A 115,343-nucleotide genomic window follows, 5' to 3' on the forward strand; every position below is an offset into this window, starting at 1 on the left:
CGTTCGGAATCGATAACCGCTGAAAGCATCTAAGCGGGAAGCGAGCCCTAAGATGAGTCATCCCTAGGACTTTAAGTCCTCTAAAGGGCCGTAGGAGACTACTACGTTGATAGGCAAGGTGTGTAAGCGTTGTGAGGCGTTGAGCTAACTTGTACTAATGACCCGTGAGGCTTAACCATACAACCCAGATGGGTTTTACTGAAAATGTTCCCGACATTTTCTAGCACTTCCTCCATCCTTGGAGGTCGTACTGAAGGGAGCACGACTTAGTATTAGAATGAAGCACTTAAATAGTGTAGAGAAACTCAAAGCAATCAGCTTTCTGAATTATTATTTAATGTCGAGTGACGTTAGATAAACCAAATTTGTCTGGAAACCATAGAGCTTCATTTCCAGGCGCCTAATACGCTTTAAATAGCAACAGCAAGGCCACTCTTAACGAGTGGCCTTTTTGTTTTGCGAAAAAATATCCTCACGCCTAATCTGAAATCGTGTGGATGATATGTCCTTGTGAGAGAGTAAGTATTTCTTTCAGCTTTAGAGTGTATCAAGCCTTTTTTAGAATAACGGGAATTTGTTCGTTTTGTATGTTTCGGCATTGCTAATCACCAGTCACTGATCAGCGTTGGGCGATAAGAGTATAAGATGGTATATCTCGTTATTATTACATACCCACTTTATAATTATGGTTATTGTTTGTTACTTATTCATTTATGAGAAATGCGCTTATCATCACGTTTTTTTTGCTACGCTTTAATCTGAATGATTTATACTAATTACCTCTTTATCTCATATGCTGCTTTATATCAAATGACTGTTTCTCAAACTGATGACCGTATTGTTCAATTAGTTAACTCTTGGCATGCGCAGTTCTTGCAGCTTCAGTCTTTAACCAAAGCGCACATTGTAATGTGTTTCAATTATGATATTGAAGTCAATATTCCTCCATTACTTTCTCTGCATACCTTGTCATCTGAACAAACTGAATATTGTTTAAAATATCTATCTATAATGATTAATAACAAAAGTTTATCTGATGATAATGATTTACTTTTGGGTGAATCACTCAAATTTACTCACTTTGAAATTCTAGAACATCCAAACAATGCTATTGAACATGACTTTGCGATACTTGCAACCAATGATAATTCAGAATCTAATCTTGCTTTGTTTAACTTGTTAGTTAATCAATTGAAAACGGACTTATCAAAGATCCTTTTTACTAAAAATCATAAATCTTCCAATATTACCATCTCAGATTTAATGAATTCATTTGAAGAAATATTTTGGATTAAAGACACTCAAGGAAGATATATTTACGCAAATCAAAGTGCTGAAAAAGCTTGGCATAAATCTAACCATCAAGTTATAGGTAAAACAGATCATCAACTTTATAACAATGAAGTTGCTGATTTATTTATTGATGGGGATAGTAAAGCCATTCAGGCGGGAAGAAGTGTTATTGTTGCCGAGTGTGAAGATTTTGATTTATCTAGCAACAAAGCTTGGTTAGAAACTCTCAAGTCGCCAATATATCACCAAGGCGAACTTGCCGGTGTTCTCGGTTTTACTCGTGACATTGCTAAGCATAAAGCGGCAGAGCAGCAATTGATGCTGGCTGCCTGTGTATTCGAAAATGCAGTAGAGGGAGTTCTTGTTACTGATAAAAATGGAGTTATTTGTGACGTTAACCAAGCATTTACACAAATTACAGGTTATGAGTTAAGCGAGGTCTTAGGTAAAAAACCGAGTGTGTTAAGTTCTGGGCGCCATACTAAGCAGTTTTTTTCAAAAATGTGGAATACCCTTTTAGTCAATGGCAAATGGCATGGTGAGATTTGGAATCGTCGTAAGAATGGCACTGTATTTCCTCAAACTATTACACTCAGTGCCGTTTATGATGAAGATAATTGTGTTAAGTTTTTTGTGGGTGTATTTGCAGATATTTCATTATTGAAGCAAACAGAAGAAAAGCTTAAGAATCTGGCTTATGTCGATCCGCTTACTGGTTTACCTAACAGAATGCGATTTGTTTCCTATCTAGAACAGGAAATTAGCCATGCTTTACGGGGTAAGAAACAATTAGCAATTTTGTGTATTGATATTGATTTATTTAAACATATTAATGAGAGTTTAGGGCATTTAGCGGGTGATGAAATAATTGTCGAGCTGAGTAAAAGATTGTCATATGCATTATCTGAGTTTGATGTGTTAGCACGTCTTGGAAGTGACGAATTTGTTGTGCTTTTACCTTCAATTACAGGTACTGAATCAGTTTTTTCCAGCATTAGTAATTTAAGAAGGGTATTTGAACGGCCATTTATTATTGACAATGCTCAACCAATCAGGCTGACAGCTAGTATTGGGGTCTCTCTTTACCCTAATGATGGTCTTGATGCTGACGCATTATTACGAAATGTCGACGCGGCGATGCATAAAGCAAAATCCCAAGGACGAAATGGCTATGCTTTTTATACCGAGGGGATGACAGCGGAAGCCGCAGAACAATTAAAACTTCAATCTGCTTTACATCAAGCCATTATCAATAATGATTTTTACCTTGTTTACCAACCGAAAATACATCTTGCATCAGGTGAAGCAAACGGTTTTGAAGCATTAATACGCTGGTATGATCCTAAACTTGGTCAAATATCTCCGGCAGATTTCATTCCATTAGCAGAAAAGATCGGTTTGATAAATGATATTGGTTTATGGGTACTTCAAACGGCCTGCACTCAGGGAGTTAATTGGTTAACTCAAGGGCTCCAATTCAGCCGGATATCTGTTAATGTTGCCACTTTACAGCTTCAAAGAAATGATTTTGTAGATAAGGTTAGGGAGATACTGTTAACCACTGGTTTACCGGCCAAGCACCTTGATATTGAAGTGACAGAGTCTTGTATGATGAATAATCAAGCTGCTGTCATTAAGGATTTAAAACAGTTATCTGCAATGGGGATTTCAATTAGTATTGATGATTTTGGTACTGGCTATTCATCGTTAAATTATTTGAAGAAACTGCCATTAGATACATTAAAAATTGACCAGTCTTTTGTTAAAAACATTCCCTTTGATTCCAACAATTGTGCGATTGCCAAGGCTGTTATTGCATTAGGTCATGCATTGAATTTACAGGTCGTTGCTGAAGGTGTAGAAACTCAACAACAAGCTGACTTTTTATTGCTAAATGAATGCGATTTCGCTCAAGGCTATCTGTACAGCAAACCGCAATTAGCAGCAGAGCTTAGCGCGTTTCTTATACCCAAAAGCGCTAATTAAATCTTGGTTTTAATTTCAGCCTCAAAAGTATCTCTTTCGGGATTATGATTTCATTCTATTTTCACTATCGTTTGTAGCGATAAGCTTTTATGCTCGCTCATAGACGCAGTTTTGTTTAGAATGTTGATCTTATCTCATTGGCCATATGCTAATTGAGAGTAAATAACACTGAGGTGGACTGTTTTTCTACCTAGGAGCTTTAATGCAACTGTTTGTAAAAGATTTAACTGTAATCGATTTTTCTTATCTGTGCCCCATTCGCGGTATGGTTGGAGAGAGCTGGATTGTCGATGTTTTGCTTGATGGTGGTTTAGACGAGCAAAATATGGTGCTGGATTTTTCTAAAGTAAAAAAAACCATCAAAAATACCATTGATGATGTTGCGGATCACCGTCTATTGGTCCCCACTGCGTGTAGCCAGGTAAGATGGCAACAACAAGGGGATAGAGTATGGATGGATTTTGCTAGCCAAAAGGGTGACATCCATTTAGCCTGTCCATCGCAAGCGTTTGCCTTGATCCCTACAGAAGTAATTGATTTTGAGAGTGTTAATGATTTCCTGCAAAAGGCGTTACGTGAAGTATTACCTGAAAATGTACAAGGTATTAGCTTAACATTACGTAATGAAGTACTGAGTACTCCTTATTATCACTATAGCCACGGTTTACGTAAGCATGATGGAAACTGTCAGCGTATCGCCCATGGTCATCGCAGCCCTGTGACAATATTTGAAAATGGTATTGCTGAGCCCAAATGGGATGAATATTGGGCCAATCGTTGGCGTGATGCTTATTTAGGAACAGAGGAGGATTTAGTCTCTGTTATGGAACTACAATTATCCAAGCAATCCAATATTAACGATGATACCCATTACGGATTTCATTATGTTGCTCCACAGGGTGATTTCCAGTTAGCTATGCCAAAAGCGTGTTGCGATATTATTCCCCATGACACAACAGTGGAACTGCTTGCCGAATACATGGCTATGACGTTGGCCGCTAAAGTACCAGAAAGTCATTTTAAAGTGATTGCCTATGAAGGTATAGGCAAAGGCGCAATCGCGGTTAGAGGCTAAAGGGATTTCTTTGAATATGAAATTTTATGCTGTTATTTTTACCACTTTAATCGGTTTATTGGCTTTTTCAGCCAGAGCAGAAATTACCTTTGACGGTAAATTTGAGCAAGGTGCTTTAGTCAGAGGAATTGTGCCTGTCGGGAGTCTGATTAAGCTTAATGGCGAGCCAGTAAAAGTGACCGCCAAAGGGCAGTTTGCTATTGGTTTTGACCGTGATGCCAAAGCTGAACAAATGATTGAAATTGTTTACCCCACAGGGCTAACCGAGCTAAAGCCGCTTAATGTTGCTGCCAGAGAATACAAAATCGATCGCGTAACTGGTATTAGCACTAAAATTATGAAACCTGATCCTGTGGCGCAAAAGCGTGCTGCTGAAGATGCTAAGCAAGCCCGCGCCGCTCGAAGTACTTTTATTGAAAATGATGCCTTTATGCAGGAGTTTATTTGGCCTGTAACGGGGCGTATTTCTGGCGTATACGGAAGTCAGCGCGTTTACAACGATGTACCAGGTAATCCTCATTTTGGTGTTGATGTTGCTAGACCTACTGGCACCGTTGTTGTTGCGCCAGCTGATGGCGTGATCACCTTAGCCGTTGCAGATATGTTTTACTCTGGCGGCACCTTGATTATTGATCATGGTTATGGGGTCAGCTCGACCTTTTTACATCTAAGTAAATTGTATCCGAAAGTAGGGGACAAGGTTATTCAAGGTCAGAAAGTGGCTGAAGTGGGGGCGACGGGTCGAGTGACTGGACCTCATTTAGATTGGCGCTTGAACTGGTTTCATATGCGTTTAGATCCTGTTTCGATTGTACCGACAATGTCTAGCGTCTTGGCAGCAGAAAAAGCGGCTAACAAATAGCTTATATTGGATAGGTCTTATCAAATAAAAAGGAGAACATCTAAGTTCTCCTTTTTATTTGGGTTCTATATTGATTTTATGATCTAGCAAGTGGTTGCTGTTTGCTCACTGTCGATAATTTTTTGGATACCATGCGGATGCACTTTAACGCAGATCCCATTCGCCTTGAAGGCAATGGTAGGATTGGCTAAACGTTCATTATCACCTTTTGGTGAGCTTTGTTTGACCTTAATCGCTGTTTTACCCGCAATTACTTGTGCAAGTTGCGGTAACTTGGTAATTAATTCGTTGGCTAATTCAGCACAGGTTTTGGCATTCGATGGCAATACTAATTCGACATGTTCCCAACCTTCAATTGGGTAGGTTTTATCCGAGGGGAAAGGCAGTTCAACACATTCAATCGGTGTGGTACCCAACATTAATGGTCTAGTTAATTTGATGATTAGAATCGGACGACCATTAATCATATTATTAGAAATAATCTCACCGTGTTGGCTGAATTCATCTGCTAATAATTGTGCGCTTTGCATATCGTTTACCCGTAGTGCGCTATGATCGCAATCCAGTGCGAGATCATCTAAACCAAGTTGTTTGATAAAAGCTTGGATTTGCAAACTAAAATTCGGCCAAGTTTGTTGTAATACGTGGTAATTCATAAAGAGTCCATTGGTTTGTTGCGCCCTATATGATCTGTTATTTAAGGCCAAATTTCGATAGGTGTACCTTCATCTATCATGCGCCACAATTCATCCATTTCTTTATTGGTGACCGCGATGCAACCGTTGGTCCAGTTGTATTTTTGAGCTTCTTCTGGTGATAAAGATGAGCGCGGATTTTGCCCGTGGATCATAATCATTCCACCAGGGCTGATACCTAATGCTTGTGCGCGTAATTTGTCTTCATCATTAGGATAAGAGATATGTATTGAGCGGTAAAATGCACTGTCTGATTTTTTGTAATCAAGCACATATCGACCTTGCGGCGTACGTTGGTCGCCTTCTTTTAGTTTGTGACCTTTAGGTGCATCTCCCATGGCGATGACATAGGTTTTGATCACTTTTCCATCACGCATCACTGACATGCGTGATTCTGATTTATTCACCACAACTAAATCCACTTTAGCATGGGGCTGAGCAGACGAAGCACTCGCGGTAAAAGGGCATACAATGCTGAGGATGAAAAACCAATAACGCAAGTGCATGATATCTCCGTATAATGAATTTTATTATATTTTTAGGTTTGCCATTTAGAGGTTTGCTTAATCTAATGCGCAATTTGAAATGATTTTAACGTCATCCGTTTGTAAATGGTATGGTTAAGTTAAATATCTTTTTAGGGATTTGAGTTAATAGGATATGAACGAAAAAAACATCGAAGAGTCGCCTTTAAAACAGCGGTTACGCAGCATCATTTTTGGTACTGACACTCCAGAGGGTAAAGCATTTGATATTGCGTTACTGGTCTCCATTGTTGCCAGTATTTTATTGATTTGTTTGGATACAATCGATAGTTTACATAACAACTACGGCGAGCTATTTCTCATTGGCGAGTGGATGTTTACCATCATATTTACCCTTGAATATGTTCTGCGTTTGTACTGCTCACAAAATCGTTTCCATTACGCCCGTAGTTTTTTTGGTGTTGTCGACCTGCTGTCAATTATACCTACCTATCTTGCCTTAATCTTCCCCGCGGCCAATTTTGCTCTAGCTATTAGAGTATTACGGTTATTTAGGGTCTTTAGAGTATTAAAGCTTTTGCGATTTCTTGCCGACGGTAATCTACTTTTAAAAGCCATGCTGCAATCAAGTCGCAAAGTGTTTATGTTTTTCTTTTCAGTTAGTTTGATCATTTTGGTATTGAGCGTAGTAATGTATGTCATTGAAGGGCCTAATAACGGGTTTAGTTCGATCCCTAAATCCATGTATTGGACTATCGTGACAATTACCACGGTGGGATATGGCGATATCACGCCACAAACACCTTTAGGGCAAGCGATAGCTGCGCTGACTATGTTAATCGGGTACTCCATTATAGCCATTCCCACGGGGATCTTAACGGCTGAAATTTCGCATGAAATGGTTAAAGTACGTGACTTAAGAAAATGCAGTAATTGTGGCAAGAAGGGCCATGATAATGATGCACAATTCTGTAATCACTGTGGTAGTGATTTAGAAACCCTTGATTCTTTAACCAACCCATAAGGTGTGTCGGTTTTAATCGGTTACTTTATCTTATTTATTTAAAGGATATTCATGACAACAGCCAAGTTTGTTGAAGGCTCGATTTTACGCCATATATTAGTCATGAGTTCGACTGCTGCTGTGGGTATATCTGCTCTGTTTGTCGTCGATCTATTAGATATCTTCTTTTTAAGTTTATTAGGTGAACACGAACTCACCGCCGCGGTTGGCTATGCTGGCACGATTTCTTTTTTTACCACTTCTATTGGCATTGGTTTGTCTATAGCCCTTGGCGCATTGGTGTCACGGGCGGTTGGTGCTAAAAATAGCATTCAAGCCAAACGCCTGTTTTTAAATTGTGCCGTTGTAACTTTTATTGTAAGTGTGTTTGTTGCCTTATTGGTGTTCTGTTTTATTCCTGAGTTACTTGCTTTGGTAGGTGCTGCTGGCTATACAGCTGAGCTGGCTCAAAGTTATTTATATATCTTGGTGCCGTCACTTCCAGTAATTTGTCTTGCGATGGCATTAGGCGGCGCGTTGAGAGCCGTTGGTGATGCCAAGCTGTCGATGATGTCGACCTTAGCCGGTGGTGGCGTTAACGCGGTATTGGATCCCATTTTTATTTTTATGTTTACTATGGGTATTGAAGGCGCTGCAACAGCATCTGTGCTCGCGCGTTTTGCGGTGTTGTTTATTGCAGGACACGGCGCCGTAGTTAAACATCAACTTGTGGGCAAGTTCAGTTTTGACGAGTTCAAGCAAGATTTGCCGACCATTTTTGCTATAGCCGCTCCAGCCATGTTGACCAACATCGCCACACCAATTGGTAATGCTGTGGTAACCCGAGCCATTGCTGATTTTGGTGACAGTTATGTAGCTGGCTGGGCAGTGTTAGGCCGATTAATCCCAGTTAGCTTTGGGATGATATTTGCCTTGTCGGGCGCTGTCGGGCCTATAGTTGGGCAGAATTTTGGTGCCAACGAATATGACCGCGTGAAACAAAGCCTAAATAAAGCCATTCAATTTTGCGTTATATACGTGCTGAGTGTCTCGCTGATTTTATTTTTAATGCGACATCAAATTGTCAGTGCTTTTGATATGACGGGGGATGCTGCTGAAGTCGTATTGTTCTTCTGTCAGTACATTGCGGTGTTTTTTATTTTCTCCGGTATGCTTTTTGTTGCCAATGCGTCATTTAATAACTTAGGAAAAGCCAAATATTCAACATTTTTCAATGTGGGCAAAGCCACTTTAGGGACAATCCCATTTGTTTATTTTGGTGCGCAGTGGGGCCAGGTTTATGGGGTACTTATTGGTCAAGTTATTGGGGCTATCATTTTTGGCATAGCCGGGGTTTTTGTTGCTTATCGACTTGTGGATAAACTCTCGCATACTGCTAAAGCCGAGTTGTCGGCACAGGTATTTACACAGCAAGATGAGGCACAGCTCCATAATATCGCTACCTCTTCGCCTTTATCTTCAGCTTGTGCGCAAATAGCTCAGTTGGATGACGAGCCTTTATGTAAACAAATTGCTGAGGCAGATACAACATCAAAGACACCCTCACAAAATATGTCGTAGCAAGTTGAATTAGCAAGTTTAATTAGAAAAATGATATCTGTTGAAGTAAAACACATTAAAAAGCCCATCTTAAGTAAGATAGGCTTTTTAGTTAAAACGACTTTTATAATATTGTGATAATTTGCTTTATAAATAGTGACTTAAATCACTGCCAGCCTTAATTTCGACTTCCTGTTGCTCACCATGGAATAAATATCCTAACTTGTCACCCACTAATGTCAGCTTATCGCCTTGAAGTTTTAGGGCGCTACCCTCTTGAATGGCGATGATGGGGGTTAATGGATCAACTTGCGTAAATTCAAATAAACGTTGTGCTCGGGTTTCACCATTATGGCCTGGTGCTTGATAGTTACTGTAGTGGGGATTGAGCTGAAAAGGGACTAAGCTGATTGCTGCAAATGAGGGTGGCTCAACAATCGGCATATCGTTTGTAGTTCGAATGGATAATCCGGCAATGTTTGAACCCGCACTCCAGCCAACGTAAGGTTTACCTAGATTGACTTGTTCTTTAATCAGATGGATGAGATCGTAACGATACAGCTCATTGATTAATTGGAATGTATTACCACCACCCACAAAGATACCATCGGCATCTTTAATTGCTTGCTTAGGATCGCCAAATTCATGAATGCTATTAATGGTGATGGGAAGAGAAGACAACCCTTGACGAACTTTTTCAAGATACTGGTCATAACTCATGCCGACGCCTGCATAGGGAATAAAAATCCACTTACGCGTATCAGCACATAATGGTTGAATAAACTGAAGTGCGTGTTGTAAATAAGGCGTGTTACCTACTCTAGAAGCGCTTAATAGTAAGGCATTAGCTGACATGAAAGATCCTTTTAAACTTGGGGAGTGACACTTAATTAACCTCATATTAGCAAAGTTATTCATTCCAAGGTACTGGCTAACCTTAATGTAGGTAAACTCAGCCGAACATTTATATTATTTAACATAAATTCAATTTTTTATGATTTTTATGCTTGATTTGATTCGTATAGGTTGCAACAAAAAAGGGCATTAACACCTTGGCCGAATATTTTATGAAAACAAAACATTAACTGAGTTTGTTGTCATAATTTAGCTAATTTACAGATAGTTAGCTCTTTAGTTGCGTTTTAAGTTTCAATTAAGTATTGCTACCTAGAATTTGCGGAAAATATGGTGTTTTAATAGATTAAATCAAATTTAATCTTCTAAACCTTGAAAATCGTTTAATCGGACATAATATGTCTGTAGAATGTTTTGCTATCGGCAATGTTGCCAACACAGGAGCTAAAATGAAGCGTATCTTTTTGTTAATTGCGACCAACATGGCAATTTTGCTAGTGGCCTCAATTGTAATGTCTATTCTAGGGGTAAATACCTCTACGATGAGTGGATTATTAGTATTTGCTGCCATTTTTGGTTTTGGTGGCGCATTTATTAGTTTGGCCATTTCAAAATGGATGGCTAAAAAAACAATGGGTTGTGAAGTCATCACCAATCCACGTGATAATACTGAGCGTTGGTTAGTTGAAACCGTCGCACGCCAAGCTGAACAAGCAGGGATTAAAATGCCAGAAGTGGCGATTTATCAATCACCTGAAATGAATGCGTTTGCTACTGGTCCAAGTAAGAATAATTCATTGGTAGCGGTAAGTTCTGGTCTGTTATATGGCATGACCCAGGACGAAATTGAAGGCGTACTCGCTCATGAAGTTAGCCACGTTGCTAACGGTGACATGGTAACCCTGACGTTAATCCAAGGTGTAGTAAATACCTTTGTTATTTTCGCTGCACGTGTTGTTGCTGGCATTATTAATAATGTAGTTTCAAGCAATAGTGAAGATGGTGAAGGTTTAGGCACGTTTGCTTATATGGGCGTGGTATTTGTATTAGATATGTTGTTTGGTATTTTAGCGTCGATGATCGTAGCTTACTTCTCTCGTATTCGTGAGTTCAGAGCCGATGAAGGTGCTGCACGCTTAGCGGGCAAGAACAAAATGATTGCTGCGCTTGAACGATTAAAGCAAGGTCCTGAAACTGGTGCTATGCCAGCGCAAATGTCAGCCTTAGGTATTAATGGTAAGCGTTCAATGGCTGAGTTTCTAATGAGTCACCCACCATTAGAAAAACGTATCGCAGCATTGAAAAACAGCTAATTTAAATTGCCTTAGTCAATAATGCTAAAAACTGGAGCCATGTGCTCCAGTTTTTTTTGTTTGCTAAATGTAGCGCTAATTGAGTTAGTTCTCAGTTCTGGGTTTATCAGAATGCTAAAGTGTTGTTATAGTGTAACTTGCGGTTTAAAGATGATGGATTAACTGATTGGTATTAAGTTAATAACATTTTAACCAGTGCTGGTAAGTTTAATATCAAGATGAATGGTTCAAAATAACAATCCTAAGGGTAACAATGAGTGTGAAAATGAACGTCATCATTTTTAGTCAAGTTTGTACTTTGGTTTAAGGTGGAGTGAGATGAAAAATCAATACTTATACGCGATATTTACTGCTTGGTTGATGACGTTAGTGTTTTCAGCTGGGACATGGGCAGCAGGTGAGAATCTCGCTGATTATCATGCGGGTATGAATGGCTGCGAAAGTTGTCATGCTAACGAAGAGCCATCAGCAGATGGCGCATATGAGTTTGAACAATGTCAAAGCTGCCATGGTTCGTTAGCTGAAATGGATGATAATCATAAGCCCCATGAGGGAATGTTAATGTGCGCCGATTGCCACGCGGTACATGATGTGAATGTGGGTGATAAGCCTACCTGTGAAGCTTGCCATGATGATGGCCGTATTGCTAAATAGTACTCACCAAGATTAAACAACCACAATGCTGACTATCATGTCAGCATTGTCGTTTTTAGGATAAAGCCATTTGTTTTTCAAATGCATAATACCTCTAAAGAGGTATTTAAATTGTTTTATTTCAATAGGATGCGCGAAGTTGGTGCGATGGTTTGCACTTGTGTTGCACAAATCTAAGCTCTTTTTGTTGTTCTCTTTCTAAAACTCCTTAAATTTCAATTCGATAAATATTTGGCACACTAGTTGCGATATTCAAAGCAATTAATGGGTGAACAAATAGGCGTAATAATGGCGGATATTCAATCAAGTTGTGCATATTGTGGCGTGGGTTGTGGGTTGACTATAAGCCATAATGCATCACAGATACAGGTTGCACCCAATCTACCATTCAGCCTTAAAGGCGATAGTTCACATCCTGCTAACTTTGGTCATTTATGCGCTAAAGGTGACAAGCTTTTATTGAGTCTAAACCAACCCAATACCTTACGTTACCCCAAATTAAGATCAGGAAAACCGCTTGAATGGGATGTCGCAACGCAATTAATTGCGGATAAATTTCAACAAACAATTAAGCAATATGGCCCAGATTCCGTCGCCCTGTATTTGTCAGGTCAGTTACTTACTGAAGATTATTATGTCGCCAATAAGTTTGCTAAAGGCTATTTAAAAAACGCCAACGTCGATACCAATTCACGTTTGTGTATGTCATCTGCGGTAAGTGCAATGCAACGCGCCTTTGGTGAAGATGTGGTGCCAGGATGCTATCAAGATTTTGAACAAGCAGAGGTTATCGTTTTAATCGGTGCCAACACGGCGTGGACTCATCCGGTATTGTTTCAGCGAATACTTGCAGCAAAGCAAACAAATGGCTGTAAATTAGTCGTGATAGACCCGATATGTACAGCTACAGCAAAACAAGCGGATTTGCATCTTGCAGTTAGCCCCGGTGCCGATTTAAGTTTATTTGTTGGATTATTGGGTTACCTAGCTGATAACCATTGCCTTAACCAAGAATACATTCAACACCATACAGAAGGTTTTGAAACAGTCGTTGATAATGCTCAAAGGGTAAGTGGTTGTTTAGCCGCACTTGCTGAGACAGTGGGAGTATCACAAGTTGATCTCAAAGCGTTTTATCATTTATTTAGCTCATCTAAAAAAGTGCTTACGGCCTCGTGTCAGGGCGTTAACCAGTCCGTTATCGGCACAGATACCACCAATGCCATTATTAATTGTCATCTTGCTCTTGGGCAAATAGGTCAAGCAGGCGCGGGATTTTTTTCGTTGACCGGACAGCCAAATGCGATGGGTGGCCGAGAAGTGGGTGGACTTGCCACCCAATTGGCTAGTCACATGGGGTTTTCAGAGCAAGAACAAACATTACTCGCAGACTTCTGGCAATGTGGTCAGGTTGCTACGCAACCAGGATTAGCCGCTGTTGAAATGTTTGACGCTCTCGCCAAGGGCAAGATAAAAGCGATTTGGATACTGGGAACCAATCCGGTGGTGTCCTTACCCGAAAGTGACAAAGTTGCCAAAGCACTTGCCGATTGCCCCTTTGTGGTGGTGTCAGAGGTCAGCCCTGATTCAGATACGGCAAAATTGGCAGATGTATTATTGCCTGCACAAGGCTGGTCTGAGAAATGCGGCACTGTGACCAACAGTGAAAGAACCATTAGCCGTCAGCGTGGATTTATTGCCGCAAAAGGTCAAGCAAAACCCGATTGGTGGGCGCTGTCTCAGGTCGCAATTAACATGGGTTTTAGTGGTTTTGAGTACCAAGATAATGCCGCTATATTTTCAGAATTTGCTTTGTTGAGCCAAACTGTCAAGCAGGCTTTTCCGCATAAGCGCTTTAATCTAGGTGGCTTGGCTGGGCTCACAAAAGCACAATATGATAATTTACCACCGACACAATGGCCTGTAGCCAGCCAACAACAAATTGGTCAACAGCATCAAAGGGTTTTTACTGACGCACAATTCTCAACCGCCAGTGGCAAAGCGCAATTTATTACCCCGGCTAAAACGGTTGAGGGGGCAAATCGTCACAATGTGGATTCACTTCAGCGAAAACCACTCACAGTGTTACTCAATAGTGGTCGCAGTCGTGATCAATGGCATACGATGACCCGAACCGGACATATTGCTAGTCTGCGTGCAAACGTACCCGAGCCGACGCTGAGCTTACATTCTAGTTTGCTTAAACCGTTTGAATTAGTTGCAGCAGGACTTGTAAAAATTCAATCAGCCACTGACTCAGCATTTACTCTTGCCCGTGTGGTTGTAGATGATGATTTACCGCTTAATCTTGCCAATATGCCTATGCATTGGTCGCAACAGTTTTCACTGGCAAATGGAGTCAATCAGGCTATTGATAGCCGATTTGATCCTGTTTCAAAGCAACCTGGTTTTAAATGTCAGCCAGTAAGATTATTGCCTGCTGAGCTTGCATTACAAGGTGTCGTATTTGGTGAGCATGATGCACTGGCTCAAGGTTTAATTTGGCAGGTTGCTCAAACATTGACGACAGGGATTTGTTATCACCTTGGCTTTGCTCATCAGCAAGATGGGTTTGCATATCAAGCTTCGCCATTTTCATTGCAATGGACTGTGATGGTTGATGCTCAAACTTTAAAAAATCAGCAACTACATATTCAATGCAATACTGACAAAGGTCGATTAATTGCATTGAAAATCTTATCAAATCAAACAGTAAACATAGCGTTAGAGACGATGAACGCCCTTATTGGTCAAACGTTAGACACCAAGCTGCTTAACCAATTACACCAACAACTTAAGGCAGGAAATAGCCCACTTATTTGCAGTTGCACTGGGGTTACTGATGCCAGGATCAGCGATGAGGTTAATCGCCAATTTAATCAAAAAATGCTGCTTCATGGTGTAAAGCAAGTTCATTTTCAACAGGTATTAGATGCCACACAATCAAGTTTAGGATGTGGCCGAAAGTGCGGCAGTTGTCATAGTGAAGTAAGCAAATGCGCTAAAAAACATTGGGAAGAGGCGTTAACGTTTGCTCCCTCAATTGATGAGTCAGAAGCTGAACATGAATATGCTAAGCCCGTTAAAGAGGATGTTGCTTAATGAATAACGTCGACGCAATGATTAAAAATTCTCCCGTGATATTAGCTCAAGCAGACACTTTTAAGCCTGGAGAGGTGGCAATTGTGGGGGCTGGCTGCGGTCAATTAGAGTTGATGACCATTAAGGCTGCACGCATTGTGGCGCAGGCTGATGCCTTGGTTTTTGATAGTCTTGTTAGCAGTGATATTTTGACCTTAGTCAGCACGCAATGCCAACGACACTTTGTTGGTAAACGCTGTGGCCAACCCAGTGTTAAACAAGATGATATTAACCAGCTATTAGCAAAATTAGCGCGACAAGGATTGAAAGTCGTGCGTTTAAAAGGTGGCGATCCACATATTTTTGGCCGAGGTTGTGAAGAGGCCTTATACCTTGCACAGCGGGGTATTCGTTCACAGTTTTTTGCGGGAGTAACCGCTGCATTAGGCTGCGCATCAAGTACGGGGATCCCGTTAACCTTTCGCGGCATCGCGCGCAGTGTCACCTTAATTACAGGTACGAGAATGACTGATGAAGATAATTCCAGTATTGCGATGCAGTGGGGTGCATTATTAGCGGCACAATCGACGTTAGTTTTTTACATGGGCAAAGAGCAAGCGAGGTCGATTTCATCAGGGTTAATTGCAGCTAAATGCAGCGCAAAACTGCCTGTGGCTTTTGTCACTAATGGTGGTCGCAGCAATCAATTAATTACCTATTCCACTGTTAAAGATATGGGCGCAGATGCGTTAACCATTAAAGATTCTGGGCCAACCTTGATTATCATTGGTGAGGTGGTTGCTGTGGGTCTACAGCTAAGTCAACTATTAGCCAGTATTGAGTATGGCAAAGATAATTGTATTAACCATCAGCAAGTTGGCAGATATTTGGGCGAGGTGCGTTATGCCTAAATCTGCCTTTGAGTTAACCCACCGAGAAGAATTTGATTTTAGGTTATTAATTAAGGCGTTGGGGAAAGGTGAAAAAGGATCTCGCACCTTAACTTTTGCGGAGTCAAGTCTGCTTATTCAAGGATTCGCCAAAGGCAAAGTGACTCAAGCTCAAATGGCCTGTGCCATGATGTTAATGCGAGTAAGGGGTGAAACTGCGGCGGAAGTTGCTGGGGTAGTGTGCGGATTAAAACACACCATAGATACTCGCTGGCAAGCAATGGAGGTTGATCTCGATTGGCCGGTTTATGCGGGTAAACGTGAGCAATTGTCATGGTTGTTGCTGGTGGCAAAAGTACTCGCCACAAAAGGACTGCGGGTGATGTTGCATGGCGATAGCTTGGCACTACCCCATCGTCGACATGTTGAGTCGTGTATTGAGGCGCTTAATATTTCCAGTGCTAAAACCGTAACTGAGGCAGAAAAAGCATTACAAGCTGATGGTATTGTTTATGTGCACGCGGGTGTGCTTGCCCCTGTTCTTGATGACTGCCGTTTATTACATCAAGAACTAGGGTTGCGTAGCTTTATCCAAACCGCATCAAGATGCATGAACCCAACTAATGCAGCACTGAGTTTACGTAGCTATTTTCACCCTGGTTTAGATGACTTGCACCAAAGCATTGCGGAAATGCTCTTTGCTGAGGGCGTTTACCAACAGGGCGCGATTGCTATTTTTAAAGGGCTTCAGGGCGAGACTGAAATTAATCCTCGGGTGACAACCGATGTTCGTATCATCAAAAAAACTGCCGACACGCTGCAATTGAGTGCATTGACTTTACCCACCGTATTACAAGGATTTAGTGGTGCAAAAGTCGGCCAATCTGAATTATCTGCACATAGTCTTGCGCATCTTTGGCACACAGCTTTGCCATTTGAATCAATCATGGCACATGAAATGACCCGTGCCATGATTGAGCAAGCACTAAGCAGTGTAGAAGCCACCTTATGTTTAGTTTTAAGCTTACAACAAGCAATGTCGTCAAGATCTATTGATGTAAAAAGTAACCTATTATTGGCACAAAAATGCTGGGCAGAAAGACTTTCTTTTAATGTGGCTAATGGCATTGAACGTATAAGCATATCGCCTGAGTCTTCCCTTGTAGATGCTCCTTTCGATGCTAAGGATGAACCATGCGCAGTTTAATTTTATGCGATACGACTTTTCTTCAGCTCGATGATGCAGTGCCGCGCCTAGAGGAGTATCAGGCGGTGTTAAATTCAATGGGCGAAGTGGACTTTATAGCTTCAATTTGCACTGCGGAAAAAACTTACCAGCAGTCAAAATATGACGTTATTTTAGTATTGGTCGACACATTATCACACCCAATGCTGGCTTTTATACAACGTGCTTTAAGCGTTAAGCCGAGCGTCTTTATCGTCAACGCTAATCATTGGCATTTACAGCAACTTACAGAGTTACTTACTTGTGGCAGAGTGACTTTTGTACCCGAAAGCTTAGTTGCCAGTAGGTTAAGCCATTTAGTCAATTTAGCAAAAGTGCGTTTTGTAACGGCTAACCACACCTTAAATGAATTTAAAAAACTAGGCGATGAAATGAAGCAATTAAAACTCATCGCACAAGCCAAATTGATCGTGATGGATCAAGGTTTTAGTGAAGACAAAGCGCATCAAATTATTCAGCAACAAGCGATGCAAAAAGGACTAACAATAGCGCAGATGGCGGCACAAATTATTTCTCTGATGACTTCAAAAACGGTTCAACAAACTTCGAGTTGTTCAGCTGTGTCTGAAAATGGTGCGCCTCATTTTGGTGCGAGCGTGCATAAGGTGAGCGCGGTAAGTGTAGATGTGTAAATAAAATTTATCTAAGCAACTGTTTTTATGTTGTTAATTATTTTTGTGTTAGATGATTTTTGTGGCATGTTGTCTGCAATAACATCATTAGTATTAAAAGTGTAAATTAAAATCTGGTTTGTATTAGGCAATGGCGCCAACTCTTTCAGTGGAGTTGGCGCCTTTTTGTTTTTTACATCCATGGCATGAAGGAGCCGAAAAAATGGCAGTCACAAAACCCAAGTTAATGGTCGTCGGTAATGGCATGGTTGGCCATCACTTTATTGAGCAATTGTGTAGCCAAGGGCTAAATAAGCATTTTGATGTGCACGTGTTTGGTGAGGAGCCACGTCCAGCCTATGACAGAGTGCAATTATCAAAATATTTTGAGACTAACAGTGCTGACGCATTAATGTTAACCAGTGCCCAAGATTATGCCGATTGGGGCATAACATTGCATTTAAATACGCAAATTATCGCCATTGATACCAAAACTAAAACGCTAACCAGTGCGCAAGGTGAGGTATATGAGTATCAGCGTTTGGTGTTATCGACGGGCTCATTTCCTTTTGTGCCGCCGATTAAGGGTAATGACCGAGCTCAATGTTTGGTGTATCGCACCATTGAAGATTTAGAAGCCATCCAAGCCTCTGCTAAAAATAGCAAAATTGGTGTCGTAGTGGGTGGTGGTTTATTGGGCTTAGAAGCGGCTAATGCCATGCAACAATTGGGGGTAAAAACTCACGTCGTTGAATTTGCGCCGCAATTGATGCCCGTTCAGCTAAATGATAAAGCCGGTCAATTACTGTGCAGTAAAATTGAACAGCTAGGTGTTAGCGTGCATACCTCAAAGGCCACCACAGCGATCATTGATGGTGAAACGGCTTTGCATCGCATGACATTCAGTGATGAGTCGTACCTTGAAACTGACATGATTGTGTTTTCAGCGGGTATTCGCCCGCAAGATGCATTAGCAAGAGGGGCGAATATTGCGATTGGCGAACGCGGTGGCATTGTGATTAATGATTACTGCTTAACATCGGCCCTCGATGTGTATGCCATTGGTGAGTGTGCGTTATGGGAGCAAATGATTTTTGGTTTAGTGGCACCAGGTTATCAAATGGCCCGTGTTGCAGCATCGCATATTGCTTCTAGTGTATTTTCAACAACCGCAGCATCCTTTAAAGGTGCAGATATGAGCACTAAGTTGAAATTATTAGGCGTTGATGTTGCCGCTATAGGCGCGAGTCGCGGCTTTGACAATGCACAATTTGTTGAATTATCAGATAACCAAGCAGGGATTTATAAAAAACTCTGGCTTGATGAAAGCGGCAAGTTTTTAAAAGGTGCGGTGTTAATCGGAGACAACAATGACTACAGCCGTTTGCTGGATACTTATTTATCTCAAGATGAGATTCAAGGCTCTGCTGTGGCGTTATTGTTGACAGGTGCTGAGTCTGAAACGGATTTAAAAGACAGCTCTATTGTGTGTTCATGCCATCAGGTGACGAAAGGCGATATTGTTAACGCGGTAAAAACCGGCAATCACAAAATGGCTGACATTAAGTCATGCACCCGTGCGGCTTCTGGTTGTGGTGGCTGTGCGCCATTGGTGCAAAAGATTATCGATCATACTTTGCAAGCTGAGGGTTTAGATTTTAATAGCGGAATTTGTGCTCACTTTGATCATAATCGCCAGGGCTTGTACCACATCTGCCAAGTGGAAGACATTCACGATTTCGAAACCCTAATTAGCCAGCATGGTAAGCCTTCAGCAGATGGTCATCTTTATGGTTGTGACATCTGTAAGCCAGCAGCAGCCTCTATTTTTGCCAGCCTAAAAAATCACTATGTGTTAGATCAAGATAAAGGCCATGTGCAACTGCAAGACACTAATGATGCCTATTTAGGTAACTTGCAAAAAGACGGTAGCTATTCGGTAGTTCCTCGTGTTGCTGGCGGTGAAATTACCCCTAAAAAGCTCATCGCCATGGGAGAGATTGCGCAAGAATATGACCTTTACACCAAAATCACCGGTGGTCAGCGTATTGATATGTTTGGCGCCAAGTTATCGCAATTGCCTGAAATATGGCGAAAGCTTATCGATGCAGGTTTTGAAACTGGCCATGCTTACGGTAAATCATTACGCACGGTTAAGTCCTGTGTTGGCAGCACATGGTGTCGTTATGGTGTGCAAGATTCTGTTGGGTTAGCCATTGATTTAGAGAACCGTTACAAGGGGTTACGTAGCCCGCATAAAATTAAGTTTGCGGTGTCAGGTTGTACTCGAGAATGCGCAGAAGCGCAAAGCAAAGATATTGGTGTGATAGCCAGTGACAAGGGCTGGAATTTGTATGTAGCCGGTAATGGCGGTATGCGGCCACGTCATGGTGATTTGTTTGCTACCGATTTATCGACAGCAGAATTGTATAAATACATAGATCGAATTTTGATGTTCTACATCAAAACGGCTGACAAGCTACAACGCACGTCTACCTGGATGGAATCTCTAGAAGGCGGTCTGCCTTACCTACAGTCGATTGTGATTGACGATGCTTTAGCCATAAATGCTGAGCTTGAAAAACAAATGGATCACATCGTCGGCACTTATCAATGTGAGTGGCAAACCAGTCTTGAACGTCCGGCATTTTTAGCGCGATTTAACGAATTTGTGAATCCTGATGCCGCACCCGCGACAGAATTTAACACCTATAAGCGTATACGAGAGCAACGTTTTCCGGCTTTAAACCAACAAGAGGCTAACAAGACAGGAGCAGGCACCATTGCCATCAAAGATGTCACAGATGAAAAACAAAACGTATCAGAGGAGGTTGTTGTATGAGTTGGGTAAATGTATGTGATGAAACCAGTCTGCCTCAAGGTACAGGGGTTGCAGCTTGGGTGGCGGGAAAAGCTGTGGCCATTTTTAATCTTGGCAAAAATGGGTTATTTGCGATTGATAACGTCGACCCCGCTAGCGGTGTGAGTTTATTAGCCCGTGGATTGATTTGTGAAATAGCAGGTCAACTTTGTGTCGCATCGCCTTTATATAAACAACATTACTGTTTAAAAACCGGAGTTTGTTTAGAAGATTCACAACTCATTGCCAGCCCGTTTGCGATAAAAACTGAGCAAGGCAGAGTGTTTGTTCTGGCCAAAGGATAAGGAAGGGATCAATTATGAGCGCACAAAAATTTAATCTTTTTTCATTCTCAGGAAAAATGAAAGTTTTACACTTGAGCTGGATGGCATTTTTTATCACCTTCGTTGTTTGGTTTAACGCAGCGCCTTTGGTCAGTGTTATTGCCGATAGTTTAGGGTTAACCAAAGAGCAAATTAAAACCCTACTGATTTTAAACGTTGCTCTTACTATTCCTGCAAGGATCATTATAGGAATGGTCACCGATAAATATGGTCCTAAGGTGACTTACTCAGCCTTGCTGGCTATTTGTTCTATTCCGTGTTTTATGTTTGCGGTTGCCGATACCTTTGAACAACTTGCATTAGCCCGTTTTTTAATTGGCTTTATTGGCGCAGGTTTTGTGATTGGTATTCGAGTCGTCAGCGAATGGTTTCCGGCCAAAGAGTTAGGCACAGCTGAAGGCATTTATGGCGGTTGGGGCAACTTTGGATCAGCGGCAGCCGCATTTACCTTACCGGCTATAGCATTAGCTTTTGGTGGTGAAAATGGCTGGCGATTTGCCATTGGCTTAACCGGATTGATGAGTTTAGCGTTTTCGTTTGTGTACTACTTCAATATCACAGATACACCCAAAGGCTCCACCTACTTTAAACCTAAAAAGGGCGGTGGTTTAGAAGTGACCAGCAAAGGTGATTTTGGGTTGTTGATTATCATGAAAATTCCGATGTACGCCACTTTAGCATTACTTGCTTGGAAGCTCTCTCCGGCGGGTGTCAGTATGTTTAGCCAAAGTGTCACCGAGCTTATCTATGGCTTATTACTTGTAGTATTTGTTATTGACGTTTATCAAACCTATCAAGTCAATAAGCATATATTTACCCGCGAGGTGCCAGAGTTTGAACGTTATGAGTTTAAGCAAGTGGCGGTATTGAATGTCTTGTATTTCACCACTTTTGGTTCAGAGCTTGCGGTGGTGTCTATGCTGCCATTATTTTTTGCAGAAACGTTTGCATTAGGTATGGCACAAGCGGGGATGGTGGCTTCCAGTTATGCCTTTATGAATCTGATGTCTCGTCCTGGCGGCGGATGGTTAAGTGATAAGTTTGGCCGTAAATCAACTTTATTGATTTTAACGGCAGGGCTAGCCATTGGATATTTTTCGGTCGCGCAGATTGACTCAAGTTGGAATCTGCCCGTTGCCGTGGTGGTGGTGATGGCATGCTCATTCTTTGTACAAGGTGGCGAAGGAGCTGTGTTTGCTGCAGTACCATTAATTAAGCGCCGCTTAACGGGGCAAATTGCAGGGATGACAGGGGCTTATGGTAACGTGGGCGCAGTGTTCTTTTTAACTGTTTATTCAATGGTTTCAACCCAAATATTTTTCTATGTGATTGCTATCAGTGCCGTATTTGGTTTTGTCACTTTACTGTTTATGAGTGAGCCAAAGGGGCACATTGCCGAGGTGAATGAACAAGGTGAAGTCACCTTAATTAGTGTTAGTTAATTATTTAGCAGACAGTACCGCGGATAGGGGGACTACTCGCGGCTATTTATTGAACATTGTTAATGAATAGAGCTAAACAGTATGCACAAACAAGTAGACGAGCAGATTAAAAGCATGAATTTAGAGCCAAGTAGTGATGATATCTTGCCCACACTTCAATCGAATCAGTTGAATATTCATGTTGGTCAGGCGTCAGACAAAGGGGTTAAGACATCCAATGAGGATGCCGTTGGTATTCGTATTCCATCAGGGGTGATGCTAAGCACCAAAGGCATTGTCAGCGTGATCAGTGATGGAGTGAGTACGGCTGAAAACGGCGCACAAGCATCTGCAATCAGTGTGAGTAATTTCATTAGTGATTATTATTCAACACCAGACACTTGGAGTGTGCAAACATCAAGTAATAAAGTATTAACCTCCTTAAACCGCTGGTTGTATGGGCTAGGGCAAGATTATAGAGATGCCCGTAGAGGTTATGTCTGTACTTTTTCTGCATTGGTGTTTAAGTCATGCACCGCACATATGCTGCATGTAGGTGACTCTAGAGTGTATCGTTTTAGAGCTGGAGAGTTGCTCAAATTAAGCCGCGATCACAGTACCAGTATCAGTGAAACTCAGCATTATTTGACCCGAGCTTTAGGGATGGATGTTAATTTAGAAGTTGATTATAAAGCGATTTCGTTACAAGAAGGTGATGTTTTTTTACTGACAACCGATGGTATTCATGATGTGCTGACCGATCATGAAATGAGTCAGTTTTTACTTGGGTTTATGCATAAAAACCCCCAGTTATCGGATCAACAATGTGAGCAATTTTGCGATCAATTAATACACAAAGCTTTGCAGCTGCAGAGTAAAGACAATCTCAGTGCTCAACTGTTATATGTTGCCCGTTTGCCGAGTCAAGCTATTGATGATGTTTATCAGCGCTTAGCCAGCAAACCTTTTCCGCCGCCGATGAACGTTGGAATGAAAATTGATGGTTATCAAGTGACTCACATTGTGCATCAATCGCAGCGTAGCCAGGTTTATCGAGTGGTTAATCAAAACGGCACAGCCTTTTGCATGAAAACGCCGTCGGTTAACTATCTTGATGACGCGGCTTATATCGAACGTTTTATGTTAGAAAGCTGGGTAGGCAACCGTATAAACAGCCAGTATGTGGTGAGTCTTGCTGAGCTACAGCAACCTAAATCAGCTTTGTATTATCTGACGGAATTTTTAGATGGCGTCAGTTTAGCCGAGTGGTTAGTGCATCATAAAAAAGCGCCGGTGGAAGATGTACTTAGATTGATGAAGCAAATTGAGTTAGGGGTGAGGGCGTTTCATCGTAAAGAGACGCTACACCAAGATTTAAAGCCGGATAATATTTTTATCACTCGTCAAAATACGGTGAAGATTATTGATTTTGGTTCTTGTTATATAAAAGGCATCGCAGAAATCAGTACGCCGCTTATTAGAGATCAAATACTAGGCACTGCAGATTACAGCGCCCCTGAAGTCATACTGGGTTATCAACCCGATGGTAGAGCTGATTTATTCTCAATTGCCGTGATAGCTTTTGAAATGTTAGCGGGGGAATTACCCTTTAAAGGGCAATTGGCTAAGTGCCATACAAGACAAGACTTTTTGAAGTTAGATTATGTGGGGGTACACCAACTTAACCCCATGGTGCCCGAATGGATGGATTCAGTACTCAAGCAAGCTATGAGTATTGAATCTACATTTAGACAAGCTGATACCTGTGAGTTTATTCATCAGCTTAGTACTCCAAAACAGGAGCGAGCGATGAAAGTCAATGTGCCATTTATTGATCGTAATCCCCTAAAGTTTTGGCAGGTCACGTCAATTATATTATTCCTCTTGCTGGTTATTTCATTAGTTAATTAATTCAAAATATTATTTTTTAAACTTACACACTAGCGTAGGAACTTATGCCTATGGATTAGAATGTTAGTCTTAAAAACGCTTATACCATCTTTGTCACAAGCCTATAAATCTCCTCATTCATTATTGATTTATGCATATTATGCATAATTTAATCTGCTGTATTTTAACAATTTTTTATGAGGGCTAGTAAGAAAGTCGGGGGTGCGTTCTCATTTAGTCTGAAGGTCTATGGTGCTTTCATACTGTAGGCGGACTCAATGTTGTTAATAGCTCTTCATAATATTGGCACTAGCAAAAGCGCACAGCTCAGTAAGTGTACACCGAGAGCGCTTAAAAATTAACGGATTGAATTTATACCTTATAGGGCAGGAAGCATGAGCTTGATTAAGCGTCAAACAACAGATGGCATTAAGGTAAGCGCGAGTTTGTTAGCGTTTGCTATGTGCATGTTTTCATTGTCAAGTTTGAGTCAAGACATTAGCAATATTGATGAATTAGCTGCGATAGGTAATCAAGCCAATGTTGTACAGCTTGGCGACGATCTTAGGGTTAACCTCAATCAACTCGGCACGGATAATCATTTTATATCAACTCAATCAGGATTTGGTAATCAACTCTTTACTAGCCAGCAAGGGACAAATAATCATGCCATTGCTAATCAGTCTGGAAGTGATATCGAAGCCAATATTTTGCAATCTGGTTTTAATAACGTGGCGTTAGTTAATCAAGTGGGTGCGAGCCTGATGGCCGATTTAACGCAAATTGGCATTGATAACGTTGCGTTAGTCAATCAAACCGGTAGTGAGAATGCAATTTGGATCCAGCAGTATGGTTCCGGAAATGCTGTAGGTGTAACTCAATGGGGTACATCACAACATGTTGTTGTGACCCAAGGTAATTTATCTAACTAAGAGTAAAGGGAAAGACAAAGATGAAACATTCTAAATTAGCGATATTAGTTTCGGCAGCTCTATTTGCATCAGCGGGTGCTTATGCAAGTGATGGAAATGAAGCGGATGTTACTCAAAATGGTTCTAACAACGTTGTAGAAGTAACCCAGTCAGTTAATAGTGATAATAACGATGCTACGGTTTCGCAAGATGGCGCATCAAACAAAGCATACGTCACTCAATCTGACACTTCAGATACTCATGCATTTATCACTCAAGCCGGTGAATTAAACCAAGGTACTATAACTCAGCGTAATGCGACTCAAACCGCTACAGCCACAATTGATACCGATGGTGTCGACAACCGTGCGTTTATTGACCAACAATTCAATAATGGTGAAAACGCGGCTGCAGATATTAATCAAGTCGGTGATCGCAATAATGCAACCATTTTACAAGATAATGCAGATGCCGCTAATTCGACCATCAATCAAAATGGGTCAGATGATATCGCAGAAATTAAAAACCATTGGTCAGATTTTGCCGATGCAACCATTACTCAAAATGTAGGTGGTGGTAATAACGCTTATATTGAACAGGAGTCTGCAGATGCAGCTTCAGCTAGTTTGACGCAAACCGGCGCTGGTAACAATGGCGATATCATACAAGCGACAGCGAATTTTGGTTATAGTGCAACAGCCGATGATACCGTGGCAACATTAACCCAAACTGGCGAGAATAACCGTGGTTATATTTCTCAAACAGCAAACTCAAGCGATGCAACAGTTAACCAAGACGGTGACTCAAATGAAGCTGAAGTTTATCAAAGTGGTTTAAACAATACCGCTAATGTACAGCAGTTGGGTAATAGCGATGATGCATTTGTGTATCAAACTGGCCAAGATGGTAATGCTAGCGTCAACCAAAGTGGTAACACAGGTAGTGTTGCAACTGTTAATCAAAGTGGTTTCAGTAATGATGCCATGATTGACCAAGTGGGTACTGGCTTAACTGCAACCGTGACGCAATTTGATCATGATAACGTTGCAGATATTGACCAATCTAATTTGGGTAATACAGCAAGCGTAACTCAAAGAGGTTCTTCTGAGGGATTGGGTAACCTTGCTACTGTGATGCAAAATGGCGTGGACGATACTGCTACTGTGCTGCAAAATGGTGAAGATAATACTGCCTATGTAGATCAAGATTCGTCAAGCAATGCAAATACAATTGCTATTACTCAGTTGGGTAATACTAACTATGCAGGTGCAGCGTCTGACTTAGGTGGTGACAATACAATTACCATTAATCAGACGGGTGATCGCAACTATGTAGGTAATACAGCTTCAGGGTCGGCTAACTATTATGGCACCCCAATTGGCGCAGGAACGTTTGGTGCAGAAAACACTGTATTGATTAATCAATTAGGTAATGATAACAAAGCTTATGCTGACTCAGCTGATTTATCTTCTGATGTAGAGATCTCACAAACTGGCGACTTTAACAATGCTATAGCTGAATCTTGGGAAGGTACTGACAACGACATTATGATTTCTCAAACAGGAACACTTCATAATGCTGACGTGTTTGTTAATGGAGCAGGCAGCAACACTGTTTCTATTACTCAAACTGATTCAAGTAACACGGCTAATGTCACCTCAATGGGTTATGGAAACTCAGTGATGGTTATGCAAGGCCAAGGCTTGTAGTACAAAAGTTTAATAAAGGGTGCGCAAGCACCCTTTTGGCTAATTGTTATACCGTAAAAGCATTGTTAAGCTTGCTAAGTATTGCTACTGGTTTTATCAATTCTTGCAAACAGAACACATGGAGTGTCAGATGTTTAAAGTCGTAAATTGGATGATTGTTTCACGATCGCAGTTACTGATTGATTTACTTGATTGCCGCTGGCCACAAGAGTTTTTGGTTAAGCTTGCTAAAGCCCAACCAAGTAACATGGTGAAAATGCTAACGGTTCAAGATAATTCTCTAGTCATATTTGATTTATCAACGATAGATCTTCAGCAAGCTTACCAACTTCAACGCATCATTGAGCGTGAAAATAGTGGTATGCGTACAGTCTTTATAAATTTCCCAAAACAAATGGATGCAAAATTTTTAGTTCATCCAGCCACTACCTCTGGTGTGTTTTATTCCGATGCCACACTTACTGAACTTAGTAATGGATTTAATGAAATCCTCAAAGGTCGCAGTATCATTCCACAAGATTTACACCCATCACAGCTTAATGATGACAATCAAGATGATAATGACCCATTAACTATTCGCGAACGCGAAGTGCTACAAGCCTTATTGTCTGGCAGCACTAATTTAGATATTGCCAATCAGCTGTTTGTGAGTGAATCAACCATCAAAACGCATTTATACCGCGCATTTAGAAAAATAGGGGTATCGAGTCGTGGCCAGGCAATTGCTTGGGCGCAAACCCACATTCATGAGGTTAGAGTGTGACCAATAGTACCATGATATTCGCGCTAGCATGTTTATCTATGCTAGCTGTGAGTGACGGTTATGCTGACGAAAAAAGTCTTATTGATGTTAATGTCGCTGAATTTACTAAAGCCGACATTGCCTCAAATTCTAATGATGTTGTCCCTGAATCCAAGGTTTCAGTCGCACAAGAAAATGCGCTTAAACAGCCTGATGATAAAGTGGTTAATGTTAGTGATGACAAGCCTAAACGTGAAACTGATTTAGTCGATGGTCTTATATTAAATCGAGCGATGACTCGATTTGGACACAGATTTTACCGAGAGTTTGTCAGTGCTTATCGCAATATTAATGGTATGAGTGATCATAGTGGCTTGACTATTGTCGAGCAAGCAACCGCAAGAAGTGGCAGTAAGATATTGGTACTACATAATAGAAAAGCTATTTTTATTACGTTTGTGTCTCCAGCCTCACGTAACTTAGACGAACAAGCCGATATGGCAGCAAAAAGAGTCAATGTTTCTCTACTGCAATATCAACAACAAGCACAATGGAATGCATTCTCAGACCCTGATCTTGCATCCGATGAGTTTTAGCAGGGAAAGCAAATGAAAAAGTTAATACTATCTCTGGTTATTTCAGCCTTGAGTTTACCCATTAGCGCAACACAGTTAGTTTATACTCCAGTCAATCCATCATTTGGTGGTAGCTATCTAAACGGCGGTTACCTTTTGGCGAATGCATCGGCACAAAATAAACATCAAGGAGGCTCAAGTTATACTCCGCCTACAGCATTAGAGCGATTAGCTGGCTCTTTACAATCAAGACTAATGAGTCAACTGTTTAACGATGCTGCTAATGGCGGTGAAGGTTATTTAAAAACTGATGACTTTGAAATCAATGTGGTAAATGAAGACGGCTCACTTCTTGTTCATATCACTGACTTGTTGACTGGTGAAACAACCATCATTGAAGTTGGTGGTATTGTAGGCAATACCACGGTAGGGGGGTAATGATGAAACGGATATTTGTCGGTTTATTTATGCTTTTTCTTACTGCTTGTTCATCCATTGATAGTGAGTTTGAAAATATTCAAGCCTCAACAAGTTTGATGCCTAAAGGTGAAACTTACTACGATCTAGTCAGTTTACCACCGCCACAGGGCAGTATGGTTGCTGCAGTTTATGATTTTCGAGACCAAACGGGTCAATATAAACCTATTCCATCGAGCAACTTCTCAACAGCAGTGCCCCAAAGTGGTACGGCTTTTTTAGCACAGGCATTAAATGACTCAAGCTGGTTTATTCCAGTTGAGCGTGAAGGGTTACAAAATCTATTGACTGAGCGCAAAATTGTCAGAGCGGGATTAAATGGTGATGCTAGTAAGTTACCTCAATTAAATAGCGCACAAATCCTAATGGAAGGCGGGATTGTAGCTTATGATACCAATATTAAAACTGGTGGAGCAGGTGCCAGATATTTGGGCATAGGAACATCAGGTCAATATCGAGTTGATAGCATTACCGTTAATTTGCGAGCGGTGGACATTCGCTCTGGGCGGTTACTTAGTAGTGTAACAACGACTAAATCTGTGGTGTCGATAGAAATTACCGCAGGCGTGTTCAAGTTTATTGATGCGCAAGAGTTACTTGAAGCCGAAGCGGGTTACACGTCAAACGAGCCAGTAAGCTTGTGTATTGCTGCTGCAATAGAAAGTGCAGTGGTACATTTAATTGCTGATGGTATTTGGAAGGGCTCTTGGAGCTTACTCGATCAATCTTCAGGTGTTAAAAACACAATACTACAAAAGTATTGGTTAGAGGCCCATAGCGAACAACAGGTGAGTGCACGTATAAAACAAAGTTAGTTGTAGTCTCGTTGCCGCTTAAATTTGCCACTTTATTTAGTTCTAATCAACAGGCATCCACTTTGGATGCCTGTTTACTTTGTTTTAGCCTAGAACATTTGAGCTAATAAAGCTGATCATTTCATACCTCATTATTCAATGTAGGAACCTTATTCAGTAAAGCAAGCCGTTCAGCAGGTTTTACTCGCTGATTACCCTAGCCATAATGTTGTTAAGTGCTTATCTGTTAAACTCAAGGCGACAGTGTCTTTAATTGCTGCTTGAATTGTTAACTCGCCTTGCATCAATTCGTCACGTCTAAACCAGTGCAGCTTAATTGTTTCACCGATAGGGTAATGCTGGAGTAACTGTTCAAATTGTCCATTAACTTGCAGGTTGTCAGCGGCTATGAGTAAATCTCCTGCGCTCAGACCCGCTAGATGGGCAGGACTGTGTTGATTAACCGAGATAACTTTTAGTCCAAGTCCTTCTGGCTTCACTTTTGCACCAAAACCAATATTAAAGCCTTTTACTTTATTGCCACCGTTATCGTTCGCACCTTCACTGCTTCTAAAATGCATTTCAATGCCAACTTTAGCCAGTAATGGGGCTAGCGGTAGGTCATCGGTGTGATATAAAAAGCTGAAAAGTTCGTCACAATTACGGTTCAACAGTGATTCAACAATACGCTGATGGCTTTGATTGTCTGTACCTACTCCAGTTAAACCATATTCTTGCCAAAGTATACGCATGACATCATCTAAACTTTTTTGTCCCTCGGTTTCTAACCTGATAGTTAAGTCTAGTAACAGGGCAAATAATGCTCCTTTGGTGTAATAACTTACAATGGCATTAGCGGCATTTTCATCCTGCTTATAAAATTTAGTCCAGGCATTAAAACTCGATGACGCCAAACTTTGTTTAAAGCGACCTTGACTGCGGTAAACCCTTGTCATGGTTTCACTGAGTAAGGTTAAATAACTTTCTTGATCAATACAGCCGCTGCGGTAAGTAATGAAATCATCAAAGTATGAGGTAATTCCCTCGTAAGCCCATAGTTGTTCGGTATAGCTTTCTTGGGATAAATCAAACGGCGTAAATTGAGCCGGCTTGATGCGTTTGACATTCCAACTGTGGAAATATTCGTGACTACAGAGTGACAAGTAAGTGCGATAACCTTTATCAACTTCGCCATGTTCATTTTTGGGTAAATCGTTGCGAGAACACATTAACGCCGTAGAGGCTTTGTGTTCTAATCCGCCAAAACCATTATCTAATACCGTGGTCATAAATACGTAGCGTTCAAACGGTGCTGGGGTGCCAAAAAAGTGAATTTGGTACTCGCAAATTGCTTTTAAGTCTTGTTTCAAACGGGCCATATTAGCACGATGTTTGCCACTTAAAACGATATCGTGTGGAACGCCAGCGGCGATAAATGTATCAATGGTTAAGTCACCCATTTCAACGGGGTGGTCAATTAAATCATCATAATTTTCAGCGCTGAATTCACCAAAACCAAATTGTTCACCAGCTACACGTGACAAGCTAGTGGCTATTTTCCATTGCGCCAATTCACTTAATGCAGGAGGAGCAATCGTCACATGTTGTTTATCTTGCTCTAGCCCTTTTGCGGCAAGAAAAACCGAACTGCCATTGAAAAAACCATGGTTGGTATCCAAATGAGCGCTACGAACGGATAAGTCCCATGCATAAACTTGATAACGCAGAGTGATTGTGGCGGTTTGATTAGCGACTTGCCAAGTTTGCTTATCCAATTGTTGAAAGGGAATGGCACTGTTATTTTCATCAAAAAATTGAATGTCGATGATGTTTTTAGCGAAATCTCGGATCATGTAACTGCCAGGAAGCCAGGCTGGTAAACTGAATATTTGATTGCTTTGGGCATTCGTTAACGTGGCAGTTATGGCAAATAAATGGGCTTTGGGATCGATGGCATGAATATGATGGTGCATAGGGAATCCAGTCACTAGAAACGATAAAGATGACATGCTGCCAAAATTGGGGCTTTTACGCAAACTACCGAGATGAAAAACCATCATTAGCGGTTATCTTTATTGAAAAATACGATAAACTTAACCCATCTGTATCTTGGCATACACGCTATGGTATACAAAATATGTTTTTCAGATTGCGTTATCTAGACGCTCTCATTGCAAAAAGGACAAGCAAATGGCCGAAGAAACCATTTTTAGTAAAATTATTCGTCGTGAAATTCCTGCAGATATTCTTTACCAAGACGAGTTAGTTACAGCGTTTCGTGATATCTCACCACAAGCACCTACGCATATTTTGATTATTCCGAATCATTTGATTGCGACAGCGAATGATGTGAAAGCGTCAGATGAATTAGCGCTGGGTCGTTTGATGACTGTTGCGGCAAAATTGGCTGAAGAAGCGGGTATAGCTGATGACGGTTATCGATTAATCATGAATTGTAATAAACATGGTGGCCAAGAGGTTTACCATATTCATTTGCATTTATTGGGTGGAAAGCCGCTTGGCCCTATGCTGAGCCGTGGCTAATGAAAATAAATTCTGATTTTTTCCCATTAACGGAAGTTGCTACTCGATTTGTTAATCAGTTAGCACAATGTCGCCGATTAGGTTTGTCTGTACAGGAAGCGAGTGAGCATCATGTATTGATAAAACTGCCTTATAGCCAAGATATTATTGGTTATCCTGACACTGGGGTTATTCATGGCGGCGTGATAACAACCTTAATTGATACCACTTGTGGCACAGCAGTAGTGTGCGCAATTTTGAAAAAATACCAGTCATTAGAAATCTCTCCCACACTTGATTTACGGGTGGATTACATGAAGCCAGCAGAGCCGAATAAAGCCGTTTATGCTTTTGCGGAGTGTTACCGATTATCGTCAAGTGTGGCTTTTACCCGCGCGATAGCTTATCAAGATAGTATTGATGAACCGATAGCTCATGCTGTGGGAACATTTATGCGCATCAGCCCTGAAATGGTTGGCGAGGATTTTCGTCAGGCCTTAATGGGTAATTTGCCTGAGGTGAAAAATGACTGATATTAATAAGCCTTCTGAGCCAGCAGAGTGTCCATCTCTGGATGTGCAGGATGTGGTTAAAAGAGCCATTGAGCTAAATGATTACAGCTATTTGCTTGCACAGGTTCCTTATTCGCAATTTATTGGTATGTCGGTAGCGCGTTTTGGTGATGAAATGGTATTTAAGCTGCCAGCCAAAGATGACAACATTGGTAATCCGGTATTGCCGGCTATACACGGCGGCGTGATTGCTGGATTTATGGAAATGTCAGCTATTGTGCAATTAATGGTATTTATGCAAGCCAAAAAAGTGCCCAAAATAGTGGATTTTTCAATCGACTATTTACGAGCAGGTTTACATCAGGATACCTTTGCTGAGTGTAAAATCACTCGACAAGGTCGACGAGTTGCAAATGTGAATATCAATTGTTGGCAAAATAACCGCAAGCAGTTAATTGCCACAGCAAGAGCCCACTTTTTGATTGACTGAGTCAACATGTAAAGGAATAAAAATGAAACAGATTACCTATTTTATAATATTGTCTATCAGCTTATTACTTGCCGCTTGCGCTAATCATACTTCTGGCATTTCGGCTAACTCTCAGGGAGAGGTTAGGGTTGATAACAGCACGTTTAGCCGAGAAGTGTCTGTTTCAAATATTAGTTCTCGTCAAGCTGCCGATTTAATTCAAGCCGCGGCACAGATTAACAGCTTGGTAGCGACTGATTTACGGTTGCAATACAAATTTACCTGGTTTGATGCTGGTGGCTTTACCATAGAAGATGAAGCCACAAGTTGGAAATCATTAAAATTACACGGTAAGCAACAAATTCAAGTTAATGCGGTCGCTCCGAATGCAACAGCAAGTCGGTTTGAAGTTTATGTGAGAAAAGCATTTTCAAATTAGTGGTTTGTAACATGAGTAAATAAAGCCTGATTATCAGGCTTTATTTTTAGTGATAAAAAAGTATTAGTTTTGTCTGTTTCCTGATTAAAATTAAGATATAATCCTTGTCGCCAAGGGGTGTTTTCTGCCAGTCACTAATTGACTATTATCAGAAAACTGAGATATCGAAAGATGAACCCTTAGAACCTGATCCGGCTAATACCGGCGTAGGAATGGGCCACTTCGATGTCATGGATGTGCACTTCTTTATCGCTACCTGCCGGATCTCAAAATACATATTTGAGGTCCTATGCTCCCTGTAAAAACAAAATCTTTGCTTAAATCACCCCTTGCATTTGCAATATTAACTGCACTTTATGCTGGCAATCTTATGGCCGCGACCGAGTCTGTTGAACGTGTTGCTCCTGAGTCTGAAAAAATGGAAGTGATTGTCGTTAATGCTGATTTTAGCCATGTCAGTTTAGATAAAATGCCTTCAAGTGTTACGGTGATTGATGCCCAACAATTAGCAGATGAAGGCGCACAACATTTTGAAGATGTTTTAAATTCGATTGCCAATTTTAATTGGTCAGGTGGTAGCTCTCGTCCAAAATATTTCCAAATTCGTGGTGTGGGAGAGCAAGAGCAATATCAAGGCGCACCAAACTCTTCAGTCGGATTTATTGTTGATGAAATCGACTTGTCAGGACTTGGCATGGTTTCAAGCATGTATGACATGCAGCAAGTTGAAGTGTTACGAGGTCCACAAGGAACACAATATGGTGCCAATGCACTAGCGGGCTTGATATACCTTAAAAGTAATGACCCTACAGACACCTTTGAACATGGCGTTAAAGTGAGTTTAGGTGATGATGACTTACAAACGTTTTCAGGCTTTAGTTCAGGGCCAGTGACAGATTCTGGCAAGCTTTTGTATCGTGTATCGGTAGAGAAACATGATCAAAATGGTTTTAAAAATAACACTTATTTAGACCGTGATGATACTAACAAGCGCGATGAATTGACGACACGCGCTAAATTACGTTGGTACGCTACTGATGATTTGCAAGCGGATTTAACTTTGTTACATGCCAATTTTGATAATGGCTATGATGCGTGGACATTGGACAACAATGGCACCAATACCTTAACCGATAAACCTGGGGTTGATAATCAGAAAACCACAGGTGTCGGACTTAAATTTTCGTACACAGGCGCGAAATATTTTGAGGTAACCTCTTTAACCTCATTTGCAAATACAGATCATCAGCACGCTTATGATGGTGATTGGGCTAACCCTGAATATTGGGCCAGCAAACAATGCACCGCATATGATAGTGATTGGAATGTGTCAGGCACAGAGCCATGTGTTTATGATTATATTTGGGATAAAGACGGTGAACGCAAAACTATATCACAGGAGTTTCGCTTATCTTCAAATCAAGCCAGCCGGATTTTTAATGAGTCGACAGATTGGTTAGTTGGCGTATATGCCATGAATTTAAAAGAAGACAATGACTTATATTCTGAATACAACACCTGGCCTGATGAAGTATTACAATCAAATTACCAAGCGACAAATTATGCCGTCTTCGGGCAATTAGACAGTCAATTAGGTGCTGATTATTTATTATCAACTGGTTTACGTTTTGAACGTCGTGACAGTGAATATTCGGATACTAATCAAGATAACTTTAACCCCTCAGAAGATATGTGGGGCGGCCACATTGCCTTATCGAAAGCCTTGAATGATTCACACAACACATATGCAAAAGTTGCCCGTGGTTATAAGGCTGGTGGTTTTAATATGACCTTACCTGCTGAGTTAGCAGATAAAAAAGAATTCGATACCGAAATTTTATATAACTATGAAATCGGTCTAAAGTCAGTGTGGCTTGATGGTGTATTCGACAGTAATTTTGCATTGTTCTTTATGGACAGAGAAGATCAGCAAGTGGCTGCGTCATTACAAGATCCTGAAAATCCGCAGCGATTTGTACTCTTTACCGAAAATGCCGGCAGTTCAAGTAACTATGGTGCTGAACTTGATCTTAACTGGTACGCCACTGAAAATTTACAAGTTTATGGCAGTGTGGGTTGGTTGGAGACCGAGTATGGTGATTACAGTTATCAAGATAAATACGGTAATACCATTGATTTATCAGGCCGCGAGTTGGCGCATTCGCCGAACTTCACTTACAGTGCTGGGGTAACTTATCTAGCCGACTCAGGTTGGTTTGCCAATATCAACACCAGCGGTAAAAGTGAGTTTTACTACTCTGATAGCAACGAATCAAAATCAGATCCCTACCAAATAGTGAATGCTCGTTTAGGTTATGAAACACAAACCTGGTCGGCCTATCTTTGGGGAAGTAATTTATTCGATGAGAACTACGGCGTTCGTGGTTTCTATTTTGGTAATGAGCCCGATATTGATTGGGCTGACAAACAGTATATTCGATATGGTGATCCACGTCAGATGGGCGTGACCTTTGATTATAAGTTCATGTAATTTAATTTTTATGAGTTGCTGAAGTTTAGCAAGAGAATAGCGACACCTTTGTTAGGTGTCGCTGATGTATTTTAAGGTGTAAAAATGAAATTAACTGCAGAAATTAGTATGTATCCATTTAATGAAAACTATTTGGATCCTATCAAGTGGTTTATCGGCCGCGTAGATAGTTATAGCAATATCGAGCGCGTGACCAACGCCATGGCGACCCAAGTTTGTGGTGAATATGCTGATGTTATGTCTATGCTGGCCATTGAGATGCAGGCCGCCCATAACAAATGGGGTAAAGCGGTTTTTGTGTGTAAATTTATTGGCGGTGAACTTAATTTAGCCCACAGCGAGTGACGATAAATGTCTGAAATTAGCCAATCTATTAGCCAAATATACAGTGAAGCGGGAGTTATGACTGCATGGGAAGCCGTTGCGGTATTGTTAGCTATTGTTTATTTAGTATTGGCTATGCGGACAAATATTTGGTGTTGGGCCGCGGCATTTGTTAGTACGGCTATATATACCGTTCTTTTTTGGAAAGTGTCGTTAATTATGGAGTCAGTGCTTAATATTTATTACATGGCGATGGCCTTATATGGTTATTGGATGTGGATGCAGCAGCCTGAAAGCAAACAGGAACACCACATTGATGATCAAGGCTCACCGATCATCAGTTGGCCCGTGACTACCCATTTTATGTTGGTATCCATTACTTTGCTTATATCCTTGGTCGTAGGGTACTTTATGGCTAATTATACTCAGGCTTCATTTCCTTATTTAGATTCAGCTACGACCTGCTTTGCGGTAATGACCACCTACTTAGTTGCTAAAAAAGTGCTTGAAAATTGGTTTTACTGGATTGTTATCAACACAGTGTCTATTTATTTATATTTCAGTAAAGGATTAATGTTAACCACTGCATTGTTTGTGGCTTATGTATTTATGGCAATAGCGGGGTATTTTATGTGGCGCAAAATGTGGGTCATTGATTCTCAATCACAAGCACAACCTGCTCATCAACATGGCTAATCTTACAGAAGGCTTCAAGGATTCTGCCCTAGCACAATTACCCTTAAAGGTTATTAAGCTTCTCATTGAGCGGCTACCTGCTGACAAATTAAGTCAACTTAGTAGGGATTGTGTCCATGTAGAACTTTTGTCAGCAGGTCTCAGTAATCAAAATTTTTTGCTGCAAACCCAATCAAGTAATGTCACTCAGGCGCAAGTTTTACGGGTAAATCATTCAGAGGCAACTTGGTGTAGTCGTGCTGATGAGGTTACCTGTTGGCGAGTCGCACAAACAATCGGTTTAGCACCCGAATTACTTTTTTGCAGTGATGATAATGAGTTGTATCTCAGTGAGTTTATCTGTGAATCAGAACCCTGGAGTCAATTTTATTGCCAACACAGCAATCACACGCAGCGTCAGAGAGAAATCAAGATTGATGGTTCAGTTACCGAGCCAGTAAAACAATTATTAACTGTCTTACAAAGCCTTACTACACTTCCTTTACCCACCAAACAGGTGAGTATGTTGCAGCAATGGCAAGAATATCAGTTGCAATTAGTCGGCGAGAAATCATCGACCAAGCAATGGCAATCATGTTTGCAACAAATTAATCAATTAACCGAACAAGCGATGTTGTGGTTCGATGCCATGGATAAATGTTTAGTTGAGCCGGCGTTTTGTCATCGTGATTTATCTCCCTTTAATCTACTTTTACGAACCAATAAAAATGTAATATTGGGAGAAAAGCAGACAAAATTGATGTGTATCGACTACGAGTATGCTGCAACTAGTCATCCACTTTTTGATTTAGCCTCAATATTGGCTACCCATGATTTATCTTCTGCACAATATGAATTATTACTTGATGGTTATTTTAAGTGGCAATCAGAGCTGATCTCACCTTATCTAAATGAAAATGCACAACATTGTGTTGGTTATTCGATTAATTGTTATTGGTTATTTTGTGCTATGTGGGCGTTAATTATGGCCAAATCTGAACCGGAGACATTCTTGGCTTATTTCCAACAGTATATTGCGTTAATCGATAGTAATTAATGTTTGTCCCTTAACGGCCAAGTCAATTATTTTTTGAGTCGTTGAAATGATTTCCTTGTATGTCAGGTCTTATTTAGCAACTATTTTTAAGCGAATATTTATTGGGCGTTGTCATAAGTTGATTATCATCAATGTTATCAATAACCATGGCAAATAGAACACTGAAGTTTGTCAGTCTATAAAGAAAACCTCATAAAGGAACTCACATGCAAGCACTATTTGCCATGTATCAGAATTTAATCAATAAACTGTCTCATTTAGAAGGATTAGCGCCATTAGCACTGCGGATTTACCTCGCACCTGTGCTCATGCAAGCTGGTTATAACAAATTATCTCACTTTGATGATACCGCAGCTTGGTTTGGAAATCCTGATTGGGGCCTAGGTTTGCCTATGCCAGAAGTGATGACAGCATTAGCTGCTGGAACTGAGTTTTTTGGTGGTTTCTTATTATTAATAGGTCTTGCTACCCGATTTATGGCGCTGCCGCTTATGATAACCATGCTGGTGGCCGCATTTGCTGTACATTGGTCAAATGGTTGGTTAGCTATTGCAGACGCTAGCTCATGGTTAGCCAGTGACAAAGTGATTGAGGCTGGCGAAAAACTTGCTGCGGCAAAGTCTATTTTACAACAGCATGGCAATTACGAGTGGTTAACAAGCTCAGGTAATTTTGTTATTTTGAACAATGGGATCGAATTTGCGATAACCTATTTCATCATGTTGTTAGCATTACTCTTTGTCGGTGGTGGCCGCTATTTTAGTTTGGATTATTATATTCACCGCCATATGGTACGCACAAATCCTTGAGCGATTATAGGACATAATCATTTTGTAAATATCCCAGCCAAAAACTGGGATATTTGATATTATTGATGCAAATAAGAATCAATAGGATAAACACTTTGAAAGCGTCTGAATTACTGTTAACTCGTCAATCATCTCCAAGATTGGTTGCGCCAGCACCGACTTCTGAACAACTCGAATTTATTCTCAATGCCGGAGCAAGAGTCCCAGATCATGGCGCATTAACGCCATGGGAGTTTATTATTGCCCAAGATGAGGGGCTCAGTCGTTTAGCTCAAGCATTTGTTTTTGCAGCAAAGCAATCCAATGCGGATGAAGTCTTTATCCAAAAAGCAGAAAAAATGCCATTTCGTGCTCCTATGGTAATTACTGTCGTTGCCAAAACACAAGAACACGCTAAGGTGCCTGTTTTAGAACAGTATATAGCAGCAGGGTGCGCAACGATGGCAATGCAACAAGCCGCATTTTCTTTAGGTATTGGCGCTGTGTGGCGTACGGGTGACTTTGCCTTTGATCGAAATGTTCATCAGCAACTCGGATTAAATGAGCAAGACCAAATTATTGGTTTCCTTTATGTAGGCACGCCATCGGTACAAGCACCAATAAAGCCACTAAAAGAAGGTCGTCAATTTGCTCGATTTTTATAAACCGTGATGCTCATGCTTTAAACGAAATGCTATGAGCAATTCCGTAAATGTTTTTTGATGTTTACTCAAGTGTGTCTAACGGTAATGAATTTTGAAAAAGATAATAACCTAAAGGGCCCAGTAATAAACTGCACCCACACCATAACCAACGTTTGAAGCTGCTGATATGCGCTTTGGATGTCATTGCGTTATAACAAAATAGGATATGTAGCAGTGCCACGGCAGCTAGTAGAAGTATCAGAGTTGTATCTATTGTCATTATGTCATGTTTTCCTTTGCTTTGCGGCAATGACTTTTTAAATCTAATCGCTAATTAAATATGGGCAGTAAAGTAATAAAAATCCTTGTTATTATTTAGCCTCAAATTATACCTAAACCTGATTTGTATAACGTTATAATTTACTCGAATTTAACCTTATTTAAAAGTAATTTAATTAATTAATCTTCTAAATTTATTACATTTTTTTAGTCTCTCTGATGTTTTTTAACGGATGAGATTTTGCCGTTTTACTATGGTTTAAGTTGGATCAACATCTTGCTATCTAACCATAATGGATATTTTGTCATAACTTGTTTGAATAGCTTGCTTTCAGTTAATGAACTTAACCAAACCCGCACTTTGGGGTAGGGGCTAGACTCAAACCACTGCTTATCTACACCTGCAAATTGTCTTATGAAGGGGAATATGGCGTAATCGGCAAAAGTAGGCTGATTGGCAAATAAAAAACACTGTTTATTGAGTTGTTGTTCAAGAGTGGCAATGAAAATTTCTGCATGCTGTCGATATACCATTTGGGGCAAAGCCGGGTGTCTGTCAGCATATTTATATTTGTCTAACCAGGGCTTAAATTCGGTATCATTTTGTTGAATAAGTGCCTGAGCATCAACTGAGTCGAGACTTTTAATCAGAATTTGATATTGCTCTTTATTTAAATACGGGCAGTTCTGCTGCGGGAACTGTGTCAATGCAAACTGGAATATATCTAAACTTTCAGCAATCACTTGATCTGCGTAAACCAATACTGGCACTGTACCTTTAGGCGAAATGTCGAGCATTTCAGGCGGCTTATTTTTTAATATGATTTCCCTTACTTCAGGATTAAGTGAGCTTAAATGTAAACCTATTCTGGCACGCATGGCGTAAGGGCAGCGGCGAAAAGAGTATAAATAATTCATAATAACAATGACCTACGATACGAAATTTGAATTGGCAATAAATAGCTGGCGTTGAATTTTTTTAGCGATATAAATTACAATCGAACGATAAAGTCAGTCTCCAAGGTATTTTTACATCAGTGAGACTTAGCGTATTTTACCGTAAAATAGTCTAAATTAACGTTCCATAGCATTTAAAATTATATTGATGGATTAAAAATCTGTTATTTTGGCGTGATTTAGTTATAATTTCGGCCGTTTTTTAGCTATAGCTCACATTTGTGCGCCAGTAATATGCACTGGAAATTAAGTTCCAGCCAGCGGAGAGATCATGTCAACGAATACATTAATACCTTCAGATTTATCAACACCAACCACTTTCGTCGTATGTGCACTGTATAAGTTCGTCGCCTTACCTAATTTTGAAGCAATCAGACAGCCTTTACTTAACGTGATGGAACAACATGAGGTTAAAGGTACCTTGTTGTTGGCTAGTGAGGGAATTAATGGCACTGTCGCCAGCAGTCAAGCAGGTATAGAGGCGTTATTAGCTTGGCTAGATAATCAACCCGGTTTAGATCGCATTGTCACCAAATTATCATTCGATGATGAAATGCCCTTTTATCGCACCAAAGTAAAATTGAAAAAAGAAATTGTTACTATGGGAGTGGAGGGAATAGATCCTCGTAAAGTGGTAGGGACCTATGTTAAGCCTAAAGATTGGAATGCGTTAATTTCTGATCCTGATGTGTTATTAGTCGATACTCGAAACGACTACGAAGTGCAAATTGGTACATTCGAACATGCAGTCAATCCAGTTACTGAGACATTTCGTGAATTCCCAGAATATGTGAAACAAAACTTAGATCCTGCCAAACATAAAAAAGTAGCCATGTTTTGTACAGGCGGTATTCGCTGCGAAAAGTCTACTGCTTATTTAAAAGAGCAAGGTTTTGAAGAGGTTTACCATTTAGAAGGCGGTATTCTTAAATACTTGGAAGAGGTTCAGCCTGAAGAGAGTTTGTGGAAAGGTGAATGTTTCGTATTTGATAACCGCGTCGCAGTAAACCATGCATTAGAAAAAGGTCAGTACGATCAATGTAATGCTTGCCGTATGCCTATTACAGAAGCGGAGAAAAACACACCAGCTTATGTACAAGGTATCAGTTGTCCGCACTGTATTGATAAAATATCTGACGAGCAGCGTCAGCGCTTCATTGAACGGGAACGTCAAGTACAACTTGCTCAGCAACGTGGTGAAGCTCATATTGGTAGCGATGTAAATCAAGTGATTGAACAGCGTAGACAAAAGAAAGAAGCATTGAAAAAAGCCCAAGAAGCTAAAAAACAAAAGTAGAAATATTGACTTAAGTTTTCATGCTGCATAAATATGGCACGCACATTGAATTTCTACTTATAGAAAGTTAATAAAAAAAGCCTCATTTAATGAGGCTTTTTTTATGCTATATTTTTTGCATCACCATTTCTTTTTCGGTTGAAACAACATATCAAGATCGTCTTCATCATTTTTCTTTGGCTGCGGCGTATTGTGTCCTGAGCTTTTTTGTGCGCCCATAATCTCATCGAGTAATTGTTTGGCTTCGTCAACTTTACGAGTAATAAACGGATCATTAGGCGTTTGAGCTTTGATAAGATGCAAAGTCGACAAAGCTTTAGTCACCATTTGCTTACTTGAGCCATATTGTTTCATATAACATGCTGCTCTAGCGCGGGTGATCATGGACTCTACGTTAATACGTTGCTGTAAACTGTCAATACGGCTTTCTTCGCCACTGAAGATAACTGAGTCGACTTTGCCCTTATTATGCTCTGCACGCAAAATGGCCTTGAGTTTTTTCAGGGTTTTTACTAACTCTAATACTTGGCGATCATTGTCGGGTAAACGAAAGTTTTCAACAGGGGGAACCTGTGCAGGAGAACCTGTCATGTTGCTAATTTGCGCCTTTAAGTCCCCTAAACGTCGTTGATAATCGTTAAGTACCTGCCCAGATGAGTACGATATTGATTGTTCTAGTGCTTCTTGGATACGTCTATATAAAATTAAAATAACATGGCTTGAACATGATGCCATACCAGTATTAGCCAATACAGCCTCGGTTTCATCAATAATGGCTCTTTGACGTGAAGCTTCTAGTCTACGTTCTGCTTCAGCGCGTTCTTTTTGTTGTTGAATAATGCTGAAGCCAATTATTAACAGTAACAAAGCTCCGATCAGCAGTAATATCAGAATTAAGGACATAGGTTTTCCGTATGGTCATAGTAATTGCAGGTGTCGCATTAAAAATAATGCCCAGCAACACAAACTTATTTCGGTTTTATAATCATGTTTTAATTATAGTTGAATAGCAAAACCAAAATTACTTTATATCTTAGCGTAAGTTATGTCGACTGTCGTTGAAAACTAAGTCATTTTAATGAGAAAAATAATCTTAAAAACAGCAAAGAGAACATTCGGTTCGGTATTTTTGTGATTTTATAGCCAAGTCCACTGTTTTTGGGGATTTATCTGCCTAGCTTAGTGTCGTTAAAGTTAATTGTTTTCACTTGTTATATATTCCACATTGAATTACATTTGCATTTAAGTATAACAAATAGTTATAGATGTGCAGTGGTGAACACAGCTTGTACCATTGATGTTGACTCCTAAATTAAAACCGCAAGGAAATATGCCATGAAGCTACAGCAACTTAGATACATTGCCGAAGTGGTGAAACATAATCTTAATGTGTCGACTACGGCTGAAAATTTGTACACTTCTCAGCCTGGTATCAGTAAACAGGTTCGTATGCTTGAAGATGAACTTGGCATACAAATATTTGGCCGTAGTGGTAAACATCTGACGCATGTGACGCCTGCAGGGCAGCAGGTTATTGAAATTGCTAACGATATTTTGAGTAAAGTTGAGAGTATTAAAAAAGTATCGGAAGAGTACACTAAACCGAATCAAGGCGAATTAAATATCGCGACTACCGATACACAAGCGCGTTATGCATTGCCCAATATCATTCAAGAGTTTATTAAGCGCTATCCAAAAGTTAACTTACACATGCACCAAGGGACACCCAGTCAAATTAGTGAGCAAGCGGCTCGAGGTTATGCCGACTTTGCGATTGCAACAGAAGCAATGCACCTATATACCGATTTAATTATGTTGCCATGTTATCACTGGAATCGCTCGATTGTTGTTACCCGTGATCATCCCTTAGCCAATGTCGTTAAACCAAGTATAGAAGAGTTAGCAAAGTATCCGTTAGTTACCTACGTTTTTGGTTTTGATAAAGCCTCAGAAATTGAGAAATCATTCAATCGAGCTAACTTAGATCCTCGTGTTGTGTTTAGTGCCACAAGTGCAGATGTTTTGAAAACTTATGTTCGCTTGGGATTAGGGGTAGGGGTCATAGCTTCTATGGCTATAGATGCGAATATTGATAAAGATTTGGTTGCTATTGATGCAAGCCATTTATTTGCGCATAGCACCACAAAAATTGGTTTCAGACGCGGCAGCTTTTTAAGAGGATACATGTATGACTTTATGCTGCATTTTGCTCCTCACTTAACCCGAACTGTGGTTGAAAATGCCGTAGCGTTACGTGATCAGCAGCTTATTGATGAAATGTTTGCAGATATGAAATTACCGGTTCGCTAATTTTTGTTTATATTGAAAGCAAAAAAATCACGCCTTGGCGTGATTTTTTATTATCGATTTTTGTTAATCGAATTATGCTTTTAGATAGAATTAATCTGGGGCATAACCGCTTTTACCAATAACATCACCATCAAGAAAGGCTTGATTATTATTCATTGATAATCTCCCCAAGCTGAACCACTTTACAACTAATGGATAGATAGCATGTTCTTGTTCATGTACTCTTTCCGCCAAGGTTTCAGCATCATCTTCAGGATAAACAGGCACTTTGGCTTGTAAAATAACTGGACCAGCATCTAATTCAGGGATCACAAAGTGCACACTTGCGCCGTGCTCAGTATCTTTAGCATCAATTGCACGTTGATGAGTATTTAGCCCTGTATACTTAGGTAGTAATGATGGATGAATATTAATCATTTTACCTAAGTATTTACTCACAAAACCATTGGATAAAATCCGCATAAAGCCTGCAAGCACAATTAAGTCTGGCTGATACTTGTCAATAGCATTGATCAAGCGGTCATCATAGTCTTCGCGCAGTTCACCTTTACGAGCAATAACACAACTGGTATCGATTTCACTATGATGAGCGCGAACTAAGCCATAAGCGTCAGGCTTGTTACTGATAACACCCACTACTTCAGCATTTAGGTTGTCATCACAACCATCTAAAATAGCTTGTAAATTACTACCGTTACCAGAAATTAACACCACTACGCGACAGCTTGCAGACATTAGATGATCTCCACTTGCTCTTCATCGTTACTGCGTTCTGCAATTTCGCCAATTAACCAAGCATTTTCGCCTTCAGCTGTTAATAACGCTAATGCTGCATCAACTTTGTCTGAAGGAAGTGCGATAACCATACCAACACCGCAGTTAAAGGTTAGGTACATTTCACGCTTTGCAATATTACCATTGGTCATTAACCAGTCGAATACCACTGGCCAGTTCCAAGAATCACCTTTAACAACCGCTTTACAGTTTTCAGGTAAAACGCGAGGGATATTTTCCCAGAAACCACCACCGGTAATATGTGCCATTGCATGCACTTCAGTTTGCTCAAGCAACTTAAGTAATGACTTTACATAAATCTTTGTTGGCTCAAGTAAGTGGTCGATTAATGGCTTGCCATTAAGATCTTGCTTAGGATCGGCTTTACTTACTTCTAATACTTTACGGATCAGTGAATAACCATTTGAGTGTGGGCCACTTGAACCAAGGGCAATTAACGAGTCGCCCGCTTTTACTTTAGTACCATCAATGATGTCAGCTTTTTCAGCAACGCCAACGCAGAAGCCTGCAAGATCGTAATCTTCGCCTTCGTACATGCCTGGCATTTCAGCAGTTTCACCACCGATTAACGCGCAACCAGATTGAAAACACCCTTCAGCAATACCGTTAACGACTGAGGTTGCGGTTTCAACATCTAACTTACCAGTGGCGTAATAATCTAAGAAGAATAAAGGTTCTGCACCCGAAACAATTAAATCATTAACACACATAGCCACAAGGTCTATACCGACAGTGTCATGTTTTTTATGATCAATCGCCAGTCTAAGTTTGGTGCCAACACCGTCAGTACCAGAAACAAGTACAGGGTGTTTATATTTAGTTGGTAATTCACATAATGCGCCAAAACCACCTAAATTGCCCATAACTTCAGGACGACGGGTGCGTTTTACGGCAGATTTTATGTTATTAACTAATGCGTTACCTGCATCGATATCAACGCCGGCGTCTTTGTAACTTAATGGTGTAGGAGTGCTCACGGAGGATCCTCTCGGGTACATCGTTTAAGGAATTTTATGCGGCGGTATTCTACCAGCTTGTGCCGATTGTCGAAAGCCATGATTTGGCTTTATCCGCCAGATAAAACACCAAATTGTGCTATTTTTATTGGGTTAGCTCACGATTTATAGTAATTATGAAACTTTATGTTTTATATAGGGGATAAATGCACTAACATTTGTTAAATTTGGCTGTAAATAGACAAAGCTGGGAGAGAAAATGAAAGTCGTTGAAGTAAAACACCCTCTAATTCGTCATAAAGTAGGATTGATGCGCGAAGCTGATATCAGTACGAAACGTTTTCGTGAATTGGCGACAGAAGTAGGCAGTTTGTTGACCTATGAAGCAACTGCTGACTTTGAAACTGAAAAGGTTACTATCGAAGGTTGGAATGGCCCAGTGGAAGTTGATCAAATCAAAGGTAAAAAGGTCACAGTAGTGCCCATTTTACGTGCAGGTTTAGGCATGATGGACGGTGTGCTTGAGCATATTCCAAGTGCACGCATTTCTGTTGTCGGTATTTACCGTGACGAGAAAACGCTTGAGCCGGTACCATACTTTGAAAAGCTTGTGAGTAATGTTGATGAGCGCATTGCATTAGTGGTTGACCCTATGTTGGCAACTGGCGGTTCAATGATCTCTACTATCGACTTATTAAAAGCGCGTGGTTGTACATCTATTAAGGCATTAGTACTTGTTGCTGCACCTGAAGGTATTAAAGCACTTGAAGCTGCTCATCCTGATATTGAACTGTATACCGCAGCGATTGATAAATGTCTAAATGAGCAAGGGTATATTTTACCTGGTTTAGGTGATGCTGGTGATAAGATTTTTGGAACTAAATAATTTAGTTATCAACATTTAATCAGCAATAAAAATGGGAACCTAAGTTCCCATTTTTATTGCCAGTTTTTCATCAATTCAATAGCTTCACTACAGCAGATTAAAGCACCATTGCCGCAATCCAACCAAAACCTAACAAGGGAATATTATAATGCATAAATGTTGGGATAACGCTGTCACGAATATGATCATGTTGACCATCAGCATTCAAGCCCGCTGTAGGTCCTAAGGTTGAATCAGATGCTGGTGAGCCAGCATCACCCAACGCGGCAGCCGTTCCCACTAGGGCAATAGTGGCAGGAATTGAAAATCCAAAACTCAATGCTAGTGGGACGTAAATCGTGGCAATAATTGGAATGGTCGAGAATGATGAACCAATGCCCATGGTGATCAGCAATCCCACTACCAACATTAATATCGCCGCCAGCGCTTTATTGTCACCAATGATATCGCCCAAAGATGCTACCAAGGTACTGACTTCCCCAGTTGATTTTAATACTGCGGCAAAACCTGCAGCTGCGATCATGATAAAGCCAATATTTGCCATCATATGGACACCTTGGTTAAACAAGTCCTGTCCAATGCTGCGTTTGATGATCCCTGAAAAACGGAAAATGATAAAACCCGCTAGCGCACCAAAAATCATCGAATTGGTTTGAAGTTGTACTATTAAAGTTGCCAAAATGGCGATAATAGAAATGACAATACTTTTACGGTTTATTCCAGGCTCTGCAGTTTCATTAATGACTTGCGAACTGATGATTTGATATTCACGTGGTTTACGGTAACTCACAAACATCGCAAACAGTAAACCACATACCATGCCAAGCGCTGGAAGTAACATGGCTTTGGGTATTTGGTTATGAACCGCTTGTAAGCCATTATTATTCAGATTTGCCAGCAAGATATCGTTCAAAAAAATCCCACCAAAACCAATAGGCAAAATCATATAAGTGGTAACCAAACCAAATGTCAGCAAACAAGCAATAAGCCTTCTATCAATTTTTAGGGTCGACAACACATGTAATAGCGGCGGAATAAGAATTGGAATGAATGCAATATGAATAGGTAGCAGGTTTTGTGAAGAAACTGCCATAGCAAGTATGGTTATTAATAATGTCCATCTCACCACATTCGTATTGGTACTGTTAGGCTCTTTCCCCAGCTTTTTGATGATGGAATGCGAAATCAAGGTGGTTAACCCTGAGTGAGATAACGCTGCTGCAAAAGCCCCGAGCAAAGCATAGCTTAATGCGATTTGTGCTCCACCGCCTAAACCATCATTAAAGGCTGCAATGGTTTGGTTTAAATCAAGGCCACCGACTAAGCCCGCTACCAATGCGCTGATCGTCAGTGCGATAACCACATTTATTCGTGCAAAACTCAGTGCAAGCATTAAGCAAACGGCAATAACAACAGCATTCATATCAAAATCATTCTAGTTATATTTATAAGGCGTTTATTTATGACGTTATTTGCTTGTCTTGTCCAGCAATGCGTTTTGTTTTACTGGTTTTTATTCATCACGAAAGTAAATGTGATGGTAATTTTTCTGTCTTGTATAGCCCAGTGTGATCAGTTTGTGGTAGCCAAATCACATACAACTTAAAATCATGATCTATATTTTAAGACTAAAATCCCTATAAACAGTAAGGCTTGAATGCAGGGTTTTTCAGCAGGTAAAACAAATTTCATTCAAAAAACCTTATCTAAAACACAAATAAAAGGTATGGTATAGCACATTAAGGAATGATGGTGCCCAGCACCTTCCCATATGTTTTAATCAAGCCATTAATGGAGATATAAAATGAGCGTATTAGTAGGCCGTCCAGCCCCAGATTTTACCGCAGCAGCTGTTTTAGGTTCTGGTGAAATTGTTGATAACTTTAATCTTGCAACTGCGATTAAAGGCAAGCCAGCAGTGATCTTTTTCTATCCTTTAGATTTCACTTTTGTATGTCCATCAGAGCTAATTGCTTTTGATCACCGTATGGAAGAGTTCACCAAGCGTGGCGTAGAAGTTATCGGTGTGTCTATTGACTCACAGTTTACCCATAACGCATGGCGTAACACCCCAGTAGAAAAGGGTGGTATTGGCCAAGTTAAATACACTCTGGTTGCTGACGTTAAACATGAAATCTGTAAAGCTTACGATGTTGAGCATCCAGAAGCGGGTGTTGCATTCCGTGGTTCTTTCCTTGTAGATAAAGAAGGTCAAGTTCGTCACCAAGTGGTTAACGATTTACCATTAGGCCGTAACGTTGACGAAATGCTACGTATGATCGATGCACTTCAATTCCACGAAGAGCACGGTGAAGTATGTCCAGCTGGCTGGTCTAAAGGCGACAAAGGTATGACTGCAAGCACTGATGGTGTTGCTGCATACTTAAAAGATAACTCTGACAAGCTATAATTTATACTTGTGAGTTAAAAAAGCTGCCTAGGCAGCTTTTTTTGTATGTGTTTTTTACCCTTCAGAAAGTTTAGCACTTAAGGCATTAAGCTTATTCTGAGGCAGTTTGTACCAAATTAGCTTCCTGTTCGTCACCATCTTCCAATGATGGCATTGGCCATCCACCTAGGGCTTTCCAGCGATTAACAATATAACAAAATAGTTCAGCCGTTCTTTCTGTGTCATACAAAGCCGAATGGGCTTCTTTATTGTCAAAATCAATACCGGCCATTTTACAGGCCTTAGCTAATACTGTATGACCAATTGCTAAACCCGCTAACGAAGCTGTATCGAAGCTTGCGAACGGGTGAAAAGGAGACCGCTTCAAATTGTTGCGCTCAATACACTGATTTACAAAGCCAAGATCAAACGCAGCATTATGTGCGACCACAATACTCCTGTGGCAGCCAACCGCTTTTTGTGCTTTCTTAACTTCTTTAAATATTTCTAAAAACGCACTTTTTTCGTCAACTGCGCCACGTAACGGGTTGGTTGGATCAATACCATTAAAAGCTAATGCTTCGGGTTCAAGATTAGCACCTTCAAAAGGCTCAATATTAAAATGTAATGTTTTATCTAAACTTAAATAACCTTGGTCGTCCATTTTTAGCATAGTGACGGCAATTTCTAATAAGGCATCTGTATTGGCATTAAAACCAGCCGTTTCAACGTCGATAACAACGGGGAAGTAACCACGGAAACGATGTTTAAATTTGTTGCTGTCGCAGATGTCACTCATGTAATTCTATTACCCTGTTTAGCTTGAATATTGCTGCAATTATAAAGATTAAAATAGAACCAAAGCAGCGTTTAGGCCGAGTATTATACTCAAACGGCACCAAGATGCTCGTATCCTTGCTAAATTATGTTTAAGAAAATATTCCTAATGCCGATATAGAAGAAAGAATAGATTTATTAGGTGGCATCATGTGGCGTAATTTGTTGTTAATATCAATTTTGTTTATCAGCTCTTCAGCCAGCGCTGACTTACGTCATTACGTTGCCTCTTTGGATAACTCTGCGTGGCGTGTCGGACAAAACACCCCAATCGAATGTCGCTTAGAACATGATATACCTGACTACGGTAAAGCGGTTTTTTCAAGCAAAGCAGGGAAAGATTTAAACCTTTTATTCACCCTTGATATGTGGGCGAAACCGGATGCAGTGACTAATGCAAAGTTAATGAGTCGCGCCCCTCAATGGCGCCCAGGGGATGCTGCAAAAGAAATTACCGCTCTAAAATATCAACGGCAATTTAATGGTGAAGTGCCTAAAAAAGCTGCCTGGACCATGCTTAATGAATTAAGTCAGGGTAGGGAGCCAACATTTTATTATTCAGACTGGTACGATACATCACATACGGTAGCTGTCGGTATTTCTGCGGCAAACTTTGCTGGTAAATATAGAGAGTTTCGTTCTTGCCTTGCCAACTTACTTCCCTATAGTTTTGATGACATAGCATTTACTGTGCTTAACTATAAAGATGGCGGTACAGAATTGACGCGTTTTTCTAAGTATCAACTTAAAAAGGTCCAAGAATATTTATCATATGATCCAGATGTAGAACTCATTGTTGTGAATGCTTATACCGACAGTTATGGTGGTCGTTCAATAAACCAAAAAGTATCGGATAAACGCGCTGACTCAGTTAAAGACTTACTGATAGCCAATGGTATCGCTCAAGATAGAATTATTACTGAAGGCCATGGTGAAAAACGACATGTCAGCGGAAATGATTTAGCATCAGAACGTCAGGTTAACCGTAGGGTTGTTATCAAGATCACTAAGCCAATATAAAAATACTTTAGTTGATGTTTCAAAGCCTGAATATTATTCAGGCTTTTTGTTTTTAAGATAAAAAAAACCCACTCAAACCGAGTGGGCTAAATAATTTGCAATCAACAAATTGAAGGAAGGAAGTCAAGCATAAGAACTGGGATAAACTAATGTTTCACAAACACTAATTAGAAGTTCATTGTTTTCTACATCAAACTGATGTCCTGAAAACAAGGCTATAATAGATGTTATGCTCTAAAGTGACAAACTAAAAAAACTTCGACTAAAGATTAGTTTTACTAATGATTAAGCTCTGTTTTTAAATATCAAAACTTGCCCTTAACCACTGGTAAGAGTGCTTTAAGGCAATAACTGACATTTTTGTGCATAAATACTCGGATAAGTTGCATTACTGAGCAAATGGAATTGTTAATAATCTTCGAGACTCAATTTTTGCAGGCCTTGTTATTTGCTTATGACGATAATATTTTTCAATATTTGACTTAAAACAAGCGATCACATCCCCATAGATTAAATGATTTTTACAATATCTAATTTCTCGAATATCAGCTTGGAACAATATCCATTTTTTAGGAATAGATATCCAACAACAATTCGCCTCGCTAAATGAGTCGAATGACCAATTCAAAGCAATAGTTTGAGATAAGTTATTGCCTATTTGATTAAGCCATCTGGTTTTGACATTACATTACCTGAGATTATCTGCCTGTTATAAAGCAACTTAACAAGGCCTTGTCGAGCATTCCAGTGATGCTTTCAGTCTTGGATCAAAGGGCATGTCACTGTCTTTACCCGAAGGAGGATAAGGATGACGAAATTCAGATATTCTTCATTTATCGATCACATTTTGATAGCACTGGTTTAGTGCTAATCGTGTTCTTAATTGTGAATTTTTCGAAATTCAATACCGGGTATTTGAGGTATTTGCCTTTATTTGGTTGGTAACCCTTCAACGCGCTTAACCTTGTATTGCATAGATTATGCTGAACAGCCAATTTAATTGGGTAAATCAGGTAATTAAGTCCATGAAAAAATGCTAACTTGAATATACAAAATTTTGTTTCTTATCGCAGATATTTAGTGAGTTATTAATAGGAAAACATTAAAAAATCTTCATCTATCCTAATTTAAGCCACGATTAAGTCCTTTTAAGGTATTTTAGTGAAAATAAAGTCCATTTTTAGCGTGTCAGATGATTCACAACTGACTTGCTACTCGGTATAGTAAGCGAAATTTAGTCAGCTGAAAAAAGAGTCATCTAATGACGTTTAATTGGCCAATAACTGTGTATTATGAAGACACCGATGCCGGTGGGGTTGTCTACCATTCAAACTACTTGAATTTCTTTGAAAGAGCACGGACAGAATGGTTAAAATCGATTGGTGTTAGCCAAACTAAACTACTGGCAGATGACATTGCTTTTGTAGTAAAACGCGCGGAGTTAGATTTTCGCCGTGCGGCTAAGTTTGAACAAGATTTTACGGTTGAATCTTGTATTTCGTCATTAAAAAAAGCGTCGTTGGTGTTCCAACAGCGTTTAATTGATGAGCTCGGAGAATGTTATTGTGAGGCATCGGTGACTGTCGCTTGTGTGTCCTTATCTAAAATGCGTCCCAGAGCCATCCCAGAGTTTATAGTTCAGGAGTTTGATAGTGCACGCTGATATGTCTTTTATTGGTTTGTTTTTACAAGCCAGTGTGTTGGTTAAATTGGTTATGTTGACCTTGCTAGGTCTTTCAATTGCGTCATGGGCGGTAATCATTCAACGTCGAAAAATGCTGAATTCAGCACGGCTAAAGTCTGCACGTTTTGAAGATACTTTTTGGTCGGGTGTTGATTTAAATCGCTTATACAAAGAACTTACCGCAAGAGGTGAAAGCGTTGCTGGTTTAGAAGCAATGTTTGTTGCTGGTTTTAAAGAATACTCAAGACTGATCAAAGTGAACAGTAAATCACCAGATGCTGTGATGGAAGGAACATCAAGAGCAATGCGAGTGAGTTTGTCTCGTGAAATGGAAAAGCTTGAAAATAACTTACCTATGTTAGCAACCATTGGTTCAACCAGTCCTTATATTGGCCTGTTTGGTACCGTATGGGGAATTATGAACTCGTTTATTGCGTTAGGTACTGTTGAAAATGCCACATTAGCAATGGTTGCTCCTGGTATTGCTGAAGCACTAATCGCGACAGCGATGGGTTTGTTTGCCGCGATCCCAGCCGTTGTCGCATATAACCGTTTTGCTACTCAAGCTGAAAAACTTGAGATGGCATATGCAAACTTTATGGAAGAGTTTTCTAATATTTTACAGCGCCAAGCCTATAGTGAAAAGGAAGCGGTGTAATGTACCAACGTAAGCGTCGTCGTCCAATTGCGGAAATTAACGTTGTACCTTATATCGACGTTATGCTGGTGCTACTAATCATTTTTATGGTTACCGCGCCCATCGTTTCCCAAGGTGTTAAGGTTGAATTGCCGCAGGGCAAAGCAGAGGCTTTACCACCAGACAGTAAACCGCCAATAGTTGCTTCGATAGATGCAGCTGGTGAGTATTATTTAAACGTGGGTTCAGGCTCAAATAGCGAGCCATTAGACCTAGAAGAGATTTCAGTACAAGTGGGCGCAATGATTCAGCTTGAGCCGTTAAGACCTGTTGTGGTTAAGGCGGATAGAAGCATAGCATATGAAAATGTCATTCAATTGATGGTGAGCTTGCAGCAAGCAGGTGTCCCCGCTGTCGGTTTGATGACAGATTCACCCAAGGAGAAGTAGGTGTCAGATCAATCTAATATTAAAATACCGTTTGCTATCTCTGGCGGTATTCACATTGGGGCGATAATCATCCTTGCATTAGGTCTAAGCTTTGATGATAAACCGAAGAACATGCCTTCAGCACCTAGCGCGCCGGCAATTCAAGCCGTGATGGTTGATCAACAGAAGATTAATCAACATGTTGAGAAGCTAAAACAGCAAAAGCAAGACGCCGAGAACAAAGAGAAGGCCCGTCAAGCAGAGTTAGAGCGAAAAGCCCTTGAAGCACGTAAAAATCGTGAACTTGAACAGCAGCGAATTAAAAATCTAGAAGTTGAACGTAAACAAAAAGAAATTGAAACACAAAAAGCAAATGATGCGGCAAAAGCAGCACAAATAAAAGTGCAGCAAGAAAAAGAGCGCGCCCAAAAAGCCGAAGCTGTTCGTAAGCAAAAAGAACAAGAGCAAAAAGCCTCAGAAGAAGCCGCCCAAAAGGCCGCTGAGAAACGTAAGCAAGAAGAAGCCGCTGCGAAAAAGGCTGAAGACGAGCGAAAACGTAAAGCTGAAGAGGAAGACCGCAAACGCAAAGCTGAAGCTGAGCGTCAACGTAAGGCAAAAGCCGAAGCTGATGCTAAAGCACGTCAAGAGCAAGAAATGGCTGATGCACTTGCGGATGAACAAGCGGCACTATCGCAAACACGTAACAGACAAGTTATGTCAGAAGTTGACAGATTTAAAGCGATGATCATTGCCACGATTCAACGTAATCTAGTGGTAGATGAATCAATGCGCGGTAAAAGTTGTCGAGTGTTTATTCGATTGGCACAAGATGGTTTTGTCACGTCAAGTCAGACCTTAGATGGCGATCAAGTTGTTTGTCGTGCAGCTAAGGCGGCAATCAATAAAGCTGGACGGTTACCTGTTTCAACTGAAGCCGGTGTATATGACAAATTGAAAGAAATTAATTTAACAGTTTCACCTGAATTTAATTAATATCACTAGTGTGCATAAAAATACTAAATAGTGAATTGAATAATGCGAAGGGTGTAAAGGAGTCTCATGAAAAATTTGGTAAAATGGTTCGCATTGGCGTGTATCGTGTTAACGACCCCAGTGCGTGCAGCATTAGATATTGTGATTACTGAAGGGGTTGATCAAGCTCGCCCTATTGCAGTTGTGCCGTTTGTTTGGTTAGGTGAAGGTCCTGCTCCAGCATCAATTTCTGACGTGGTTATGTCTGATTTGGCGCGCAGCGGTACTTTTAAGCCCCTTGATGCGCGTGCATTGCCTCAAGCTAATATTCACACCGCAAGCCAATTCACAGCAGATAGCTGGCGAAATATTTCAGCAGATGGTTTAGTGGTTGGTTCTATTAAACCTTATGGCGCAGATCAATACTTGGTCAGTTTTGAATTGATTGATTTGGTAAAAGCTCAGTTGCAGGCTGGCAAAGGCCCTGTAGCGGCAAGCGAGCTTTTATTAGAAAGTCGTGAAACCGTTATTAATGCGAATCAATTTAGACAATATGGTCACCGTATCAGTGATGTCGTATATGAAAAACTCACTGGTATTCGTGGTGCGTTCTTAACTCGTATTGCTTATGTAGTTGTTAAACAAGGTCAAAAATCTCCATATCATCTAATGATTGCAGACTATGATGGATACAACGAGCAAATGCTGTTACGTTCACCTGAGCCGTTAATGTCGCCAACTTGGTCTCCAGATGGGCGTCGTTTAGCGTATGTCAGTTTTGAAAATCGTAAAGCCGAGATCTTTGTACAGGATATTTACACTCAAGCTCGCGTGTTAGTGAGTAGCTTTGACGGCATCAATGGGGCACCATCATTTTCACCGGATGGTAAAAAACTTGCGGTGACATTATCAAAAGATGGTCAGCCAGAAATTTATACCATTGATATTGCTACCAAAGCGATTAAACGTATTACAGAACATTACGCGATCGATACTGAGCCTTCATGGTTCCCAGATGGTAAATCACTTTTATTTACTTCAGAACGTGGTGGAAGACCGCAGTTATATCGCGTAAATTTAGATACAAATAAAGTCAGTCGTATGACTTTTGAAGGCGAATGGAATTTAGGGGGGTCAATTACCCCTGATGGTCGCAGCATGATTTTTGTGAATCGTACTAATGGACGTTTCAACATTGCCAGAATGGACTTGGCAACACGCTTTATGCAGGTGTTATCGTCAACCCGTTTAGATGAATCTCCAAGTGTCGCGCCTAATGGCACTATGGTTATTTACGGTACGACTCACGAAGGTAAACAAGTATTGGCAGCGGTTTCTACCGATGGCCGCTTTAAGGCAAGATTGCCTGTCGGACAAGGCGAGGTGAAATCACCCGCTTGGTCTCCATTTCTTTAATTAAGATATTGATAAGGATTTAACATGGATCTGAATAAGTTGTTCAAAGCTATGATGGTTGCAGTTCCGCTTATGGCACTGGGTGCTTGTAGCTCAACTTCAGACTCTGAAACAGATGCAAACGGTTCTACTTCTGGTTCATCTAGCAGCCAATATGGCAATGGTGGAATTGAAACAGGTGGCGCAGGTGCAGTTTTAAGCCCTGCTGAACAGCAACGTTTAAAAGAGCAAGAGTTACGTCGTCAAAATATTATTTATTTCGACTTCGACCGCAGTGAAGTTCAAACTGAAAACGCGGAAATCTTGCTAGCTCACGGTAATTACCTGGTTGAACATCCTAATGTTCGCGTGTTAATTGAAGGCCATGCTGACGAACGTGGTACGCCTGAATATAACATCGCGTTGGGTGAACGTCGTGCTAAAGCGATTGCTAAGTACCTTCAAGGTATGGGCGTACAACCTAGCCAAATGAGCGTAGTAAGTTATGGCGAAGAAAAACCATTAGACTTTTCTCGTTCGGATTCAGGTTTTGCTAAAAACCGTCGTGGTGTTTTAGTTTACTAAACATTATTGAAGGAAGGCCAGTCAGTTTGATTGGCCAGTTAGGAGTTTACAATGAAACATGCCGTATTAGTTGCGGCAATGTTCTTAGGTATGGGAGTTGCGGTAGCGGCTCCTGCACCAGTAGAGGATGTTGCTAATGGTTCAAGTGACGAACGTATTGCGCGTTTAGAACGTATTTTAAAGGCGAAACAACAGGGCGAATTTGAAATGCAACGTCGTGTCGATGCATTACAAAGAGAAGTGTTGGATTTGCGTGGTATAACTGAACAACAAAATTATCAGTTAAACCAAGTTCTGCAACGCCAACGTCAGCTTTACGAAGACATAGCCAATTTATCTACTAAGTCCACCCCGGCAGCTAACGCAACTGTTGCAGCCGATCCAGTTAGTGTAGCAGCATCAAGCTCAACATTAGGTGAAACCGCAAGCTATGAAGCGGCTGTCAACCTTGTGCTGAAAGATCGTAAATACGATGATGCTATTCCGGCCTTTCGTAATTTTATCAAACAGTACCCACAATCGAGTTATGCAGCTAATGCTAATTACTGGTTAGGGCAGTTATTGTTTAATAAAGGTGAAAATGCTGAAGCTAAAACGGCATTTAGTACTGTTGTGAGTCAGTTCGCAGATTCCAATAAGCGCGGCGATAGTTTGGTCAAATTAGGGATGATTGCAGAGAAAGATAACGATGCCTCGGGTGCTAAAGCACTTTATCAGAAAGTATTAAAAGATTACCCTAATAGCGCATCAGCTCGTCTTGCACAGCAGCAATTATCTGCACTTAACGGCTAATAGAGACAAAAAACAGCCTCTTAGTCTGTTTTTCATGCAAACAACAAGAAATTGGAAAATTGCACTTGCATGAGAAAATGAAAACGGTATTATAGGCGCCCTCAGAACGGCACAGCCTTCTGGGGAGTGTTTTAAGACTATTTATGACATTCTCGGGACGTCAATTCAAACTTATTGAAAGTTAATTTGTTTGTATCAGCTCCTTCTAACTATAATCAGTTAGCAAAACTTCGATGGGTCGTTAGCTCAGTTGATCTTGAAACATAGACAGTTGACTTTTGTTCCCGTTAACCATGACAGGTTAATAAAACCAAGATGGGTCGTTAGCTCAGTCGGTAGAGCAGTTGGCTTTTAACCAATTGGTCGAAGGTTCGAATCCTTCACGACCCACCACTTTCTTGATAGTGGCTAAAGAATTAAATCGTAATAACAAGATGGGTCGTTAGCTCAGTTGGTCTTGAAACATAGACAGTTGGCTTTTGTTCCAATTAACCATATCAGGTTAATAAAACCAAGATGGGTCGTTAGCTCAGTCGGTAGAGCAGTTGGCTTTTAACCAATTGGTCGAAGGTTCGAATCCTTCACGACCCACCACTTTCTTGATAGTGGCTAAAGAATTAAATCGTAATACCAAGATGGGTCTTTAGCTCAGTTGGTCTTGAAACATAGACAGTTGGCTTCTGTTCCAGTTAACCATAGCAGGTTAATAAAACCAAGATGGGTCGTTAGCTCAGTCGGTAGAGCAGTTGGCTTTTAACCAATTGGTCGAAGGTTCGAATCCTTCACGACCCACCACTTTCTTGATAGTGGCTAAAAAATTAAATCGTAATACTAAGATGGGTCGTTAGCTCACTTGGTCTTGAAACATAGACAGTTGGCTTCTGTTCCAATTAACCATAGCAGGTTAACAAAAACTAAGATGGGTCTTTAGCTCAGTTGGTCTTGAAACATAGACAGTTGGCTTCTGTTCCAGTTAACCATAACAGGTTAATAAAACCAAGATGGGTCGTTAGCTCAGTCGGTAGAGCAGTTGGCTTTTAACCAATTGGTCGAAGGTTCGAATCCTTCACGACCCACCACTTTATTGATAGTGGTTAAAGAATTAAATCGTAATACCAAGATGGGTCATTAGCTCAGTTGGTCTTGAAATATAGACAGTTGGCTTCTGTTCCAGTTAACCATAGCAGGTTAATAAAACCAAGATGGGTCGTTAGCTCAGTCGGTAGAGCAGTTGGCTTTTAACCAATTGGTCGAAGGTTCGAATCCTTCACGACCCACCACTTTCTTGATAGTGGCTAAAGAATTAAATCGTAATACCAAGATGGGTCATTAGCTCAGTTGGTCTTGAAACATAGACAGTTGGCTTTTGTTCCAGTTAGCCATAGCAGGTTAACAAAAACTAAGATGGGTCGTTAGCTCAGTCGGTAGAGCAGTTGGCTTTTAACCAATTGGTCGAAGGTTCGAATCCTTCACGACCCACCAATTTAAAATTTCAATATCAAATATTTCATTTGAGCCCAAGCTTCTCTAAATCCTCTAAATCCTCTAAATCCTCTAAATCCTCTAAATCCTCTAAATCCTCTAAATCCTCTAAATCCTCTAAATCCTCTAAATCTCAATAAATCATTATTCTGTTATTAGTCAATTTTTATCAATTCCGTTATTCATTCTGAATATTTGCACTATCTGAATAGCAGCTAGTTGATTGGCTTTATATCTACAGGACTTTTTAGATTTTCAGTAAGTTAGTCACTTTGATGCATAGCACTTAATTTCAGCGTCATAATGGAAGTGGATTTGTTCTTTTTATCCTATTTTAGTGTTTACTTCTCTACTTTTGTCTTATAGACCTATTGCTAATGTTTCATTTTTGTTAATTAGGACATATTGCTCAAGATTAAAACAATAATTTGGAGAGCACGGATGAAACATCTTAAACTTGCAGCATTGATTTCTGGGGCGATGCTGGCTATGACAGCTACTGCGCATGCTAAAACTGACATGACCTTTGGTGGCTATATTAAAGCGGACGTTATGTTCAGTGATTACGGTAATGGCGCACCGGATTCAGGCAGTTTATCTCGCCAGTTTTATGTCCCAGGTACTATTTACGGTGAAAAAGGTAATGGCAAACAGGTTGTCGACTTTCAGGCTCGCGAATCACGCTTTAATTTTAAAACCGTCACAGATTTGGAAGGTGGTCACTCATTAACGGGGTTTATTGAGTTAGACTTTATGACTCATACCGATGGTAATGAACGTGTATCAAATAGTTATTCTCCTCGGATCCGCCATGCTTTTGTGACTTATGACAATTGGACCGTCGGTCAAACTTGGACCACCTTCCAAAATCCAGGAGCTTTGCCTGAAAACTTAGATTTTGTTGGCGCAGCTGATGGCACGCCTTTTGTTCGTCAAGCATTAATTAAGTACACTAGCGGTAATTTTCAAATCGCATTAGAAAACCCTGAAACCACGTTAACCCCTCATACAGGTGGAGCACGTATTACCAGTGGTAGTGGCGTGGTTCCTGATGTGATTGCCCGTTATAACTTTTCTCAAGAAGGTGGCGCTGCGTATTCATTAGCGGGTATTTTGCGTCAATTGAATGTAGAAGAGCTTCAAGGCACAACACAATTAGACTCAACAGACCTTGGTTATGGCGTTAGCTTTGCTGGTGTGATCCCAGTAGGTAAAGATGATTTTAAATTTACGGCTACCTATGGTGAAGGCTTAGGCCGCTACATGGCCTTAAACTACGCTAACGCGGGTGTGCTAGACAGTAATAATGAAATCCAAACCATTACTTCATATGGTGGGTTTGTTGCTTATCGTCACTGGTGGAGCGAACAATGGCGTTCAAGCTTTACTCTATCAGGTTTCTCTGCCGATAATGATGTCAACTTAACTGGTGGCAGCGTTAACAAAGAAGCGTATTCTGGATATGTAAACTTACTGTATTCACCGTCTAAGCCATTAACCTTTGGTGTTGAATACATGCACGCATTAAATGAAAGAGAAGATGGTGTTGATGGCGATTTAAATCGCATTATGTTCTCGGCTAAATATGTTCTTTAATCCCTTCAGGGGAACTATTTAAAGCGATAAAAAAAGGACCCTAACACTGTTAGAGTCCTTTTTCATTATCAATAAGTCTTAATCAAGCAAGCCATGTTGACGAACATATTGATCAAAATCCGTGTATCCGCCAACTGGAACTTCATCAACAAAAATTTGTGGTACGGTTTCAACCGTTTTGCCGACACTTTTAGATAAATCTGCTTTAGAAATCCCTTCTGCGTGAATATCCACATACTTAAATTTAAAATCTTCACGGTGTGCAGTTAATTTTTCTGATAATTCAACCGCACGAACACAGTATGGACAGCCAGGGCGACCAAAAATAACAACAAACATAATAACTCCTACTTTTTCGATTTGTTGTGTTTATAGCACAACTATTTTCCAATTGATAACGTGATGAAGTGAATTTAGCTTAACCTTTGCTTAGAAAGGTTAACCATAACTAAAAAACGGACAATTAAGCTTAATGCACATTGAATGGCAATTGATCAGGCTATGACCATTTTAAGCTGTTGACGTAAATTGTTAATCATTTTTGTAAGGCAATCATTCAAAATAATGGCTAAATGCCATTAACTAAAATCTGTTTTATATTTACCTTGATAATCGAAAAATAGATCAACTAATTTCCAATGATGCTTTTGTTTTTTGAGGATTAATAAATGAGGCTGCCTGAATCTGCGTTGATCGGCTAAAACTTGTTTGACGTTATCATATTTAGGATGAGGCATTCCTGGAGTGCGGGTGTGATTAAGCACAAACGCGGCATAAAAAGCTTTTTTTTGTGGTGAGGTGTCAAATTTAAAATACTGTTTAAAGTCATTCCCCTCAATATCAATGTATTGAATGACCAAACTTTGATTATCTTGGGTAAACAGCATTTTCTGGCACTTAAATAAGTGGTGATGTTGTGATTGTAAAACTTGCTTAAGTCGTTTGTCTGGATCGATTAAAGTCGAGTGACAGCTTTGACAAACTCTGGCGGCAATATCATTTTCAGCGCCGCAGTCTGGACAGGCTTTTGAACGAAAGCGAAAATCACATTGGATTTCATTGTTGGTTTTATCACTGACTAATCCCTGACAACGGCGGCCAAAATGCTCAATGATATCGCCATCATTATCCACGTGTCCCCAAAAGGTATTGGCAAACTGACACATAGGGCAGTGCACTTGTACTGGTACTGACTTGCTGTTGGGTTTGGCCTGACCCACTTCAGGGAAATACAGGTCAAATCCATTGGCGGCGTAATCAATTACCAAGCAATCGGTTTTTCCCTGCGCTAAACGCAGGCCACGACCGACCATTTGCTGAAACAAGCTAACCGATGCAGTAGGCCTTAAAATGGCAATTAAGTCGACGTGGGGCGCGTCAAAGCCAGTTGTCAGTACCGCTACATTGACTATGTATTTAATTTGCTGCGCTTTAAAGGCATCGATAATGGTGTCGCGCTCATGATGCGGCGTGGCGGCGGTGATTAATGCTGCTTTGGTTGGCGTGGCAGTATTGTCGATAAGCTTGTTTAATAAGCCGATAATTTCCTGCGCGTGGCGCACGGTTGCGGCAAAAATGATCACCCCTTTACGGGTATTTGCCAGCTGCACGATTTGTTTCACTATCGCAGTTGTCGCACGGCCTTGATGGTTGAGTATCGATTCCACCTCTTGCTGATTAAACTCGCCAGCTTCTGTTGGTTCAAGCTGGCTAAAATCGTACTGAGCGCTTAGGCCATCAAATAACTTAGGTGCCGTTAAAAAGCCCTGTTTAATCAGCGGACGCATAGGTAATTCAAAAATGCATTTATCGAAAACCGCCGTGTCAGTGTTGCCTATTTTACCGTGGTAATGGTGATGATAAATCCAGCCTAATCCAAGTCGATAGGGCGTTGCGGTAAGGCCTAAAATTTTTATGGCTGGGTTTTGCTTTTTTAAGTGCTGCAGAATTTGCTGATACTGGCTGGTTTTTTCATTGCTGACCCGATGGCATTCATCAATAATCACCAGTGAAAAGGGCTGATCAAACTTATCTAATGCCCGCGCTGCTGACTGTACGCTGGCCACCACCGTTTTACCGTTGGCTTTTTTCTGGTTTAATCCGGCGGAGTAAATATTGGCAGCTTGGGTGAGTAAACCGACTTTTTCAGCATTTTGCGCAACTAACTCTTTTACGTGGGTTAGCACTAATACATTGCCGTTGGCGATGCGGGCCAGTTCAGCAATAACAATGCTTTTACCTGCGCCCGTCGGCAAAGCCAATACTGCCGATTGTTGGCTGCTGCGAAAGTGTTTTATGGCAGCGTTAACCGAGTCTTGCTGGTAATCACGCAGTTGCAAAGCAGTTTTGTCAGTAGAAGCTTTCAAATATTAGGTTCAACATATTTTGGGTAACTATGGCCGGATAATATCATGGTTATAGGGCTAAGTTTGCTTTAACTGCCTCGGCAAAGGTTCGAGAAACCGGCACTTCAAGATGATTACTTAACAACAATGACATTTTTCTATTTTCTTTATTGACTGATACCACAGCCTGGTTTGCCACCCACCATGATCTATGTGTTTGCAAACCTGGAAACCCTTCTAGCTGCAGTAATGCATCTTTTAAGCGCATTAATAGCATGTGCTGGCCTTTATCTGTGTGTACTTTTAAATAATGGTCATCCATTTCTAAACACAGCAATTGCCCGCGCTTTTCTAGCGGTAATAGCGCCATAAACTGATCAATTAGAATACTATTGATGTCTTGACTTTGTTGATGCTGTTCAATGACCTTTTGCGATTGTTCAATGACCAGTTTTGACTGCTCAAGCTGCTGCTTTTGATGATGAAGATGATTTTGTAACATGCTGACAAAGGTAATGATGCTACCAATAATCAAGGTGTCGGGTAGAGCGAGTAAAAAATGGTGACTTAACTGTAACGTGTGATTGAAAAACAACCAGCCAATAAAAGGCACCATTAGGCTCATTATTAAGCTTGCTAATAGTGATGATATTGCGACTCGATGCCAGGTGGTGGTTACGTTTTTGACAAGGTATTTATGGCCTAAAATGATTAGTGGCATGTAAATTAAGTAGCCACAAATGCAGGTGAATACCCAATAACTCATCGACAATAATAGGGTGTATTGATCCATACCAAAGGGACGCATAAAGCCAATAAATAGCCCAATTAATACCACTACAAGCAGTTGCTGTAGTAATTTATGTTTAGTCTTTTCAGGTTTTAGTTGTTGATTATTTAGGGGTATTTCACGATTCGTCAAAGATACACATTCCTTTTTAGTTACATTTCACGAAGTTTTTGAGTCACTTTACGAAAAGCCACTTTGATTTTTTATCGCTCCATTCTATCGTCTTTTCAACACGAAGCAATGGCGAGATTTGCTCGGCTTATGTCGGCACTAACCAGCCATTGCAATAACACTTTCATCATAGACGATAGGCATACAACAATGACTAAATTTACTACAAAATTGATTCATGCATCTACCCATAAAGCAGCGACTCGATTAACTCAAACCCAGTGTAACAAAATGGGTAAATCATCATTATTAGCGGTTTCAGTGTTATTTGCATCAATGTGGGTTAATTCATCCACTTTTGCCGCAGATATTAAGATTGAGATTGAAGGGGTAAATAGCCAGCCAAGTAAGATTTATGTGCAGCTATTTAGCGGTGAAGCTAATTACTTAAATGGCAATGCGCTAAGTGCGACTTATATTCAGGCCAAAGCGGGCAATAATATTGTGACTTTTAGCAATGTACCTGCGGGTGAATATGCGGTGCGCTTTTTTCAGGACGAGAATAATAACGGCACCTTAGATACCAATTTATTTGGCATGCCGTCAGAAGGTTATGGTTTTTCAAGTAATGCCAAACCGAATTATGGCCCGGTAGCTTATCAGGACGCCGCTTTCAGCATCACCGAAGACGCATCAACACAGATTAACCACACGCAAATCATTTATTAATCGACCAATTTTGAGATAACAATTTTAAGATGACAACTTTGGAGATGAGCATGCAACGCAGACATTTTTTAAAAGGTATGGGAATAATAGGGGCATCAAGCATGTTGCCCGGTGCAGTGAATGCGTTGGCATCTTCTGCCCCTACAGTGGTTAATATTAAGCAGCAATTTAATCAGGCGCTGGCACAGCATCCTGAGTTAATTGGTTTTGCTAATGTTGAAGCTAATTTTGAGCCGCAAACTCTGACAATTGAAGGGCGTATTCCAGCAGATTTACAGGGTGTTCTTTATCGTAACGGCCCAGCAAAATATGAGCGTGATGATAATCGCTATTTACACGCCTTTGAAGGCGACGGTATGTTGCAGCGCTTTGACATTAGCAGCCCAAAAATAGTCCACCGTGGCCAATTTATTAACACGCCGAAGTTTGCTAAAGAGCAGCAGGCACAGCAATTTGTCTATTCAGGGCCTGATACCAAAATAGCCGATGCTTTACCTGTGACTAGCAGTGATACGGTGAATACCGCCAATACCAATATTATTGCCGTGGGTGATGATCTTTGGGCGCTTTGGGAGGCAGGATCACCGACCCAAATTGACCGAGATTCAATGCAATATACTCAGCAGGTTAATTTGGGCGCGGGGTCAAAATATGAAAACAGCTTAAAAGGATTACCTTTTTCAGCGCACCCTAAAATTGACCCTAATGGGGATATTTGGAATTTTGGTTTGCACCCATCAGGTCAGGTGGTGATTTATCAATTAGCGGCTAATGGCAAAGTTAAAAATGTGGGGCTAATTAACAGCCAATACCGTGGCGGTATGCTGCATGACTTTTTGATTACCGATAAGAGCGTGTTGATCATTTTGCCGTCACTGTTTGTTGATAAAGCGATTGAAGGTAATTTTGCCCGTACCCAATTTAATGGCGATATTCCGATGAGTGTGTTGGTGATCAATAAGCAGTCACTTAAATTGACCAAACGCTTTGAGTTACCGCCTGGATTTGCTTTTCATTATGGTAATGCCTGGGAAGAAGCTAACGGCACCATTCACTTTGATGCTAGCTTGTACCCTAATGTTGATGTGCTGCATAAGCTGGCGAATGTGATGCAAGGTAAAATGTCGCAGGCAAGTGTGAAAGCGCAAACCGCCTTGTTTAGCCTGTATATCGATGGCACTTATCATATGCAAACGGTGGGCGACAGCAGTGAGTTTCCGCGGGTGTGTGATCATCTTGTTGGCCTGAAAAATCAGTATTTGTATCACTTGTCGGCTAAAACGAGCAGCTTGTGGAGCGATACCTTGTCGTCTTTGCATATTGATACCGGCGCTACGCAGCATTATCATTTTGGTGATGATTACCTGGTAGAAGAGCATGTGAGTGTTTGCCCTAAAGGCGTTGAAGGCAGTGGCTACTTAATGGGGACTGCGTTGCATGTTCCCACAAAACGCACTTGCTTGAATATTTTTGCGGCGAATGATTTAGCATCAGGACCATTAGCCAGAGCCTGGTTACCTTATCATTTACCACTTGGGTTTCACGGTAATTTTGTTGCGGGTTAATCAAGTGACATATGTGAGGCCATTGAAAAAGGTAGATCTGCAATACTGTAGGTGTAGGGAATGCACTGGTTATCAATCAGTGGTTATCAATAGATTAGGCAAATAAGCACGGGAATAAAAAAAGCCCCTCAAGATGAGGGGCAAAAAAGAGAAACTGGTTAGTATTTCTCTAGGGTGGATGTAAATAACATTATGGAAATAAGCCGCTCGTTATCAAGCAAGTCAAAGAGTTGAGCAATGGGCTATCTGCTCAACTCATTATTGTTACTCTGTTTTATTCAAACGAGTCTCAATTAAGGTATCAATAACTGCTGGATCTGCCAGTGTCGAAGAATCCCCTAAGTTGGTTACTTCGTTAGCGGCAATCTTACGTAAGAAACGACGCATAATTTTACCCGAACGGGTTTTAGGTAATCCTGTCGCCCATTGGATTAAATCAGGTGTAGCCAATGCGCCAATTTCTTTACGAACCCATAAACGCAGCTCTTGACGTAATTCTTCAGTAGGTTCGACATCACGAGTTAAGGTGACGTAGGCATAAATACCTTGACCTTTAATGTCATGTGGATATCCCACTACCGCGGCTTCTGCTACGAGTTCATGCGCAACTAAAGCGCTCTCAACTTCAGCTGTACCTAGACGGTGACCCGATACATTGATGACGTCATCTACACGACCGGTAATCCAGTAGTAACCATCCTCGTCACGACGAGCACCGTCACCCGTGAAGTACATACCACGGAAGGTTTTAAAGTATGTCAATGCAAAACGGTCATGGTCACCATAAATGGTACGCATTTGGCCAGGCCATGAATCTAAAATAACTAAGTTACCTTCCGTTGCACCGTCAACAATGTTACCCATATTATCGACTAGGGCAGGTTGCACACCAAAGAAAGGACGGGTTGCAGAACCAGGCTTAGTATCAGTCGCACCCGGTAATGGGCTAATTAAAATACCGCCGGTTTCAGTTTGCCACCAAGTATCCACAATTGGGCATTGCTCATGACCAATTACTTCATGGTACCAACGCCATGCCTCAGGGTTAATTGGTTCACCTACTGAGCCCATAATACGCAGCGAATCACCTTTGTATTCACTGAATTGCTCTTTACCTTCAGCCATTAATGCACGAATTAACGTTGGTGCTGTGTAAAGAATATTCACTTTATGACGGTCAATCATTTCACCTAAACGAGAAGGGGTAGGTGAGTTAGGTACGCCTTCATGAATAAGCACTGTAGCGCCATTAGCAAGTGGGCCATAAACCATATATGAGTGGCCAGTAATCCAACCTACATCGGCAGTACACCAGTAAACTTCACCAGGTTTATAATCAAACACATATTCATGGGTCATTGATGCATAAACCATGTAACCACCTGTGGTGTGTAACACACCTTTAGGGTTACCGGTTGAACCTGAGGTATACAGCAAGAATAGTGGGTCTTCTGCACCCATTTCTTCATATTGGCAATGTTCTGATGCGACATCCATTAATGAATTCCACCAGATGTCGCGGCCTTCAACCCAATTTATGTCTCCGCCGGTACGGTTAAGTACAATGACCTTTTCAACACAGTCCACATCTGGGTGTGCAATAGCTTCATCGACACTGCGTTTAAGTGGGATTTTACGTCCACCACGAATACCTTCATCGGCTGTGATGATAACTTTTGACTTACCGTCAATCACGCGAGAGGCAATAGAGTCAGGAGAAAAGCCACCAAACACGACTGAATGAATAGCACCAATGCGGGCACAGGCTAGCATTGCAACGGCAGCTTCCGGCACCATAGGCATGTACATGGTAACCACATCACCTTTAGTTACGCCTTGGCTTCTTAGGGCGTTGGCAAACTTACATACATCAGCATGGAGTTCGGCATAGGTAATTTTGCGTTGTTCACTGGCGTCGTCGCCTTCCCAAATAATCGCAACAGTGTCACCATTTTTTTCAAGATGGCGGTCTAAACAGTTGGCTGATGCGTTTAATGTGCCATCATAAAACCAGTTGATGGATAAATTGTGATCATCAAATGAGGTTTGTTTTACTTTAGTGTAAGGCTTGATCCAATCAATGCGTTTACCATGTTCTCTCCAGAAACCTTCTGGATTAACAATAGATTCCTGGTACATTTTTTTATATTGATCATTATCGACCAGTGCATTTTCAGCGATAGCGCTAGGCACTTTGTAGAGAGACTGCGAGCTCATAGGGGCTTCCCTTTCTATAAATGGCGTGGTGAAAGTATCATCTGCAACAGGCTTATAACACTATTAGACCTTGGTCTAGTTTAATAAAGTCCTTATTATTTAACCTGTTGCACGTGCTAAACTGTTGTTCTTTTATACATGTCTGTTGTGAATTTTATTGTGTGGCATGATATTGATTGTTTAATGGACAATCATCGAAGGCTTTGAAAAGATAACCAAATAATAACAAGAATGATATCGGATGACTCATTCAATAATTCAAGGTAATAAATCGCGTTATGAATTTAACTCTTTTTGTGGCAATTATTGCCGTGTGTTATGTGTCTTTGTTGTTTATTTTGGCGTGGGGTGCAGAACGTTGGTTCACTAAAATCACCCAAAAAGCGCAAGTGTGGATTTATGGCTTAAGCTTGGCCGTTTATTGTTCATCATGGAGTTTTCTTGGCACAGTGGGTCAGTCTGCCAGCAACCTGTGGTCGTTTTTACCGATTTTTATTGGCCCAATCATCATTTTTACTTTTGGTTTTGGGTTGCTTCGTAAAATGGTGGTGGTGTCAAAAGCGCAAAATATCACCTCGGTGGCCGACTTTATTGCCGCTCGCTATGGTAAATCCCAGTTACTTGCTGCGTTAGTCACACTTATTGCTTTATTTGGCATCATGCCGTACATCGCGTTGCAGCTGAAAGCCATGGTGTTTTCACTGAATTTATTCCAACCCACTGATGCGCCTTTAAACCAGCAGGGTGTGCCGTTACTGATCACCTTTATTTTGGCTGTTTTTGCCATTTTATTCGGTACTCGTAAGCTAGATGCAACCGAACATAACCCCGGTATGATGGTAGCTATTGCCTTTGAATCTCTGGTTAAGTTAACGGCCTTTTTACTGGTGGGTGTGGTAATTAGTTTTGGTTTTTTTGATGGTTTTGATGACATCTGGCAGCAGGCAAATGAGCGCGATTTAATTGAATTTGGCCAATTAAGGATTGAGTCACTCTTACCTGAATTAGTCGTCGGGATGGCGGCATTTTTGTGTATGCCAAGACAGTTTCATGTGATGGTGGTTGAGTGTGGCGGTGAATCCATTCTCAAAAAAGCCCGTTGGATATTTCCTATATATCTGGCGCTATTTGGTATTTTTGTCGCACCTTTAGCCCTTGCTGGCAAAATATTATTGGGTGATAGTGTTGCCGCAGATACTTATGTTATTAACTTGCCACTGGCGCTAGACCAACCCATTTTAGCCGTCATTGCTTTATTGGGTACCTTATCTGCAGCAACTGGCATGGTGATTGTGGCTGTGGTTACTATCAGCGTAATGATCAGTAATGAGTGGCTAGTGCCAATAATGCTTCGCACCGGACAAATCAGACAAAAAAACTTCAGCCAATTCTCACAATTACTCCTCAATGCCAGACGTTTAGCTATCGTTATTATTTTAGGTTTTGGCTATATCAGTTACTTAACTTTAGTTGACAGTGATTCGTTGTCACACTTGGGAATGTTGTCATTTGGTGCGTTTGCCCAACTTGCCCCGGCATTAATTGGTGGCTTGTATTGGAAATACGGTAATCGCAACGGGGTATTTTTAGGTTTAGGTGTTGGTTTTAGTTTGTGGTGTTACATTCTTTTTTTCAGTAACAATGATGTTAGTGCGCTGGCCCATTTTGGCGCAAACCAAGGCATATTAGACACCATTAAACCCAATGTTAGTGACATTTTAACCGCACTATTAGCCAATATTGTCTGTTACGTTTTAGGGTCATTATGGTTTAGAGCAGGTGTTGCTGAACGAATACAAGCCAGTAATTTTGTTAAACCTTGGCACTTAAAGCAAAATGATAATAAGCGTCAGGGGCCGATTGCCCAGCAGGATTTATTGATCCTTGCCAGCCGCTTTGTTAGCCCAACCCGCGCCTATGAAAGCTTTAGCCGCTTTTCTGCTGACGCTGTGAAAAGTGACAGTTGGCATAAAGCCGCGCCCGATGAATTAATTGCTCACACAGAGCATATGTTGGCGGGGGTGCTTGGTGCATCAAGTGCCAAGTTAGTGATGGACTCTGTTATGCAGGGACGTGACTTGGCATTAGATGAAGTATTTAGCTTAGTGGATGAAGCTTCATCAAAAATTATTTTAAGTCAGGACATGCTCCGAGGCGCAATAGAGCATGCCTATGAGGGTATGAGTGTTGTTGATAAAGACCTTAATCTGATGGCGTGGAATTATAAATATGCCGAACTATATCAATACCCAGAAGGCTTTTTGAAACAAGGCATGCCAATTAGCGAGGTCGTAAGGTTTAATGCCTCTAGAGGTTTTTGTGGTACGGGTAATATCGACCATCAAGTCGATGTGCGCGTACAACATATGCGCAATGGCACGCCTCATACCTCTGAGCGTGAACGAAAAGACGGCAAGGTTATTAAAATCCAAGGTAATCCCATGCCAGATGGTGGCTTTGTTATGACCTTTACTGACATTACTCAGTATCGTTTACAGGAAAAAGCCTTAAAAGAAGCCAACGAAACCTTGGAAGAGAGGGTTAAAGCGCGTACTTACGAGTTAGCCCTACTTAACAGTGAATTGCTTGAAGCTAAAGCCCAAGAAGAGCTCGCCAATGCTTCAAAAACTCGCTTTTTAGCGGCAGTCGGCCATGATTTAATGCAGCCTCTAAATGCCGCTAGATTGTTCACAGCGTCTTTATCTCAATATCCGAACTTAGATTTAGAAGCCAGAACCACGCTCACCCATGTGAATAGCTCATTAAAAACAGCGGGTGAGTTACTGACAGATTTATTGGATATTTCTAAGCTTGATTCTGGCATGGTTGAGGTAAATCGTCGTGACTTTGCCGTTGGTGAGGTGCTAAATGCTTTAGCGATTGAATTTGATGCTATGGCGCAAGACAGTCAAATCAAGTTCACTTTAGTGCCCTCAACATTAACGGTAAATTCAGACCCTGCGTTACTCAGGCGTATTTTGCAAAACTTCCTCACTAATGCTTATCGTTATGCTAGGGGAGGTAAGGTATTGATGGGGTGTCGTCGTCGCGGCGAACATATTGAAATTCAAGTGTTTGACACCGGGTGTGGTATTGGTGCCGATGATATAAAAGAGATATTTCGTGAGTTTAAACGCTTAAATCACCCCAGTAGTCGTAATGTTAGCGGCCTAGGTTTAGGGTTAGCAATTGCCGACAGGATCAGTAAAGTGCTCGAACATGACATCAATGTCACATCACAATTAGGTGATGGTTCAATGTTTTCAATCTTAGTGCCATTAGGTAAAACGGTGCATGAGATTGAAACAAAATCCCATTCCAGTTTATTGCAGCCATTAGCGGGTGTAAAAGTATTATGTATTGATAACGAAGAAGCTATCTTAGCGGGATTAGAATCATTGTTAACCCGTTGGCAGTGTGAGGTTGTTTGCGCCAAAGATTTAGCTGATGCGCGTATTAAACTCGGTTTAAAAGGGGTTGCGCCTGATATCGTACTGGCGGATTATCACCTTGATGATGATCAAAATGGCGTGGATGCAATGGACGGCATTCGTGCGCGCTACGGCCAACATTTGCCGGGTATTTTGATCACCGCAAATACAAATAAACAGTTAGTTGAAGATGTTGAAAAGCGCGGTTATCACTATATGGCTAAAATGGTCAAACCTGCGGCATTAAGGGCGCTGATTTCCAGCCTAGTTAAAAGTTAAAAGTTAAAAGTTAAAACAGGCTAATAAATCTTTTTTAGACAATAAATATGTGGAGCAAAAGCAAAATATGTTAACAGTTTACGGTGATATAAAGTCAGGAAATTGCTACAAGGTCAAATTGGTTTTAGCTCTACTAGGCATACCACATCACTGGCATGATATGGATATTTTACAGGGCGATACGCAGCATGATTGGTATCTTCAAAAACACCCTTTTGGCAAAATTCCATTAATTGAAACCTCAAACGGTCAAATATTGTCAGAATCGAATGCCATCATGGGGTATTTGGCTGAAAACTCCGCACTGATCCCAAATGATCCCAAATGATCCCTTTGATAAGGCCAAAATGTATCAGTGGATGTTTTTTGAACAGTATAGCCATGAGCCATACATCGCCGTAGCTCGCTTCATTCAGTATTATTTGGGGATGCCAGATGACAGGCTAGATGAATATAAAGCTATCCATATAAAAGGCTATAAAGCATTAGATTTAATGGAGCATGCCCTCAAAAAATCAGCGTTTCTTGTGGGTGAACAATTTACCTTAGCCGATATTGCTCTGTTTGCTTATACCCATGTTGCTCATCAGGGGGGATTTGATTTAAAAAACTATCCATCAATTCAGCAATGGCTTGCCAATGTTGAGCAACAAAATGGGTTTGTGGCTATGATGGATTAGTTTTAGCCGGTGAATATTGAGTTGATTAGGCTAAAAGGATCAATGCAGTAATATCAGCCTAGACGCAAGTGAAGCTGATTAACTAGATAGTTATAGAATAGGGTGAACCGTACAAACTTTTTACCTTTTAATTATTTTCTGGTTAATCATCAGCGACATTGGCCTTAACCTGCGTTATTTTAAGTTCCCTATCTTGAGCTAAAGGCTAAGCCTTTTTATGCAAGCCAGCTTGAGCGCTAAAAAGCCTGCTTGCCTGTACAGAGTGTTTAATGATCATTCAACCATACATATATTTTATTCCATTAAATAAACAGTTGAGTCGAGTGCAGTTTGATCAGGGCTTGGCTTTAGGCTGGTTAACTGAGGATGAAATAACTAAGGTAAACCGTTATAAAGCTGAGCTTGCTCAACATAATGCACTGCAAGTGCGTTTAGCTTTAAGGGCGGTTTTATCAATGCACAGTGATGTGCTTCCCCATCAGTGGCAATTTGAGTATGGTGATAAAGGTAAGCCGTGTTTAACCGCGGCATTACATGCGCGTTGCGGATTAGATTTTAACTTAAGTCATAGTGGTGAATGGCTTATGATTGGACTGTTAGGCGGCATAGAACAAAAATTACCCCAAGAATTACAGATTGCTTTGGGTGTCGATATTGAACGTCAGCGTACCAGTACTCACATCCACTCAATTTTAAATCACTATTTTGCTCAGGCTGAAATCAATGACTTGTTAGCATTACCCGATGTGCTACAGCGGCAGCGTTTTTTTGACTTATGGGCATTGAAAGAAGCATTCATTAAAGCGACAGGCAAAGGCTTGGCACAATCGCTTAAGTCGTTTTCTTTTTCATTTAACGGCAATCAGGTGTTTCAACCCGAACACTCATCTGAACCATTGCCTTTGTTTGCCTGTAATGATTACATTGATTTTTCTGCCCCCAAAAGCCCAGAATTTTTGCCACAGATGCGCTGGCAATATTATTTTGGCCGCTTAACCTGTGAGTATCGATTCAGTGTGTGTATTGGTGCCAATGCTAAGGCTGCCCAATCAGCGGTTCCAGGCTTATCGTCTGGGTTAGATGACACTTCATTTAGCCAACCAATAATGAGGCTCACTACGCTTGCCGAGTTAATGGCCGCGGACTCAATTAGTGGGTAAACAAGGATAATGAGGCGAATAAATTAACTGTGCAAGTACGCAGTTTTAATTACAAAAAATGGGTTAAGTCGGCATGAGCATGCGTAGCTTTATTCTTCGCTCATTGCAGCGAGTGCATTTTTGTTAAGTCTTTGAATATTGCCTTGAACCTTGAATTTTCTTGACGCTTACTTTGAGCCAGCTCTGATAATGGCTTTACGATTTACTTTTAGTATGCCACCCGTGTAAACCATCGATAAAAGCATCTTTAGGGTTGTTAGTTTGACTATAAGTGGATGAAGATTTGTGTAAGGGATAATGATTAAAAACATTCGGTTAATAAGCTGTTTACGTCTATTAACCGAATGAGGTTTGATATTGCTAAAGGTTACTCAGGCAGAGGAAAACCAAGTAACGAGCCGTTAGAAGGTTATTGCCTTGCTAAGCGATTTGATTCAGGTGGGTTTTCAAAATCACTGCGATAAGGATTTATGTCTAAACCACCTCTGCGAGTATAACGAGCATATACCGTCAGTTTTGAACAGCCACAGTACTTTTTCAAATCAACAAAAATGCGTTCAATGCATTGTTCATGGAATTCATTGTGTTGGCGGAATGAAATTAAATAGCGTAGTAAACTCTCGCGATTTATTTTTGCCCCTTGGTAGCGGATCATCACGCTACCCCAATCTGGCTGAGACGTAATTAAACAATTTGATTTTAACAAATTAGAATTTAAGGTTTCTGCTACGTTTTTTTCTTCAGTGCTATCGAGTAAATAATCGGGATTAAATCCGTAGTCATCCACCTCGATATCTAAGTCATCGATACAAGTACCTGGTAATTCGACAATACGTTCAAGGTTAAACTGTTTTGGCTCAATCACTTTGACTGAAACATCACCTTGGGCACAATTCGATAGGTCATTTTTTAGGGTTTCCTCAACGACCTCAACACTTTCAAATTTCGTTTGATTGAAACTGTTTAAGTACAATTTAAATGATTTAGATTCAATTAAATTAATACTATTGATGTCTAATTGCACTTCAGCAATCGCCACCATTGGCTTACCTTTGCTGTTCAGCCATGACAATTCGTAAGCAGTCCATATGTCGGTGCCATGAAAGGGCAGTTCACCCGTTAATTCTATCGCATCACGGTTAAGTTTACGCGGGACCCCTTGCAGCAGTGATGCATCATATTCAGCTTGATACGCAGTAGATTGACCTAAAGTTAGGCCTTTAAGCGCATCAGCATCACTATAAGGATCGTGATTTTGTGTCATCTAATCGTTTTCCATGTCAAAATATCGCTTTATTATAAACTACGAGAAGCACTAGTGTCTTGTTCAACCGCACTTGAAATTTTTATAAATAAGTATCTTATTGCCTATCGAGATGCTTTATCAGAATTGCCCCGTTATTATGCCTTAGGAGAGGATTCTGCTTGTATTCAAGGTCAGTTAGATGATGACCTTGATAAGGCTGTTTTTTTTACGCCATTTAAACGCAAAACGTGTGCAGATTTTCATAATGTTGAACATGCATTAGCCTTATCGCTTCATGCTGATATTAATCTGTTTTATGGACAATTTTATAGTGCGCCGCTAATGTTCACTTCTGAATGGGGAGAGGGCGAGTTACTGCAAGCATGGAACCAGCAAGATTTTGAGTATTTACAGCAAAATATCATTGGCCATTTGATGATGAAGAAAAAACTGAAACAGCCACCGACCTGGTTTATTGGTGTCTTAGGTGATGGCGATCAAATGCTGACAGTAGATAATGAAACAGGGGCGGTTTGCATTGAAATTCCTGGTGAAAAACCTTCACAAAAATTAGCTGATTCGCTTGAAGTTTTTTTAACATCCATTACCCCAAGGATTACTCCGCCAGTTAAGCCTGATACCTCGGAAGATGCCGAGTGGCAACATCCGGGTATTTGGCAACGTATTAAATTAATGTGGCAATATTTACTGCGCAAAAAGTAAACTGCGAATGTTATTGATGATCCCACGATAGGTTTGAAATAATCCGGCACGGTTCACAACGAAAGTGAAACATATCGAGCAAAGGGGTATCAAGTTTCCAATCTGCACTTCCACATTTAGGGCAAGGTCTATTTAATTCACTTTGAAGGCTTTGCCCGCCCACACGGTATAAATAGTAATACGTTGGAATTTTGGTCAGATATTCAATTCTGCCGCGTAAGTCCCAGCCACGTCTATACATATCGCTGTCGACTGAGCTTATTTCTTCCAGTGCTGCAAACTCGGCTTTGGTCGCCGCCGCCATTTGTAATTCATCACATGCTTGCCATTCACTTTGCCATTTAATGATGCGTTTATGGTCGCCGTTAAACGTCGCTGGAATGTGATAAAGGGGAATAGGCAGTAAATTGTCACCGCTTCTGAGGGGTGAACACATGTGTACGTAACTGGTATAAAGCAGTTGCCAGCTAGCGGGCTCAGTATTACTGACCTCTGAGTTGATGTCCTGGCCAATAAACTTTTCTCTTGGTGTAAGCAGTTTAGCTTCTTTTAAGCCTGCTAATGTTGCTTTTACCCAAGGGCTACTATGCCTATGCGCTAAACTGGTTTTTTCTGGCATCATTAAACGTGTTTTAAACTCACCATCATTGTACGCCACAGCAAATTCACGTCCTAAAATTTGTCCGTTTGCCCTTAGTGCTTCAAGGTATTGATTAATAGCCTTTTCAGCCAAACTAATCGTAGTATCGGCAAAAGGTTCAAAACGTAATTCAATCACAAACATTATAGAGCCTTGTCTTTCAGCTGTTGTTCTAGAAGTGCAACGCGTTGCAGTAATTCATTCACTTGCTGCTGCATTACTTGTTGTTGTGTCGCGATGACTTCAATACTTGCGATTTCGTTAGCTTCAGCCACTTTTTGTTCTGGTGCCACAAAGTCAGCAATAGCTTGCCATTCAGATTTTGGTAATGCTTTAAATTGCTGAAGTCCTTGAACAATCAGTGGCATGGGAACTTTACCCACTCGGCCTTTGATTAGCGCAACACTGGGTGTGTGACCATTGATGGCGATAGATTTTGCCGCCGAAATAACTTGTTCAATTGGACTCATAAATGGTGAAAAACCTCAGTTTTGGTTGGTGAAAACAACTAACTTTGTTATCTAATAAATATTAATTAATTAAAATCAGAGACTTAAAGTTGGCATGGTTATAGCATTAATAGGTCACATATTTAGTCAGCTACGACTTAAACATGATTCGTTTATTCTAACAAAAAGGACATCACATGAAATCAAATTTGATTGGCGCAGCATTGATCACCGCAATATCTTTAGGCTTGAGTGGTTGTGTATTAAACGTGGGCGACCATGAATCAGGTAAAAATCACGATTATTGGGAAGTGCAACAAGAAAAAAATCGAACCAGTTTGACCCAATTATCCTTGGGAATGACGTTTGAGCAAGTTCAGGTCATCATGGGAACTGCTGATTTCAGTGAAGCATTCGTCAGCCAGAATAATGTTCAGTCAGATAAAGAACAAGTTAAAGTGTTATTTTATCGTACACAATGGGCTAAAGGTGATGGCAAAACCACCAAAGATGAATGCACGCCAATTGTATTTAAAAATAATGAATTAATTGGTTGGGGCGACGCCGCATACAAGCAGATTTAATCCATTTAAGGTTATTCATTTCTTAACATAACGTCCAATTGGTCTATCACTTCAGACCATTGGGCGTCTTCATTTAATGCTTCCGCTAAAAAGGCCTTCTGAGCGGATGTCCAAAATGGGGCTTCGACTAAACGGGCTTCTGCTGGCAATTGATGTACAGTAATAAAATGGTTTATGTCATCGATTTGATTTGGCAAACCAAGTTGCTTAAATAAATGGGTTAAATCTGTTTTTGTTGTATCCATGACGCTTTCCTTGATCCTGTGGTGTAGTGCACTTTGTTACTATAGAGCATTATTTACAGTTCAGCTTGAACGAACTCAATTTGGTGATTGTTTCAATCTTGTTAACTTGCTAAGTTAGTTTTGAACGTAAAATAGTCAAGGAACAAACAATAATGGAAAATCAAACCTTGGAACATTACAAAGCGGTATATTTAACAGCAGAAGATTTACGTGTAGCAGCTTCAATTATTTACAATGCATATCATGATGATCCATTTTTTCTAGAAGTCTTTGGCCGTGAAGATAATAGCGTTTACGAACAGAAATTAAGGGCTGCTGTTCGTGAAGAATTAAACGAGTTATGGCAACAGGATCAGCCATTAATAGGTCTGTTTGATGGCGAGCGATTAATTGGTGTTGCCTGTGTTATCACTCAGCAAATTCCTATCGGGCAATCGCGTTATTGGCATTGGCGCTTAAAAATGGTGTTAGGAACAGGTTGGAAATCAACCCAAGGTCTAATGGAAAAAGAAACCTGTTTATTGAGTCATCTTCCTTCTGAAAAATGCGGCATTTTGCAGTTTATTGCGTTAACACCAACGGAGCAAAAAAAAGGCAATGGTGCTAAGTTAGTACAAGCGGTATTAAGTTGGTGTGATGAACAGCCTAATTTAGAGGGTATTGGCGTATTTGTTAATCATCCAAAGCATCATAAAGTTTTCTCTGATCAAGGCTTTAAAAGCTTGGCCAATGTAACGATTGGACAAGTTAATGGCGAAATTTTGTTTTACGCTAAATGAGGCTGGTGCGATGAGTAAACAATATCAGAGCTTTAAAGAATTTTATCCCTTCTATTTATCTCAGCACCAAGATGCTGTTTGTCGGCGATTACATTATCTCGGCAGCACAATAATTTTGGTGGTGTTTATTAACACATTGATTAACCAAAATTGGTGGCAATTAGTCTGGTTACCCTTTATCGGTTATGGATTTGCGTGGTTAGGACACTTTGTGTTTGAAAAAAATCGTCCAGCTACTTTCAGCTACCCTCTATATAGTCTAATGGGTGATTGGGTCATGTACTGGCAAATGATAAAAAATAAACTTGCTAGTGCCTTTAATCAAAATAATAAGTTTAAGGGGTAAAAAGAATCGCTTTCTTAAAACTATTTAATTGCTATTACCTTTTATGTCATATGAATAAGAGATTTTCAGAACTAGTTTTATGGGTCATCACACAGACAAAGTGGATGCTTTTAATGGCAAACATTATTTAGCTATCTTTAATTAATCCTCTCACATTCCGGTAGATTCAAGTTGGTATGCCTTACGTCTATCGGCCTCTCATTTTTGTAAAGCAATCGATTATTGGATATCTGTTAATTAAGTGTTAGCAAGAAAGCTTACTCAGATTTTAAACAAACCACTCATCCAGCCTTAATTGCTCAATCAGATGTAAGTGATCTCTTACATTGTTGTAGGTGTTAATCGTGACTGAATTACTAAAAAATGAACTTTAAAATTTAATTTTATTTAAAAACAATGGATTATGATTTTGTTTTATATGTCGACAGTGAGTTTTTATTAATGGACAATACAATTTATTTTATTTAAAAATCATTTATATACAATGATTACATCAAGTGAGGAAGACAGATAGGTTTGCTTCTAATGAGTAATAATACTGAATTACCACTTTGAATATCATGGATGAAATAAGGACACGCTCAAGGAAATAGAGCATGAGCTCGGCAAATGGATAGCCGAAACAAGGATGAGTGGAAGCGAAAGCCGACACATGGAATCAAGGATTGGATAGCAGGAAGCTAATGGACAATTCGAAGGATTTGAATTTTCAGTAAAGGATGACTGAACAAAGGATTGAACTCAACATACGTCAGTAAAGGATTGTTGAGATGTAATGGATTAAAGGAAAGCCAGGATGGCTTTACGCATGGATGGGCAGGAAGCATTAATTTAGCAAGGTAGCTAACGTAAAAGTTAAAATGGGCACAACCTCAATTCGGGTTGTGCCTTTTTATTTAGAGAACAATAGTTGTGGTCAGTGTTTTGCTATTAAGTTTGTGAGATATATCTTACAAAGGTTGTAGGTAAAATAGGTTTTGTTAATCAACTATCTCTTTTGGTTTTAATTTAAGTTGTTGTTTATTAGTGTTTTTGTTTGTTTTTATTAGTCTGTTGATGTTATTGTTTTGTTGCGGTGATGTTTTGTGGCTATCGGGGATTTCTTACTTAGATTAATATTAACTTAAGCTAAGGAATGCGAAATACAGGATGTGATCTAAGCAGGATGCTTAAAAACATTGGATGTGGTGTAAAGGATTGCAATAGTTTGCTAAAAAGGACAATCGCTCGTTTTAAGGATAAGACGAGATAAGTATCTAGGATTGATGCTTAACATGAGTTACCACTAGGATGGTGGGGAATGTAAAAATGGATTTCAGGGACGATATAAGGACACGCTCAGGATGGAGCAGGCTCGGTCAAAGGATAATCGAGTAAGAAGGATAGTACGAAAGTACAAGGATTCTCAAGGAAAGAGCAAGGATAGATGCAGGAGCAGCTTATACGCATGGATGGTGCAGGGAGCAGCCAAAATAGCAGGAAAGCTTAACAAGAGAACAGAAGGCCGTGACTTTATGTCGCGGCCTTTCTTTTTATCGTATAACTAACATGAGTGTGATGGATTCAACCATTTCCGTTAATCCCTTCAACGGGTAAAGCGGCATAGTAATTGAGTGAATGACAGGTATAGCATCGCTATATATCAAAGATGCTACTTATGTTTGAGACTTAACAACTCGATGACTTCATTCATATAACAAGTGTATCAGCTAGTTAATCTATCTGTTTGTTTACATTAAATAAACACCCATCTAAAAAGATAGCATCTTAAAATAATGAGTTGAGAAAGATAATTAACCTCGACCCAGGTTAAGAGATGAACAAATTAGATCTAAAATAATAATACTGTATCACTTACAGGCAAATTTGAACTTTGTGCTGAATCAAGGCGAATTTAAGCCTCATCAGCGCTCTATTACAATTCAATGCAATTAGCGGTGCCAAGGCCAAGGGCTGTTTGATCGATATTTATTATCCCGAGCGAGGTTAATTAATGGCACTTACCAGAATTGCAACTATTACTCGTGCCACAGCCACCAAATTTGCCTTTTGCCATTGGTGCATCAAGCCATTCTGGTTCTGGAAAAATAGGCCAATCTATCTTGCTAACCTTTTTACCGTGCATACTGATATGTCCGCGATATTGGTTCATACCATCGGTACTAAATTCAAACATAAACTTTGCTCGCCAACATAAACCAGTATGCCCGCCTAAACTTGGACGAGCCGATACCATTGCAATGGCTAATAGTTGTACCTTTTGTTTACCACAGGCTTGCTCAGCAATAACTCGGCTGACTTCAGCCATGTTTCGTAATTGCCAAAAAAATGCGGCAATGACGACCAAAGCGACTATTAATAAAAAATCAGACATCATAGGCTTGCTGCCTTAAATAAACCGCCAATGGCGAGTGAAAGTTGTGCGCTTCGCTCAGGATTTCGTAGATCTGTTAACAACGCATTGCGAAGACTCGGTATAGCAACAATATCAGCAAAAACCTGATTGAAAAAGCTTTGTGATTGTTTCGCAAGAGCCTCTAAAAAGATTTTGCGAGTCGTATCATCTTTTAAAGCATTCCAGTTTCGAGCAGCGATTGTAATTAACATGGCATCATCAAGTTGATTTTGTTTGTTTAAGCTTGCTATCGCCTCTTGACTGAACGGTTGATGTGAAGCCAATGCTTTTAAAAATACCCCTTTATACTCGATAGGTGCTTGCTGGAAGCGTGCGAAGACGGCGTCAGCTAAAGGTTGGGTTAATGTCAGATGTTCTAAGCATTCGCAAATAGCGGCTTGAACTTCAATCGGTGCGGTAGGCAAGATGTTAATCAATTCTTGTTGGTGATCAAATAATGCCGTTCTGACACAGACATCAGCAAGGCCTTGAAAGCCGATATGCTGCCATTGGTCGACTGGTATTTGTCCGCTAAGATATTGAGCTGCAGATTCATACTGATTTGAGGCTTGCTGACCAAGCTGTTTTCTAACCAACGCGTTAAACAGAGCCAATTTTTGTTGGTTGGGTTTGAAACTGAAAGGGTGATTAGCTAATTGTTGTTGCTGTTCATCAGTTAAAGCCTGAGTGGGATCTCTTCCCAGCGCTTCTAATATCATTTTTATAAATTGTTGCCTTGGTGCAGGCGATAATAACCCTTGTTCATCTAAAGGTAGTTTAATGAACCAAATAAATGGTTGCTGACTTTCTTGCCAGAAGACTATAGCAAATAGAGCATGGCCTTGAATGGGGTAAGGGTAGGGGGAAACCAAAGATTCAATTTGATGAAATGCCATCATATCGATATTTTGAACTCTTCTTCCAAGATCATAAATTTGGAATTGAGTATTCGCTGTGGCCAGAAATTGGCTTAGGGTGGTGATTTCTGTCATGGGAACTCGCTATACAACACGTGGCATTCTATGGGTATTAATGGTGGCTAATGTTATCATATTCAACCTTTAGCGTCGTATTTGAGTCGATTTTTATGATTTATGAAGTCAGTTTGACTTTTTTAGTTGCATTAGAACAGCAACTAAAAGCTGGCAAATTGTGGTCTACCACGCAGCCATCAGCATCAGCAATGGCCAGCACTGCGCCATTTGCATGTGATACCTTATCTTTTGAGCAATGGCTGCAATTTGTTTTTATCCCGAAAATGCAGCAATTGATTATCACCAAGAGTCCTTTACCTACAAACATGGCTGTGGCACCTATGGCTGAACAAATATGGCAAAATGAAGCTGACAAACAAATTATCATTAAACAGTTAGTGAAATTTGATCAACTGATTGCAAACCAAAATCGCGCGGTAAGAAACCATGAAAGATATTGATAACTCCTTTGTTTCTGTTGATGATAATCAGCTTCAATCTGTTGACGACAATTTAGTCAGTGAGCAAGAACAAGAAACGCCTCCACATTTAGAGGTGCTATTTGAAGATGAGCATATTGTTGCTATTCATAAGCCTGCGGGTTTACTCGTGCATAGAAGTTATTTAGCTCGCAAAGAACGATTTTTTGCTATGCAACTGACTCGGGATCTGGTTGGTTGCCATGTGTTTCCGGTACATCGTTTAGATCGTCCTACTTCAGGTGTATTGTTATTCGCTAAAAGCAGTGAAAGTGCACGTATATTATGCGAGCAATTTGAGCAGCATAGCGTCACTAAGCAGTATTTAGCCTTGGTGAGAGGCAATATGCATGAAGCAGGAGAGTTAGACTATGCGTTGAAAGTCGAACTTGATGATGTTGCGGATAAATTTGCCACAACAGATAAGCCTGCTCAAGATGCGGTAACGCTATATCAACCGTTATTAAATAGTGAAATTCCCTATAGCTCGGGTCGTTATCCAACCAGCCGATTCGGATTAATTAAATTAACCCCAAAAACCGGCAGAAAGCACCAGTTACGTCGCCATATGGCGCATTTACGTCATCCTATTATTGGTGACACAACACATGGTGACGGCAAACAAAATAAATTTGCCCGTGAGCATTTTGGCGTAAACCGTTTATGGCTTATCGCTAAAAGTTTAACTTTTACCCATCCTGTAACGGCAAAGCTTATGCATATTGAAACAGAGATTGAGCCAGAGTGGTTAGCCGTGTTTGATCTATTAGGTTGGGATGAAATAGATAGTGAGCCGGCAATCTTGGTATAAATTAGCCAAAGAAAAACTTGCTATAAAATAAATCCATACAGTATGTTAAGTGGCATGACTTAGTTTTTGAAAACACGCAGAAAGGAATTTATCTTGGTTAATGTTAATTTAGTTTTTGGTACAGTTTATGGTAGTGCCCAATTTACCGCTGAAACCCTAGCCAAAGAAATAACTGCCCTAGGGTTTCATACAAGATTAATGAAACCCGATGAATTAGCTGGTTTTATTCCAAAAGAGTCTGATTATCTTATTATAGTGTGTTCGACAACCGGGCAGGGCGAAGTATCAGAAGACATATTTCCTTGGTATTTTCATCTCAAAACAACAGCGCCTTATTTACCCAAATTGAAATATAGTATTGTCGGTCTTGGTGACTCAAGCTATGACACCTTCTGTGGCGCAGCAAAACAGTTTGATGAATTATTGAGCGAGTTGGGTGCACACGCTATAACGCCAAGACTTGAGATTGATGCGACCGAAACAATGGAACCTGAACTTGAAGCAATTAAATGGCTAACAACGTGGCAAGCCGCAGCAATCGCCAACAAAGCTTAAGACACTTTTCGACACAATTTCTATCCCTGCAGTGGTTTAAATTCGCACAGCGACTAAGCCAATCTTTGCTGATCCCGATCGCCATTTTACCTGCTGCAGGCGTCATGTTAGGCCTTAGTGCAAATCCTCTACCGTTTATTCCTGAGCCCATCAACATCATTTTTTCGTCTGTTGGCCATCTTATTTTTACTATGATGCCATTACTGTTTGCAGTGGCTGTCGCAATTGGTTTCTGTCAAGACCAAGGCGTTGCCGCTATTACAGCTGTCTTGGGGTATGGTGCAATGATTTCAACCATGGGCGCTTTGAGCACGCTATACCAATTACCATCAAGGCCTATTTGGGGAATGGATACCATAGATACTGGCATAGCAGGGGGGATGTTAGTGGGTGCCATTACTTGCTTTGCCGTTAATATGAGTAAAAGAATAACACTGCCTGCTGTGTTTTCATTTTTTGAAGGTCGCCGAAGTGCGCCCATTCTTATTCTGCCATTAGCAATGCTTTTGGCTGGAGCACTTGCTTATATCTGGCCTCCATTAGCCGCTAATATTGAATTATTATCCAATTGGGCTGTTTACCAAGATCCTTCAATAGCCTTTGGATTATACGGTTTAGTTGAGCGGCTACTTATCCCTTTGGGATTACATCATATCTGGAATGCTCCTTTTTACCTTGAATTTGGTCATTTTTGGCATGATGGCCAATTGATACGTGGTGAGGTCGCACGTTATTTAGCAGGTGATCCATTAGCAGGTAATCTAGCTGGCGGTTACTTAATAAAAATGTGGGGCTTACCAGCCGCAGCATTAGCCATTTGGCGCTGTGCAGATCTGGCTGAGCGAAATCGAGTTGCAGGTATTATGCTCTCTGGCGCAATGGCAAGCTGGTTAACGGGAGTGACAGAACCTATTGAGTTTGCTTTTATGTTTGTCGCACCCATTTTGTTTTTGGTACATGCACTGTTAACTGGCGTGGCTTACAGCGTATGTATTTTACTCGATATGCATCATAGTGTGGTCTTCTCCCATGGCTTGGTCGATTTCAGTTTATTGTATCCGCAATCAACTAATACCTTTTGGTTTGCGTTACTTGGGCCTCTAACGGCCATTATTTATTACAGTGTTTTTCGAATAAGTATTATTGGTTTTAATTTAAAAACACCAGGTAGGCTGACGCCCACGAATGCAAGCCCACAACAAAGAGAAAGCCTTAGAGGTATGGTTGCAGGTTTGGGCGGCGGTCATAACATTATTGAATTAACTGCATGTTTAACTCGCCTTCGGGTAAGTGTCAGTGATCCCAGTTTGGTCGATAAAGCGCGCTTAATTCGTCTGGGTGCTAAAGGTGTGGTTGTTGTTGGCCAAGGCGTGCAAGTTGTCTATGGAACTAAAGCCGAAACTTTAAGAAAACTCTTACAGAAATACATCGATTCCCGTCGTTAAACATCACTTTAATAATTTTTAGTCACTTTCAATGTCAAATGTTGAAATGGCCTGCATGTATTCTGAAAATTTATTAAGTTTTAGTATAAAAGTTACCAAAATGGCCGCAATTGATGGCAAACTCAACTAAAGGCGTATTTTAGGAGTTAAACCATGGTTTCATTAACATCCCCAGTAGTCAATAAAGCGATTCATACTAAGGTAACCAGAAGGATTCTTATCATAGATTGTGCCGATGAGCAGGGACTCATAGCCAAGATCTCTGGTGTTTGTTTCGCTCATCATTTGAATGTAATTAAAAATAATGAGTTTGTTGATCATGCTCAAGGACGTTTCTTTATGCGCACCGTGCTGGATGGTGAGATTAATGAAACCGAGTTCGTTAGCGCTCTACAAGGGGTATTGCCTAGCAAGCATCACTTCAAATTAGTAGATGCAGGTAAAAAACGTGTGGTAGTTATGGTTACTAAAGAAGCACATTGTTTGGGTGATTTGCTGATGAAATCGTATTACGGTGGCTTGGATGTTGAAATAGCCGCGGTGGTAGGCAATTATAATGTATTACAAAATTTAACTGAAAAGTTTGATATCCCATTTCATTATATAACTCATGAAAATTTAAATCGTGAAGAACACGAGCAAGCCATGCTTGATGTCATCAAGCCCTATGAGGCTGATTATCTGGTGCTTGCTAAGTACATGCGCGTGTTAACCCCAGAATTTGTTGCACAGTTCCCAGATCGTATTATCAATATTCATCACTCATTTTTACCCGCTTTTATCGGCGCTTCACCTTACAAACAAGCATGGGATCGTGGTGTAAAAATTATTGGTGCAACAGCGCATTTTGTTAATAACTGTTTAGATGAAGGCCCAATTATTAAACAAGATGTTATATCTGTTGACCATAGTTATAGCGCTGAAGAACTGGCTCATCAAGGACGTGATGTCGAGAAAAGTGTGTTGAGTAAAGCGTTGCAACTGGTGTTGAATGAGCAGGTTGTCGTATATGGCAATAAAACCGTAGTGTTTTAATATTATTTAAGTCGGCGCATTAATTTAGATGGCAGCATCTTATTAATTACTAGCAAAATCATTTGTTTGAGCTAATATTAAACGGAGTTGATTAAAACAGGGAATAGTATTGATGCGCCAAATGCAAGACTTCTTTTTGAAGCATGGAGAACTACCCAAAAAGTTTCGATTATCGTGGGCAATATTTAATGACCGCCTTGAAATTTTACGTGTAAGCGAAGCGTTATATTCGCAAATAAAAAAGCCTATCGCAGCTATCGTCAAGCAGCCAATGATATCGACGTTTCCTAATATGGACTTAAATCTTATAGATTTACATAATCGGGAAACAGAGCAATTAGTGCATTTTATTGATACTCATGGTCATGCCTTGCAAGCATCAATTGCCGCAATTGATGGTACAGATGATCAGTGGTGTATTGTATTTACTCAGCTAAGTTTGGATGAAGAGTGGTTGATGGAACTACACCCTGATTATAACTTAGCCATTCAATCAAGTGATGATTGGCTGCAACAAATAGAAGCCGTCATGACAGCCAAACCTGATGCGATATTCAAAACCGCGCTACAACAAGGACTGGCATTAACTCATAGCCAGGTCGGTTATCTTCATCTATATGATGAAAAACACAATAAAATACTTCGTACCGCTTGGACTGATAAGGTCAAACAATACTTCGCAATTCCTGATAATCAAACCTATGTAGCAGAGTCGGGAATTTGGTCTGAAACTATCAGCACTAAGCAATCGATAATACACAATGAGCCAATAGATAATTCAGTTAAACTGCAAAAAGATGGCTTTTTTGCATTTAAAAATCATTTATGTGTGCCAATCAGATACCGAAAACGACTCGTAGGTATTATCGGGGTGGGTAATCGAGATAAGCCTTTTACCCATGTCGATGCAAAATCCCTGAGTATCTATGCCACTATTTTATGGCATTGTGTTGAACTGCCACGCACCATGAACACCATGATGAAACAGTCGGTCATTATCAAAGATCAAAAAGAAAAAATGACCCAGATTTTGGTGCAATTGATTGGCGCAATTTCTGAAGCATTAGAACTCAAAGATGCTTATACCGCAGGGCATCAAAAATCTGTCGCTCAATTAAGTTATTTAATGGGCGAAAAAATGGGGTTGCCTACTGAACAGTTAGAGGGGTTAAAACTTGGCGCCCTTATTCATGACATTGGCAAACTTGCCATTCCGAGTCAAATTTTAGCTAAACCATCAAGGCTCACACCAACAGAATACGAATTAGTAAAACAACACCCAGTGCAGGGGGCGTTAATTGTTGATGAGGTTGAGTTTCCTTGGCCTATTAAACAGATGATATTACAACATCATGAGCGTTTAGATGGTTCTGGCTATCCTAAAGGGTTAAAAAGTAAAGATATTATTATTGAAGCTAAAATTATTGCGGTTGCGGATGTCGCCGATTCAATTTTAAGTCATCGACCATATCGACCATCAATGGGAATGGAAGCGTTAAACCAAGTATTGATGGATGGTCGAGGCAAAATTTTTGATGAGCATGTTGTTGATGCCTGTTTAGATATTTTAGCTATTCATGATCTTAAAACAGCGGAATATGTAGGCAGTTTACGGCTAGACCCTGCTGTGTTCATTGAAGAATATCATACTCTTGAGCATGTAGAGTCTATGCTGTTAAAAGCTAAATTGAATGTTGCCGTTGTTTTATCTGAGATTAATCGCGCACCTATTGGTGTGATTGATAAAAATATTTTGGCCTTTTGGCACAGTCCATTTATAGATACTGCAGCAGAGCGCGCGGCTGACAGGAGTTTACTAAACAAACGTGCTCATCAAATCATGGAGCACAAAATTAATATTATTGCTGAAAACACGATTTTGAAAGATGCTAAAATTTTGATGGAAAAACATGCTATTGATTATCTTGTTGTTCAGAATCTTGATAATCAGGTGATAGGAGTTGTCACATGGAAAATTTTAGCCAATGCCTTGATGAGTGAGTTGGATGAAGAACGTGCAATGCAAAGTTAATAAAGTTCGAGTTTTAATAAAGTTCGAGTTTAATCAAGATTGGGATGTTTATTGCTCTATGGCAATGGGTTTGACATGTGCTTAAGTCATCCTGCTAACTGACAAAATATATTATTCTGTAGGGGACGTTTATTGTTCAAATAAACGTGATTTATATAAAGTTAATGTCGCAATAAATGTGTTTAATTGTGCAATAAAAAAGGCTCCTAAGAGCCTTTAAAACAATAAACAACTGCGATTAATCAACAATACGTAATAATTCGTTAATGCCAACTTTACCACGCGTTTTTGCATCGACCTTTTTAACTATGATTGCTGCGTACAAGCTATAAGTACCACATTTTGATGGTAGGTTACCTGACACAACTACAGAGCCCGCCGGTACGCGGCCGTAATGTATTTCACCTGTTTCACGGTCAAAAATACGTGTGCTTTGACCAATATAAACGCCCATTGAAATCACACTGCCTTCTTCTACAATGACACCTTCAACGATCTCGCTGCGCGCACCGATAAAACAGTTGTCTTCAATAATGGTAGGACCGGCTTGTAATGGCTCTAAAACACCGCCAATACCCACACCGCCAGATAAATGTACATTCTTACCAATTTGCGCGCACGAACCGACAGTTGCCCATGTATCCACCATGGTACCTTCGTCTACGTAAGCACCTAAGTTAACGTAAGATGGCATTAGTACAGTATTTTTACCGATAAATGAGCCTTTACGCACGGTTGCTGGTGGTACTACACGGATAGCTTCTTCTTTAAAGCGTGCTTCGTCATAATCAGCAAACTTTTGCGGCACTTTATCAAAGTATTTGGTATCACCACCTTCAATGACACCGTTGTCGAAAATGCGGAATGACAACAAAACCGCTTTTTTTAACCACTGGTGGACATGCCACTCGCCATTAATTTTCTCAGCTACACGTGCTTGACCTTTATCAAGCATGCTTATCACTGTTTCTACGTCAGCACGAACACTTGGTTCAACTGTGCTAGGGGTGATAGTTTGACGTGCTTCAAATGCCGCCTCAATGCGTTGGCGTAATGCCTCCATGGAACTCTCCCAATATCAGATTAATTAACTAGTTTGATTCAACGCTAAATCAAGCGATGAAGATAAATGCTGCTGTTGTGCTTCATTGAGTGATTGACCATCTTGAGTTTGTAAGATGAAAAAATCTTCTGCACGCTCGCCGATAGTGGTGATCTTGGCTGCTAATAAAGTGACTTCACAGCGATAAAGGATATCACCCACTTTGGCTAAAAGACCCGGCGTATCCAGGGCTATTAGCTCCATCATGCTGGTGTCTTGACGAATACTGGGTAAAAAACTTACCTGTGTTGGCACGTTAAACGGCTTCATAATTCGCGCAAGTTTTCTGAACTTAGGCAATTTAGGATTTTCACTGGCTAAGGCTTTTTCAAGCGCTTTTTTGATGCTCTGTATTCGTGACAACTGCACGATAGGCTCGCCATCTTGTTCTAAAATAACAAATGTGTCTAGTGCATAATTATCAATTGACGTCATGATATTTGCATCATGTACGTTGATATTTTTGTTATCTAAAACGGTCATTACCGTGGCAAACAGCTTGGGTCTATCTTGGCTATATACAAATAACTCAGTGCCGCCGCGTGTCGTATGCTTTGACATTAAGACTAAAGGCTCATTCTGATTATGTTTGATGATCGCTTCGGTATGCCAAGCAACTTGGTTCGGCTGATGACGAAGAAAATATTCGGGCTTAAATCGACACCACAAAGACTGCATATCTTTATCTTTGATGCCTCGGCGCAATAATTCTTTTTGTGCTTTTGCTTGAACTTCTTCTACACGAGCCTGCTCATCAATGGGCTTTTCTTTACCGCGCGCCAGAACGCGCTGCGTTGAAAAATATAAATCACGTAATAATGAGCCTTTCCAGTTATTCCATGTTTTTTCATTTGTGGCACAGATATCCGCAACGGTTAAGCAATACAAGTAACTTAAATGAACGGCATCATGTACTTTATCGGCAAACTCCGCAACGACATCGGGATCTGAAATATCCCGTCTTTGCGCAGTGACTGACATGACTAAATGGTTTTCAACTAGCCAAGCGACTAAGCGACCATCGTGATCATTGAGTCCATGTAATTTACAAAAATCAATTGCATCGCTCGCCCCTAGTTTACTGTGATCTCCACCTCGACCTTTTGCAATATCATGAAATATTGCCCCTAAAACCAATAACCCTTTTTTGGGTAATTGGTTGATTAGCACCGCGCCTAAAGGAAACTCATCTTTTTGCTCAGCTTGAGCGAATCTTTCTATATTGAGTAATAATCTGTGGGTGTGCTCATCGACGGTATAAGCATGAAAAAGATCAAACTGCATTTGTCCTTCAATGCTTCGCCAGGCGGGCAGGTAGGAAGATAAAATTCCGTGCTTGTGCATCATTGAAAATGCCACAATACCGCGCGGGTGTTTTAAAATCTCCATAAACACTTTGCGACAGTCGGGATTATCTTGCAGTGGGCCGGTTAAGCTGCGACGCGCTTTGCGCAGCAGTCTTAACGTTGGAGCATAAATATACTGAATATTAGAGTTTTTAACGGCATATAAAAAAAGCCGTAATATTTCTTCAGGATGCTGACTGAACAAATCATTATCTAGTACCTCAATATAATAACCGCGACGCTGGTATTGCTCATTGATGGGTTGAATTTCTAATGCTTTAAAATGCCCTAAAGTTGCGCGCTTAAATAGCTGCAACAACATTTGATTTAACTCCATTATACGTCTTACAGTGCGATAATAGCGTTTCATCATTTGCTCAACCGCAAGTTGAGTCGCATCTTCATAACCCAGCAAGCTGGCAACTTGACGTTGTAGGTCGAATAACAAGCGGTTTTCATTGCGATTTGCACTAATATGCAGCGCAAAGCGAATTTCCCACAGGTAATTTTGGCATTCCAATAATTCTTCTAATTCAGAAGGTTCAAGAAAATCATGCTCAACCAACTCAATGAGATTAGCGGCATCAAAATGACGCATTGCCACCCAGGCAATTGTCTGGATATCTCTCAAACCACCCGGGCAGGTTTTAATGTTCGGTTCAAGGTCAAAAGCACTGGCTTTTGAATGGCGAAGGGTTTGTTCTTCTTTTTTGGCATTGTAAAAATCGGCAGAAGGCCAGAAGTCATCTTGACGAATACGTTGATATAACACATCAAATAGTTGTGTGTTACCGCATAAAAACCGTGCTTCAATTAAGTTGGTGGCGATAGTGATGTCAGCTTTACCTTGCTCGATTGTTTGTGACACAGTGCGCACACTGTGGCCAATTTCAAGTCCAGCATCCCAAAGGTAAGTGATTAATTCACTGAGTTTTGCTTGGGTGTTTTGGCAAACCTCTTCCTGTTCAATTAAAAACAGTAAATCGACATCTGAATAGGGCAGAAGCTCACCGCGCCCATATCCACCTACAGCAATTAATGACATAGGGTACTGGTCTAAATGACATTTTTTCCATGCATTTTGCAGTAAGTTATCGATGAATGCGCTGCGTTGCTTAACAATATCTGCGATCGGGTGCTTCGCTTTATATTGCTCAACTAAGCGCTGGTTAAGTTCAAGTAAGGTATTTTTGGCTGCCAGCGCGGTATTCATCGATATCCTTGAATCTTGTATAGATTAAAAGTTAATAATTCTTGGGAAGTCTTCTTCATCACGAAGTGTTAGCACTTCTACACCGGTTTCAGTGACTAATAAAGTGTGCTCCCACTGGGCAGAATTTTTCCCATCAGAAGTTGTAACTGTCCAGTTGTCGTTTTTGTCTAATATGGTGGTATGACGACCCGCATTAATCATCGGCTCGATGGTAAAGCACATACCTGGCTTAATCACGGTTTTGTCATTATTTTTATAATGGACAACTTGAGGTTCTTCATGGAAACCAGCACCAATACCATGACCACAATAATCTTGTACGATTGAATACTTATCAAGCCCTGATTTGCTTGCTTTGATGAATTTTTCGATACTTGTGCCAATTTCGCCTAATTTTGCGCCAGGACGAACTTTTTTGATGGCCAAATACAGACTTTCTTGGGCAATTCGACATAAGCGTTTGTCTTTAGGACTGACCTCGCCAATAAGAAACATTTTTGAAGTATCGCCATGATAGCCATCTTTAATCACAGTAATATCAATATTTAAAATATCACCATCTTTGAGGATGTAATCTGATGGGATACCGTGACAAATAGTATCATTTACCGAAGTGCAAATTGATTTTGGAAAACCATGGTAATTAAGCGGTGCAGATATGGCACCTTGCTCTTCAGTATATTGCGCACAAATGGTATTTAATTGATTGGTTGTGACACCAGCAACAACATGGGGTGCAATCATTTCCAGTACTTGTGCAGCGAGTTTTCCTGCTGCGCGCATCTTTTCAATTTCGTCGGCATTTTTAATGACAATACTCATGAATCTTCTCTTGGTTTTTAACGTTCAAAATGGGCCCGTTTAAAGCAATCAATTACACGTAAAAAGTTGTGTTTGATCGCTGTTTATGGTATAAAGCGCGCCGTTATGTGTGAGTTCGTGTTTCTTAGTTTGTTTTGTTTTGCGGAACAAATAATCACTTTATAGTGCTTTAATTGCTCGGTGTTTCAACAAACTGTCAGAATTTGCGGCTATTATACATGGCAATTAACTTAAATACTAAATCACACACGTATCGACACATTTTTCGGGGTGCTCTCAATGCTTTTATTAGCGTAGAAGAGTCGAAACATGGGATGCGTGGAGGTCTAACCCCTTACATTAAGGTAAATACAATGACTACTGTTTCAATGCGCGACATGCTACAAGCTGGTGTTCACTTCGGTCACCAAACACGTTACTGGAACCCAAAGATGAAGCCTTTCATCTTCGGTGCTCGCAACGGTGTACACATCATCAACCTTGAGCACACTGTACCAATGTTCAACGAAGCTTTAGCTTTCATTAGCAACGTTGCTTCTAAGAAAGGTAAAGTATTATTCGTAGGTACTAAGCGCGCTGCTGGCGAAGCTATCAAAGAAGCTGCAATTTCTTGTGACCAGTACTATGTTGATCACCGCTGGTTAGGCGGTATGTTAACAAACTGGAAAACTGTTCGTCAGTCAATCAAGCGTCTTAAAGAGCTAGAAAGTCAGTCAGTTGACGGTACTTTCGACAAGCTTACTAAGAAAGAAGCGTTAATGCGTTCACGCGAATTAGACAAGTTAGAAAAGTCTCTAGGCGGAATCAAAAACATGGGCGGTTTACCTGACGTATTATTCGTTATCGGTGCTGACCATGAGCATATCGCTATTAAAGAAGCTAACAACCTAGGTATCCCAGTTGTTGCAGTTGTTGATACTAACTCTGCGCCAGACGGTGTTAACTACATCGTTCCTGGTAACGACGATGCAATGCGTGCAATTCGTTTGTACACTTCATCTGTTGCTGCTGCTGCCAACTCAGGCCGTGGTCAAGATTTAGCTGTTCAAGCTGAACAAGACGGTTTCGTAGAAGCTGTTTAATAAGGCGTGATGTTTAACATCCCCCCTTATTTGCCAATAAGATAATTGGTAAACAGGGGCCTTTGGGCCCCTGTTTTACAAATGCAATATTAGACGAATTAAATAGAGGATTTAACAATGGCAATTACTGCTGCCCAAGTTAAAGAACTTCGTGACCGCACTGGCGCTGGCATGATGGACTGTAAGAATGCACTGACTGAAACTAACGGTGACATCGAGCTAGCGATTGATAACATGCGTAAAAGCGGCGCGGCTAAAGCGGCTAAGAAAGCCGGTAACATCGCTGCTGACGGTACTATTCTAATCAAGAACGGTGAAGGTTTCGCTGCTCTTTTAGAAGTTAACTGTCAAACTGACTTCGTTGCTAAAGATTCTAACTTCCTAGGCTTTGCTAACGCGGTACTAGATGTTGCTGCAGCATCTAAAGTGACTATCGAAGATTTAAAAGCACAGTTTGAAGAAACTCGTGTAGCTCTAGTAGCTAAAATCGGTGAAAACATCAATGTTCGTCGCGTTGAGTATATCGATGGTGCTAACTTGGCTTCTTACCGTCACGGCGAGCGTATCGGTGTGGTTGTAACTGGTGAAGCTGACGAAGAAACATTAAAGCACATCGCTATGCACGTTGCTGCTTCTAAGCCTGATTTCGTAAACCCTGAAGATGTACCTGCTGAACTTGTAGAAAGAGAGCAAGCACTTCAAATCGAAATCGCGATGAACGAAGGCAAGCCTGCTGAAATCGCTGAGAAAATGGTTGTTGGTCGTATGAAGAAGTTCACTGGTGAGATCTCTCTTACTGGTCAAGCTTTCATCATGGAACCAAAGAAAACTGTTGGTGAAATTCTGAAAGAGAAAAAAGCCACAGTAACTAACTTCATTCGTTTAGAAGTGGGTGAAGGTATCGAGAAGAAAGAAGAAGATTTTGCTGCTGAAGTTGCAGCTCAAATCGCTGCTACTAAAAAGGCGTAATCGCTTTTTCTCTATATACCCTAAGACCGCAGCAATCGCTGCGGTCTTGTTATAATCAGGATAAAAATTATGAGCACCAATCCAAAACCTGCATTTAGACGTATTCTGCTTAAATTAAGCGGTGAAGCATTAATGGGCGAAGAAGGCTTCGGCATCGACCCTAAAGTACTTGATCGTATGGCTCAAGAAGTGAAAGAGCTTGTTGAACTGGGTATTCAAGTTGGTGTGGTAATTGGTGGTGGTAATCTATTTCGTGGTGAAGGCCTAGCGCAAGCTGGCATGAACCGTGTGGTGGGCGATCACATGGGTATGCTAGCAACTGTCATGAATGGCTTAGCCATGAGAGATGCGTTGCATCGTGCCTATGTTAATGCGCGCCTGATGTCAGCTATCCCGTTAAAAGGGGTGTGTGACGATTATAATTGGGCTGAAGCCATTAGCTTACTAAAATCTGGCCGAGTGGTAATTTTTGCCGCAGGAACCGGTAACCCATTTTGTACCACTGACTCTGCAGCTTGTTTACGTGGCATTGAAATTGAAGCCGAAGTGGTCTTAAAAGGCACTAAAGTAGACGGTGTTTACTCTGCAGACCCAATGAAAAATCCTGAAGCGGTTAAATACGACACGCTTAGCTTTAATGAAGTCTTAGAGTCTGAATTAAAAGTGATGGATCTTGCCGCCTTTACTATGGCTCGTGATCATAACATCCCAATTTTAGTATTCAACATGAATAAGCCAGGTGCTTTACGCCGTGTTATTATGGGCGAAAGTGAAGGTACAATTATTAGCAGTCAAAAATAATTCCGCTATCACATGAGTAACACAGTGGCGTAAAATGAACTGCAAGTATTATTTGAGCTGATCCATTGTCTGTACGATTCTTTATCGATTGGCTTAAACTTAATGAATATTGGTTAAAAAGGAAATTATTGTGATTGAAACAATTATGTTAGATGCGCAAGAGCGCATGGGTAAATGTGTAGATGCGACTAAAAATCAAATGGCAAAAGTGCGCACAGGTCGTGCTCACCCAAGCCTATTAGATTCGATTCAAGTTTCTTACTACGGTGCAATGACTCCGCTTAAGCAAGTGGCAAACATTGGTATCGAAGATTCACGTACGTTGAACGTAACGGTATTTGATCAAACATTAGTTCAAGCCGTTGAAAAAGCGATTATGTCATCTGATCTTGGTTTAAACCCAATGACAGCTGGCACTTCAATGCGTATTCCTTTACCAGCTTTAACTGAAGAGCGCCGTAAAGACTTTATTAAAGTTGTGCGTAATGAAGCTGAAAATGGTCGTGTAGCAATTCGTAATGTGCGTCGTGATGCCATTACCGAAGTTAAGAAGCTTGAAAAAGCCAAAGAATGTACTGAAGACGATGTGCGTCGCAGTGAAGATAGCGTTCAAAAGTTTACTGATGCAGCGATTAAAAACGTTGATCAGCTGCTTGCAGCAAAAGAAAAAGAGTTAATGGAAGTCTAAACTTCAGCGTTCAACGCTAGAGTTAATACGCCGTGTAAGGGTATACTACACGGCGTTTGTTTTTTATAGGGTCGTTGTTGATGTCATCTACAAATGATTATGGAACAGGTGTTACTACTTCTTCTGAGTTAGTCACGTCTGAAGTCTTACCTGGACAATTATCGGATATCGTAAAGCAGTCTTTGCCAAAACACGTCGCTATTATCATGGATGGTAATGGTCGTTGGGCACAAAATAAAAGTATGCCTAGAGTGGTCGGTCACAAAGCTGGTGTTAAAGCCGTTAGACGTATTGTGAGTGCGGCAAGTCAGTTGGGCATAGCATCATTAACACTGTTTGCATTTTCGAGTGAAAATTGGCGCAGACCGGATAAAGAAGTCAATTTATTGATGGAGCTTTTTTTCAGTGTGTTACAACGTGAAATTAAGCGTTTAGATAAAAATCAGGTTAAGTTAAATATTATTGGAGATATCAGCCGTTTTTCAGCACGGTTACAAGCTCAAATTGCCCAAGCTCAAGACAAGACAAAAGACAATACCGGGTTAGTGCTTAACGTTGCTGCTAACTATGGTGGGCGTTGGGATATTATGCAGGCTGCTCAAAAATTAGCTGAAAAAGTCGAAAGTGGCGAAATCAGCAGCAGTCAGATGACCGAAGAGGCATTAAATCAACATTTGTGCATGCAAAATCAAAGCGAAGTTGATTTAATGATAAGAACTGGCGGTGATTACCGCATCAGTAATTTTATTTTATGGCAGGCCGCCTATGCAGAGTTAGTGTTCACAGAAACACTTTGGCCTGATTTTGATGAGAAAGCTTTTCATCATGCACTGGCAACTTTTGCCAGCCGTCAGCGTCGTTTCGGTTTGACTGGGAGTCAAATAGAACAAATACGATCGCTTTAATCTTAAGAGGATTAGTTTTTGCTAAAACAACGAATAATAACAGCACTTTGTTTAATCCCACTTGTATTAGTCGGTATCTTTTGGGTGCCTTCTGTGTATTTTTCATGGTGTTTGGTCCCCATTTTTGCTATTGCAGCAAAAGAATGGGGCCGCTTCATCGATAAAGAATGCAATATTACTCAATGGTCATTTACCATCACCGTAACCGTGTTATTGATAGCAATCAACGTGTTATTTCCAGCAGACAGTTTATGGTTTAAAGGGCATCTGCAACCCATGTTTTTAGCGATAATAAGCATTGGCGTTGTGTGGTGGGTTATTAGCACATTACTGGTGTTTAGTTTCCCTAAAAGCGCAGCAGTTTGGCGAAATAGCCATATGCTAAAATCCATGTTTGGTCAGTTAACCTTGATACCGTGTTTCGTGTCTTTAATTACCCTTAAGTCATTAAGTAATCAATCCGATCCATATTTTGGTGGTGTGTTGGTGCTGATTGTGATGTTAATCGTTTGGGCTACTGATACTGGAGCCTATTTTGCTGGCAGAACCCTTGGTAAGCATAAGTTAATGCCTAGTGTTAGCCCCGCGAAAACCTTAGAGGGCTTAGCTGGTGGCTTACTGACTAGCATGTTAATTGTTGCCGGCGTGATGTATTTTTCTCCGCAGCAAGAGTTAGGTTTGTTAGTTGCGGTCACATTAATTACGGCTTTAGCCTCTGCATTTGGTGATTTATCTGAAAGTATGTTTAAACGCGTTGCCGTCATAAAAGATTCTGGCACTATTTTGCCAGGTCATGGTGGCATACTTGATCGAATCGATAGCTTAACCGCAGCGTTTCCCGTGTTTACATTAATCTATATCGCCATGTGGATGTAATGCTAATGCAAAACATGGTTATCCTTGGCGCGACAGGATCAATTGGCGCAAGTACCTTGAGTGTTATCACTCAAAATCCCGATAAATATGCGGTTTATGCCCTGGTTGCCAATGCCAGTGTAGATAAAATGTTGGCCTTATGTCTGGCTCATCAGCCTGTGTTTGCCCACATGGTTGATCAACAAGCCGCAATTAAACTTAAGCTTGCATTACCGTCATCGAGTAAAACCATTGTAACCTCAACACCTGAAGAGTTAACGGCTTTAGTGACCCATAGCGACGTTGATACTGTCATGGCTGCCATTGTTGGTGCAGCCGGATTAGTGCCTACGTTTGCCGCCGTTAAGGCGGGTAAAAGAGTGCTATTGGCCAACAAAGAAGCCTTGGTCATGTCTGGTGAGCTATTTATGCAAACCGCAAAAGCATCGGGTGCGACGATATTACCCGTTGATAGTGAACATAATGCTATTTTTCAATGCATGCCTCAAGCCGTGCAAAATAACTTAGGTTTTTGTGATATCGCTTCTGAAGGCATTTCGCATATCCTACTGACAGGTTCTGGTGGTCCTTTTTTAACGACTGACTTAACAATTTTGCCCAACGTGACACCCGATCAGGCTTGTAATCATCCGAATTGGTCAATGGGCAGAAAAATATCTGTTGATTCAGCATCTATGATGAACAAAGGATTAGAATACATCGAAGCGCGGTGGTTATTTAATACTACTCCCGAACAGCTTAAAGTGGTTATCCATCCTCAAAGTGTTATTCACTCCATGGTGCAATATAAAGATGGTTCGGTACTGGCGCAGATGGGTAACCCTGATATGCGTACGCCAATTGCTCATTGTATGAGCTATCCACAAAGAATTTCAGCTGGCGTTGAACCTTTAGACTTTTTCAAAGTCGGACAGTTAAGCTTTTTAGAACCTGATTTTAATCGTTTTCCATGTTTAAAGTTAGCGATAGAAGCATGCCAGCAAGGGCAGGAAGCAACCACGGTATTGAATGCAGCCAATGAAATTGCCGTTGAGGCTTTTTTGCAGGGTAGAATTAAATTTACCGATATTGCCGTCGTCAATGAACAATGCCTTGTATCGGTTAATCGGTCAGCGTTAAAGTCGATAGAAGATATTATTGCTTTAGACAGCGACGCACGCCAATTGGCTTTATCTAAAATTAAAGCGTTAGGGTAAAGAGGAGTAAGATGTTCGATTTTTTGTGGAATTTAGGCTCTTTCATTGTTGCCCTGGGTATTTTAATTACCGTGCATGAATACGGCCATTTTTGGGTTGCACGTAAGTGTGGCGTAAAAGTCGAAAAATTTTCAATTGGGTTTGGAAAAGCCATTTGGCGTAAAGTCGGTCAAGATGGCACTGAATATGTTGTTGCCATGATCCCTTTGGGGGGCTTTGTTAAAATGCTTGATGAGCGGGTTGAAGATGTACCTGCCGATATGCTTGATCAAGCGTTTAATCGTAAAACAGTTTGGCAGCGCATTGCCATCGTGGCTGCCGGACCATTAGCCAACTTTATCTTTGCTATTGTTGCTTTATACGCCATGTATTTAATCGGTGTTCCTTCGATTAAGCCAGTAATTGATTCAACCAAAATTAACTCACCTGCAGCAGTTATTCAGTTATCTGAACCGCAACAGATCCTTGCTATTTCAGGGCAAGATGTTCGCAATTGGGAAGAGGTCAATTTGGCTTTAGTGGGTCATATTGGAAGCGATAGTGTCGATGTAACATTGGCGCCGCTTTCTAGAATTGAAGGTGTGGATGTCAGTGGCCAAACATACCAACTCGATACCCGTAATTGGAAATTTGATCCAGAAAAAGAATCGCCTATTACCGCTTTAGGATTAGGAATATTTAGACCCGGAATAAATCCGGTCATCGCCGCTATATCAGAAAATAGTTCGGCACAAATGGCAGGTTTGATGATTGGCGATAAAATCATATCGATAAATCAACAGCAGTACAAAGATTGGAATAGCTTTGTTGATGTGGTACAAACGTCAGCTAATAAGACACTTACTCTCGTTATTGAGCGAGCAGGCCAGCAGTTACCGTTTGAGGTTGTGCCCCAGGCTCAAACCAATGACAATGGTGACATAATCGGTATTGTTGGTATTAGCCCTACTGCCGCGCAATGGCCTGAAAATATGCGCTTTGATTTAGAATATGGCATGATAGATTCCGTTTCCGCTGCTGTTGATAAAACATGGCAGCTAGTGGTGGTTAGTTTCAAAATGATAGGTAAATTATTTACCGGCGATGTGTCGGTGAAAAATCTAAGTGGCCCCATATCTATTGCGCAAGGAGCGGGTGCGAGCGCAAATTATGGATTGGTGTATTTTCTTGGATTTATCGCACTAATTAGCGTGAACCTAGGGATTATTAATTTAATGCCTTTACCCGTGCTAGATGGTGGACACTTGCTGTATTACTTTATTGAAGTGATTACGGGTAAGCCTGTACCTGAAAAGGTGCAGGAAATTGGATTCAGGTTTGGCGCAGCTTTGCTGCTAATGTTGATGAGTGTAGCGCTTTTCAACGATTTTGCCCGACTCTGAGCAAGGACAGACTAATAATTAGAAGTGCTCTATGAGATTGAATAAACTATTTGCATCGATGTTATTCGTCGGCGCGTCTTTTGCAGGGAACGGTTGGGCAAATACATTCCAGCCATTTGAAGTCACAGACATTCAAGTTGAAGGTCTACAACGTGTAGCGTTAGGAGCTGCACTGTTAAACTTGCCGGTGAAAGTCGGTGATACAGTTGACCAAGTTAAATTACAACAGGCGATAAAAAGCTTATATGGTTCAACAAACTTTGAAACTATTAGCGTAAGCCATGAGGCTGGCGTGTTGTATGTTACCGTTAAAGAACGTCCTACAATTAGTGCAGTGACGTTTGAAGGTAACAAAGATATTAAAGATGAGCAGCTTCAAGAAAGTCTTGATGGTTCAGGCGTTAAAATTGGTGAGTCTTTGGATCGCACCATGCTTAGCGGTATTGAAAAAGGCTTGCAAGACTTTTATTACGGCGTGGGTAAATACGGCGCTAAGGTACAAGCTCAAGTTATCAATTTGCCGCGTAATCGGGTTGAATTGAAATTTAACTTTACTGAAGGTTTAGCCGCTGAAATTCGCCAAATAAACGTGGTCGGAAACACCGTTTTTAGTGATTCTGAATTAATCAGCATGCTTGAGTTGAAAGACTTTGTTGCCTGGTGGGATATATTTGGCGAAAGACGCTATCAAAAGCAAAAACTTCAAGCAGACTTAGAAACCATTAAAACCTATTACCATAACCAAGGGTATATTCGTTTTGAAGTGACGTCGACTCAGGTTGCTATGACTCCTGATAGAAAGGGACTCTATATTACGATTAACGTCGATGAAGGTGAAAAATATAAAGTCAAAGACATTAACTTAACCGGCGATTTAATGGGTCGCGAAGAGTTAATGCGGGCAATTTTGCCTATTAAAGCGGGCAACATGTATAACGGCGCCGATGTCACATTCACCGAAGAAATGTACAGTAAATATCTTGGTCGTTTTGGTTATGCTTATCCTGAAGTAAAAACCTACCCTGAAATTGATGATGAGAACAAAGAAGTTGTACTTAACATCAATATTAAACCTGGTAAGCGAGTGTATGTTCGCAGCATTAACTTTACTGGCAACGCGGTGACTAAAGATGAAGTGATGCGTCGAGAACTTCGCCAGATGGAAGGGGCATGGTTAAACTCAGCGCAAATTGAACAATCTAAAGCACGTTTAAATCGATTGGGATATTTTGAAACGGTTGATACTGAAACGATTCAAGTGCCAGGCAGCGATGATTTAGTCGATGTTGCTGTTAGCGTGAAAGAGCAGCCTTCAGGTTCATTCAACGCTGGTGTTGGTTATGGTACTGAATCAGGTGTTAGCTTGCAGTTTGGTGTAGAGCAAAATAACTTCTTAGGTACAGGTAACCAAGCAGGTATTAGCATCAATACCAACAAGTATTCTAAAAGTGCTAACATTTCGTATACAGATCCATACTTTACTAAAGACGGTGTGAGCTTAGGCGGAAGTATTTATTGGAACGAATTTGATGCCAATGAAGCTAACTTAGAACGCTATAAGAATAAATCTTATGGTGTGGCATTGAACTCAGGATTCCCAATTAACGAATATAATCGTTTAAATGGGGGGATTGGTTACCGTCATAACGCGATTTCTGAAATTTCAGCTTATGAGCAAGCATTACGTTTTTACGACGTATACCGCGACAGCGAAGATCCAAATGCTGATTTAAGCTTTGACAATTTTGAAGTGAATACCGGTTGGTATAGAAGCACATTAAACCGTGGAACATTCCCAACTGATGGTTCATCACAGCGTCTAAGCGGAAAAATGACAGTGCCAGGCTCAGATTTAAAATATTTTAAAACTGATTTTGATACTAATTTTTATTTCCCATTAACTCGCAAGCACAGTTTTGTATTCTTAACCCGTGCTCGTTTAGGTTATGCCAATGGCTATGGCAAATTTAATGAAAATGATCAAATTTTGCCATTCTGGGAGAATTACTATTCAGGTGGTAGCAGCTCATTACGCGGATTTAAATCAAACTCAGTAGGCCCTCGCTCTTTCTATTTAGTGCGTGGCAGTGAGCCTTGTGCTCCAGATCCATCTGGTGATGGTTGTAGTTTACCTGGGGATCCAAATCAAATTTACATTAACCAAGGACGCTCGATTGGTGGTAATGCTATTGCCACCGCCAGTATGGAGCTAATTGTACCCACGCCGTTTTTAGATGAAGCATATACCAACTCAGTGCGTACCAGCTTCTTCCTTGATGCCGGTAACGTGTGGGATACTGAATTTGATTACGATTCATATAGAAACCTTCCTGCTGATGAATTTAATAAGCTTGAAGACTTCAGTGATCCTAGTCGAATTCGTGCATCCTGGGGTATGAGTGTGCAGTGGCTTTCACCTATGGGGCCGATGGTATTTAGTTTGGCCTGGCCGCTCAAAGAATACGAAGACGATGAAACAGAGATTTTCTCGTTCAATATTGGCAAAACGTTCTAAAACGAATACACTCGGCAAGTTTTGCTGAACAAGTGTCTATTAACAAGGAGTCTACTTTGAAAAAGATGGTCAATCGCGCATTAGTAACATTAGCTTTTTTAGCTGCACCTATGATGGCGCATGCTGAAAAAATTGCAGTAGTGGATATGGGCGAAGTGTTTGAACAATTACCACAACGTGAACAAATCTCAAAATCACTTAAAGCTGAATTTGGTGATCGTGTTGCTGAAGTCCAAAAAATGCAGGAAGAAATGCGTTCTATGGTTGAAAAGCAGCAGCGTGATGGTGCGTTAATGAGTGATACTCAAAAAACTGACATGGTCCGTAAAATGGAATCATTGAAGTCTGAGTTTCAATTAAAAGGCAAAGCACTTGATGAAGATATGCGTCGTCGTCAAGGTGAAGAGCAAAACAAACTGCTAGTTCAAGTTCAAAAAGTGATCAATACCATTGCTGAAAAAGAAAAATATGACATGGTATTACAACGTGGTGCAGTTATTTTTGTTAAGCCAGATGCTGATATTAGCGGTAAAGTGGTTGAAGCGTTAAGTAAAGGTAAATAAGCCCGAATTTAAGGCGATAAAGACTATGCAACAAGTGACTTTAAAAGAAATTGGCCAACTGCTAAATGCCACAGTTCGCGGTGATGATACCCAAATTGTGTCGAGTGTTGCCACTTTAGAAGATGCAATTGAAGGCCAATTATCTTTTCTAGCCAACAGTAAGTACCGTGCTCAACTTGAGGCAACTCAAGCGAGCGCGGTATTACTTACTGAAAAAGATGCAGCAGATTATAAAGGGACAGCAGTCATTGTCGCTGACCCTTATGTCGGCTTTGCTCGTGTAGCACAATTGCTAGATACCTCGCCCAAGGCGGCGGTTGGTATTCACCCAAGTGCGCAAATAGACGCGAGTGCTAAACTCGGTGAAAATGTGTCAATCGGTGCCAATGCGGTAATTTGTGCCAATGCTATTTTAAGCGATAACGTACAAATAGGCGCAGGCTCTGTGGTTGGTGAGTCCAGTATCATTGGTCAAAATAGCTGCTTATGGGCTAATGTGACTATTTATCACAACGTACATATTGGCACAGATTGTACCATTCATTCTGCAACGGTTATTGGCTCTGATGGTTTTGGTTATGCCAACGAGAAGGGCAATTGGATTAAAATCCCTCAAACTGGTGGTGTAAGAATTGGAAACCGAGTTGAAATTGGTTCATGTACCAGTATTGACCGAGGGGCGTTATCCCATACCGAAATTCATGACGGGGTTATTATTGATAACCAAGTTCAGATTGCCCATAACGTGGTCATTGGTCAAAATACGGCTATCGCTGGCGGAACCATTGTTGCCGGCAGTTCGACGATAGGCAAGTATTGTATTATAGGTGGTGGTTGCGGTATTTCAGGCCATATCAGTATTGCTGATGGCGTGCACATCTCGGGTGGCACTAATGTGACCAGTGTTATTCGTGATAAAGGTGTATATTCTTCTGCTACCATAGCAATGGAAAATAAATTATGGCGACGCAATACCGTACGCTTCCGTCAATTGGACGAATTGTTTGCTCGAGTTAAACTGCTTGAGAATACGCAAAAATAAGATTTACTGTCATACTAAACCTCTCATTGAACCTGTTAAGGAAACAAGAGTGTCGAACGAATTAAACACAATGGATATTAAAGAAATCCTTAAATATCTTCCGCATAGATATCCATTTTTACTCATAGATCGTGTATTAGATTACACTGTCGGTGATCAGCTACATGCAATAAAAAACGTCACAATTAATGAGCCTTTCTTCCAAGGTCACTTCCCAGTTGCGCCAGTTATGCCCGGTGTGTTGATTCTAGAAGCTATGGCTCAAGCAACAGGGTTACTTGCATTTAAAACCATGAGTACTGAACCGTCACCGGATGTGCTTTATTATTTTGCAGGTATAGATAAAGCGCGATTCAAACGTGTTGTTGAACCCGGTGATCAAATCCATTTTCACGTTAAAATGATAAAAGAACGCCGGGGTATTGGTGTCTTTATTGGCGAAGCTCGTGTCGATGGCGAAGTTGTTTGTTCCGCTGAAATTATGTGTGCCAGAAGAGAGATTGAAAAGTGATAGATAAACTAGCATTTGTTCATCCTGATGCCAAAATTGGCAATAATGTCACTATTGGTCCTTGGACGTATATTGGCGCCGATGTTGAAATAGGTGATGATACCTGGATCAGTTCCCATGTCGTGGTCAAAGGACCAACTGTCATTGGCAAGGGAAACCGAATTTTTCAATTCGCGTCAGTGGGAGAAGAGTGCCAAGATAAAAAATATGCTGGTGAGCCGACACGTTTAATTATGGGTGATAATAATATCATTCGTGAGTCAGTTACTATTCACCGTGGCACTATTCAAGATAATAGTGAAACTCGCATCGGTTCGAATAATTTGTTTATGGCCTATGTTCATATTGCTCACGATTGCGTCGTTGGCAACAATGTCATTATGGCTAACAATGCTTCTATTGCTGGTCATGTTCATGTTGGCGATCATGTTATTCTTGGTGGTATGACTGGTGTGCATCAATTCGTCCATATTGGTGCCCATGCGTTTACTGCGGGCTCATCGACCATTTTCCAAGATGTGCCACCATTTGTTATGGCCGCGGGCTCGCCAGCCATTCCTCGTGGATTAAATGTTGAAGGCTTAAAACGTCGCGGCTTTAGCAAAGAAACCCAGCATGCTATCCGTAGAACCTACAAAGCTTTGTACCGCAAAAATTTAACCATTGATGAAGCGTTGGCAGAGATAGCCGACGATGCCGCAGGTGATCCTTATGTACAATCAATGGTCGACTTTATCACTACTTCTTCACGTGGGATCATACGATAGTTAAGTAATGAGCAAATCTACTTCCCCAATATTTGCCATGGTCGCCGGAGAAATCTCCGGCGATATTCTTGGTGCCGGATTAATTAAATCGCTTAAATTGCGCTATCCCAATGCGACATTTGTTGGTATTGGTGGTCCTCGCATGAAAGCTTTGGGCTTTCAATCCTGGTTCTCTATGGAAGAACTGGCAGTGATGGGCATAGTTGAAGTCTTGTCTCGTTTGCCACGCTTATTAAAAGTACGTGCCAGTTTAATTGAGCAGATTTGTGCCATAAAACCTGATTGTTTTATTGGTATTGATGCACCTGATTTCAATATTGGTCTTGAGCTTAAGTTAAAAAATAAAGGTTTTAAAACTGTCCATTATGTCAGCCCGTCAGTTTGGGCATGGCGACCAAAGCGCATTTTTAAAATTGCTAAAGCAACTAACATGGTGTTGTCATTATTGCCTTTTGAAAAAGCTTTTTATGACAGACATGATGTTCCTTGCACTTTCGTTGGTCATACTCTTGCTGATGATATCCCGATCGAAAGTGATAAGTTAGCCGCACGCGCGCAATTGGGTTTAGACATTGAGGCTGAATATCTAGCCGTTTTACCTGGTTCTCGTGGCGGTGAATTAGCGCAACTTGCAGAACCTTTCATCAAAGCTGCTAAATTAGTTAAAGACGCATATCCCGATATTAAGTTTGTGACTCCCGTCGTTAATGAGGCTCGTCGTAAACAGTTTACTGAAGCGTTAGAAAAGTTTGCACCTGACTTGGCGATTGATATCATCGATGGTCAATCTCGTGAAGTTATGGCGGCTGCGGACTGTATTTTATTAGCATCAGGTACGGCAACTTTAGAGGCTATGCTGGTAAAACGCCCTATGGTTGTGTCTTACCGAGTCAGTCCAATCACCTATGCTATCGCGCTTCGTATGATGCATATTTCTAACTTTTCATTACCTAATTTGTTGGCTAATGAAACAATTGTGCCTGAATTAATTCAAGCTGATTGTCAGCCTGAATTAATAGCTAATGCGGTAATTAGTCAATTAGATAAAGACTTTTCCCCACTTAAAACTCGCTTTGAGCAATTGCATCAACAACTTAAATGCAATGCAAGCGAGCGAGCTGCAGATGCCGTTGTCGCTTTAATTCAAGCTTAATTAAGTTAGTGAGACTCGTATGACCATCCTCGCCTTACCAACAGTGATTAAAAATATCACCCCTGAACAAGTTGCTTTATTATCGCAAGGGTGTGTTGCCGGCGTTGACGAGGTTGGCCGTGGGCCATTAGTTGGTGATGTTGTTACCGCCGCGGTGATATTAGATCCAAGCCGCCCGATTGACGGCTTAAATGATTCTAAAAAATTATCTGAAAAACGCCGAAACGCGCTATATCAAACGATATATGATAATGCACTTGCGGTGAGTGTCGGTCGTGCTAGCCCCGAAGAAATCGACCAATTAAACATTCTCCACGCCACTATGCTGGCGATGCAGCGTGCCGTAGCTGGATTAGGGATAGCTCCTCAAAGAGTGCTTGTTGATGGTAATCGGGTTCCGGATTTTGGCATTCAAGCACATGCCATTATCAAAGGAGATGGCTTGGTGAGTGCCATTAGTGCAGCATCCATTATTGCTAAAGTTGTCAGAGATCAAGAAATGCTTGAGCTTGATGCTAAACACCCGCAGTATGGATTTGCCAAGCACAAAGGTTATCCAACTAAAGCACACTTTGAAGCGTTAGCGGAATTTGGTGTATTAGGTGTACATCGAAAAAGCTTTAAACCTGTTGCTGAACGTTTAAATCAAGGCTAACTTAGGTTTAAAGCTAAATCGTCACGGTTTCCATACGTTCAGTGATAAATTGTCCCGTTAGCGTCATATCTATATCATCATGGCTAAATCATTGGCAGTGATGTGAATGTTTGCTAGTCTAGTCGATATTTTCAATTGCATTTTTGCATCTTTTTTACCCTAGAATAATAAGAATTTTATCTATGTCAGATCCTCGTTTTGTGCATTTACGCGTCCACAGTGACTTTTCCATGAGTGATGGTGTTGCTAAGGTAAAACCTATCTTAGCGGCGGCGGAAGCACAGGGTATGGCAGCATTGGCTTTGACAGACCAAAACAATTTTTGTGGCCTGGTCAAGTTTTATGGTGGCGCTCACGGAGTCGGCATTAAGCCAATTATCGGTGCTGATTTTTGGATGCAAGTGCCGGGGTTTGATAAAGAGCTTTGTGCCTTAACCATCATTGCTATGGATAATGATGGCTATCAAAATTTAACCCAGCTTATCAGTGAAGCTTACCTACGTGGTCAAGTTAACGGCCGAGTGGTTATCGATCAATCCTGGCTTGTCACCTATAACAAAGGCATCTTGATTTTATCTGGTGCCAAAGAAGGTGATATCGGTAAAGCTTTACTTAAAGGTAACCAAGGTCAGGTTGATGAATTGGTGTCCTTTTATCAAACCCATTTCACTGACCGCTATTTCCTTGAGCTCATTCGCACCAACCGTCCTGATGAAGAACGCTATTTGCACATGGTGGTAGAACTGGCATCAAAAACGGCAATTCCAGTCGTAGCAACTAATCAGGTGGTGTTCTTAAAGCCGGATGATTTTGAATCGCACGAGATCCGTGTCGCCATTCATGATGGTTTTACCCTTGCCGATCCGCGTCGTCCTAAAACCTACAGTGCAGAGCAGTATCTTCGTAGTGAAGATGAAATGTGTGAACTGTTTAAAGATATTCCCTCAGCTATTAGTAACACAGTGGAAATCGCTAAACGCTGTAACGTGACGATTCGCTTACATGAATATTTTTTGCCTAATTTCCCCACAGGTGATTTGTCGATTGAAGACTTCTTGGTCGAAGTGTCAGAAAAAGGCCTTGAAGAACGCTTAGAGTTTTTATTTCCCGATCCGGCTATCAGATTGGAAAAAAGGCCCGAGTATGATGACCGGCTTGAAGTTGAGCTTAAAGTCATTAATCAGATGGGATTCCCTGGTTACTTCTTAATCGTAATGGAGTTTATCCAATGGGGTAAAGATCATGGTATTCCTGTAGGCCCAGGCCGTGGTTCAGGAGCGGGTTCTCTAGTGGCTTATGCGCTTAAGATTACCGACCTTGACCCTCTTGAATATGACTTGCTTTTTGAGCGTTTTTTGAATCCAGAACGTGTTTCAATGCCCGATTTTGACGTCGACTTTTGTATGGACAGACGTGATGAGGTGATTGATCACGTTGCTGATCTGTATGGCCGTGAGGCGGTATCGCAAATTATTACTTTCGGAACCATGGCCGCCAAAGCGGTTGTGCGTGACGTTGGTCGAGTATTAGGTCATCCCTATGGTTTTGTTGAACGTTTGACCAAGATGATCCCTGCGGAACCGGGAATGACCCTTGCCAAAGCATTTGAAGTTGAGCCATCTCTGCCTGAAGCCTATGCCGCTGATGAGGATGTAAAAGAGCTTATCGACATGTGCCGTCGCTTAGAAGGCGTGACTCGAAATGCCGGTAAGCACGCTGGTGGTGTGGTTATCGCACCAACGCGTATTACTGATTTCTCACCTTTGTATTGTGATGCTGAAGGGCTAAACCCTGTTACTCAGTTTGATAAAAACGATGTTGAAACCGCTGGATTAGTAAAATTTGACTTCTTAGGTTTAAGAACGCTGACCATCATCGACTGGGCGCTGCAGATGATCAATCCGCGTCTGGCAAAAGAGGGTAAAGACCCTGTTCGTATTGAAGCCATTAAGCTTGATGATCCCGCTTGTTTCAGGTTACTTCAGCGTTATGAAACCACCGCCGTATTCCAGCTAGAATCTCGCGGTATGAAAGATTTGATCAAACGTCTACAACCCGATTGCTTCGAAGACATGATTGCTTTGGTGGCGCTATTCCGTCCGGGCCCTTTACAATCGGGCATGGTTGATAACTTTATTGAACGTAAGCACGGTCGTGAAGAAGTCTCTTATCCCGATGCTGAATATCAACATGAATCACTAAAAGAGCTACTATCGCCCACCTACGGCATTATCCTCTATCAGGAACAGGTAATGCAGATTGCTCAGGTATTATCAGGCTATACCCTAGGCGGTGCAGATATGCTGCGTCGAGCTATGGGTAAGAAAAAGCCTGAGGAAATGGCCAAGCAACGGAGCATTTTTAAAGAAGGGGCGATAAAAAACGGTATCGACGGCGACTTGTCGATGAAAATCTTCGATTTAGTAGAAAAGTTTGCCGGATACGGATTTAACAAATCTCACTCTGCCGCTTATGCATTAGTGTCATATCAAACTTTGTGGTTGAAAACCCATTATCCTGCACAATTTATGGCAGCGGTAATGTCTGCTGATATGGACAATACCGATAAGATAGTGACCTTGGTTGATGAATGTGAGCGCATGGGCTTACCGTTAATTCCACCGGATGTGAATAAAGGATTATTTAAGTTTACCGTCGATGATGATCTTAATATTGTTTATGGCATTGGCGCGATTAAAGGGGTTGGTGAAGGCCCTGTCGATTCAATTCTTGAAGCGCGTAAAGATGGACCTTTTATTGATTTATTTGATTTCTGTGCCCGAATTGATTTAAAGAAACTGAATAAACGCGTGATTGAAAAACTGATTTGCGCTGGGGCATTAGATAATCTTGGGCCGCACAGGGCATCTATGATGGCAACCTTGCCAGAGGCCATCAGAGCCGCTGCTCAACATGCTAAAGCGCAAGAGATTGGTCAACATGACATGTTCGGTTTGCTTAATGATGAACCCGATGACAACAAGCAGCAGTTTGTAGAATGCACGCCTTGGCCAGACAAAATATGGCTAGAAGGGGAGCGTGATACCTTAGGGTTATATTTAACAGGGCATCCGATTAATCAGTATTTGGCAGAGCTTAAACAGTATACTTCTGGGCGTTTGAAAGATATTCACCCAACAGAGCGGGGTAAAACGGTGAAAGCCGCTGGTCTAGTTGTCGCCACTCGGGTGATGATCACTAAACGTGGTTCAAAAATGGGCCTCGTAACGCTAGATGATAAAAGTGCCCGTTTAGAAGTCATGCTTTTTACCGAGCCATTTGAAAAATTTGGCCATTTGCTCGAAAAAGACCGCATTTTAATTTGTGAGGGCGATGTCAGTTTTGATGACTTTGCTGGCGGTAATCGAATGAATGGGCGCAATATTATTGAGATAGGTGAAGCTCGCAGCCATTTTGCTAAAGCCGTTGAGCTGAACATTCATACCGATATGTTATCACCAGCATGGCTTAATCAGTTTCAAGAAACCTTGCAACCTTGGAAAAATGGCGCGGTACCGGTCGTGATAAATTACACTAAAGAGGGTGCGGCAGGGAGATTAACATTGGGTGATGAATGGCGGGTCAATCCATCCGATGACTTGATGCTAGCGCTAGAAACTCAGCTAGGATCAAGTAATGTCAAAATTGTCTTTAATTAACCATGAATAACAGCTTAAATGGATAAATCACAGCTTGTCGATCATATTCGCCGTTTATGTTTTCAGCATCAGGCTCTGAATGAGAGTGCAATGGCGGCAACACGTTTACCTAAGTTAATATTAGCTTATAGCGGAGGTGTCGACTCAGAGGTATTAGCTTACGGGTTAAGTGAGTTTGCTAAAATCTATCCGCAGTTCTCTTGCATGTTAGTACACGTTCACCATGGATTAAGTTCTCATGCTGACAAATGGGTAGTTCATTGCCAACAAAAAGCGGCAGACTATAATCTTCCCATTATTATTGAACAGGTTAAACTTGACCTAAAACCTCGACAAAGTCTTGAAGCCGTTGCCAGAGAAGCGCGTTATCACGCCATTGAGCAGCATCTCGATACTGGTGATATTTTATTAACGGCGCATCATCAAGACGACCAATTAGAAACATTGTTATTAGCTCTGAAACGTGGTCAGGGGCCTAAAGGCTTGGCGGCAATGGGTGAGAGTCAATTAGCGGGGCCAGTAGATTCCCCTTACTATAAGCTAAGGCCATTGTTACAAGTCTCTCGGGATGAGATTGAACAATTTGCCGCCCAGTATGCCCTGACGCATATTGAAGATGAGAGCAATCAAGACGACAGTTACGATCGTAACTTTTTACGCCTCAACATTATTCCACTCCTCAAAGCGCGCTGGCCAAGTATTGCAATTACGGCAAGTCGAAGTGCGCAGTTAATTAATGAGCAGCAGCAGATTATCGATGATGAAGTCAATTTGCGTTTACCTGGCATGCTTAAGTCGAGTGAAGCTAACATGGGCAACAATGGCACTGCTCTCTCTTTGTCCTCACTTGCACAGACGCCATTAGCCTGGCAAGCGTTATTGCTGCGAGGATATTTAACACACCTTGGCTTATCACTACCCTCGCAAGTGCAGTTAACGCAAATTCTCAGCCAGGCGCTTACGGCAAAAGAAGATGCAAATCTAAACATTCATTATTCAGGTATTGTGGTTAAGCGATTTGGGGAATATCTGTATGCGATGCCGAGTGAGCATTTAACGCTTGCTGGCGATATGTCAACACGCTTGACCGCTGAATTACAGCATTGGCTTAAAGCCACTGACGTTGGGGATGAGGTTCATCACAGTGCTTCATTCATATTAAGCAATAAGCCGTGGGTAACTCGTGGCACTCAACAGCCTTTTGCGTCATTTAACTGGCAAGTCAAACTCGTAAAAGCGCCTCAGGGTTTAAGGTTGCAGTTACCCGATAACATAGCTCAAGTGTCCATTAAGTTTTCAGCGCCGGGCAGCACTAAGTGTCAGCCACAATTTGCCCAACACTACCGGCAAAAACCGCGAGAATTAAAAAAGTTGTGGCAAGAGTTAGCCATCGCGCCTTGGCGGCGTGAGCTTATTCCGCTGCTTTTTTATGGTGACAAACTGGTTGCTGCACTCGGTTTATGGGTCGATAAACGCTATCTTGCCGAAGGTGATGCTCCCGGGCTGCGGATAGATCTATCCTCTGGGGTTGATTGAGGTGACTTAACCTCTATTTTTTCCCCTTAATGACTAAGCAGTAAATCTGTTTTTGTTTGCCATAGCGGGCCATTTGTATCAGGTGCGTTTTATTGATGGGAACATAGGCTGCGTTAATACTGTTTTCGATTTTTTCAACATAAGGGTCGTGAAAGAAAAAATATTGCTCGTTAAAGCCGGTGAGTACAATCCAATGCGGCCCTTTTTTGCCATCTAAACGATAGGTGCTGACCATTATTAGCACCGGAAATCCGGCACTAATCCAATTACAAATTTGCTCTACACTGGGGTTATGTTGATCAATGCTAACGCCCTTGTTAGCCAGTTGTTGTTTAAAATCCTGATGCACCATTTCAATGATGGCTTTTTTATTAGGGTCTCTTACCGTGCTGATAAAAGGCGCTGGCTCATCTTGACTGTGAAGCGCCACAGCAAATCCACGATTTATTGCCGCGATGGCAAGTCCTCTGGCACTGCATCCACCATGACCACTGGTCATAAATATGGTGGTGGCTTCGCGCCAAATATTTAATTCACTGATCCGATTATGCTCTACGGGTTCAAAAGCATTAAAACTCATCAATAAGCATGAAGGGCCGCAAGTGAATTCTGTGGTTTGAATATACAAAGGCAAATTGAGGGTAACGCTTGGACCAGGTGGATCTAAACGTTTGTGCATTCTCACGCCATCGGCCAGATCGTCGTAATAATGCACTAGGGTTTTCAACACTTTATAACCCATTTTTAGATAAAGATTTTTTGCCGCCGTATTGTCGTTTCTCACTTCTAAGCGTAATGTAATGAAGCCATGATCAACGGCGACTTTCTCGCATTGAGTCACTAATTCAAATCCAATGTTACGTCCTCTGAAATCAGATGATACAGCAACAGAATATAAGCGAGCGAGTCGAGTTCCCCTATGTAATAAAATCAATGCATAACCAGCTAATGTGCCATTTTCATCAGCCACGATGAGATGATCAATATCAGAGTTGATAAAGCGTTTAATTTGCCTAGCACTGATTTTGTCGCCACTAAAGGCTTGTTGTTCGATGTGGTTAAGTTGGGGGAAATCGTTTAGCGTGGCTTGTCGAAATAACATATTTCGGCTCGAAGTGACAAACTGGATGGTTAATTTACGCGTAAAGCTCTTAAAGAGGCAACAGAAATTTTATGGCTCAGTTTTTAATTGTTACCGACGACGCAAGTGATTGGCGTCCTTACCTTCCAAGTGACAATATGGTCACAGTCCATGACTACTTAGACATGGGAGCCTATGCCGATAAAAGTGCGATGCAGGTCATCAACTTGTGCCGTAGCTATGATTATTTAAGTACAGGTTATTATTGCTCGTTAATGGCCGAAGCAAGAGGGCACAGGGTGATACCTCGAGTGATGACGATTAATGATCTATCGCAGGATCGATTTTTCAGTTTACCTCAATCCGGCTTAGATAAATTACCTGATAGTGTTAGCGACATCGCAATGAAAATCTATTTTGGCTATTGTGCTCATCCGCCATTAGAAAAAATTGCTCGAAAGATTTTTGAACGATTTACCGTTCCAGTATTAACGGTTCGCTTATCAAAACAAGTGGGTAAATGGCAGGTTGATGCGATTGAACCTTCAGCGTTTCAGGATTTAACTGAACCTGAACAAGACCTATTCGCCAAATACTTAGAAGTATTTTCGCAAAAAGTGTGGAAGCTGCCTAAAGCGACCAAGCGATATCGCTATGAAATCGCCATGCTAGTGGATGAACATGAAAAAATGCCGCCCTCAGATAAAGCCGCATTAAAATTGTTTACCAAATCGGCCAATCGTATCGGTATGGACCTGGTTCAAATTGGTTCGCACGATTTAGCGCGCTTAAGTGAATTTGACGGTTTATTTATCCGTTCAACCACCAACATTAGTAACTTTACCTATCGATTTGCAAAAGCCGCTGAACAGTTAGGTTTAGT

100 protein-coding genes, 6 tRNA genes, 1 rRNA gene, 1 pseudogene and 1 riboswitch (1 of these 109 running past the window's edge) are annotated in these 115,343 nt (G+C 40.9%); of the genes and pseudogenes, 84 read left to right on the forward strand and 24 right to left on the reverse strand.

From position 1 onward, the window contains the following. From IEY03_RS00005 to IEY03_RS00020, 4 genes are all read left to right on the forward strand, one after another. Nucleotides 1-179 (forward strand): 23S ribosomal RNA (locus tag IEY03_RS00005); the annotation flags it as partial. 631 nt (nucleotides 180-810) lie between these two features. After that, nucleotides 811-3,279 carry a sensor domain-containing protein gene (locus IEY03_RS00010; protein WP_188839305.1) on the forward strand — a complete coding sequence of 823 codons (2,469 nt, stop codon included), beginning with the start codon at nucleotides 811-813 and terminating at the stop codon, nucleotides 3,277-3,279. 202 nt (nucleotides 3,280-3,481) lie between these two features. After that, entirely contained in the window at nucleotides 3,482-4,354 is an 873-nt protein-coding gene (locus IEY03_RS00015) for a 6-carboxytetrahydropterin synthase (RefSeq protein WP_188839306.1), read from the forward strand. A gap of 16 nt (nucleotides 4,355-4,370) precedes the next feature. Continuing rightward, nucleotides 4,371-5,216, forward strand: coding sequence for a M23 family metallopeptidase (locus tag IEY03_RS00020; RefSeq protein ID WP_188839307.1), 846 nt, complete (start codon nucleotides 4,371-4,373; stop codon nucleotides 5,214-5,216). Nucleotides 5,217-5,299: 83 nt separating this feature from the next. Here IEY03_RS00020 and IEY03_RS00025 read toward each other — a convergent pair whose 3' ends face one another. Together IEY03_RS00025 and IEY03_RS00030 are read right to left on the reverse strand one after the other, a co-directional pair. Beyond that, nucleotides 5,300-5,872, reverse strand: coding sequence for a VOC family protein (locus IEY03_RS00025; protein ID WP_188839308.1), 573 nt, complete (start codon nucleotides 5,870-5,872; stop codon nucleotides 5,300-5,302). Between the two features lie 41 nt (nucleotides 5,873-5,913). Continuing rightward, entirely contained in the window at nucleotides 5,914-6,417 is a 504-nt protein-coding gene (locus IEY03_RS00030) for a L,D-transpeptidase family protein (protein ID WP_188839309.1), read from the reverse strand. Nucleotides 6,418-6,571: 154 nt separating this feature from the next. Between IEY03_RS00030 and IEY03_RS00035 the strand changes: the two genes are divergently transcribed. Further along, nucleotides 6,572-7,420, forward strand: a complete 849-nt coding sequence (locus tag IEY03_RS00035) for an ion transporter (protein ID WP_188839310.1) — start codon at nucleotides 6,572-6,574, stop codon at nucleotides 7,418-7,420. A gap of 51 nt (nucleotides 7,421-7,471) precedes the next feature. After that, the gene (locus tag IEY03_RS00040; RefSeq protein ID WP_188839311.1) at nucleotides 7,472-8,980 is read left to right on the forward strand and encodes an MATE family efflux transporter; all 1,509 of its coding nucleotides are present in this window, start codon (nucleotides 7,472-7,474) and stop codon (nucleotides 8,978-8,980) included. A gap of 126 nt (nucleotides 8,981-9,106) precedes the next feature. Here the strand turns inward: IEY03_RS00040 and pepE are convergent, their stop codons facing one another. Further along, complete coding sequence (gene pepE, locus IEY03_RS00045; protein WP_188839312.1) at nucleotides 9,107-9,814, reverse strand: dipeptidase PepE; 708 nt, start codon at nucleotides 9,812-9,814, stop codon at nucleotides 9,107-9,109. Nucleotides 9,815-10,263: 449 nt separating this feature from the next. Here pepE and htpX point away from each other — a divergent pair, with 449 nt between their 5' ends. The 16 genes from htpX (at nucleotide 10,264) to IEY03_RS00125 (ending at nucleotide 29,353) form a co-directional block, all read left to right on the forward strand. Beyond that, nucleotides 10,264-11,127: a protease HtpX gene (gene htpX, locus IEY03_RS00050; protein ID WP_188839993.1), complete on the forward strand. Its 864-nt coding sequence runs from the start codon at nucleotides 10,264-10,266 to the stop codon at nucleotides 11,125-11,127. A gap of 318 nt (nucleotides 11,128-11,445) precedes the next feature. Further along, nucleotides 11,446-11,781 carry a tetraheme c-type cytochrome CctA gene (gene cctA, locus IEY03_RS00055; RefSeq protein ID WP_188839313.1) on the forward strand — a complete coding sequence of 112 codons (336 nt, stop codon included), beginning with the start codon at nucleotides 11,446-11,448 and terminating at the stop codon, nucleotides 11,779-11,781. Nucleotides 11,782-12,069: 288 nt separating this feature from the next. Further along, nucleotides 12,070-14,883 (forward strand): nitrate reductase, encoded by a 2,814-nt coding sequence (locus IEY03_RS00060; RefSeq protein ID WP_188839314.1) that lies wholly within the window; start codon nucleotides 12,070-12,072, stop codon nucleotides 14,881-14,883. Beyond that, nucleotides 14,883-15,773, forward strand: coding sequence for a uroporphyrinogen-III C-methyltransferase (gene cobA / locus IEY03_RS00065; protein WP_229778156.1), 891 nt, complete (start codon nucleotides 14,883-14,885; stop codon nucleotides 15,771-15,773). The genes IEY03_RS00060 and cobA overlap by 1 nt, the downstream gene beginning before the upstream one ends. Continuing rightward, on the forward strand, nucleotides 15,766-16,959 hold the full coding sequence (locus tag IEY03_RS17165) for a glycosyl transferase (protein WP_188839315.1): 1,194 nt from the start codon (nucleotides 15,766-15,768) through the stop codon (nucleotides 16,957-16,959). The genes cobA and IEY03_RS17165 overlap by 8 nt, the downstream gene beginning before the upstream one ends. Then, nucleotides 16,947-17,630 carry an ANTAR domain-containing response regulator gene (locus IEY03_RS00075; RefSeq protein WP_188839316.1) on the forward strand — a complete coding sequence of 228 codons (684 nt, stop codon included), beginning with the start codon at nucleotides 16,947-16,949 and terminating at the stop codon, nucleotides 17,628-17,630. Before IEY03_RS17165 ends, IEY03_RS00075 begins: the two co-directional genes overlap by 13 nt. 202 nt (nucleotides 17,631-17,832) lie before the next feature. Continuing rightward, nucleotides 17,833-20,451 (forward strand): nitrite reductase large subunit NirB, encoded by a 2,619-nt coding sequence (nirB, locus tag IEY03_RS00080; protein WP_188839317.1) that lies wholly within the window; start codon nucleotides 17,833-17,835, stop codon nucleotides 20,449-20,451. Further along, nucleotides 20,448-20,774 (forward strand): nitrite reductase small subunit NirD, encoded by a 327-nt coding sequence (gene nirD, locus IEY03_RS00085; RefSeq protein ID WP_188839318.1) that lies wholly within the window; start codon nucleotides 20,448-20,450, stop codon nucleotides 20,772-20,774. The genes nirB and nirD overlap by 4 nt, the downstream gene beginning before the upstream one ends. A gap of 14 nt (nucleotides 20,775-20,788) precedes the next feature. Continuing rightward, nucleotides 20,789-22,255, forward strand: coding sequence for a NarK family nitrate/nitrite MFS transporter (locus tag IEY03_RS00090; protein ID WP_188839319.1), 1,467 nt, complete (start codon nucleotides 20,789-20,791; stop codon nucleotides 22,253-22,255). An 81-nt stretch (nucleotides 22,256-22,336) separates the two neighbouring features. Then, a complete protein-coding gene (locus tag IEY03_RS00095) occupies nucleotides 22,337-24,145 on the forward strand; it encodes a bifunctional protein-serine/threonine kinase/phosphatase (protein WP_229778157.1) in 1,809 nt (602 codons plus the stop codon). Nucleotides 24,146-24,519: 374 nt separating this feature from the next. Continuing rightward, nucleotides 24,520-25,056 carry a curlin gene (locus IEY03_RS00100; RefSeq protein ID WP_188839320.1) on the forward strand — a complete coding sequence of 179 codons (537 nt, stop codon included), beginning with the start codon at nucleotides 24,520-24,522 and terminating at the stop codon, nucleotides 25,054-25,056. Nucleotides 25,057-25,076: 20 nt separating this feature from the next. Continuing rightward, complete coding sequence (locus IEY03_RS00105; RefSeq protein ID WP_188839321.1) at nucleotides 25,077-26,744, forward strand: beta strand repeat-containing protein; 1,668 nt, start codon at nucleotides 25,077-25,079, stop codon at nucleotides 26,742-26,744. A gap of 130 nt (nucleotides 26,745-26,874) precedes the next feature. Beyond that, nucleotides 26,875-27,507 carry a LuxR C-terminal-related transcriptional regulator gene (locus IEY03_RS00110; RefSeq protein WP_188839322.1) on the forward strand — a complete coding sequence of 211 codons (633 nt, stop codon included), beginning with the start codon at nucleotides 26,875-26,877 and terminating at the stop codon, nucleotides 27,505-27,507. Next, entirely contained in the window at nucleotides 27,504-28,082 is a 579-nt protein-coding gene (locus tag IEY03_RS00115; protein WP_229778158.1) for a curli production assembly/transport protein CsgE, read from the forward strand. Before IEY03_RS00110 ends, IEY03_RS00115 begins: the two co-directional genes overlap by 4 nt. Before the next feature lie 12 nt (nucleotides 28,083-28,094). Further along, nucleotides 28,095-28,499, forward strand: a complete 405-nt coding sequence (locus tag IEY03_RS00120) for a curli assembly protein CsgF (protein WP_188839323.1) — start codon at nucleotides 28,095-28,097, stop codon at nucleotides 28,497-28,499. Nucleotides 28,500-28,501: 2 nt separating this feature from the next. Next, a complete protein-coding gene (locus IEY03_RS00125) occupies nucleotides 28,502-29,353 on the forward strand; it encodes a CsgG/HfaB family protein (RefSeq protein WP_188839997.1) in 852 nt (283 codons plus the stop codon). Nucleotides 29,354-29,544: 191 nt separating this feature from the next. Here IEY03_RS00125 and IEY03_RS00130 read toward each other — a convergent pair whose 3' ends face one another. Continuing rightward, a complete protein-coding gene (locus tag IEY03_RS00130) occupies nucleotides 29,545-31,305 on the reverse strand; it encodes a M61 family metallopeptidase (RefSeq protein WP_188839998.1) in 1,761 nt (586 codons plus the stop codon). 217 nt (nucleotides 31,306-31,522) lie between these two features. Between IEY03_RS00130 and hinT the strand changes: the two genes are divergently transcribed. The 10 genes from hinT to IEY03_RS00180 all read left to right on the forward strand — a co-directional run bounded on the left by hinT (nucleotide 31,523) and on the right by IEY03_RS00180 (nucleotide 39,275). Further along, a complete protein-coding gene (gene hinT, locus IEY03_RS00135; RefSeq protein WP_188839324.1) occupies nucleotides 31,523-31,876 on the forward strand; it encodes a purine nucleoside phosphoramidase in 354 nt (117 codons plus the stop codon). Beyond that, nucleotides 31,876-32,388, forward strand: a complete 513-nt coding sequence (locus tag IEY03_RS00140) for a PaaI family thioesterase (protein ID WP_188839325.1) — start codon at nucleotides 31,876-31,878, stop codon at nucleotides 32,386-32,388. The genes hinT and IEY03_RS00140 overlap by 1 nt, the downstream gene beginning before the upstream one ends. Continuing rightward, nucleotides 32,381-32,857, forward strand: coding sequence for a PaaI family thioesterase (locus IEY03_RS00145; protein ID WP_188839326.1), 477 nt, complete (start codon nucleotides 32,381-32,383; stop codon nucleotides 32,855-32,857). The genes IEY03_RS00140 and IEY03_RS00145 overlap by 8 nt, the downstream gene beginning before the upstream one ends. Nucleotides 32,858-32,879: 22 nt before the next feature. Further along, nucleotides 32,880-33,275 carry a YcfL family putative periplasmic lipoprotein gene (locus IEY03_RS00150; RefSeq protein WP_188839327.1) on the forward strand — a complete coding sequence of 132 codons (396 nt, stop codon included), beginning with the start codon at nucleotides 32,880-32,882 and terminating at the stop codon, nucleotides 33,273-33,275. 103 nt (nucleotides 33,276-33,378) lie between these two features. Further along, nucleotides 33,379-33,505: riboswitch (TPP riboswitch) on the forward strand. Between the two features lie 59 nt (nucleotides 33,506-33,564). Next, nucleotides 33,565-35,766, forward strand: coding sequence for a TonB-dependent receptor (locus IEY03_RS00155; protein ID WP_188839328.1), 2,202 nt, complete (start codon nucleotides 33,565-33,567; stop codon nucleotides 35,764-35,766). Between the two features lie 84 nt (nucleotides 35,767-35,850). Continuing rightward, nucleotides 35,851-36,111: a hypothetical protein gene (locus tag IEY03_RS00160; RefSeq protein ID WP_188839329.1), complete on the forward strand. Its 261-nt coding sequence runs from the start codon at nucleotides 35,851-35,853 to the stop codon at nucleotides 36,109-36,111. A 6-nt stretch (nucleotides 36,112-36,117) separates the two neighbouring features. After that, nucleotides 36,118-36,786, forward strand: a complete 669-nt coding sequence (pnuC, locus tag IEY03_RS00165; RefSeq protein WP_188839330.1) for a nicotinamide riboside transporter PnuC — start codon at nucleotides 36,118-36,120, stop codon at nucleotides 36,784-36,786. Further along, on the forward strand, nucleotides 36,779-37,822 hold the full coding sequence (locus tag IEY03_RS00170) for a phosphotransferase (protein WP_188839331.1): 1,044 nt from the start codon (nucleotides 36,779-36,781) through the stop codon (nucleotides 37,820-37,822). The genes pnuC and IEY03_RS00170 overlap by 8 nt, the downstream gene beginning before the upstream one ends. Before the next feature lie 206 nt (nucleotides 37,823-38,028). Next, the gene (locus IEY03_RS00175; protein WP_188839332.1) at nucleotides 38,029-38,631 is read left to right on the forward strand and encodes an HvfX family Cu-binding RiPP maturation protein; all 603 of its coding nucleotides are present in this window, start codon (nucleotides 38,029-38,031) and stop codon (nucleotides 38,629-38,631) included. A gap of 95 nt (nucleotides 38,632-38,726) precedes the next feature. Beyond that, nucleotides 38,727-39,275 (forward strand): NAD(P)H nitroreductase, encoded by a 549-nt coding sequence (locus IEY03_RS00180; protein ID WP_188839333.1) that lies wholly within the window; start codon nucleotides 38,727-38,729, stop codon nucleotides 39,273-39,275. A gap of 510 nt (nucleotides 39,276-39,785) precedes the next feature. On the opposite strand, the gene IEY03_RS00185 is transcribed toward IEY03_RS00180, so the two are convergent. Continuing rightward, entirely contained in the window at nucleotides 39,786-40,451 is a 666-nt protein-coding gene (locus tag IEY03_RS00185) for a glutathione S-transferase (RefSeq protein WP_188839334.1), read from the reverse strand. Between the two features lie 310 nt (nucleotides 40,452-40,761). Between IEY03_RS00185 and trhO the strand changes: the two genes are divergently transcribed. After that, nucleotides 40,762-41,787, forward strand: a complete 1,026-nt coding sequence (gene trhO / locus IEY03_RS00190; RefSeq protein ID WP_188839335.1) for an oxygen-dependent tRNA uridine(34) hydroxylase TrhO — start codon at nucleotides 40,762-40,764, stop codon at nucleotides 41,785-41,787. A gap of 120 nt (nucleotides 41,788-41,907) precedes the next feature. Here trhO and IEY03_RS00195 read toward each other — a convergent pair whose 3' ends face one another. Beyond that, nucleotides 41,908-42,690: a hypothetical protein gene (locus IEY03_RS00195; RefSeq protein ID WP_188839336.1), complete on the reverse strand. Its 783-nt coding sequence runs from the start codon at nucleotides 42,688-42,690 to the stop codon at nucleotides 41,908-41,910. A gap of 432 nt (nucleotides 42,691-43,122) precedes the next feature. Here IEY03_RS00195 and cysB point away from each other — a divergent pair, with 432 nt between their 5' ends. Then, nucleotides 43,123-44,097 (forward strand): HTH-type transcriptional regulator CysB, encoded by a 975-nt coding sequence (gene cysB, locus IEY03_RS00200; protein ID WP_188839337.1) that lies wholly within the window; start codon nucleotides 43,123-43,125, stop codon nucleotides 44,095-44,097. Between the two features lie 90 nt (nucleotides 44,098-44,187). Here cysB and purN read toward each other — a convergent pair whose 3' ends face one another. Further along, on the reverse strand, nucleotides 44,188-44,832 hold the full coding sequence (gene purN, locus IEY03_RS00205; protein ID WP_188839338.1) for a phosphoribosylglycinamide formyltransferase: 645 nt from the start codon (nucleotides 44,830-44,832) through the stop codon (nucleotides 44,188-44,190). Then, nucleotides 44,832-45,869: a phosphoribosylformylglycinamidine cyclo-ligase gene (gene purM / locus IEY03_RS00210; protein WP_188839339.1), complete on the reverse strand. Its 1,038-nt coding sequence runs from the start codon at nucleotides 45,867-45,869 to the stop codon at nucleotides 44,832-44,834. The genes purN and purM overlap by 1 nt, the downstream gene beginning before the upstream one ends. Nucleotides 45,870-46,107: 238 nt before the next feature. Here purM and upp point away from each other — a divergent pair, with 238 nt between their 5' ends. Then, the gene (gene upp / locus IEY03_RS00215; RefSeq protein ID WP_188839340.1) at nucleotides 46,108-46,734 is read left to right on the forward strand and encodes a uracil phosphoribosyltransferase; all 627 of its coding nucleotides are present in this window, start codon (nucleotides 46,108-46,110) and stop codon (nucleotides 46,732-46,734) included. Between the two features lie 97 nt (nucleotides 46,735-46,831). Here upp and IEY03_RS00220 read toward each other — a convergent pair whose 3' ends face one another. Next, on the reverse strand, nucleotides 46,832-48,157 hold the full coding sequence (locus IEY03_RS00220; RefSeq protein WP_188839341.1) for a Na+/H+ antiporter family protein: 1,326 nt from the start codon (nucleotides 48,155-48,157) through the stop codon (nucleotides 46,832-46,834). A gap of 381 nt (nucleotides 48,158-48,538) precedes the next feature. Here IEY03_RS00220 and IEY03_RS00225 point away from each other — a divergent pair, with 381 nt between their 5' ends. Further along, nucleotides 48,539-49,144 (forward strand): peroxiredoxin, encoded by a 606-nt coding sequence (locus IEY03_RS00225; protein WP_188839342.1) that lies wholly within the window; start codon nucleotides 48,539-48,541, stop codon nucleotides 49,142-49,144. A gap of 91 nt (nucleotides 49,145-49,235) precedes the next feature. On the opposite strand, the gene rnt is transcribed toward IEY03_RS00225, so the two are convergent. Beyond that, nucleotides 49,236-49,922, reverse strand: coding sequence for a ribonuclease T (rnt, locus tag IEY03_RS00230; RefSeq protein WP_188839343.1), 687 nt, complete (start codon nucleotides 49,920-49,922; stop codon nucleotides 49,236-49,238). Nucleotides 49,923-50,110: 188 nt separating this feature from the next. Here rnt and IEY03_RS00235 point away from each other — a divergent pair, with 188 nt between their 5' ends. The 15 genes from IEY03_RS00235 (at nucleotide 50,111) to IEY03_RS00305 (ending at nucleotide 60,551) form a co-directional block, all read left to right on the forward strand. Next, the gene (locus IEY03_RS00235; protein ID WP_188839344.1) at nucleotides 50,111-50,980 is read left to right on the forward strand and encodes a flagellar protein MotY; all 870 of its coding nucleotides are present in this window, start codon (nucleotides 50,111-50,113) and stop codon (nucleotides 50,978-50,980) included. A 1,261-nt stretch (nucleotides 50,981-52,241) separates the two neighbouring features. After that, the gene (ybgC, locus tag IEY03_RS00240) at nucleotides 52,242-52,643 is read left to right on the forward strand and encodes a tol-pal system-associated acyl-CoA thioesterase (protein WP_188839345.1); all 402 of its coding nucleotides are present in this window, start codon (nucleotides 52,242-52,244) and stop codon (nucleotides 52,641-52,643) included. After that, a complete protein-coding gene (tolQ, locus tag IEY03_RS00245; RefSeq protein WP_188839346.1) occupies nucleotides 52,633-53,322 on the forward strand; it encodes a protein TolQ in 690 nt (229 codons plus the stop codon). Before ybgC ends, tolQ begins: the two co-directional genes overlap by 11 nt. Then, nucleotides 53,322-53,750, forward strand: coding sequence for a protein TolR (gene tolR, locus IEY03_RS00250; RefSeq protein WP_188839347.1), 429 nt, complete (start codon nucleotides 53,322-53,324; stop codon nucleotides 53,748-53,750). Before tolQ ends, tolR begins: the two co-directional genes overlap by 1 nt. After that, entirely contained in the window at nucleotides 53,751-54,722 is a 972-nt protein-coding gene (gene tolA / locus IEY03_RS00255; RefSeq protein WP_188839348.1) for a cell envelope integrity protein TolA, read from the forward strand. A 66-nt stretch (nucleotides 54,723-54,788) separates the two neighbouring features. Further along, complete coding sequence (gene tolB / locus IEY03_RS00260) at nucleotides 54,789-56,117, forward strand: Tol-Pal system beta propeller repeat protein TolB (RefSeq protein WP_188839349.1); 1,329 nt, start codon at nucleotides 54,789-54,791, stop codon at nucleotides 56,115-56,117. Between the two features lie 24 nt (nucleotides 56,118-56,141). Next, nucleotides 56,142-56,681, forward strand: coding sequence for a peptidoglycan-associated lipoprotein Pal (gene pal, locus IEY03_RS00265; RefSeq protein WP_188839350.1), 540 nt, complete (start codon nucleotides 56,142-56,144; stop codon nucleotides 56,679-56,681). A gap of 51 nt (nucleotides 56,682-56,732) precedes the next feature. Beyond that, entirely contained in the window at nucleotides 56,733-57,473 is a 741-nt protein-coding gene (gene ybgF, locus IEY03_RS00270) for a tol-pal system protein YbgF (protein ID WP_188839351.1), read from the forward strand. A 317-nt stretch (nucleotides 57,474-57,790) separates the two neighbouring features. Then, a tRNA-Lys gene (locus IEY03_RS00275) sits at nucleotides 57,791-57,866 on the forward strand. A gap of 125 nt (nucleotides 57,867-57,991) precedes the next feature. Further along, nucleotides 57,992-58,067 (forward strand) — tRNA-Lys (locus tag IEY03_RS00280). A gap of 125 nt (nucleotides 58,068-58,192) precedes the next feature. Beyond that, nucleotides 58,193-58,268 (forward strand) — tRNA-Lys (locus IEY03_RS00285). A 208-nt stretch (nucleotides 58,269-58,476) separates the two neighbouring features. Continuing rightward, nucleotides 58,477-58,552, forward strand: a tRNA-Lys gene (locus tag IEY03_RS00290). Nucleotides 58,553-58,677: 125 nt separating this feature from the next. Beyond that, nucleotides 58,678-58,753, forward strand: a tRNA-Lys gene (locus IEY03_RS00295). A 126-nt stretch (nucleotides 58,754-58,879) separates the two neighbouring features. Next, a tRNA-Lys gene (locus IEY03_RS00300) sits at nucleotides 58,880-58,955 on the forward strand. A gap of 441 nt (nucleotides 58,956-59,396) precedes the next feature. Beyond that, a complete protein-coding gene (locus tag IEY03_RS00305; protein ID WP_188839352.1) occupies nucleotides 59,397-60,551 on the forward strand; it encodes a DcaP family trimeric outer membrane transporter in 1,155 nt (384 codons plus the stop codon). A 78-nt stretch (nucleotides 60,552-60,629) separates the two neighbouring features. Here IEY03_RS00305 and IEY03_RS00310 read toward each other — a convergent pair whose 3' ends face one another. From IEY03_RS00310 to IEY03_RS00320, 3 genes are all read right to left on the reverse strand, one after another. Continuing rightward, complete coding sequence (locus IEY03_RS00310) at nucleotides 60,630-60,890, reverse strand: GrxA family glutaredoxin (protein WP_188839353.1); 261 nt, start codon at nucleotides 60,888-60,890, stop codon at nucleotides 60,630-60,632. A 239-nt stretch (nucleotides 60,891-61,129) separates the two neighbouring features. After that, entirely contained in the window at nucleotides 61,130-62,890 is a 1,761-nt protein-coding gene (radD, locus tag IEY03_RS00315; RefSeq protein WP_188839999.1) for a DNA repair helicase RadD, read from the reverse strand. 76 nt (nucleotides 62,891-62,966) lie between these two features. Continuing rightward, nucleotides 62,967-63,818 carry a LytTR family transcriptional regulator DNA-binding domain-containing protein gene (locus IEY03_RS00320; protein ID WP_188839354.1) on the reverse strand — a complete coding sequence of 284 codons (852 nt, stop codon included), beginning with the start codon at nucleotides 63,816-63,818 and terminating at the stop codon, nucleotides 62,967-62,969. A gap of 189 nt (nucleotides 63,819-64,007) precedes the next feature. Between IEY03_RS00320 and IEY03_RS00325 the strand changes: the two genes are divergently transcribed. Both IEY03_RS00325 and IEY03_RS00330 read left to right on the forward strand, forming a co-directional pair. After that, a complete protein-coding gene (locus tag IEY03_RS00325) occupies nucleotides 64,008-64,526 on the forward strand; it encodes a DUF2141 domain-containing protein (protein ID WP_229778160.1) in 519 nt (172 codons plus the stop codon). A gap of 50 nt (nucleotides 64,527-64,576) precedes the next feature. After that, the gene (locus IEY03_RS00330; RefSeq protein ID WP_188839355.1) at nucleotides 64,577-66,091 is read left to right on the forward strand and encodes a carotenoid oxygenase family protein; all 1,515 of its coding nucleotides are present in this window, start codon (nucleotides 64,577-64,579) and stop codon (nucleotides 66,089-66,091) included. Between the two features lie 264 nt (nucleotides 66,092-66,355). Here the strand turns inward: IEY03_RS00330 and acs are convergent, their stop codons facing one another. Further along, on the reverse strand, nucleotides 66,356-68,308 hold the full coding sequence (gene acs / locus IEY03_RS00335) for an acetate--CoA ligase (RefSeq protein WP_188839356.1): 1,953 nt from the start codon (nucleotides 68,306-68,308) through the stop codon (nucleotides 66,356-66,358). Between the two features lie 278 nt (nucleotides 68,309-68,586). Here acs and IEY03_RS00340 point away from each other — a divergent pair, with 278 nt between their 5' ends. The 3 genes and pseudogenes from IEY03_RS00340 (at nucleotide 68,587) to IEY03_RS00350 (ending at nucleotide 73,858) form a co-directional block, all read left to right on the forward strand. Beyond that, complete coding sequence (locus IEY03_RS00340) at nucleotides 68,587-72,018, forward strand: hybrid sensor histidine kinase/response regulator (RefSeq protein ID WP_188839357.1); 3,432 nt, start codon at nucleotides 68,587-68,589, stop codon at nucleotides 72,016-72,018. A gap of 67 nt (nucleotides 72,019-72,085) precedes the next feature. Then, a pseudogene (locus IEY03_RS00345) lies at nucleotides 72,086-72,698 on the forward strand (glutathione S-transferase family protein). Between the two features lie 269 nt (nucleotides 72,699-72,967). Further along, nucleotides 72,968-73,858, forward strand: a complete 891-nt coding sequence (locus IEY03_RS00350) for a 4'-phosphopantetheinyl transferase family protein (protein ID WP_188839358.1) — start codon at nucleotides 72,968-72,970, stop codon at nucleotides 73,856-73,858. A 409-nt stretch (nucleotides 73,859-74,267) separates the two neighbouring features. Here IEY03_RS00350 and queF read toward each other — a convergent pair whose 3' ends face one another. Beyond that, entirely contained in the window at nucleotides 74,268-75,122 is an 855-nt protein-coding gene (gene queF / locus IEY03_RS00355; protein WP_188839359.1) for an NADPH-dependent 7-cyano-7-deazaguanine reductase QueF, read from the reverse strand. 54 nt (nucleotides 75,123-75,176) lie between these two features. Here queF and syd point away from each other — a divergent pair, with 54 nt between their 5' ends. Then, complete coding sequence (gene syd / locus IEY03_RS00360) at nucleotides 75,177-75,827, forward strand: SecY-interacting protein (RefSeq protein WP_188839360.1); 651 nt, start codon at nucleotides 75,177-75,179, stop codon at nucleotides 75,825-75,827. 10 nt (nucleotides 75,828-75,837) lie between these two features. Here syd and IEY03_RS00365 read toward each other — a convergent pair whose 3' ends face one another. Both IEY03_RS00365 and IEY03_RS00370 read right to left on the reverse strand, forming a co-directional pair. Next, nucleotides 75,838-76,611 (reverse strand): Zn-ribbon-containing protein, encoded by a 774-nt coding sequence (locus tag IEY03_RS00365; protein ID WP_188839361.1) that lies wholly within the window; start codon nucleotides 76,609-76,611, stop codon nucleotides 75,838-75,840. Continuing rightward, on the reverse strand, nucleotides 76,611-76,937 hold the full coding sequence (locus IEY03_RS00370) for a hypothetical protein (protein WP_188839362.1): 327 nt from the start codon (nucleotides 76,935-76,937) through the stop codon (nucleotides 76,611-76,613). The genes IEY03_RS00365 and IEY03_RS00370 overlap by 1 nt, the downstream gene beginning before the upstream one ends. Before the next feature lie 176 nt (nucleotides 76,938-77,113). Here IEY03_RS00370 and IEY03_RS00375 point away from each other — a divergent pair, with 176 nt between their 5' ends. Further along, nucleotides 77,114-77,500 (forward strand): DUF3192 domain-containing protein, encoded by a 387-nt coding sequence (locus tag IEY03_RS00375; protein ID WP_188839363.1) that lies wholly within the window; start codon nucleotides 77,114-77,116, stop codon nucleotides 77,498-77,500. A gap of 11 nt (nucleotides 77,501-77,511) precedes the next feature. Here the strand turns inward: IEY03_RS00375 and IEY03_RS00380 are convergent, their stop codons facing one another. Further along, entirely contained in the window at nucleotides 77,512-77,745 is a 234-nt protein-coding gene (locus IEY03_RS00380; protein ID WP_188839364.1) for a DUF2789 domain-containing protein, read from the reverse strand. 152 nt (nucleotides 77,746-77,897) lie between these two features. On the opposite strand from IEY03_RS00380, the gene IEY03_RS00385 reads away from it, so the two are divergent. Both IEY03_RS00385 and IEY03_RS00390 read left to right on the forward strand, forming a co-directional pair. Further along, the gene (locus IEY03_RS00385) at nucleotides 77,898-78,524 is read left to right on the forward strand and encodes a GNAT family N-acetyltransferase (RefSeq protein WP_188839365.1); all 627 of its coding nucleotides are present in this window, start codon (nucleotides 77,898-77,900) and stop codon (nucleotides 78,522-78,524) included. A gap of 10 nt (nucleotides 78,525-78,534) precedes the next feature. Further along, the gene (locus IEY03_RS00390; RefSeq protein WP_188839366.1) at nucleotides 78,535-78,870 is read left to right on the forward strand and encodes an Mpo1-like protein; all 336 of its coding nucleotides are present in this window, start codon (nucleotides 78,535-78,537) and stop codon (nucleotides 78,868-78,870) included. 1,990 nt (nucleotides 78,871-80,860) lie between these two features. On the opposite strand, the gene IEY03_RS00395 is transcribed toward IEY03_RS00390, so the two are convergent. Together IEY03_RS00395 and IEY03_RS00400 are read right to left on the reverse strand one after the other, a co-directional pair. After that, a complete protein-coding gene (locus tag IEY03_RS00395) occupies nucleotides 80,861-81,247 on the reverse strand; it encodes a DUF3301 domain-containing protein (RefSeq protein WP_188839367.1) in 387 nt (128 codons plus the stop codon). After that, entirely contained in the window at nucleotides 81,244-82,257 is a 1,014-nt protein-coding gene (locus tag IEY03_RS00400; RefSeq protein ID WP_188839368.1) for a DUF3549 family protein, read from the reverse strand. The genes IEY03_RS00395 and IEY03_RS00400 overlap by 4 nt, the downstream gene beginning before the upstream one ends. A gap of 50 nt (nucleotides 82,258-82,307) precedes the next feature. On the opposite strand from IEY03_RS00400, the gene IEY03_RS00405 reads away from it, so the two are divergent. From IEY03_RS00405 to IEY03_RS00430, 6 genes are all read left to right on the forward strand, one after another. Then, the gene (locus IEY03_RS00405; RefSeq protein ID WP_308424611.1) at nucleotides 82,308-82,700 is read left to right on the forward strand and encodes a YqcC family protein; all 393 of its coding nucleotides are present in this window, start codon (nucleotides 82,308-82,310) and stop codon (nucleotides 82,698-82,700) included. Further along, nucleotides 82,687-83,529 carry a tRNA pseudouridine(65) synthase TruC gene (gene truC / locus IEY03_RS00410; RefSeq protein WP_188839369.1) on the forward strand — a complete coding sequence of 281 codons (843 nt, stop codon included), beginning with the start codon at nucleotides 82,687-82,689 and terminating at the stop codon, nucleotides 83,527-83,529. The genes IEY03_RS00405 and truC overlap by 14 nt, the downstream gene beginning before the upstream one ends. A gap of 93 nt (nucleotides 83,530-83,622) precedes the next feature. Continuing rightward, nucleotides 83,623-84,084, forward strand: a complete 462-nt coding sequence (locus IEY03_RS00415) for a flavodoxin (protein ID WP_188839370.1) — start codon at nucleotides 83,623-83,625, stop codon at nucleotides 84,082-84,084. Next, on the forward strand, nucleotides 84,039-85,529 hold the full coding sequence (locus IEY03_RS00420) for a PTS transporter subunit EIIC (protein WP_188839371.1): 1,491 nt from the start codon (nucleotides 84,039-84,041) through the stop codon (nucleotides 85,527-85,529). Before IEY03_RS00415 ends, IEY03_RS00420 begins: the two co-directional genes overlap by 46 nt. A gap of 153 nt (nucleotides 85,530-85,682) precedes the next feature. Continuing rightward, nucleotides 85,683-86,564 carry a formyltetrahydrofolate deformylase gene (gene purU / locus IEY03_RS00425; protein ID WP_188839372.1) on the forward strand — a complete coding sequence of 294 codons (882 nt, stop codon included), beginning with the start codon at nucleotides 85,683-85,685 and terminating at the stop codon, nucleotides 86,562-86,564. A 112-nt stretch (nucleotides 86,565-86,676) separates the two neighbouring features. Continuing rightward, nucleotides 86,677-88,596: an HD domain-containing phosphohydrolase gene (locus IEY03_RS00430; RefSeq protein WP_188839373.1), complete on the forward strand. Its 1,920-nt coding sequence runs from the start codon at nucleotides 86,677-86,679 to the stop codon at nucleotides 88,594-88,596. Nucleotides 88,597-88,834: 238 nt separating this feature from the next. Here the strand turns inward: IEY03_RS00430 and dapD are convergent, their stop codons facing one another. From dapD to map, 3 genes are read right to left on the reverse strand one after another with little or no spacing between them, the layout of a single operon-like run. Further along, a complete protein-coding gene (gene dapD, locus IEY03_RS00435; protein ID WP_188839374.1) occupies nucleotides 88,835-89,659 on the reverse strand; it encodes a 2,3,4,5-tetrahydropyridine-2,6-dicarboxylate N-succinyltransferase in 825 nt (274 codons plus the stop codon). Nucleotides 89,660-89,683: 24 nt separating this feature from the next. Then, nucleotides 89,684-92,257, reverse strand: coding sequence for a bifunctional uridylyltransferase/uridylyl-removing protein GlnD (gene glnD, locus IEY03_RS00440; RefSeq protein WP_188839375.1), 2,574 nt, complete (start codon nucleotides 92,255-92,257; stop codon nucleotides 89,684-89,686). A 24-nt stretch (nucleotides 92,258-92,281) separates the two neighbouring features. Continuing rightward, nucleotides 92,282-93,079 (reverse strand): type I methionyl aminopeptidase, encoded by a 798-nt coding sequence (gene map, locus IEY03_RS00445; protein WP_188839376.1) that lies wholly within the window; start codon nucleotides 93,077-93,079, stop codon nucleotides 92,282-92,284. A gap of 353 nt (nucleotides 93,080-93,432) precedes the next feature. Here map and rpsB point away from each other — a divergent pair, with 353 nt between their 5' ends. From rpsB to tilS, 17 genes are all read left to right on the forward strand, one after another. After that, a complete protein-coding gene (gene rpsB, locus IEY03_RS00450; RefSeq protein WP_188839377.1) occupies nucleotides 93,433-94,161 on the forward strand; it encodes a 30S ribosomal protein S2 in 729 nt (242 codons plus the stop codon). Nucleotides 94,162-94,278: 117 nt separating this feature from the next. After that, nucleotides 94,279-95,130 (forward strand): translation elongation factor Ts, encoded by an 852-nt coding sequence (gene tsf / locus IEY03_RS00455; RefSeq protein ID WP_188839378.1) that lies wholly within the window; start codon nucleotides 94,279-94,281, stop codon nucleotides 95,128-95,130. A 69-nt stretch (nucleotides 95,131-95,199) separates the two neighbouring features. Beyond that, on the forward strand, nucleotides 95,200-95,931 hold the full coding sequence (pyrH, locus tag IEY03_RS00460; protein WP_188839379.1) for a UMP kinase: 732 nt from the start codon (nucleotides 95,200-95,202) through the stop codon (nucleotides 95,929-95,931). A gap of 145 nt (nucleotides 95,932-96,076) precedes the next feature. Next, complete coding sequence (gene frr / locus IEY03_RS00465) at nucleotides 96,077-96,619, forward strand: ribosome recycling factor (RefSeq protein WP_188840002.1); 543 nt, start codon at nucleotides 96,077-96,079, stop codon at nucleotides 96,617-96,619. Between the two features lie 80 nt (nucleotides 96,620-96,699). Beyond that, on the forward strand, nucleotides 96,700-97,524 hold the full coding sequence (gene uppS / locus IEY03_RS00470; protein ID WP_188839380.1) for an undecaprenyl pyrophosphate synthase: 825 nt from the start codon (nucleotides 96,700-96,702) through the stop codon (nucleotides 97,522-97,524). An 18-nt stretch (nucleotides 97,525-97,542) separates the two neighbouring features. Further along, nucleotides 97,543-98,400: a phosphatidate cytidylyltransferase gene (locus IEY03_RS00475; protein ID WP_188839381.1), complete on the forward strand. Its 858-nt coding sequence runs from the start codon at nucleotides 97,543-97,545 to the stop codon at nucleotides 98,398-98,400. A 5-nt stretch (nucleotides 98,401-98,405) separates the two neighbouring features. After that, nucleotides 98,406-99,596: a 1-deoxy-D-xylulose-5-phosphate reductoisomerase gene (gene ispC / locus IEY03_RS00480; protein WP_188839382.1), complete on the forward strand. Its 1,191-nt coding sequence runs from the start codon at nucleotides 98,406-98,408 to the stop codon at nucleotides 99,594-99,596. A gap of 11 nt (nucleotides 99,597-99,607) precedes the next feature. Further along, on the forward strand, nucleotides 99,608-100,978 hold the full coding sequence (gene rseP / locus IEY03_RS00485; protein ID WP_188839383.1) for a sigma E protease regulator RseP: 1,371 nt from the start codon (nucleotides 99,608-99,610) through the stop codon (nucleotides 100,976-100,978). A 31-nt stretch (nucleotides 100,979-101,009) separates the two neighbouring features. After that, nucleotides 101,010-103,493 carry an outer membrane protein assembly factor BamA gene (gene bamA, locus IEY03_RS00490; protein ID WP_188839384.1) on the forward strand — a complete coding sequence of 828 codons (2,484 nt, stop codon included), beginning with the start codon at nucleotides 101,010-101,012 and terminating at the stop codon, nucleotides 103,491-103,493. Nucleotides 103,494-103,558: 65 nt separating this feature from the next. Further along, nucleotides 103,559-104,056 (forward strand): OmpH/Skp family outer membrane protein, encoded by a 498-nt coding sequence (locus IEY03_RS00495; protein ID WP_188840003.1) that lies wholly within the window; start codon nucleotides 103,559-103,561, stop codon nucleotides 104,054-104,056. Nucleotides 104,057-104,081: 25 nt separating this feature from the next. Continuing rightward, nucleotides 104,082-105,098: a UDP-3-O-(3-hydroxymyristoyl)glucosamine N-acyltransferase gene (gene lpxD / locus IEY03_RS00500; RefSeq protein ID WP_188839385.1), complete on the forward strand. Its 1,017-nt coding sequence runs from the start codon at nucleotides 104,082-104,084 to the stop codon at nucleotides 105,096-105,098. Between the two features lie 49 nt (nucleotides 105,099-105,147). Next, nucleotides 105,148-105,609: a 3-hydroxyacyl-ACP dehydratase FabZ gene (fabZ, locus tag IEY03_RS00505; RefSeq protein WP_188839386.1), complete on the forward strand. Its 462-nt coding sequence runs from the start codon at nucleotides 105,148-105,150 to the stop codon at nucleotides 105,607-105,609. Beyond that, a complete protein-coding gene (lpxA, locus tag IEY03_RS00510) occupies nucleotides 105,606-106,376 on the forward strand; it encodes an acyl-ACP--UDP-N-acetylglucosamine O-acyltransferase (RefSeq protein ID WP_188839387.1) in 771 nt (256 codons plus the stop codon). The genes fabZ and lpxA overlap by 4 nt, the downstream gene beginning before the upstream one ends. 7 nt (nucleotides 106,377-106,383) lie before the next feature. Then, a complete protein-coding gene (gene lpxB, locus IEY03_RS00515; protein WP_188839388.1) occupies nucleotides 106,384-107,529 on the forward strand; it encodes a lipid-A-disaccharide synthase in 1,146 nt (381 codons plus the stop codon). A 19-nt stretch (nucleotides 107,530-107,548) separates the two neighbouring features. After that, a complete protein-coding gene (gene rnhB / locus IEY03_RS00520) occupies nucleotides 107,549-108,184 on the forward strand; it encodes a ribonuclease HII (protein WP_188839389.1) in 636 nt (211 codons plus the stop codon). Between the two features lie 182 nt (nucleotides 108,185-108,366). Then, on the forward strand, nucleotides 108,367-111,843 hold the full coding sequence (gene dnaE / locus IEY03_RS00525; RefSeq protein ID WP_188839390.1) for a DNA polymerase III subunit alpha: 3,477 nt from the start codon (nucleotides 108,367-108,369) through the stop codon (nucleotides 111,841-111,843). A gap of 18 nt (nucleotides 111,844-111,861) precedes the next feature. Beyond that, nucleotides 111,862-113,379, forward strand: coding sequence for a tRNA lysidine(34) synthetase TilS (tilS, locus tag IEY03_RS00530; RefSeq protein WP_188839391.1), 1,518 nt, complete (start codon nucleotides 111,862-111,864; stop codon nucleotides 113,377-113,379). A gap of 13 nt (nucleotides 113,380-113,392) precedes the next feature. Here tilS and IEY03_RS00535 read toward each other — a convergent pair whose 3' ends face one another. Next, entirely contained in the window at nucleotides 113,393-114,481 is a 1,089-nt protein-coding gene (locus tag IEY03_RS00535; RefSeq protein WP_188839392.1) for a GNAT family N-acetyltransferase/peptidase C39 family protein, read from the reverse strand. Between the two features lie 71 nt (nucleotides 114,482-114,552). On the opposite strand from IEY03_RS00535, the gene IEY03_RS00540 reads away from it, so the two are divergent. Continuing rightward, nucleotides 114,553-115,343 carry the 5' portion of a RimK family ATP-grasp domain-containing protein gene (locus IEY03_RS00540; protein WP_188839393.1) on the forward strand. 661 nt of this gene lie beyond the right edge of the window, so the window shows 791 of its 1,452 coding nt (coding positions 1-791); it begins with the start codon at nucleotides 114,553-114,555; its stop codon lies beyond the right edge, outside the window.

Origin of the sequence: Shewanella aestuarii, assembly GCF_014647215.1 — a bacterium.
In the GTDB taxonomy this organism is placed as follows: domain Bacteria; phylum Pseudomonadota; class Gammaproteobacteria; order Enterobacterales; family Shewanellaceae; genus Shewanella; species Shewanella aestuarii.

What these genes read in the sequence shown, in the direction of transcription:
- IEY03_RS00340 (WP_188839357.1), top strand. Translation starts at nt 68,587, where the DNA reads ATGAATTTAACTCTTTTTGTGGCAATTATTGCCGTGTGTTATGTGTCT.
- dapD (WP_188839374.1), bottom strand. Translation starts at nt 89,659, where the DNA reads ATGGAGGCATTACGCCAACGCATTGAGGCGGCATTTGAAGCACGTCAA.
- IEY03_RS00330 (WP_188839355.1), top strand. Translation starts at nt 64,577, where the DNA reads ATGCAACGCAGACATTTTTTAAAAGGTATGGGAATAATAGGGGCATCA.
- dnaE (WP_188839390.1), top strand. Translation starts at nt 108,367, where the DNA reads ATGTCAGATCCTCGTTTTGTGCATTTACGCGTCCACAGTGACTTTTCC.
- lpxD (WP_188839385.1), top strand. Translation starts at nt 104,082, where the DNA reads ATGCAACAAGTGACTTTAAAAGAAATTGGCCAACTGCTAAATGCCACA.
- IEY03_RS00235 (WP_188839344.1), top strand. Translation starts at nt 50,111, where the DNA reads ATGTGGCGTAATTTGTTGTTAATATCAATTTTGTTTATCAGCTCTTCA.
- rnt (WP_188839343.1), bottom strand. Translation starts at nt 49,922, where the DNA reads ATGAGTGACATCTGCGACAGCAACAAATTTAAACATCGTTTCCGTGGT.
- IEY03_RS00075 (WP_188839316.1), top strand. Translation starts at nt 16,947, where the DNA reads ATGCGCAGTTTAATTTTATGCGATACGACTTTTCTTCAGCTCGATGAT.
- IEY03_RS00310 (WP_188839353.1), bottom strand. Translation starts at nt 60,890, where the DNA reads ATGTTTGTTGTTATTTTTGGTCGCCCTGGCTGTCCATACTGTGTTCGT.
- pepE (WP_188839312.1), bottom strand. Translation starts at nt 9,814, where the DNA reads ATGTCAGCTAATGCCTTACTATTAAGCGCTTCTAGAGTAGGTAACACG.
- purU (WP_188839372.1), top strand. Translation starts at nt 85,683, where the DNA reads ATGGTTTCATTAACATCCCCAGTAGTCAATAAAGCGATTCATACTAAG.
- IEY03_RS00120 (WP_188839323.1), top strand. Translation starts at nt 28,095, where the DNA reads ATGAAAAAGTTAATACTATCTCTGGTTATTTCAGCCTTGAGTTTACCC.
- cysB (WP_188839337.1), top strand. Translation starts at nt 43,123, where the DNA reads ATGAAGCTACAGCAACTTAGATACATTGCCGAAGTGGTGAAACATAAT.
- tsf (WP_188839378.1), top strand. Translation starts at nt 94,279, where the DNA reads ATGGCAATTACTGCTGCCCAAGTTAAAGAACTTCGTGACCGCACTGGC.
- IEY03_RS00220 (WP_188839341.1), bottom strand. Translation starts at nt 48,157, where the DNA reads ATGAATGCTGTTGTTATTGCCGTTTGCTTAATGCTTGCACTGAGTTTT.
- IEY03_RS00125 (WP_188839997.1), top strand. Translation starts at nt 28,502, where the DNA reads ATGAAACGGATATTTGTCGGTTTATTTATGCTTTTTCTTACTGCTTGT.
- IEY03_RS00110 (WP_188839322.1), top strand. Translation starts at nt 26,875, where the DNA reads ATGTTTAAAGTCGTAAATTGGATGATTGTTTCACGATCGCAGTTACTG.
- IEY03_RS00090 (WP_188839319.1), top strand. Translation starts at nt 20,789, where the DNA reads ATGAGCGCACAAAAATTTAATCTTTTTTCATTCTCAGGAAAAATGAAA.
- pnuC (WP_188839330.1), top strand. Translation starts at nt 36,118, where the DNA reads ATGTCTGAAATTAGCCAATCTATTAGCCAAATATACAGTGAAGCGGGA.
- lpxB (WP_188839388.1), top strand. Translation starts at nt 106,384, where the DNA reads ATGAGCAAATCTACTTCCCCAATATTTGCCATGGTCGCCGGAGAAATC.
- IEY03_RS00375 (WP_188839363.1), top strand. Translation starts at nt 77,114, where the DNA reads ATGAAATCAAATTTGATTGGCGCAGCATTGATCACCGCAATATCTTTA.
- IEY03_RS00390 (WP_188839366.1), top strand. Translation starts at nt 78,535, where the DNA reads ATGAGTAAACAATATCAGAGCTTTAAAGAATTTTATCCCTTCTATTTA.
- rseP (WP_188839383.1), top strand. Translation starts at nt 99,608, where the DNA reads ATGTTCGATTTTTTGTGGAATTTAGGCTCTTTCATTGTTGCCCTGGGT.
- IEY03_RS00225 (WP_188839342.1), top strand. Translation starts at nt 48,539, where the DNA reads ATGAGCGTATTAGTAGGCCGTCCAGCCCCAGATTTTACCGCAGCAGCT.
- nirB (WP_188839317.1), top strand. Translation starts at nt 17,833, where the DNA reads ATGGCAGTCACAAAACCCAAGTTAATGGTCGTCGGTAATGGCATGGTT.
- htpX (WP_188839993.1), top strand. Translation starts at nt 10,264, where the DNA reads ATGAAGCGTATCTTTTTGTTAATTGCGACCAACATGGCAATTTTGCTA.
- tolB (WP_188839349.1), top strand. Translation starts at nt 54,789, where the DNA reads ATGAAAAATTTGGTAAAATGGTTCGCATTGGCGTGTATCGTGTTAACG.
- IEY03_RS00380 (WP_188839364.1), bottom strand. Translation starts at nt 77,745, where the DNA reads ATGGATACAACAAAAACAGATTTAACCCATTTATTTAAGCAACTTGGT.
- IEY03_RS00155 (WP_188839328.1), top strand. Translation starts at nt 33,565, where the DNA reads ATGCTCCCTGTAAAAACAAAATCTTTGCTTAAATCACCCCTTGCATTT.
- nirD (WP_188839318.1), top strand. Translation starts at nt 20,448, where the DNA reads ATGAGTTGGGTAAATGTATGTGATGAAACCAGTCTGCCTCAAGGTACA.
- IEY03_RS00325 (WP_229778160.1), top strand. Translation starts at nt 64,008, where the DNA reads ATGACTAAATTTACTACAAAATTGATTCATGCATCTACCCATAAAGCA.
- queF (WP_188839359.1), bottom strand. Translation starts at nt 75,122, where the DNA reads ATGACACAAAATCACGATCCTTATAGTGATGCTGATGCGCTTAAAGGC.
- IEY03_RS00130 (WP_188839998.1), bottom strand. Translation starts at nt 31,305, where the DNA reads ATGCACCATCATATTCATGCCATCGATCCCAAAGCCCATTTATTTGCC.
- IEY03_RS00400 (WP_188839368.1), bottom strand. Translation starts at nt 82,257, where the DNA reads ATGACAGAAATCACCACCCTAAGCCAATTTCTGGCCACAGCGAATACT.
- IEY03_RS00305 (WP_188839352.1), top strand. Translation starts at nt 59,397, where the DNA reads ATGAAACATCTTAAACTTGCAGCATTGATTTCTGGGGCGATGCTGGCT.
- upp (WP_188839340.1), top strand. Translation starts at nt 46,108, where the DNA reads ATGAAAGTCGTTGAAGTAAAACACCCTCTAATTCGTCATAAAGTAGGA.
- ybgF (WP_188839351.1), top strand. Translation starts at nt 56,733, where the DNA reads ATGAAACATGCCGTATTAGTTGCGGCAATGTTCTTAGGTATGGGAGTT.
- IEY03_RS00430 (WP_188839373.1), top strand. Translation starts at nt 86,677, where the DNA reads ATGCGCCAAATGCAAGACTTCTTTTTGAAGCATGGAGAACTACCCAAA.
- IEY03_RS00040 (WP_188839311.1), top strand. Translation starts at nt 7,472, where the DNA reads ATGACAACAGCCAAGTTTGTTGAAGGCTCGATTTTACGCCATATATTA.
- IEY03_RS00175 (WP_188839332.1), top strand. Translation starts at nt 38,029, where the DNA reads ATGCAAGCACTATTTGCCATGTATCAGAATTTAATCAATAAACTGTCT.
- cctA (WP_188839313.1), top strand. Translation starts at nt 11,446, where the DNA reads ATGAAAAATCAATACTTATACGCGATATTTACTGCTTGGTTGATGACG.
- hinT (WP_188839324.1), top strand. Translation starts at nt 31,523, where the DNA reads ATGGCCGAAGAAACCATTTTTAGTAAAATTATTCGTCGTGAAATTCCT.
- bamA (WP_188839384.1), top strand. Translation starts at nt 101,010, where the DNA reads ATGAGATTGAATAAACTATTTGCATCGATGTTATTCGTCGGCGCGTCT.
- IEY03_RS00420 (WP_188839371.1), top strand. Translation starts at nt 84,039, where the DNA reads ATGGCTAACAACGTGGCAAGCCGCAGCAATCGCCAACAAAGCTTAAGA.
- pyrH (WP_188839379.1), top strand. Translation starts at nt 95,200, where the DNA reads ATGAGCACCAATCCAAAACCTGCATTTAGACGTATTCTGCTTAAATTA.
- rnhB (WP_188839389.1), top strand. Translation starts at nt 107,549, where the DNA reads ATGACCATCCTCGCCTTACCAACAGTGATTAAAAATATCACCCCTGAA.
- IEY03_RS00370 (WP_188839362.1), bottom strand. Translation starts at nt 76,937, where the DNA reads ATGAGTCCAATTGAACAAGTTATTTCGGCGGCAAAATCTATCGCCATC.
- IEY03_RS17165 (WP_188839315.1), top strand. Translation starts at nt 15,766, where the DNA reads ATGCCTAAATCTGCCTTTGAGTTAACCCACCGAGAAGAATTTGATTTT.
- IEY03_RS00015 (WP_188839306.1), top strand. Translation starts at nt 3,482, where the DNA reads ATGCAACTGTTTGTAAAAGATTTAACTGTAATCGATTTTTCTTATCTG.
- IEY03_RS00140 (WP_188839325.1), top strand. Translation starts at nt 31,876, where the DNA reads ATGAAAATAAATTCTGATTTTTTCCCATTAACGGAAGTTGCTACTCGA.
- truC (WP_188839369.1), top strand. Translation starts at nt 82,687, where the DNA reads ATGAAAGATATTGATAACTCCTTTGTTTCTGTTGATGATAATCAGCTT.
- IEY03_RS00020 (WP_188839307.1), top strand. Translation starts at nt 4,371, where the DNA reads ATGAAATTTTATGCTGTTATTTTTACCACTTTAATCGGTTTATTGGCT.
- IEY03_RS00185 (WP_188839334.1), bottom strand. Translation starts at nt 40,451, where the DNA reads ATGAATTATTTATACTCTTTTCGCCGCTGCCCTTACGCCATGCGTGCC.
- trhO (WP_188839335.1), top strand. Translation starts at nt 40,762, where the DNA reads ATGTCAACGAATACATTAATACCTTCAGATTTATCAACACCAACCACT.
- rpsB (WP_188839377.1), top strand. Translation starts at nt 93,433, where the DNA reads ATGACTACTGTTTCAATGCGCGACATGCTACAAGCTGGTGTTCACTTC.
- IEY03_RS00030 (WP_188839309.1), bottom strand. Translation starts at nt 6,417, where the DNA reads ATGCACTTGCGTTATTGGTTTTTCATCCTCAGCATTGTATGCCCTTTT.
- IEY03_RS00350 (WP_188839358.1), top strand. Translation starts at nt 72,968, where the DNA reads ATGATCATTCAACCATACATATATTTTATTCCATTAAATAAACAGTTG.
- IEY03_RS00010 (WP_188839305.1), top strand. Translation starts at nt 811, where the DNA reads ATGACTGTTTCTCAAACTGATGACCGTATTGTTCAATTAGTTAACTCT.
- IEY03_RS00495 (WP_188840003.1), top strand. Translation starts at nt 103,559, where the DNA reads ATGGTCAATCGCGCATTAGTAACATTAGCTTTTTTAGCTGCACCTATG.
- IEY03_RS00025 (WP_188839308.1), bottom strand. Translation starts at nt 5,872, where the DNA reads ATGAATTACCACGTATTACAACAAACTTGGCCGAATTTTAGTTTGCAA.
- glnD (WP_188839375.1), bottom strand. Translation starts at nt 92,257, where the DNA reads ATGAATACCGCGCTGGCAGCCAAAAATACCTTACTTGAACTTAACCAG.
- ybgC (WP_188839345.1), top strand. Translation starts at nt 52,242, where the DNA reads ATGACGTTTAATTGGCCAATAACTGTGTATTATGAAGACACCGATGCC.
- frr (WP_188840002.1), top strand. Translation starts at nt 96,077, where the DNA reads ATGTTAGATGCGCAAGAGCGCATGGGTAAATGTGTAGATGCGACTAAA.
- purN (WP_188839338.1), bottom strand. Translation starts at nt 44,832, where the DNA reads ATGTCTGCAAGCTGTCGCGTAGTGGTGTTAATTTCTGGTAACGGTAGT.
- IEY03_RS00160 (WP_188839329.1), top strand. Translation starts at nt 35,851, where the DNA reads ATGAAATTAACTGCAGAAATTAGTATGTATCCATTTAATGAAAACTAT.
- IEY03_RS00365 (WP_188839361.1), bottom strand. Translation starts at nt 76,611, where the DNA reads ATGTTTGTGATTGAATTACGTTTTGAACCTTTTGCCGATACTACGATT.
- ispC (WP_188839382.1), top strand. Translation starts at nt 98,406, where the DNA reads ATGCAAAACATGGTTATCCTTGGCGCGACAGGATCAATTGGCGCAAGT.
- IEY03_RS00385 (WP_188839365.1), top strand. Translation starts at nt 77,898, where the DNA reads ATGGAAAATCAAACCTTGGAACATTACAAAGCGGTATATTTAACAGCA.
- IEY03_RS00060 (WP_188839314.1), top strand. Translation starts at nt 12,070, where the DNA reads ATGGCGGATATTCAATCAAGTTGTGCATATTGTGGCGTGGGTTGTGGG.
- uppS (WP_188839380.1), top strand. Translation starts at nt 96,700, where the DNA reads ATGTCATCTACAAATGATTATGGAACAGGTGTTACTACTTCTTCTGAG.
- IEY03_RS00035 (WP_188839310.1), top strand. Translation starts at nt 6,572, where the DNA reads ATGAACGAAAAAAACATCGAAGAGTCGCCTTTAAAACAGCGGTTACGC.
- IEY03_RS00100 (WP_188839320.1), top strand. Translation starts at nt 24,520, where the DNA reads ATGAGCTTGATTAAGCGTCAAACAACAGATGGCATTAAGGTAAGCGCG.
- tilS (WP_188839391.1), top strand. Translation starts at nt 111,862, where the DNA reads ATGGATAAATCACAGCTTGTCGATCATATTCGCCGTTTATGTTTTCAG.
- map (WP_188839376.1), bottom strand. Translation starts at nt 93,079, where the DNA reads ATGAGTATTGTCATTAAAAATGCCGACGAAATTGAAAAGATGCGCGCA.
- IEY03_RS00405 (WP_308424611.1), top strand. Translation starts at nt 82,308, where the DNA reads ATGTTATCATATTCAACCTTTAGCGTCGTATTTGAGTCGATTTTTATG.
- tolR (WP_188839347.1), top strand. Translation starts at nt 53,322, where the DNA reads ATGTACCAACGTAAGCGTCGTCGTCCAATTGCGGAAATTAACGTTGTA.
- acs (WP_188839356.1), bottom strand. Translation starts at nt 68,308, where the DNA reads ATGAGCTCGCAGTCTCTCTACAAAGTGCCTAGCGCTATCGCTGAAAAT.
- IEY03_RS00150 (WP_188839327.1), top strand. Translation starts at nt 32,880, where the DNA reads ATGAAACAGATTACCTATTTTATAATATTGTCTATCAGCTTATTACTT.
- cobA (WP_229778156.1), top strand. Translation starts at nt 14,883, where the DNA reads ATGAATAACGTCGACGCAATGATTAAAAATTCTCCCGTGATATTAGCT.
- IEY03_RS00105 (WP_188839321.1), top strand. Translation starts at nt 25,077, where the DNA reads ATGAAACATTCTAAATTAGCGATATTAGTTTCGGCAGCTCTATTTGCA.
- IEY03_RS00145 (WP_188839326.1), top strand. Translation starts at nt 32,381, where the DNA reads ATGACTGATATTAATAAGCCTTCTGAGCCAGCAGAGTGTCCATCTCTG.
- IEY03_RS00095 (WP_229778157.1), top strand. Translation starts at nt 22,337, where the DNA reads ATGCACAAACAAGTAGACGAGCAGATTAAAAGCATGAATTTAGAGCCA.
- IEY03_RS00535 (WP_188839392.1), bottom strand. Translation starts at nt 114,481, where the DNA reads ATGTTATTTCGACAAGCCACGCTAAACGATTTCCCCCAACTTAACCAC.
- pal (WP_188839350.1), top strand. Translation starts at nt 56,142, where the DNA reads ATGGATCTGAATAAGTTGTTCAAAGCTATGATGGTTGCAGTTCCGCTT.
- IEY03_RS00195 (WP_188839336.1), bottom strand. Translation starts at nt 42,690, where the DNA reads ATGTCCTTAATTCTGATATTACTGCTGATCGGAGCTTTGTTACTGTTA.
- IEY03_RS00170 (WP_188839331.1), top strand. Translation starts at nt 36,779, where the DNA reads ATGGCTAATCTTACAGAAGGCTTCAAGGATTCTGCCCTAGCACAATTA.
- IEY03_RS00395 (WP_188839367.1), bottom strand. Translation starts at nt 81,247, where the DNA reads ATGATGTCTGATTTTTTATTAATAGTCGCTTTGGTCGTCATTGCCGCA.